The following is a 115343-nucleotide window of genomic DNA, read 5'->3' as shown; positions in this document are numbered from 1 at the left end:
TGGTTGCCGGCATAGCCGCCGGCGACGGCCCCCGCCGCCGTGGCGACCTTCTTGCCGCTGCCACCACCGAACTGGTGGCCCACCACGCCCCCGAGGGCCGCGCCGACCACTGTGCCCAGGATCTTGTGCTCGTCCTGCACCGGTTTGCGGTGGGTGACGGTGACGTTGCGGCACTCCTGGCGCGGCGTCTTGATGGTCTCGGTCACCGGCTTGCTGGCCAGCACCTCGGCAAACTGGGGCTCTGATGAAAACAGGGATCCGCTGGCTGCCGCCGACAATGCCAGCGCAGAGGCAATACCGATCCCGACACCTGCCAACATGGATTTGTTCATCTCTTTACTCCTGTCTACTGTGATTGCCCGCTCTCGGGGCTTGTGAACATTCTTGTCATTTTGCGTCTCCCACTCAAGCAAAGGGGCCCTGGTCTGCGACAAGGCCTGACTGCGCAAAAAGTGACCGCGACAAAAAGGCGTCTGTGTTTGGCGACAAAAGGGATGGCCGGTGGAGGGCGCAGGCCCGCAGCCGTGGTGCCAGGCCTGCCTAAGACGTTTTGCTAATATCGGCCCGCAGATCCCCTTGATACCCTTGCATTTAGTACCAGAAAGCCGCCGCCGGCACGATGCCAGGGCGCGTTCACGGCTGCACCGCCGCTTTGCACCCCGATGAGGAAGGAACCCGATGACAAAGCCGAACATCTACGAGACAGATCTTGAGAAGACCGCTGCCAATTTCGAGGCCCTGACCCCCTTGAGCTTTCTGGCCCGGGCGGCTCGGGTCTATCCGGACTACCCGGCGCTGATCCACGGTCCCTTGCGCCAGAGCTGGGCCCAGACCGAGGTGCGCTGTCGCCGGCTGGCCTCGGCCCTGCGCCAGCACGGCATCGGCGAGGGTGATACCGTCTCCATCGTCGCCCCCAATGTCCCGGCCATGTTCGAGGCTCACTTCGGGGTGCCCATGAGCGGCGCCGTGCTCAACACCATCAACACCCGGCTCGATGCAGAGTCCATGGCCTTCATCTTCCAGCATGCCCAGAGCAAGGCCGTGCTGGTAGACAGGGAGTTTGGCGCCCTGGTGCGCAAGGCGCTCTCTCTCATCGACAGCCAGCCCCTGGTGATCGCCATCGACGATCCGACCTATCAGGAGGGGGAGCTGGTGAGCGAGCTGACCTACGAGGCCTTCATTGCCACGGGGGATGAACAGGAGCCCGGTTGGTTGCCGCAAGATGAGTGGCAGGCCATCTCGCTGAACTACACCTCGGGCACCACGGGCAACCCCAAGGGGGTGGTCTACCACCATCGCGGCGCCCACCTGAACGCGGTCAACAACGCGCTCTCCTGGGAGCTGCCCAAGCACCCCATCTATCTGTGGACCCTGCCGATGTTCCACTGCAACGGCTGGTGTTTCCCCTGGACCCTGGCGGCGACCGCCGGGGTGAGCGTCTGCCTGCGCCACGTACAGGCGGGCGCCATCTATGAGGCGCTGCACGCGCACAAGGTGAGCCATTTCTGCGCCGCTCCCATCGTCCTCAATATGCTCAACAACGCCGATCCGGCCCTGAAACTGGGGCTTGACCATCCCATCAAGGCGATGACGGCGGGGGCGGCGCCACCCGCCACCGTGATCGCCGGCATGGAAGCCATGGGGATCGCCGTGACCCATGTCTATGGCCTGACCGAGACCTATGGCCCCTGCGTGCTGTGCGAGCCCCAGCGAAGCTGGCAGGGGCAGGATGCCACGGCGCTCTCCCGGCTCAAGGCGCGCCAGGGGGTGGCCTCACCGCTGCAGGGAGAGATGCGGGTGGCCAACCCCGTCAGCGGCGAGCCTGTGCCCCGGGATGGCAAGACCCTGGGGGAGATCTTCCTGCGTGGCAACATCGTCATGAAGGGCTATCTCAAGAACCCGGCGGCGAGCGAAGAGGCGATGGCGGACGGCTGGTTTCGAAGCGGGGATCTGGCGGTCTGGCACCCGGACGGCTACGTGGAGATCAAGGACAGATCCAAGGACATCATCATCTCCGGCGGAGAGAACATCTCCAGCCTGGAGGTGGAGGACGTGCTCTATCGCCACCCGGACGTGGACGAGGCCGCGGTGATCGCCATGCCGGACGAGAAGTGGGGGGAGGTGCCCTGCGCCTTTGTGAAGCTCAAGGAGGGGCGGGTGCTCAGTCAGGCGGAGCTGATTGCGTTCTGCCGCGAGCAGATGGCCCACTTCAAGGCCCCCAAACGCATCATCTTCACCCCTCTGCCCAAGACCTCCACCGGCAAGGTGCAAAAATTTATGCTGCGAAAACAGCTGGAGTGAGGGTTGGACGTTACTCTCTTCTGAGCGCTTGAGTCGGCGCCATATTGCCTCGGGATGATATGGCGCCAAATCCTATGTTCATCAAACTCTTTCGGAACTCACTCTGGTAATATCCTGCTCAGTATCGAGACAGGGAAATACTATGGCGCTTGCAACATTTGATTGGGTGGAATCTGTTTCATGGGATGGGCCTGGAGCCATTGAAGGGGGAGAGGAAACGCTAGCAGGAGATCGACTGGAGCGCGCTCGCTATGCCGAGTTTCTGACCAACTATCTGGCGGCAGAGGGCAAAGAGCGCAACTATGTGCTGAACCTCAATGCCGAATGGGGCGCGGGTAAAACCTGGTTTATCAAGCGCTGGTATATGGAACTTAAAGAGCATTATCCCACCGTCTATATCGATGCCTGGCAGCAGGACTTTTCCGATGATCCCTTATTGACGGTTATTTCGTCGATTATCGATCAGCTAAAAGAGGTTGCAGGTAAAGAGAATAAAATCCCGGAGGGTATGCGCCAGCGGCTACTTGGATTATTCAAGGTCGGCGGCAAGCTTGCGTTGAAAGCGGCCATCAAGAAAGCTGGACTGGAAGAAGACGATTTTTCTCTGGAAGGAGAGGATGCGAATCAGTTGGTCGATGTTTTATGCAGTAATCAGAAAGAGCGTTATGAATCTATTCAGTATCTTAAACAAGAAATACGGCAATGGGTGGAAGGAGCTGTTGGATTAAGTAAAGGAAAACTGGATTATCCCGCCTTTATTTTGATTGATGAGCTGGATCGCTGTCGCCCTTCCTATGCGGTAGAAATGCTGGAAACTATCAAACATATATTCGATATTCCCAGAGTGGTCTTTGTGTTGGCTACAGATACAGAACAACTACAACATGCTGTAAAAGTAATTTATGGTTCCGAATTTGATGCTTATATATATCTAAGTCGTTTTTTTAATCGGCGATTCAGTATGCTTAGTGGCTCAAGGCATAATTTTGTTGAAAGCCACTTATCTAATGTAACTTATCTTAATAGCAGTGTTTTTGAAAATATATGGCCTACAGGCCTTAGCGTGGACTCACTTGGGGTTATAATTTCATCGATAGCAGATGCTTGTCAGCTTTCACTCAGAAGTACTGAAAAACTTATTGATAGGTCATTGTTAGTGCTTGTGAATATGAAAAATGACTCTATTAATATAGTCTTTCTTGCTTACCTTATAGCCTTACATGAAAGCAAACCATCTGACTATGACACTATAATTTCATCGGGGCGTAGTCATTCATTTTTATCAGGCATTAAATCCGATGTGATTAAACTACACGGCATGAATAATATTTCTGGCACTGTTAGTATTAAAATGGAAAGTGACTGTAATGGTGCGTTTACACAAGGCGTATACCAAACCCCTATTAGAGATCTTATTAGAAACTATTTATTTGGTTACTTGGGTGAGTATCAAAATATTGATAGTAAATTAAAGAGGGATGTTAAGGAGTTTGATGAGAAATATCGTTCAATGACTGCGGAAGTTTTTTCAGAGAAATTAAGAGAAGGTGTTCTTAATTCGTGCTTACATAAAAAATCACGAGTGGATATGTCTACATACAGGGATTGGGTTGAGTTGGCGGTGTCATTTGAATAAGCTTAACGGGCCAAATAGCCCGTTAAGCAATATGATACTTTATTTATTGTGCCGCTCATAAAGCCGCTGCACCACATCCTTCAAACCCAAGCCTTCGTTTTGCAGCAAGACGGTCAGGTGATAGAGCAGATCGGCGGATTCGTTGATGAGCTCTTCTCTGTCCTTCGCCATGGCGGCCAGGGCCACTTCCACCCCCTCTTCACCCACCTTCTGGGCGATGCGCTTGGTGCCTTTGCCATACAGACTGGCGGTGTAGCTGGTGGCGGGGTCTGCCCCCTTGCGCGATGCCAGGATCTGCTCGAGCTCGGCGAGAAAACCGAGCGGCGGCAGCGGGTGACCGTCGAAGCAGGAGGGCGTGCCCAGATGGCAGGTGGGGCCGACTGGATTGGCGGCGATCAGCAGAGAGTCCTGATCGCAGTCGGTGGTGATGGCGACCAGTTTCAGCACATGACCCGAGCTTTCTCCCTTGGTCCAGAGGCGCTGCTTGCTGCGGCTGAAGAAGGTGACCTGGCCGGTGGCCTGGGTCTTTTCCAGGGCCTCGCGGGTCATGAAGCCCTGCATCAGCACCTCGCCGCTCGCGGCATGCTGGACGATGGCGGGGATCATGCCGTCACATTTGTCCCAGTCCAGGCGCTCGGCCAGGGGCAATGCATTGTCTACTGCTTGATTATTCACGGATGGCGACTCCTTCGTTTTTCAGCCAGCGTTTCAATTCGGGAATAGGGATAAGGCCCTTGTGGAACACGGATGCCGCCAGGGCGCCGTCCACGTCGGCCAGGGTGAAGGCATCGCGAAAATGTTCCATGGCACCGGCGCCGCCGGAGGCAATCAACGGCACCTTGCAGACGGCCCGCACCAGCCTGAGCTGCTCGAGATCGTAGCCCTGGCGCATGCCGTCCTGGTTCATCACGTTCAGCACGATTTCGCCGGCGCCGCGCTTTTGCACCTCCTTGACCCACTCCAGGGTGGTCCAGCGGGTGGTGCGGGTGCGGCTCTCGTCGCCGGTGAACTGCTTGACCTGATACTGGCCGCTTGCCCCATCGAAGTAGGAGTCGATACCGACCACCACGCACTGCACGCCGAAACGCTCCGCCAGCCGGGTGATCAGGGTGGGATCGGCCAGGGCCGGGGAGTTGATGGAGACCTTGTCTGCGCCAAACTCCAGGATCTGGCGGGCATCCTCCACGCATCGGATGCCGCCGGCGACGCAGAAGGGGATGTCGATGACCTCGGCCACCCGGCTCACCCAGCTCTTGTCCACCACACGCTCGTCGCTGGAGGCGGTGATGTCATAGAACACCAGCTCGTCAGCACCCTCCTCGGCGTAGCGGCGGGCGAGCTCGACTATGCCGCCCATCACCTCGTGGTTGCGAAACTGCACGCCCTTGACCACAACGCCATCTTTGACGTCGAGGCAGGGGATGATTCGTCTTGCCAGCATCAGCGGCCTCCTTCTGTGGTGGGGGCAGTCCAGCAGGCGATGGCCTGTTTCACGTCGAACTTGCCCTCCAGCAGGGCGCGGCCGAGGATGACTCCCTTGACGCCTGTGTCCTTGAGCGCTTCTATGTCGGCCAGGCCGCCGATGCCGCCGGAGGCCTGAAAGGCCACGCTGGGGTAGCGGGCGCAGAGATCCCGGTAGAGCTCGACGTTGCTGCCCGAGAGCGTCCCGTCCCGGCTGATGTCGGTGCAGAGCACGTGTTTGAGCCCGGCGGGGAGGAAGCGCTCGATCAGCGCCTCCAGGCTCACGCCGCTGTTCTCCTGCCAGCCTGCCACCGCGATCTGGCGATTCCCCTCTGCATCTATATTGACATCCAGCGCCAGCACTATGCGCTCGGGGCCATATTTCTCCATCCAGCTAGCCACCAGATCCGGGGACTTCACTGCGGTGGAGCCGACCACCACCCGGTTGGCGCCGGCGGCCAGCAGGTCCGCCACATCCTGCTCGCTGCGCACGCCGCCGCCCACCTGAACCGGCGCCTGGGTTACGGCGAGCAGCTCGGTGATGAGGGCAAGCTGGCGCGCTTTTGCATCCTTGGCGCCGTCCAGATCCACCAGGTGCAGCTGCGCCGCCCCCTGGGCAACATAGTCGTCGAAGCGGGCCTGGGGGCTGCTGCTGTATGCGGTCTTCTGGCCGTAGTCCCCCTGATAGAGTCGGACTACCTGGCCATTGATGAGGTCAATTGCGGGAATGATCATCCTTGTTACAGCTCCAGAAAGTTTTGCAGTAAACGGGCACCGGCACTGCCGGAGCGCTCCGGGTGGAATTGGGCGCCGAAGAAGTTGTCGTGCCCTACGATGGCGGTGAAGGGCTGGCCATAGTCGCAGCTGGCGAGGGTCGCGTCAGTCACCTCCAGGGCGTAGGAGTGGACGAAGTAGAAGTAGCTGCCGCTTGGGATCCCCTTGAGCAGGGGATGGGTCTCATCGTGCTTAATCTGGTTCCAGCCCATGTGGGGCAGGCGCAGATTGCCCACCTCCATCAGCCGGATCCTGCCAGGCACTATGCCGAGGCAGTCGATCAAGCCCTCACCCGGCGCTTCACTGCCACTCATGGTCTCCTCGGAGGCCTGTGCCAGCATCTGCATGCCGAGGCAAAAGCCTAGCAGGGGCTGCTTGGCGGCGCGGATCAGCGGCACCAGGTTACGCTCGTTGAGATTCTTCATGGCGGCCACCGCAGTGCCCACCCCGGGCAGGATCAGCTTGTCCGCCTGCTCGATATCGGCCGCCTTGCTGGAAACCAGCGGCGCCGCGCCGAGGCGCTCGAACGCCATGCGCACCGAGGCGAGGTTCGCACAGCCCGTGTCGATGATGACCAGCTTCTGCTTGCTCACATCCATCACAGTACCCCCTTGCTGGAGGGGAGTTCGCTCCCTTCCACCCGGATGGCCTGGCGCAGGGCGCGGCCAAAGCCCTTGAACAGCGCCTCCACCTGGTGGTGGGTGTTGCCGCTGCCGACCTTCATCTGCAGGGTGATGGCCATGGCGTCCGAGAGGGAGCGGAAGAAGTGGGGCACCATCTCGGTGGCCATCTCGCCCACGCTGTCGCGGCCAAAGCCGCTCGGGCAGTCGAACACGAAGTAGGGGCGGCCGCTCAAGTCCAGCGCCGTGGCCACGTCCAGCTCGGTCAGGGAGGGAGCCTGGGCACTTTCGTTCGTGCCTTCAACCAGGCGCGGGCGGCCATCGATCACCGCCTGCACCTCGTCCATCGCCAGCACGAAGCCGAAGCGACCTATGCCGCGCTTGTTGCCAAGGGCCTGACGCAGGGCCTGACCCAGGGCCAGCCCCACATCTTCCACCGTGTGGTGATCGTCGATGTGCAGATCGCCGCTGACCTTCAGCTTGAGGCGGAACCCGGCGTGGGTGGCTATCTGATCCAGCATGTGATCGAAGAAGCCGATGCCGGTGGCAATCTGGTTGCCGCCGCTCTTGTCCAAGTCCACTGCCACCTGGATGCGGGTCTCCTTGGTGTAGCGCTCCACCTCGGCAACACGCCCCTTGGAGAGCAGCTGATCACGGATGGCGAGCCAGTCGTGATCCTGCGGCTGGTAGCGAATGCCGCGGATGCCCATGTTCTCGGCAAGTTGCAGATCTGTCTCTCTGTCGCCAATCACGAAGGAGTTGGCAAAGTCGATACGACCCGAGGCGAGGTACTCCTTCACCAACCCGAGGTTCGGCTTGCGGCAGCTGCAACCGTCGGTGGGGAAGTGGGGGCAGATCAGCACCTGCTCCCAGTTCACCCCTTGGGATTCAAAGAGGTGCATCATCAGATCCTGAGGGGGCTGGAAGTTCTCCAGTGGCAGGCTGGCAGTGCCCAGCCCATCCTGGTTGGTCACCATCACCAGCACGTATCCGGCGGCCTGGAGCTCCCGCAGTACCGGGATCACCATGGGCTCGAAGCGCAGCTTGGCGAGGCTGTCCACCTGCTTGTCGGTCACCGGCTCTTCTATCAAGGTGCCGTCACGGTCGATAAACAAAAACGGGGTCTTCATCTGGCTACTTCCTTATACGCTGGCGGCAGACGGGTTGCTGGCTGAGGGGGTGCTGTTCGATAGATTACGCAGCACGGTGAGGACGGCGTCCATCTCCCCCTGATAGCCGATGGTGATGCGGATGCTGTTGTCCAGGCCTGGCTTGCTGGAAAAATCCCGCAAGATGATGCCGGCGGCCTTCATGGCGGCAAAGACGGCGGCGCCATCGGTGAAGCGCACCAGCACGAAGTTGCCCTTGTCCTCGAACACCTCTTTCACGCAGGCAAGCCGGAGCAGCTCGGCCTTGATGAGGGCCTTCTGCTTGTTGAGCTCCACGACCCGCTCCTGCATCAGCGCCAGCCCCATGGGGGAGAGGGCCTGGGCCGCAATCTGGGCGATGGGCTCGGGGATGGGGTAGGGGGCTATCACCTTGGCCAGCATGGCGATGACCTCCGGATCCCCCAGGGTGAAGCCGCAGCGGATCCCCGCCAGGGCAAAGGCCTTGGAGAGGGTGCGGGTCACCACCAGATTGGGGTACTGGGCCAGCAGATCCACCACTGAGCCTTCCGGGCAGAACTCGATGTAGGCCTCGTCCACCACCACGATGGCGCGCTCCCGGGCCTTCTCCAGCAGGGCGATGAGCCCCTTGCGGCCCACCAGATCCCCGGTGGGGTTGTTGGGGGAGCAGAGGAACACCAGTTTCACGTCGGAGAGGCGATCCGCGATGGCGGGCCAGTCCGGCTGACGGCTGGCGGTGAGCGGCTGCTCGACGATGCCCACGCCACAGGTCTCGGCGCTGATGGCGTACATGCCGTAGGTGGGGGGGCAGATGAGGATCTGATCCTCCCCCGCCTCGCAGAAGGTGCGGATCAGGAGCTCGATGGCCTCGTCGGCGCCGCGGCTCACCAGCACCTGATCCGGATTGACCCCGGCGTAGGCAGCGTAGCCGTTGACCACCTCGGCCGGCTGGCACTCGGGGTAACGGTTGAGGCGGTTGCCCTCGATGGTGAAGGGGTAGGCCAGCGGCGCCTCGTTGGCGTTGAGCCAGACATGGCCCTGACCACCGATGCGACGGGCGGATTGATAGGGGGTGAGGGCCCGCACCACGCGGCGAGCCAGATTGGCGATGCTCATGACAAATCCTTCTGCTGCTGGCTTGAAAGTGCGTTCAATCTGAGGGTGACGGCGTTTTTATGGGCATCCAGCCCTTCCGCATCGGCGATGCGCTGGACTATGGGGCCAAGGCCCTGGATCCCCTCGATGTTCAGCTCCTGCACCGTGTAGCGGCGCTGGTAATCAGCGAGCCCGAGGCTCGAGCAGGTGCGGGCATAGCCATAGGTGGGCAGGGTGTGGTTGGTGCCGCTGGCGTAATCCCCGACCGACTCCGGGGTCCATGCCCCAAGGAAGATGGAACCGGCGTTCTCGAGTTTATCCAGCAGATCGCGGGGGGCGCGGGTCTGCACGATGAGGTGTTCCGGCGCGTAGGCGTTGGAGATGGCGCACGCCTCGTCCAGATTGTCGCAGAGGATCACCAGGCTGCTGCCGAGCGCCTGGGCGGCGATGTCGCGGCGGCTGAGCTTGGCCAGCTGGCTCTTTATTTCACCTGCGATGGCATCTGCCAACAGGGTTGAGGTGGTCACCAGCACCACCTGGCTGTCGGGACCGTGCTCGGCCTGGGAGAGCAGATCCGCGGCCACGAAGGCGGGGCTCGCGCTCTCGTCGGCAATCACCAGCACCTCTGAGGGGCCGGCGGGCATGTCGATGGCGGCGCCGCGCCAGTCCCGGGAGACCTGGCCCTTGGCTTCGGTCACATAGGCGTTGCCCGGGCCGAAGATCTTGTCCACCTTGGGAATGCTCTGTGTGCCGTAGGCCATGGCGGCGATGGCCTGGGCGCCGCCGATGGCGAACACCTTCTTGACGCCACAGGCGCGGGCGGCGAACAGGATCTCGTCGCTGGCCGGCGACGGGGTGCAGAGCACCACCTCACGGCAACCGGCCAGGCTTGCCGGAATGGCCAGCATCATCACGGTGGAGGGGAGCGGCGCGCTGCCCCCCGGTACATAGAGGCCGACCCGGCTGATGGGCTGGGTGCGCAGCTCGCACACCACCCCGGGTTGGGTCTCCACCCGCACCACGGGTTGCGCTTGCGCGGCGTGGAAGGTACGAATGTTGGCAATCGCCGCTTCGATGGCGCTTTTGATCTCATCGTCCAGCCGCGCGCAGGCGGCCTCGATTTCGGCCTCACTGACGCGCAGCTGCTCACGGGGGGCGCGCTCGAAGCGCAGGCCGAGCTCCCGCAGGGCCTCATCGCCCCGGCTGCGCACCGCGCCGATGATCTCCTTGACCACGGCACCGATATCCGCCTCGTCATTGAGGGCGGGCCGGGTCAGCACGTCGGCCTGTTGGGCGGGGGAGAGGGTCTTCCAGATCAGGGTCTGCATGATGTCCCTTCCTTATTCCATCATCTTTTCGATGGGCAGCACCAGGATGGAGCTGGCGCCGAGGGCCTTGAGCTGCTCCATGGTCTCCCAGAACAGGGTCTCGCTGGAGACGACATGCAGCGCCACCTGATTGGTATCACCGGCCAGCTGCATGATGGTGGGGCGCTCGGCGCCGGGCAGCAGATCCGTGATGGCATCGAGCTTCTCTTTGGGGGCGTGCAGCATGATGTACTTGCTCTCGCGGGCCTGCTGCATCCCCTGGATGCGGGGCAGCAGTTTGTCGATGAGCTTCTGTTTGGCGTCCGACAAGGGGTTGGGAGCCTGCACCAGCACCGCCTTGGAGCGGTAGATCACCTCCACTTCTTTGAGGCCATTGGCCTCGAGAGTGGCACCGGTGGAGACCAGATCGCAGATGGCATCGGCCAGTCCCGCGCGCGGTGCCACTTCCACCGAGCCGCCCAGCATCACGCTCTTGAAATTCAAACCCTTCTCGTCGAAGAAGCGCTTGAGCAGCCCGGGGTAGGAGGTGGCGATGCGTTTGCCGGCGAGGCTCTGTGGCCCTGTGTAGGTGACATCTTCCGGCACCGCCAGCGACAGGCGGCAGCCACCGAAGTCGAGCTGCTTGAGGGTCTTGACCTGATAGGGCAGATCCTGGGAGGCGCGAATGAGCTGCACCTCTTCCAGCACGTTCTCGCCTATGATGCCAAGGTCGACCACCCCTTCCATCACCAGCCCCGGGATGTCGTCATCACGCACCCGCAGTATGTCGATGGGCATGTTCTCCACGTGGGCGATGAGGCGCTGTTCACGCAGGTTGATCTTGAGGCCGCAGCTCTTGAACAGGGCCTGGGAGTCCTGGCTCAGGCGACCGGATTTTTGCATGGCGATGCGCAGACGTTGTGTTTCCATTGCTCTTGTTTCCTTCTAGTCAAAAACGAAAAAACCCTCGGAAGTGTGTGCTTCCGAGGGTTTATGAATCTTGCGGTCCTTTTGGAAGTCACCAGTTAAGTGTCTTCCAGCAGTCAACCTCCTGAAAGACTATTCGGGATGATGATGGTGGTGATGAGTCTTCAGCAGGGTGAACTTCATGTAATCAATCCTTTACGAATAAGATGTCGTAGTTGACGCCTGATTTAAACTACCTGCCTTGACAGAAAAAGCAACCCAAAATTGTGATTTTCCCGATTAAAGTGGAGAAAACGGTTTTCTGGTCGATAACTAATCAAGATAGCCTGAGGAGTGATCACCATGCCCAGCCAGGATCTGTTATTCCCCATCTTGCCGCGCGCACCGTCGACCCCGAGCCCTGACGACATCAAGCGGGAGGTGACCCAGATCAGCCAGAAGCATCGGCTGCGCAAGATTGGCACTGACAACGGCGGTGGTGCCCAGCAGTACCAGCAGGGGCATCACCCGGCCAGGCGTGATCAGCCGAAGGCGCAGGAAGATGATCACAAGCCGGATCCGGACCATCAGATCGATCTCTTCGTCTGAACGCATTATCAGTCCCGCTTTCGCCATGCTTTTGGCATAATGGCCGCTTTTGCGCGGGACGCTCCTTTGACCATCCAGACCCTGTTCAAGCCAGATGGCCCTCTGGCCAGCCACATCGAGGGCTTCAAGGCCCGTGCGCCGCAACTGGAGATGGCCGAAGCGGTGGCGCGCGCCATCAAGAGTGGCGGCCGTCTGCTGGTGGAGGCGGGCACCGGCACCGGCAAGACTTACGCCTACCTGGTCCCTGCGCTGGAGTCCGGCAAGCGGGTGGTGATCAGCACCGGCTCCAAGAATCTACAGGAGCAGCTCTTCTACCGGGATCTGCCCACCATCACGGGGGCGCTCTCCTACACTCCGCCGGTGGCCCTGCTCAAGGGACGCAGCAACTATCTCTGCATCGAGCGGATGAACCGGCTCTTGAGCGAATCCCACCTGCAAAAGCCCGAAATCCTCAGCGATCTGGTGAAGGTCAAATCCTGGTCCACCGCCACCGATAACGGCGATGTGGGGGACATTCCGGGGCTGCAGGAGAACGCCGAGATCCTCGCCCACGTCACCAGCACCAACGACAACTGCCTCGGCCGCGACTGTCCCTATTACGACGACTGCCATCTGGTGGTGGCCCGGCGCCGGGCCATGGATGCCCAGGTGGTGGTGATCAATCATCACCTCTTCTTCGCCGATATGGCGGTGAAAGACACCGGATTTGGCGAGCTGGTGCCCGAAGCGCAAGTCTATGTCTTTGACGAGGCGCACCAGTTGCCTGAGATCGCCACCAACTACTTCGGCAAGTCGGTGGGCAGTCGCACCATCCTGGATCTGGCGCAGGACATCCAGCTCGCCTATCGTGCCGAGGCGCACGACATGGGGCAGCTTGGCAAGGCGGCGGACCGGCTCTCCATCGCCAGCCAGGACTTGCGCCTCGCCTTCGGCATAGACGGGGGGCGCGGCAATACCCGCGATATCCTGCGCCAGCCGCTCTGGGGCCAGGCGCTGGCCCGTCTCAACGACGCCATCGGGCTCTGCTACGAGGTGCTCAAACTGGCGCTCGGGCGTGGCGAGCAGCTGGATCATGCCTTCGAGCGGATCTGCGAGTTGCGCACCCGCTTGGGGGAGGTGCTGGCGGTGAACCAGACTGGTTTCTCCTACTGGTATGACTGCTCCCGGCTGCACTTCTCCCTCAATCTCACCCCGCTGTCGGTGGCCGAGCGGTTCGGCGCCGAGGTGCAAAAGCCCGAGGTGGCCTGGATCTTTACCTCCGCCACCCTGACGGTGGACAACCGTTTCGATCACTTTGTCGCCGAGTTGGGGTTAGCGGGCAGCGCCGAGCTTATCCTCGACAGCCCCTTTGACTACGCCGAACAGGCGCGCCTGTGCGTGCCGCGCTTCCTGCCCGAACCCAATGCCTTCGGGCGCGGCGAGCAGCTGGCCCAGCTGATGATCCCCCTCATCAACAAGACGCCGGGGGGTTGCTTTTTTCTCTGCACCAGCCATCAGGTGATGCGGCAGGTGGCCGAGGTGCTGCGCCGGGAGATTGGCCGCACCGTGCTCTTGCAGGGGGAGGACAACAAACAGCGGTTGCTCAAGGAGTTTGTCGAGAATGGCCGCGCCGTACTGGTGGCGACCAGCAGTTTCTGGGAGGGGATCGACGTGCGAGGGGCGGCATTGTCCTGTGTTATCATCGACAAGCTGCCGTTTGCGAGCCCGGACGACCCGCTGCTCAAGGCGCGGGTCGATGATTGCAAGCTCAAGGGGGGGGATCCCTTCGCCGAGCTGCAGCTGCCCAAGGCGGTGATTGCCTTGAAACAGGGGGTGGGGCGGCTTATTCGTGATCGCAGTGATCACGGCGTGCTGGTCATCTGTGATCCACGGATGGTCAACAAGCCCTATGGCGCCACCTTTATCAAGAGTCTGCCCGCCATCCCTCGCACCCGGGAGTTAGGGACGCTGGGGAGTTTCTTTGGCCGGGGCGCTTGAGTCTGCCGGTTCTTTCCAAGCACGCGGGAACCTCTTCGAGCGGGGCGCTTGAGCCTGACAGGCCACGTACCCGGCGCGCTCCGCATTCGGCCTGCTAGGCTGGCGGGTTGATAGCGATTGACTGATTTGCCATGTTAAGAAAACGGGTGAGCACATCCCGCTCGCACGTTATGTCATTGACTGATTTTATAGAGATTGGAACCCATGACCGAGTTGAAGATCCTGGCCGTTGATACCGCCACCGAAGCCTGCTCCGCCGCCCTTATGGTGGGTGACAAGCTGTTCTCCCGTTGGGAAGAGGCGCCGCGGGATCACACCCAAAAAATCCTGCCCATGGTTCAGGCTGTGTTAGACGAGGCCGGGATAACCTTGGCTGAGCTCGATGCCATCGCCTTCGGGCGCGGGCCTGGCTCCTTTACCGGCGTGCGCATCGGGATCAGCGTGGCCCAGGGGCTCGCCTTTGGCGCCGGCGTGCCGCTCATCGGCATCTCCACCCTGGCTGCCATGGCCCAGGGGGCTCATCGTCTGGAGGGGGCCGAGCGGGTGCTGACCGCCATCGATGCGCGGATGAACGAGGTCTATTTTGGCCACTACGAGCTGCTTGATGGCCGCATGCAGCTGGTGGGGGAGGAAGTGGTGAGCTCTCCCGCGGCCCTGATTGACGCGCGCGGCAAGCTGGCGGGCAGCCTGAGCTGCGTCGGGACCGGCTTTGAAACCTATGGCGAGACGCTCAACGCGCTGGCCGACGAGCTGGCGGTGAGCCAGGTGCGCTTCCCGGCGGCGGTCGACATGCTGCCCCTGGCACGCAACGCCTGGCTGGCGGGGAAGGCGGTGCCGGTAGAGCAGGCTACACCGGTATATTTGCGCGACAAGGTGACCTGGAAAAAACTGCCGGGTCGCGAGTGACATCCAACGGCGAGCCGCGACTCGACGTCAGCGAGTGAAGGCGGACGGTGCGGACAAGGAGAGGCAAAATGATGAAGCGCGTGATCATGCTGGGCCTGACGGGGCTGCTGCTAGTCGGCTGCAGCTCGGTGCCCAAGGAGCTGGCTTATGAACCGGAAAGCCAGCTGGTGGCCTATCAACCTGCCCTGCAGGGGATGGAGGGCAAGCCTGCGCGCTGGAGCGGCGTCATCTCGGCGGTGCACAACGAGCAGGATCAGAGCGTCATCGAGGTGGTCTACCTGCCGCTCAAGTCCAACGGCGTGCCGACCCAGACCGAGCAGAGCCCGGGGCGTTTCCTGGCCGTCATGAAGGGGTTTGTGGATCCGACGCTCTATGCCAAGGGACGCAGCCTGACGGTGCTCGGCACCCTGGACAAGCCGGTGGACAGCCAGATAGGGGATCACAAGTATCGCTTCTCCGTGCTCAAGGTCACCGCCAGCAAGCTGTGGCCGCCGGTGAAGGAGGTGGAGATCCGCTACATGGACCCCTACTTCTACGACCCCTTCTATGATCCCTTCTGGCCAAGACGCCACTACTCCCGCTGGTGATGATGGAAGAGCGCTTCCTCACCCTGGCCGATGGACGGCGCGTCGCCCTGCTGGATAACGGTCGGCAGGGCAAGCCCCTGGTCATTGCCCTGCACGGCTGGCTCGACAACGGCGCCAGCTTCCTGCCCCTTGCCCCCCATCTCGCTGAGTGCCACCTCGTCTGCATCGATCTGCCGGGTCACGGCCACTCGGATCACAAACCGACCCCCTATGTCTTCGTCGACTGGCTCGACGATCTGCATCAGATTGCCCAGGCTGCGGGCTGGCAGCGTTTCATCCTGCTCGGCCATTCGCTGGGGGCCCTGATCGCCAGTGCCTATGCCGGGGTGTTTCCCGAGCAGATAGTGCGGCTCATCCTGCTGGAGGGGCTCGGGCCCCTCAGTCAACCGGATGAAGAGGTGCCTGCTCAACTGCGGCGGGCCATTCTCAATCGCAGCCGCACTCGCGAGCGAGCGTCCGGTGGGTTTGCCTCCCTCGACGAGGCGGTGGCGGCCCGCTGCAAGGTGGCTGACATCTCCCCGGCGGCGGCGCGCCTTATCTGCGAGCGCCAACTGGAGGTGCGGGAAGGGCGCTGGCATTGGCGCAGCGATCCCCGCCTGCGGGATCTCTCACCCATGCGCATGAGCGAGGGCCAGGCCCAGGCGCTGATCCGGGCCATCGCCTGCCCGGTACTTTTTATCCGCGGCGAGCAGGGGTTTCAGAGTCTGCTGGCGCAGTGGCGGCTGCGGGGACCGGCCTTTGGCCAGATTGAAATGGTACAGGTGGCGGGAAATCATCACTTCCATATGGAAAATTCAGCCAAAACCGCCGTTTATATCGAAAAATTCTGTCAGATCCGGTAGGATCGCCCGCTTTGAATCATGTCAGGTTTGCTTTCTCCCTCACATTTCTCGTTGTTAATTTGCTGTTAATCGATGTTGCCTTATGTAACTATGTGCGGCATTAGAGCATGAGCTTAAAACAACCGATTGAAATGGATGTGACAGGAACGGAGGCAACACAGTGAGCGCACAGGTGTTAGTTATGCAGGAGAAGTTCGTGGAAAGAGTCTGGCTGAAGCGTTATCCAGAAGGGGTGCCCGCCGAGATCAATCCAGACCAATACGGCTCCCTGGTCGAGATGTTTGAAGAGTCGGTGGACCAGTTTGCCGACCAGCCCGCCTTCGTCAACATGGGACAGACCATTACCTATCGCCGGCTGGAAGAGCAGTCCCGTGCCTTTGCGGCCTACCTGCAAAACGAGCTCAAGCTCGGCAAGGGAGACAGGGTGGCGGTGATGATGCCGAACCTGCTGCAATACCCCATCGCCGTGTTTGGCATACTGCGGGCCGGCATGACGGTGGTCAACGTCAACCCGCTCTATACCCCGCGCGAGCTGGAGCACCAGCTCAAAGACTCCGGCACCAAGGCCATCGTCATCGTCTCCAACTTCGCCCATACCCTGGAGAAGGTGGTCTACGACACCCCGGTCAAGCACGTGATCCTGACCCGCATGGGGGACAACCTCGGCCTGGCCAAGGGCACGCTCGTCAATTTCGTGGTCAAGTACGTCAAGAAGCTGGTACCCAAATACAACCTCCCGCACGCCAGCACCATGCGCCAGGCCCTGGCCAAGGGGCGCTATCTGCAATACATCAAGCCCGAAATCAGCAACCAGGACATCGCCTTCCTGCAATACACAGGCGGCACCACGGGACTCTCCAAGGGGGCCATGCTGACCCATCGCAACATGATTGCGAACGTGGAGCAGTGCCTCGGTGTCTATGGCCCCGTGCTGGAGCGAGGCAAGGAGTTCGTGGTCACGGCGCTGCCGCTCTACCACGTGTTCGCCCTGACGGTGAACTGCCTGCTGTTCATGCGCCTGGGTGGCTACAACCTGCTCATCAGCAACCCCCGCGACATCCCGGGCTTTGTCAAAGAGATCAAGAAGTACCCCTTCACCTGCATCACCGGGGTCAACACCCTGTTTAACGCCCTGGTCAACAACGGTGAGTTCCAGAGCATGGACTTCTCCCGCCTCAAGCTCACCATAGGCGGCGGCATGGCGGTGCAGCGGGCGGTGGCCGAGCAGTGGAAGACGCTGACCCGGACCCCGCTGCTGGAAGGCTATGGCCTGACCGAGTGTTCACCCCTGGTGAGCGTCTGCCCCTACGATCTGGTGGATTACAACGGCTCTATCGGTCTGCCGGTCTGCTCCACCGAGATCCGGCTGGTGGATGACAAGGGGCAGGTTATCACCGAGCTGGGCGCCCCCGGCGAGATGCAGGTGCGCGGCCCCCAGGTGATGACGGGCTACTGGCAGCGTCCCGAGGCGACCGCCGAGGTGATGCAGGATGGCTGGCTCTGTACCGGTGACATCGCCGTGTGCGACGAGCAGGGCTTCTTCAAGATCGTCGATCGCAAGAAGGACATGATCCTGGTCTCGGGCTTCAACGTCTATCCGAACGAGATTGAAGACGTGGTGGCGCTCCATCCCAAGGTGCTGGAAGTGGCCGCCGTCGGCGTGCCTAACCCGGTTTCCGGCGAGCTGGTGAAAATCTTCGTGGTCAAGAAAGATGCAAAGCTGACAGAGGACGAGATAATTGCCCACTGCCGCAAACATCTGACTGCCTATAAGGTGCCGAAACTGGTAGAATTTCGCGACGAACTTCCCAAGACCAATGTGGGCAAGATCCTGCGGCGCGTGCTGCGCGACGAGGAGATTGCCAAGCAGTAACCGGCATGCACTGCTCTGCAGTCAAGCGCTGTCGTTATGCAAAACCGTGGGTCATGCCACGGTTTTTTCTTTCTGGGTCCCGACCAACGTGCAGGCAAAGATGCAATATCAACTCATTTCACAGCAAGCCGAACTGGAGCAGTATCTCGCTTCCCTGGCCGACGTTCCCCTGGCCATAGATACCGAATTCGTTCGCACCCGTACCTACTATCCCCAGCTCGGTCTGTTCCAGATCTATGACGGTGAACGCCTCGCCCTGCTGGATCCCCTGACCCTGGATCTCTCCGGCCTGTGGCAGCGGCTCGGCCGGGCAGGGCAGATCGCCATACTGCACGCCTCCGGTGAAGATCTGGAGCTCATCCAGCATCAGGCGGGCCACCTGCCCAACCAGATGCACGACACCCAGCTCGCGACGGCATTTCTGGGTTACGGCGTCTCGGTGGGCTTCGGCGCCCTGGTCAACGAGTTCCTCGGCGTGGAGCTGGAAAAGGATCAGGCCCGCACCGACTGGCTGGCCCGCCCCCTGACCGCGCGCCAGCTCGAGTACGCGGCGGCGGATGTCTTCTACCTGATGCCCCTCTACGAGAAGGTGATGGCCAGGCTGCATGAGAGCGGCAAGTTTGCCTGGTTCGAGCAGGAGTGCCAGAACCACTCCGCCCGCAAGACCCAGGGCAGCGATCCCCGTCAGGCCTACCTCGAGATCATCAACGCCTGGCAACTGGGTCGCCGTGAGCTGGCCATTCTGCGCGAGCTCGCCGCCTGGCGTCAGCAAGAGGCGGTGCGCCGGGATCTGGCCCTGAACTTCGTGGTGAAAGAGCTGCACCTGTTCAAGGTGGCGGAGCGTCGTCCGACCTCATTGCGGGATCTCAACGAGCTGGGGCTGGCCCCCATCGAGATCAAGATCCACGGCAAGCGGATGCTGGATATAGTGGCAGCCGCCCAGCAGAGCGATCCGGACAGCTGGCCAGAGCCCATTCGCCGGCTGGTGGACTTCCCCCAGTACAAGGCGGAGCTCAAGCGCATCAAGGCCATGGTGGAAGAGAAGGCCAAGGCCAGCAACATCCCGCCGGAGCTGGTGGCCAGCAAGAAGATCATCCACCAGTACTTCACCTGGAGCTGGCGCATGAGCGCCGAGGAGCGGGCGCGCGCCGACAAGCCCATGCTGCTGCAAGGCTGGCGTCATGAGCTGGTGGGACATCTGCTGGCCCAGTAACATGGGCATCCCGACGTCGTGGGTCGGAGCGCAGTACCTGAAGAAGGGGAGTCCATGACTTCCCTTTTTTTGTGTCCGTTGCAATCCGACCCGCCGGGTGAACAGGCATGAGCGCCCCTGGCGCCGGGGATCGGGCGGGCAAGGGAAGCGGGGAGGGGAGTCACAGATAAATGGCGGGCACAAAGGGTGCCCCCATCAGAGTTCGTGGGCGTGGAATCCCTTGCGATAACGGGTTTCGCAGCGCGGGCAGCGTTGCAGGCTGGGATCCTGATCCAGCTGGTCGATGGCGAGCGGCTCCTCGCAATCGGAGCAGAGGCCATAGAGACCCAGTTCCATCTGGCAGAGCGCGGCGTCGAGGCGTTTCAGCCGTGCCACGCTCGACTCCACCTTGGGCAAGTCGAGGCGACTGGTCAGATCCACCAGTTGATCCCGCTCGCAGCTTCCCACTTTTTGGGCCCAATCGTCACGACGACAGGCCTTGAGCTGAGCAATCAGCGCTTCTCTTGTTTGCGCCCAATCGGTCAGCAGGCGCTCACGCCATTCGGCCAACCGGGCTTGCGTCACTTCACACACAACAGCCCCCAAAGACGAGTGATAAAACTAGGCCAGTATAGGGAGGCGTGTGGATTATCAAGATGACATGAGTCAAGTAAAGGTCGGTTAGCTCACAGTTTTCGCGGCTTGCAGCAAGGCATCCCGGATAGGTCCCGTCTCCTTGTGTAGACGAATATCCTGAAAAAGTACCGTTGCCTGGGGATATTCACGCTTGAGATAGCTGAACCACTGCTTGATGCGGCTGGGATAGTAGTCGGCCTTCTCGCTCGCCAGATCCTGCTCGGTATAGCTCACCATCAGTTGCAGCACCTCGGCCCAGCTCATGTGGGCGCAGCCCGTCTTCATCACGTTGGCCAGGTTGGGCAGGGAGATGGCGCCGCGGCCCACCATGAGGGCATCGCAGCCAGAGACGCCGGCACAGGCGAGGGCATCTTTATGATCCCAGATCTCGCCATTGGCGGTCACCGGAATGGGCAGGGCGCGGCGGATGAGATCCACGTATTCCCAGTGCGCCGGCGCCTTGTAGCCTTCCCGCTTGGTACGGGCATGAACGGCCAGTTCATTGGCGCCCCCCTGATAGACCGCCTGGGCGTTGTCCATATAGAGTTCCTTGTCATCGTAACCCAGGCGGATCTTGGCGCTCACCGGCAGATGGGCAGGGACGGCTTCGCGCACCGCCTTGACGATGCGATAGACGGTCTCTGGCTCCTTGAGCAGCACGGCCCCCCCCTTGCTCTTGTTGACCGTGGGGGCAGGGCAGCCGAAGTTGAGATCGACCCCGGGGGAACCCAGCTCGATGGCGCGCACCGCATTCTCTGCCAGCCATTCGGGGTGCTGGCCCAGCAGTTGCACCCGCACCGGGGTGCCGGCACGGGTCTTGCCATCTTGCTTGAGTTCGGGCGCGATCCGATAAAACACCTTGGCGGGCAGCAGCTGATCGACGACCCGGATGAACTCGCTGACACAGAGGTCGTAATCGTTGACGGAGGTGAGTACCTCCCGCATCAGGTGATCCAGCACCCCCTGCATGGGGGCCAAAATAACGCGCATAGCTGCTTCCGAAGACAAGGGGAGAAAAAAGAGCGCAGATTGTAGTGGCAATGGCTGGCGTTGTCAGCCGTCTGCCCACTCGATGAGCCTAATCGACTGCCGCTGCATGGACCAGGCTGTCAGCTTTCGGGCCAACTCTGTTAGGCTAAAGGCAGAGATGCATTCAGAGGAGTACCCATGAAACGCTGGTGTCTGATGGCCCTGGGCTGGCTCGCCTTCGCCACCGGGATAGTCGGAATAGTCCTGCCCCTGCTGCCGACCACCCCCTTCATGTTGCTGGCGGCGGCCCTCTTTGCACGCTCGTCACCCCGTTTTCACCGCTGGCTGCTGGCGCACCCCTGGTTCGGGCCCCCCATCCATGACTGGCAGTTGTATCGCGGCATTCGGCGCCATGCCAGACGCCGTGCCATCGTCTTCATCCTGCTCTCCTTCTCGGTGTCGCTGCTGGTGGTGCCACTGCCCTGGGTGAGGCTGCTGCTGGTTGTCATAATGGTGATCCTGCTCACCTGGTTAATGCGTCTGCCGGTGCTGGAGCCAGTTGCAATGGAGAAGTGAAATCCCTAAGCTATTGCGGCAATAATGCTATGGAGTCGGCCTGTCATTTTTTGCATGACGGGCCTTTTTATTGCCCGCTGGCGGGCAGCGCAAGAGACGCCACGCCTGGGCTCAAAAATAAGCGGTCAAATAATGAATCCGGATACCCTGAAGTTTATCGAAGCGAGCATCAAGACCATTCCCGACTATCCGAAGCCGGGCATACTGTTTCGCGACATCACCAGCCTGATCGAGAACGCCGAGGCCTTCAAGGCCACCATAGATCTGCTGGCCGAGCATTATCGTGATCAAGGGATCACCAAGATCGTCGGCACCGAGGCCCGCGGTTTCATCTTCGGTGCCCCCGTGGCCTTCGCCATGGGACTGGGCTTCGTGCCGGTTCGCAAGCCTGGCAAGCTGCCCCGCGCCATCATCGAAGAGTCCTATGCCCTCGAGTACGGCACCGACACCCTGCAACTGCACACCGACGCCATAGTGCCCGGTGACAAGGTGCTGGTGGTGGACGATCTGCTGGCCACCGGCGGCACCGTCGATGCCACCGTCAAGCTCATTCGCCGCGCAGGCGGTGAAGTCGCCGATGCGGCCTTCATCATCTCCCTGCCGTCGCTGGGTGGTGATGCCCGCCTGACCGCCGCTGGCGTCAAGGTGGTCTCGCTGGTCGAGCTCGCCGGCGAGTAAGGCCCTCTGGCAGGCGGGCCTCGTCAACCCGCCAATGCCCCGAACCGGTGCCTGAACGGGCACCGGTTTGAAAATCAAGCGATCCCTCCCAAGGCGGCCGATAGCCCATACAGCCCGCCCTCCATTTGTGTTAGCATCCTGCCTCAATGCCTCGTTTTCCAGCATCGAGATCTATGAGCTATCAGGTTCTGGCGCGTAAATGGCGCCCCCATACGTTTGAACAAGTGGTTGGCCAGCAACATGTGCTGACCGCCTTGACCAATGCCCTGGATCAGGGACGGCTGCATCACGCCTACCTGCTGAGCGGCACTCGCGGGGTCGGCAAGACCACCATAGCCCGCATCCTGGCCAAGAGCCTCAACTGCGAGCAGGGGATCAGCAGCCACCCGTGCGGCGTATGCGACACCTGTCGCGAGATCGATCAGGGCAACTTCGTCGATCTGCTGGAGATCGATGCGGCGTCCCGCACCAAGGTGGAAGACACCCGCGAGCTGCTCGACAACGTGCAGTACCGCCCGGCCCGCGGCCGCTTCAAGGTGTACCTCATCGATGAGGTGCACATGCTGTCGCGTCACAGCTTCAATGCGCTGCTCAAAACCCTGGAAGAGCCGCCTCCCTATGTGAAGTTCCTGCTGGCCACCACGGATCCGCAGAAGCTCCCCATCACCATCTTGTCCCGCTGCCTGCAGTTCCACCTCAAAAGCCTGGATCAGACCCAGATCGCCAGGCAGCTGGAATGGGTGCTGGATCAGGAAGGTCAGCCGTTCGAGCCCCGCGCCCTGCTGGCCCTGGCCAAGGCGGCCGACGGCAGCATGCGCGATGCCCTGAGCCTGACGGATCAGGCGCTGGCCCATGGCAACGGCAGCGTGCGCCTCGACAGCGTGCTGACCATGCTGGGCACCCTCGATCACCACCACCTGCACCAGTTGCTGGAGGCTGTGCTGCGCCAGGATGCCACGGCCACCATGGCCAAGATCACCGAGATCGCCACCCTGGGGCCGGATTTCGATCAGCTGCACGCCGAGCTGGAAGCCTTGCTCCATCGGGTCGCCATGGCCCAGCTGCTCCCTGCCAGCGTGCAGGAGCAGGGGGCGGATGCCGATGCCTTGCTGCAGCTGGCGGGGGCCATGAGCCCGGAAGAGGTGCAGCTCTGCTACCAGATAGTGCTGGGGGGGCGCAAGGATTTGCCCTGGGCGCCCGATGGCCGCACCGCGCTGGAGATGACCTGCCTGCGGATGCTGGCCTTCTCACCGCGCCGCGAGGCGGTGCATCCCGCCAATCTGAGTGCCTTGCCCGTCTCCATGGGCGCGCAGCCCGGGGCGGGGAGGGAGGCCGTATCGGCCCTGCCGGGAAAGCCGTCAGGGGCTGAGCCAGCCCCGCATCAGGCCGCAACGGCGGCCAGCACGGCCGTGCCCGCAGCCCTGGCGCCGACAGCGCCGCTCTTGGCGGTTCAGGCAGACGAACCGGCTGCCGGCGACGATGAGGCCAGCGCTGCCCTCTTTGCCGAGCAGCAAGAGCTGCTGCAAGCCGCCCAGCAGATGGGCTACGAGGCGCAGCCGATGCAGCCTGAGCCCCAGATCGGTGGCGCGCCCCGGACTCAGGAAGCGCAGCCCCTTGAACCCGAGCAGCCTGTCTCCTCCCATGAGGCGGCCCTGCCGACGGCGGCTCCTGCTATAGCGCCTGAACCCGAGGCGGCCCCCTCGGCGGCCTCCAGCATGCAGAGCCTGCTGGGCAAGCGCAATCTGCTGCGCAGCCGGCTGCGGGGCGACACCGGGGCGGCGACCGTCTCTGCCCCTCCCAGGGCGACGCCGAGCAAACCGGCTGCGCCCGTGGCCACGGCCGCCGTGCAACCAGTGGCGCCAGCGCCCTCTGTGCCTGCCAGGCAGGCCGCTGCGGCGCCCGCCTATGCCGGGCCCATGCCGGGCTATGAAGATTTGCCGCCGCTTGATGCCTATGACGACAGTGGCAGCGATTACGAGGAATATCTGAGTCAGGGCTTCGGCGACGGGCCGGCCAGCGCCCCCGCAGCGCAAGCGGCGCCAAGGCCCAGTGCAGCGCAGAAGGCCCATCCCGCCTCGGATGACCTGCCCCCCTGGGATCTGGACGGCGCACCCGCCAGGGCCGCCGCTGCTACCGTCGCTGCTGTACCGGCAACGCCGGTTGCGACGCCTCTGTCTGTGCCCGAAAATGCCGTGCCCGACAACGCGCAGCCAACGACGGCTCAGGTGATGGAGACCATCGACTGGGATGAGCTGGAGAGTGACGCCCAGCCGCAGGAGGGGGAGGAGATCGCTCGCCTGATCCCCTCTTCCCTGCTGGTCAATTGCGGTGACCCCTGGGCCGAGCTCATCGCCCGCACCGGGGTCGGTGGCCGGCTGCGCCAGCTCGCCATCAACTCTGTGATGACCCGACAAGGGGAGCTGGTGTCCCTGGTGCTCAAGCCGGAGCAGCGCCATCTGGTCAGCGACAGAGCCCTGGCCGATCTGGCCGGGATCATAGGTCCGGAGTTCGGACAGGCGGTGCGTGTCGAGGTGACCCTGGGCACGGATCCGGCGCGGGAGACGCCGCTCGAGATCGAGCATCGCCTCTATCTGGGGGTGCGTGAGCAGGTGAGCCGGGATCTGGCAGACGATCCCAATGTGCAGTTCCTGCAGCAGCGCTTCGGCGCCGTGCTCCATCCCGAGAGCATCGAGCCCTTGAGCCGTTGAGCGCGATGAGTTAAATCCCATGCCGGGACCCGAGTCCCGGTTGAAAAATATTTTGGCTGCCCCCATATCCGGGGTAGAACAAGCCCACAGCCCGGCGCTGGATGCCGGATTTCAAGACGAGAGACGACCTATGTTTGGTAAAGGTGGAATGGGTAACCTGATGAAACAGGCCCAACAGATGCAAGAGCGCATGCAGAAGATGCAAGAGCAGCTGGCTCAGATGGAAGTCGTCGGCGAAGCCGGCGCCGGCATGGTCAAGGTCACCATGGCCGGCAGCCACAGCGTGCGCCGTATCGAGATCGATCCCAGCCTGATGGAAGATGACAAGGAGATGCTGGAAGATCTGGTCGCCGCCGCCGTCAACGACGCCGTGCGCCGGGTGGAAGAGCAGAACAAGAGCAAGATGGGCGAGCTGACCGGTGGCATGCAACTGCCCCCTGGCTTCAAGATGCCGTTCTAAGGGACCAGCCCGTATCCGCTGCCCCGCCTCTGACGAGGGGGAATGTGAAAAGGCCAGAGCCATGCTCTGGCCTTTTGCATGTCAGCCATCCCGGGCGCTGCCGCACAGGGGTCATGGCGAGAGCGGCGCACGCTCTTGCATCAGGGGGGCGAAGCCCTCGACCAGGTGGTCTATCAGGGCGCGCACGGCGGGCAGCAGGCCGCGCCGGGAGGGGAAGACAGCGTGGATCACCTCCTGGCGCGGTGCCCAGTCCGGGAGCAGGCGCACCAGCCGGCCATCGGCCAGGGGGTCGCCCATCATCATGGTGGGCAGTTGCACGACGCCGAGCCCGTCGATCGCCCCCTGGCGCAGGGTCTGCATATCGGTGGTGGCAAAACGGGGGCTATGGTGCTGTTTGACGCGAGCCCCCTGGGGGCCGAGCAGGGTCCAGTGATGACCCTCCAGGCTGGCGCCGTGGCCCAGGCTTGGCCATGACAGCAGGTCGGCGGGGGCCCGGGGCGTACCCAGCGTCGAGAGCAGGGCCGGGCTTGCCACCAGGCACTGGCTGGCATAGCCCAGCACCCGCATGGCCAGATCGCTGTCATCCAGGGGCTGTGGTCGTACCCTGATCGCCATGTCCAACCCCTCCGCAACCAGATCCACCGCCCGGTTGACCCCGACCAGCTGCACCTTGACGTTGGGATGGGCCAGGGCGAAGGTGACCAGCATACTGCCTACATGGGCGTGCAGCAGGTCGATGGGGCAGGCGATGCGCACCAGACCGCAAGGTTCGCTCTGGGTGGCGGCGATGAGATCCTGCGCCGCATCGGCCTCCACCAGCATGGCCCGGCAACGGGCGTAGTAGGCCTGCCCGAGTTCGGTGACGGTGAAGCTGCGGGTGGAGCGCTGAATGAGGCGTACCCCGAGGCGCTCCTCCAGCATGGCGATGCGGCGGCTGAGCTTGGATTTGGGCATGCCGAGCGCCCTGCCGGCCTGGGCAAAGCCCCCGTGATCCACCACCTGGACGTAGTAATAGAGGTCGTTGAGATCCTGATGCATGGGTTTATCGTTCACAAAATAGGACGCTGAGGACAAATTTTACGTCTACCGGGCGCAGTGTTCCAGATCCACAATGCGACCAACGGCACATCTCGTGACGATCACCTTGGAGAGCATCATGAAAAGAGTCATCGGTATCTACAGCGCCCCTCGTCAACACTGGGTCGGCGACGGCTTCCCGGTTCGCTCGCTGTTCTCGTATCAGAGCCATGGCCGGGCGCTCAGCCCCTTCCTGTTGCTGGACAGGGCCGGCCCGGCGCACTTCGAGCCCGCCAATCATGCCAGAGGGGTGGGGGAGCACCCGCACCGTGGCTTTGAAACTGTCACCCTCGTCTATGAGGGGGAGGTCGCTCATCGCGACTCGACCGGGCAGGGCGGGATCATAGGGCCGGGGGACGTGCAGTGGATGACGGCGGCGTCCGGCATCATGCACGACGAGTTTCACTCGCCGGCATTCACCCGTGCTGGCGGCACTCTCGACATGGTGCAGTTGTGGGTCAACCTGCCCGCCAAGCACAAGATGTCGGCCCCCGGTTATCAGAGCATCACCAGCGACATCATCCCGGAGGTGATCCTGAAGGAGGGGGACGGGCGGGTGCGCATCATCGCCGGGAACGATGCCGGGTTGCAAAGAAACGAGGTGCAGGGGCCTGCCCGCACCTTCTCGCCCATGAACATCTGGGATCTGCGGCTCAAGGCCGGGGCCAGCCTGGTACTGCCGGCGGTGGATGGCTGGAATACCGCCGTCGTGGTGCTGAAGGGCTCAGTGCTGATCAATGGTCAGGAGCAGGCTGGCGAGGCGCAGCTGGTGCTGCTGGATCCCAGCGGTGGGGAGTTCATGCTCGACGCCAACAGCGATGCCACCCTGTTGCTGCTGAGCGGTGAGCCCATCGACGAACCCATAGTGGGTTATGGTCCCTTCGTCATGAACAGCGAGGCAGAGATCCACCAGGCGATAGACGACTTCAACAGTGGCCGCTTCGCCGCCATCTCCCCTTGAGACGATCCCCGAGAAAAAACAAAGCGCCTGATGGCGCTTTGTCTATTTGATAACGTCAACCTAGCTGAGCCAGCCCATCGCCATGGCCAGCCGGCCGCACAGGGCCGCCAGCAGGATGCCAAGCAGGGTGCGCAGCAGCCAGATCACCACCAGTTGCCCCAGGCTCACCGGGATCTTGGTGGCCAGGATGCAGGGGATGGAGGCGGAGAAGAAGAGCACCGAACTCACCGAGACCACGGCGGTCACATAGCGCACCAGCAGGTCCGCATCCTTGAGCAGGATGGCGGGCAGGAACATCTCAGCGAGCCCCGCCGAGAGCGATCTTGCGGTCTCCAGCGGTTCCCCCAGATCCAGCAGCCAGGTGAGGGGCCACAACAGCCAGCCCAGCAGATCGAACAGCGGCGTGTGCTGAGCCAGCAGCAGCCCAAGCAGGCCGACGGACAAGATGGTGGGCACCACGGCGGCGGCCATGTAGAGGCCATCTTTGAAGTTGTCCTGCAACTGCCGCAGCACGGGATCCGCCTGGCTGGACTGGGTGAGCCCGGAGGCGAGCGCCGCTTGCCAGCGGCTCATGCCTGCCGGCAGCGGCTCGTCGGTCTCGCCTTGGTGCGCCATGGTGCTGATGGGAGGAACCCGGGCCAGGATGGCGGTGATGACGAAGGTGATCACCAGGGTGGACCAGAAGTAGAAGTTCCAGTGCCCCATCAGGTTGAGGGTCTTGGCCACGATGATCATGAAGGCGGCGGAGACGGTGGAGAAGCCGGTGGCGATGATGACGGCTTCCCGTACCGTGTACTTGCCCGCGAGGAAGACCCGGTTGGTGATGAGCAGGCCCACTGAGTAGCTGCCGACGAAGGAGGCGACCGCATCGATGGCGGAGTGGCCCGGCGTGCGCCAGAGGGGGCGCATCACCGGCTGCATCAGCACGCCGATAAGCTCAAGCAGGCCGAAGCCGAGCAGGAAGGTGAGGGCCATGGCGCCGATGGGCACGATGAGCCCCACCGACATGGCCAGCTTGTCAAAGAGGAAGGGCAGGCGATCCGGCGTCATCAGCCAGGCGGGGCCCCAGCCTGCCACATACATGATGGCCAGCCCCAGCCCGAGCAGCTTGAACAGGCTCAGCACCCTGTCGATGGGGCGGGCGCGCCAGCGACCATCCAGCAGCGGGCTGATGGCGCCATAGGCGATCAGCAGCAGGATCAGCCCCAGGGCGAGCGGGCGTTGCGCCATCAGAAAGCCCGCCAGGTGATCCACCAGTATGGTGCTGCGGCCCGCGAGCTCGAAGGGCACGAAAAAGATGGCGATGCCGAGCACACTGGTCAGCAGCAGCTTGATGCCAGCCCCTGAGCGGGCAGGGGCGGTAAGTGCGTGTTCAGGTTCCATTTCCTCTCCTTGTGATCCACATGGTTCAACTCCCTTGATGACGAGTATTTGTATATACAATATCTCTCAAGACCCAAAATGGAAACAATAAAGACACCAAAGTGCAACAACTCTGAGTGAGAGGTTCTTATGAATCTTGATTCTGAGGCGGCATGGTGGGCAAGGGAGCGACTCGCTACCAGGTCGTGGCAGCCTTGCCGCTCAAGGTGTGAGCCTGGGCAAGGGGGCTGATACGCAGTAGGGAGCAGACAGAGGGGCGAGATTAAAGATGTTCCATAACGACCAAAAAAGCGGAAAACCTGAGCCCGGATTTAAACATTTTCACGGCCCTCATTGAGGGAGGCTTTCTTATAACTATTTATGAATTGGTCATAAAGCCTTTGTTCATTTGACTACTTTTCGAGTATCTCATTGCAGAGTAAGATGCCACTTCAATAAAAATAAGAATTAGGAGTTCGGGTGTGAAGGCATTAGAGAAAGAAAGGATATCGCCCTATATCAGCCAGTTATACGAGTGCGGTATTAATGATTCTGACATTAAGTTGGTGGTGGACCAATTTCGCGCCGATCTGTCCGGCAGTTCATCCCTGTTTTTATTGCGGGATGATGACAAGAGCGACGGAATAAAGCTCTTCTCCAGCGGCTTGACCGAGGCCCAGCAGCAATTTTATGTGCAGCACCATCGCCAGGATGTGTGGTTCAATCACTATCTGGACAAGGGCTGCCAGGGGATTGTCAGCGCCAATACCATCTCCAGCTCGGTGGGGCTGCTGGCCAGCTTCGGTGCCCAGTTTGCGGCGGGCGGCGTCTGCCGGGTGAAGGGGCGGGGTCTCAGCTCGCTGTGCAGTTACCGCGGCGCCACCCAGTATGACTTCAACAGCCGGGATCTCACCTCCTTGACAGAGATCTATTCCGGTCTGGCCGCCTGGAGCCACCATTACTGGAACCTGCTGGCCCTGGAAACCCAGAACTATCAACTGCAGCAACTGGTGAAAAACCATAATAAGCCCAGCGCCATCATAGATGACAAGGGGCATATTCATTATTCCAATGTGGCGTTCAACCGCATCGCCGATGAAAATGTGGAATTGCGGGCGGTCAACGGTATTTTCTCTTTGCAAAATAAGGAGCAGCAACGCCAGCTCAAGGAGACCTTGAATGGCTTTGCCTATTTGCTGCCAGGCGCCAGCGCCTATATGTCCATTCCCCGCCAGTCCAATCTCAGGCCGCTGCTGATCCAGTGCACCCTGATGAGCGGACTCAGCCGCTTCGAGCGCTATGTGGAAGTGGTATTGCGCGATCCCGAGCACTCCTTCAACCCGGATATCGAAGCGCTGGCCAGCCTCTATCCCCTCACCATTGGCGAGAAGGAACTGCTGGTGCTGATGAGCAAGGGCTACAGCAGCAACGACATCGCCGAACTGCGCGGCGTCAAGGTGGAAACCGTCCGCTCCACCCTCAAGGGGGTGTTCAAGAAGACCGACTGCCACAGCCAGAACGAGCTGCTGCTGTTGCTGCAATCCATCTCCTGATAGGCACGAGCTATGCTTGGAGTGAGCTGGGCATAGTGCCCGGCTCGCGCCTCCCGTCGGGAGGCCTGTCGGGGGAAGCGTCATGGAATCACTCAAGGCAAGGGATTATATGCAGACCAAGCCCATCACGTTCAGCGCGGACATGATGGTGCAAAATGCGGTCACCAAGTTTCTCAACAGTCATCAGCTCGGCGGCCCCGTGGTGGACAGCCAGGGGCACCTGATTGGCTGGGTGTCCGAGCAGGATTGCATTGCCGTCATGTTGAAAGAGGCCTATCACTGCGAACAGGTGGCCCAGGTCAAGGATGTGATGCGCAAGGAGGTGCTGGCCGTGGGGCCAGACACCAGCATTCTGGATCTGGCGGAGATGATGATGGGCCAAAAGCCGAAGATCTATCCGGTGGTGGAGGAGGGTCGCCTGCTCGGGGTGATCAGCCGACACAACGTGATGCAGGCCATTCACGCCCAGCTTGGTACCTGCTTCGTGCATCAGGCCAGGGTCTGATCCGGTTTTGCCGGATCATCGGGAGCAGGCCGGGTGCCTGCTTTTTTTATTGCCCGCCGCGCCTTTGAACCTGGCAGGTGCCGCTTTAAGGCTTGCACCGCCCCCGCTCGCTCTTTAGGATCGCTCCCAGCTAATCGATATGGCCCCTCTGGGCACTTATTTAAGGAATTCCTACCTTGTCTCTCTCTATCGAGGCGCTGCGCCGCCGTCTCTCTGCCTGCATGAACCTCGACGCCCGCCGCCTCTCCAGCCGTCTGCACGGGGTCAAGAAGCTGCCCGAGGCCAAACAGGCCGCCGTGCTGGAGACCATTGCCGCCGATCTGGATGTTGCCCAGGCGCGTTACCAGTCCCGCTTGGCCGGTGTACCCAAGGTGACTTATCCGGACAACCTGCCGGTCAGCCAGAAGCAGGCAGAGATCGCCAAGGCGATCAGTGAGCATCAGGTGGTGATCATCGCGGGCGAAACCGGCTCGGGCAAGACCACCCAGATCCCCAAGATTTGCCTCTCGCTCGGGCGCGGGGTGAAGGGCTATATCGGCCACACCCAGCCGCGGCGTCTGGCGGCCCGCACCGTGGCGGCCCGTATTGCCGAAGAGATGGAGTCCGAGCTTGGCCACTACGTGGGTTACAAGGTGCGCTTTACCGATCAGGTGAGCGAGCAGACCCACATCAAGCTGATGACCGACGGTATCCTGCTGGCGGAGATCCAGCACGACCGGATGCTCACCCAGTACGACACCATCATCATCGATGAGGCCCACGAGCGCAGCCTCAACATCGACTTCATCCTGGGCTACTTGAAGCAATTGCTGCCAAAGCGCCCGGATCTCAAGGTGATCATCACCTCGGCCACCATAGACCCCCAGCGCTTCTCCCGCCATTTCAACCAGGCGCCCATCATAGAAGTCTCCGGTCGCACCTACCCGGTGGAGGTGCGCTATCGCCCGCTGTTTGCTGATAAAAAGAGTGGCGACAAGAGCGAGGGGTTGGAGGAGCGCGACGAGCTGCAGGGCATCTTCGATGCAGTCGAAGAGCTGGCTAGAGAAGGATTAGGAGACATCCTTATCTTCATGAACGGCGAGCGGGAGATCCGCGACACCGCCGATGCCCTGCGCAAGCTGAACCTGCGCGATACCGAGGTGCTGCCGCTCTACGCCCGCCTCTCCAACGCCGAGCAGAACAAGGTGTTCCAGCAGCACGCCGGCCGGCGCATCGTGCTCGCCACCAACGTGGCGGAGACTTCGCTGACGGTGCCGGGCATTCGCTACGTGATCGATCCGGGTACCGCCCGCATCAGCCGCTACTCCTGGCGCACCAAGGTGCAGCGCCTGCCCATAGAGCCGGTCTCCCAGGCCAGCGCCAACCAGCGTAAAGGGCGTTGCGGTCGGGTGGCGGACGGTATCTGTATCCGCCTCTACTCGGAGGAGGATTTCAACAACCGTCCGGCCTTTACCGACCCCGAGATCCTGCGCACCAACCTGGCCTCCGTCATCCTGCAGATGCTGGCGCTCGGCCTTGGCAACATGGAGGCCTTCCCGTTCGTCGAGCCGCCGGAGTCGCGTCATATCAAGGATGGCCTGACCCTCCTGAAAGAGCTGGAGGCAGTCAAGGAGTTGCCCGGCACCCGTGATCAGGAGCCCAAACTGCAGCTGACCGAAACCGGTCGCCAGCTGTCTCGCATTCCTCTCGATCCACGGCTTGCCAAAATGGTGATCACAGCGGCGCAAACCGGCTGTCTGAGCGAGGTCATGGTGATCACCGCCGGCCTCAGCATCCAGGATCCCCGCGAGCGGCCCATGGAGAAGAAGCAGGCCGCCGACGAGCAACACAGACGCTTCGAGGACAAGGATTCCGACTTCCTCGCCTTCGTCAATCTGTGGAATTACCTGAAAGATCAGCAGGATGCCCTTGGCAGCAACCCCTTCCGCCGCATGTGCCAGAAGGAGTTTCTCTCCTACTTGCGGGTACGGGAGTGGCAAGACATTCACTTCCAGCTGCGGCAGACGGTGAAAGAGCTCGGCTTTAAAGCCAACCATGAACCTGCGGATTTCAAGACGGTGCACTGCGCCCTGCTGACGGGGCTGCTCAGCCATATCGGCAACAAGGATCTGGAGAAGCCCGAATTCCTTGGGGCTCGCAACGGTCGCTTCCACCTGTTCCCGGCCTCGGGTCTGTTCAAGAAGCCGCCCAAGTGGGTGATGGCCGCAGAATTGGTGGAGACTTCCCGCCTCTACGCCCGCATCAACGCCAAGATCGAGCCGGAGTGGGTGGAGCCGCTGGCGGCGCACCTCATCAAGCTGCACCACAGCGACCCCCATTGGTCGAAGAAAAACGGCGCCGTCATGGCCAAGGAGAAGGTGACCCTCTACGGCCTGACCCTGGTCAACGAGCGCACCATCAACTTCAGTCGCATCGATCCGGCCCAGTGCCGCGAGCTCTTCATTCGCCGCGCACTGGTGGAGGGGGACTTCGAGACCCGCCACCGCTTCTTTGGCGAGAACCGCAAGCTCCTGGCCGAGGTGGAGGCGCTGGAGCACAAATCCCGTCGTCGTGACATCCTGGTGGATGACGAGGATCTGTTCCGCTTCTACGATGCCCGTTTGCCGGAAGAGGTGATCTCCGCACGTCACTTCGACAAGTGGTGGAAGGAGGCGCAAAAGCAGGATCCCGAGCGGCTGAACTTCGAAAAAGAGATGCTGATGAAGGGGGATGCGGCCCACATCAGCGATCTCGACTACCCCAACTTCTGGCAGCAGGGGCGACTCAAGCTCAAGCTGACCTACCAGTTCGAGCCGGGGGAGGCCGCCGATGGCGTCACCCTGCATATTCCGCTGCCGCTGCTCAACCAGGTGGAAGTCAAAGGGTTCGAGTGGCTGATCCCCGGGCTGCGTCATGAACTCTTGGTGGCCCTCATCAAGTCGATGCCAAAGCCGATGCGCAAGAACTTCGTGCCGGCGCCGAACTACGCCGATGCGCTGCTCGCCACCCTCAATCCCGAGCAGGGGCCGCTGCTGGACGAGATGGAGCGTCAGCTGCGCCGCATGACAGGTGTCACAGTGCCCCGGGAAGCCTGGGACTGGGCATCGGTGCCCGATCACCTGAAACTCACCTTCCGGGTGGTGGACGACAAGCACAAGCCCATCGCGGAAGGCAAGGATCTGGAGGCACTGAAAGAGTCGCTGCGCGGCAAGGTGCAGGAGACCCTCTCCCAGGTGGCGGACGACGATATCGAGCAGTCGGGCCTCACCCTGTGGAGCTTTGGCGAGTTGCCGAAGGAGTACAGCCAGAAGCGCAGCGGCTTCGAGGTGAAGGCCTATCCGACCCTGGTGGATCAGAAAGACTCGGTCGCCATCCAGCTGGTGGAGAGCCCGGTGGCCCAGCAGCAGCTGATGTGGGCGGGGCAACGCCGGCTGGTGCTGCTCAACGTGCCATCCCCCATCAAATATCTGCAGGAGAAGCTGCCGAACAAGGCCAAGCTCGGGCTCTACTTCAACCCGTTTGGCAAGGTGGCCGAGCTGATTGACGACTGCATCGCCTGTGGCTGTGACAAGCTCATCGAGCAGCACGGCGGCCTGGCCTGGGACGAGGCCGGTTTCGAGGCGCTCAAGGAGTTTGTCCGTGCCGAGCTAAACGATGCGGTGGTAGAAGTGGCCAAACAGGTAGAAGCCGTGCTGACCCTCTCCCATGAGATCAAGAAGCGGCTCAAGGGCAAGATGCAGCTCGATACCGCCTTTGCCATGTCCGACATCCAGCAGCAGCTGGGCAACCTCATCCACAAGGGGTTCGTGACCGAGACTGGCTGGCAGCGGCTGCCTGACTTGCTGCGCTATCTGCGGGCCATCGAGCGTCGCCTGGAGAAGCTGGCCATCGATCCCAACCGGGACAGGGTCCATATGCTCAAGGTGCAAAGTGTCGAGAGCGACTACAAGGCGCTGCTTGCCAAGACGCCTAAATCCCAGCCGATCCCCCCTGAGGTGGCCAATATCCGCTGGATGATAGAGGAGCTGCGGGTCTCCTTCTTCGCCCAGCAGTTGGGGACGCCGTACCCCATCTCGGATAAACGGGTGCAGAGCGCCATCGCCCAGTGCTAAGCTGCTATCTATCTGTTTTCTGAGCCATAGTGTGACGAAGAGCGTGGCGAAGAGTGTGGCGATAAGAGCAAGGTAACAAGGTAAGCGCAGGAAGGGAGGCCGTCATATGCTGGGGATCTGGTTGGGGGTTGCGCTGGTCAACATCAGCGGCTATCAGCCCATTGCGGAGCAAACCTGGGTGCAGCTCAACCCGGAGTTCTATCCGGTGCACAGGGCCGTGCCTCCCATCTTTGTGGCCTGGCGGGGCAACCAGTTCCCGCCGCTCGCACAGAAGAAGAAGAACGGCCACTGGCAGATCCTGTTTCCTGCCCGTCTGGTGCCCCCCTTCGATCTGTTCGAAGGGGAGGCCCAGCTCTCCAAGGCCTATCTGGCCAGGCTCAAACGCATCGATGAGATGGCCTATGGCATGGCCCCCCATTCGGCCGTGCAGCCCATAGCCAGCGGCTCACCCTCCTCTCTGGATCAGGGGGGTACAGCCTTTATCGCCGAGTTCTCCTTGCCGGGATCCAGTGCGGGGAGGGGACGGATGCCCCAGAGCGAGCCGCTGCTGGCCAATTTGATGGGGCGGGCGGCGCCCATCCCCCAGGGGACTCCCGTTCAGATAGGGGCCGTGCAGATCGCTGCCATCGGCCAGGGGGCCGAGAGGACCACGCTGACCCTGTCCGCGACCGCAGCGGGAGGGGCGTCGCGAGTCTGTCATCAGGTGGCTGCGGGGGAGACGCTCTGGCGCATCGCCAGCCAGCTCCAGGCACAGGGGGGCAACGGGTCTGATACCTACAGCTATCTGCTGGCGCTGGTGGAGGAGAATCGCCCCGGGATGGGCAAGGGGATAAGGGTACAGACCGGCCAGCGTCTCTACTGCCCCAAGGCCGAGACCCTGGCCCAGTTTGACGCCATGAGCCCGGCCCAGCGCCAGCAGCAGTTTGCCCGTCTGGAGCAGGGGCGCTGAGCCGCGTTTGGATAAGATCTGATGCCGCTGTGGGGAGGCGCGAATGGCGGGTCGCTCGTCCCTTGTATCCACCCCGGGCCCATGCTAGTATTCGCGCTCGTTTTGCGAGGTGCTGACCGGTCGCAGTCAACACCATATATTCATCTTAAAAGAGATAACCACTATGTCTTTCGTATTCCAAGCTGAAGTCCGTTCTGACCTGGGGAAAGGTGCGAGCCGCCGCCTGCGTCATGCTGACCAAGTTCCTGCCATCGTTTACGGTGCAGGCAAAGAAGCCGTGTCCGTTACCCTGGACCACAAAAAGCTGATCCTGGCCCAAGAGAAGCCGGAGTTCTACTCCTCCGAGCTGACCCTGGTCATCAACGGCGAAGAAGTAAAAGTAAACGTCAAGGCGATCCAACGTCACCCGGTACGTTACAAGCTGGTTCACCTGGACTTCGTTCGCATCTAATTGCGTCTGTCCGGTTGAATGAAAAGCCACTCCTCGGAGTGGCTTTTTGCATTCTGGCGTTCTTGCCTTGGCATGAAAGAGGGTGACCCCGGGGTCACCCTCTCGTCATTTCCCTCTCTACCAGACCGGCTGGCTGAGGTAGGGATTGCTCGACTTCTCGCGACCCAAGGTGGAGCTGGGGCCATGGCCGGGCACGAAGACGATGTCATCCCCAAGGGGCAGCAGGGTCTCGGTGATCGACTTGATAAGCGTCCCGTGATCACCACGAGGGAAGTCGGTGCGGCCTATGCTGCCGGCAAAGAGCACGTCCCCCACCCAGGCGAGCCGCTCGGCCTGGCAGAGCAGCACTATGTGCCCAGGGGTGTGGCCCGGGCAGAAATAGACCTCCAGCTCGCAGTGGCCCAGCTGCACCTTGTCGCCTTGCTCGAGCCACTGGTCGGGGCTAAATGCCGGGGTATGAGCGAAGCCGAACATCTGGCTCTGCTGGGGCAGCATGTCGAGCCAGAAGGCATCCTCCCTGTGGGGGCCAGTGATGGTGACGCCGGTCTTCTCCCGCAGCTCTGCGGCGGCGCCCACGTGATCCAGATGGCCGTGGGTCAGCAGTATATGGGTCAGGGTCAGCCCCCGTTTGGCGATGGCCGCCAGCAGTTTGTCCGCCTCGCCACCGGGGTCGATCAGCGCCGCCTGATGGGTCTCGTCACACCAGATGAGGGAGCAGTTCTGGGCAAACTGGGTGACCGGGATCACCTCGAACTTCAGCATGTGGGACTCTCCTGAGGGATCTGACGGGCGTGCTGCTCGGCGAAGTAGGCGAGGCAGGCCTGCTTGTCACCGCGAAACTGGATCCGCTCGCGCTTGTTGTTCAGCTGATAGAGGTACATGGGGTCATAGTAGCGGGTCAGCAGCAGGCGGATCCAGGCGAGGTGCAGCGCGGTATCCCCCGTGCTGGCCTGCTCCTTGAGTGCGGCCTGCATCAAGCCATCCAGCTCCCGGTGATCCTTGTCCCCCAGGCGCTTCTTGAGGCGCGCCAGGGCATCGGTCAGGTAGCCGGCAAACAGCGGCCAGCCCGCCTCGCTGCCGTGCATCTCCAGATAGCGTTGCCAGAGATCCTGCACATAATCCACCCGGATCTGCTCGGCTCTCTCCTCCTGAGGCACCTCCACCACCACCAGAGGCGCCTGGCACATGGCCTCATAGAGGCTATGGGGCAGGGCGCAGCGACCGATGAGACGGCTCTCGTCCTCCACCACAAAGGCATGTTCGCCCTTATGGCGGCGCTTGAGCAGCTCTATGGCCAGCCGGTTCTCGAAGTTGATGTTGCTGGGCTGGCCCCCCGGCAACTGGCCAAAGGAGGAGCCCCTGTGATGGGCGTGGCCTTCCAGATCCACCGACTGGGCAATCTTGGCCAGCATGTGGGTCTTGCCGGAGCCTGTCATGCCGGTCAGCACGCCCCAGTGGCACTGGGCGCTGGCGCTCTCCAGGGTATCGATGAGGAAGCGGCGCAGCTCCTTGTAGCCGCCGGCCACCCGTGGGCGGATGACGCCCGCCTCAGACAGCCACTGCTGCACCGTCTGCGAGCGCAGGCCGCCGCGAAAACAGTAGAGCAGGGCATCGGGCTGCTGGCGCAACTGCGCCAGCCATCCTTCAATACGGGCGGCGCGCACGGCGCCCCCCACCAGCTTGTGGCCGAGTTCGATGGCCGCCGCCTGGCCCTGCTGCTTGTAACAGGTACCCACCTGGGCGCGTTCATCATCCGTCATCAGCGGCAGGCTGACGGCGTTGGGAAAGGCCCCTTCCTGGAATTCGACGGGGGCGCGCAGATCGATGAGGGGGACATCTTCCAGGAAGATGCGCGCCAGGTTTGTTTCGAGCGGCAGTTCACTCATCGCGCATCCCCCCGACAGGCCGGCACAGTCTGGGCAACAAATCGCAGCGCACTCATTGGAGGACCTCGATAAAACGCGTGCCATCCAGTGGCTGCAAGCGGCCAATGGGGGAGAGGCTCAGCCCGGCCTGCTCGGCAATGGCGAGGAATTCGGCCTCGGTTTCCTGACCGACGGCCACCAGCAGGCCGCCGCTGGTCTGGGGATCGCACAGTATGTTGCGGGTGCGATCACTCATGGCATCGAGCTTGTGACCATAGGAGTCGTGGTTGCGCAGGGTGCCGCCCGGCACGCAGCCCTCATTCAGGTAGTGATCCACCTCATCCAGCAGGGGGAGCGCCTTGAAGTCGAGGCGGGCGCACACCCCTGATCCTTCGCACATCTCCAGCAGGTGGCCGGCCAGCCCAAAGCCGGTGACGTCCGTCATGGCGTGCACGCCGGGCAGGGCCGCAAACTGCTGGCCAATCTTGTTGAGGGTGCACATGGCCTCGGGGGCCAGCTGCTCGTGCTCGGGTTTGAGCTTGCCCTTCTTCTGGGCCGTGGTGAGGATGCCGATGCCAAGGGGCTTGGTGAGATAGAGCACATCACCCACCTTGGCGGTGTCGTTCTGCTTGATGGCACCCAGCGGCACTATGCCGGTCACCGCCAGGCCGAAGATGGGCTCGGGGGCATCGATACTGTGGCCACCGGCGAGCGAGATGCCCGCCTCGTGACACACCTGACGACCGCCGTCGATCACCTGCTGGGCCACTTCAGGCGCCAGCGTATTGATGGGCCAGCCGAGGATGGCGATGGCGACGATGGGCTTGCCGCCCATGGCATAGATGTCGCTGATGGCATTGGTGGCGGCGATGCGGCCGAAGGTGAAGGGATCGTCGACGATGGGCATGAAGAAGTCGGTGGTGGAGACGATGCCCTGACCGTTGCCGATATCCACCACGGCGGCGTCATCCTTGCTGCTGTTGCCGACGATCAGGGTCGGGTCGTCAAAGCCCGGGATCTGGCTCTTCAAAATGGTGTCGAGCACCTTGGGGGAGATTTTGCACCCACAGCCAGCGCCGTGGCTGTACTGGGTCAGACGAATGGAAGACATACTTACCCCTTGTTTGTGCACCTTGTGCAGAGGCTCGGTGGAGCCGTCAAATGCGCGCCTCAGGAGCGCTGAATAAGGATGGCCTTGGCTGCCTCGGGAGGCAGCGATGCCAGACAGTCACGCAGGGCTGCCGGACAGGACGGGGGAGGAGGAGCGACATGGTGCGCCAGAGCAGCCCCGCCAAGGGCCACAGGACGGGGCATTATGCCACAAGCGCCCCCTTGGGTTCGAACTGGAATTTCTGCCAGCGCGCATCCGGCTGGCAGAAATGAGCGCTGTGCGGCTCTTTCGTCAACCTGCCTGCTCCATCACGGGTTGACGAACCTTGCCTATGCGGCGCAGACGCCGTTGCAGCGGCCGCTCCAGCAGGCTGTAACTCAAGGCAGAGAGGCCGATCAGCACCGCCAGCATCAGCAGGGTGGCCAGCACTCCCAGCAGGGGATTGGTCTGGGCATACCACCACTCGGTGAGCTCCGGCGCCAGATAGTGGATGAGCTCGCAGCCGGTGAGCAGCACCAGCGCATGGAGCAGATAGATGGAGTAGGAGAGATCCCCCAGCCAGTTGGTGATGCGGTTATCAAACAGACGCAACAACGGGCTCTGGCGCTCCCTCTGGGAGGCGGCAATCCAGATCAGCAGCACGTAAGCACCTATCAGCAACAGGGTCCGCTGCGGCGTCATGGTGAACTGCATCAACAGGAAGGGCAGCACAAAGGCGATCAAGAGCGGCAGATCCCGTTGCATCATGGGCAAGGATTGCGCGGCCCTGACCCTTGGCAGCAACCAGAGCCCGAGCACGAATTCACTCACCCCCCGTCCCACCGCCAGTGCCCCGCTGGTGACATCCAGGGTGCCCCGGCTGTGCACGATAAAGGCCAGTACCGTCAGCGCCAGCAGGGGGGCGAGATGGCTCCAGCGACTGCGGGTCACGGCAAGGGGTATAAGCAGCGGGAACAGCAGATAGCTTATCCACTCCACGCTCAGGGACCAGGCGGCGAAGTTCCAGGTCAGCCCCTGATCCGTCACCACCTGCATCAGCAGCAGGGCGCTTGGCAGTGCTTCGGCCGGGGTGAAGGGGGAGCCGAAGGGCGGCATGCCCTCCCACTCCCACATCTTGAACAGGGGGCCGGCATAGAAGCCCACCCCGTGCCGGGCCTTGTAAAGCTCCCAGCCCACCAGCAGCACCAGGGTCACGAAATAGAGGGGGTAGACGCGGGTCAGCCGCAGCCAGAGAAAGCGGCCATAGCCTATGCGGCGAGGGCTTGTGAAGGCCTCCCCGTAGACATGAGCCAGCACCAATCCGCTCAAAATAAAGAAGAGATCGACCCAGAGGTAGCCGTTTTCGATGAGTTGGGTGTGGCCTGCGATGGACTCCATCCACTGGGGAAAGAGCAACAGGCGGGCATGGAACAGCACCACCATCAGGGCAGCGATGCCCCGCAGCGGCGTCAACAGCGGCAATGATTGATTCATGACGGTATCCCTTGCGATGTTCAGCTTGGCCTGACATCGATTTTGTTGTTGTACGGGGGCATCAAGCTGATGCCCCCGCAGCCTGGACTCATGCTGGTCACAGGCGGGATCACACTACTGAAAAGAGAGTCATACGGATGTGATTTTCGTCATGAATGTGCGTTTTTTACGCAAAAACAGCCAGTTGTATGGGGGCAAGATCAGGGGGAGGCGCGGGGATCTAGACTAGGAATGTCTTCTATCTGATCGCAAGGAGCACACCCGATGAAACTCTATGCCCATCCATTTTCGTCCTACAGCCAGAAGGTGCTTGTCGCCCTCTACGAGAATGACGTCGCGTTTGATTACCTCAACCTGGAGGCGGCGACGGTGAAGGCCGAACTCGCCAACCTCTGGCCCCTCAAGCGCTTTCCGGTACTGGTGGATCAGGGGCGCACCCTGATAGAAAGCAGCACCATCATCGAATATCTCCAATGCGCTCATCCCGGCCCCCATTGTCTGGTGCCCGCGGGGGAGGACGGGATCGAGGTTCACATGCTCGATCGCCTGTTCGACAACTATGTGATGACGCCCATGCAGAAGGTGGTGTTGGACAGGATGCGCCCGGCGGGGGATCACGACGGCTACGGCGTTGTCCAGGCCCGGGAGATGCTGGACAAGATTTACCCCTGGCTGGACGAGCGCCTTGCCGGACGCACCTGGGCGGCGGGGGAGGCGTTCACCCTGGCCGATTGCGCCGCGGCTCCCTCGCTCTTCTATGCCGACTGGGTCCATGAGATCCCGCCCGCCCTCACCAGGCTGCGTGCCTACCGCGCGCGTCTGCTGGGCCACCCCTCCATAGTCCGGGTGGTGGATGAGGCGAGACCCTATCGCCACTACTTCCCCCTGGGGGCGCCGGCCCGTGATTGATCCGGGCGCGAGATCCCGGCAGAAGGCCGCGAACCCAGCACTGATGCCGGACGGGGGAAATGGTCGGGAGAGGGGTGAATAGTGTTTTATGCATAGTAATGAGTTTTGATGCGATATTGTCTGATATTTCCCCGAGGATTTTCCAATCTGTGTGATTTTATTTTCATATTTTTGCATAAAGTTAGTGGCCATCTTCACCGCTGGTGAGTGCCATCTGCCGATGAGCATGAACCTTGGCGAAAGGCGAGGGGGCGGGAGGAGTGGCGGCCAGTTGAGGAGAGCACAGACGGAGTGAGCCTTGTTATCTCTTGGGGACGCAAAACAGAGAAGGCCCGCTATCGCTAGCGGGCCTTCTTTGTGATGGGGCTTGTCATCAAGCCCTGGTCTGGCACAGTGCCAGCGCGGGTTGGCGCGGCTTAGCGGGCGCGTACCACCAGACCCTTGAGGTAGAAGCCTTCCGGATAGGCGGTACCTATGGGGTGATCGGAGGCCTGGGACAACAGCTCCAGGATCTGGGCATCACGACCGGCATCGAGGGCCGCATCGGCGACGATTTTCTGGAACAGGCTCTGCTCCATCAGGCCGGAGCAGGAGTAGGTCAAGAGCACGCCACCCGGCGCCAACAGCTGGAACGCCAGCATGTTGATGTCCTTGTAGCCGCGGCAGGCACCCAGCAGCTGGGCCTTGCTCTCGGCAAACTTGGGCGGATCCAGCACGATGACATCGAACTTCTCGCCCTTCTCGCGGTATTCCCGCAGCAGCTTGAACACGTCGTGGCGCACGAACTGGGTGGTGCTGGTATCGAGATCATTGAGCTCGGCGTTCTGGCGGGCGATGTCCAGCGCATTCTGGGAGAGATCGACGTTGACCACCTCACGGGCGCCGCCCTTGAGGGCGTAGACGCCAAAACCGCCGGTGTAGCAGAAGCAGTTGAGCACCCGCTTGCCTTCGGTGTACTTGGCGGCGGCCTGACGGTTGTCGCGCTGATCCAGATAGAAGCCGGTCTTGTGGCCGTTGCGAATGTCCACCAGGATCTTGACGCCGCCGTTCTCCTCGATCACCACAGGCTCGGTCGGGGTCTCGCCATGGATGACGCCGGTGCGCTCTTTCAGCCCCTCCTTCTTGCGTACCGCCACGTCGGAGCGCTCATAGATGCTGCACTCGGGGTAGAGGGTGCGCAGGGCCTGGGTGATGAGGTCCCGCTGGAACTCGGCCCCGGCGGAGAGGATTTGGCACACCAGGAAGTTGGCGTAACGGTCGATGGTCAGACCCGGCAGACCGTCGGATTCTGCTGCGCACAGGCGATAGCCGGTGAGACCCTGACGCTTGATCAGCGGGTCCCGGGACTCCTGAGCATATTTGAGGCGACGGATAAAGAAGTCGAGATCGACGGCTTCGTCCTTGTCGAAGGTCCAGACCCGGGCACGGATCTGGGAGCTGCCTGACCAGGCACCCCGGGCGAGCCACTTGCCATCGTTTGAGTAGATCTCGACGGTATCGCCGTCAATGGGGTTGCCCTGCACCTTGTCGATCCCCTTGGAGAAGATCCAGGGGTGACGGCGCAGCAGGGATTTTTCGCGGCCTTTGACGAGATAGATGGAAGCGCTCATGGGTAGTTGCCGATGCTAAAAAGAGAAGGGGGCATATAGTAGGGGCTGTTGCGGTTGGTGCGCAAGCCGCGTCGCAGCGATAAATGCACAGGTGCGGCTGTTGTGGCGCCGGGCGTCCTGTGCAGCAACGCCTCATATCGCCCCGACGGGGTGCAGGAAAGGGAATAAAAGAAAGGCCATCCGCGAGATGGCCTTTCTGTGACACTGGGCTGGCGTCAGATCCGCAGGCCCGTCATGGCCTGGCCGAGCTCGGTGGCGGTGGCCTTGAGGCCGGCGGTGCCGGCCACCGAGGCGCTGGCGGACTCTTCCACCCGGCTGGCCTCGTGGCGCACCTGATCCAGGTTGCGGGTGATCTCTTCTGCTACCGAGCTCTGCTCTTCGCTGGAGGTGGCGATCTGGGTGCTCATCTCCAGCACGGCGTCGCTGTGGCTGCTCAGCTTGTCGATGTCCTGCCCCACTTCTGTGATGAGCTGCTGGCTGCTGGCGGCACGTCCGACCGTCTTCTCCATGATGTCGTTGAGCGCCCCTGTGCCGGCCTGCAGCTCTTCAATCATCTGCTGGATCTCCACCGTGGCCTGTTGGGTGCGGCTGGCCAAGGTACGTACCTCGTCTGCCACCACGGCAAAGCCGCGGCCCTGTTCGCCGGCCCGGGCGGCCTCGATGGCGGCGTTGAGCGCCAGTAGGTTGGTCTGCTGGGAGATGGCGTTGATGACGTTGACCACCTCGTTGATGCGGTTGGCATTGTGGGTCAGCCGCTCGACGGCGCCTGAGGCGTTGCCTATCTCGTCCGCCAGGGTACGGATGGCGGTGATGGTGCGAGCCACCCGCTGGGCGCCGTTGGCCGCCTCCTCGCTGGACTGGCGGGTCTGCAGCAGGGTGTCGTTGGCGTTGCGGGCCACTTCGCGGATCGCCGCCGACATCTGCTCCATGGCGGCGGCCAGGGAGTCCATGTGCTGGCGCTGGGCGCGGGCCAGGGTCTCTCCGTCGCTGGCGTGCTCGCGAAACTCGTCGGCGGCCATGGTGAGCGCCTCGGCGGACTCCTCCACCAGTTGCACTATCTTGTGCTGGCGATCGGTGAACTTGTCGATGCTGCCCGCCAGGATGGAGAACTCGTCCCGCACCGGGAAGAAGTTGAGGCGGAAGGTGAGATCCCCGTTCGCCACCGTCTGCAGCGCCTTGTTGGTGGAGTAGAGGGCTCCCGAGACGAAGGTCATCAGATAGTGGGTGATGAGGGCAAGCAGGGCGGCCAGCACGGCGATGATGGTGAGGGTCGTCCCCTGTCCATCCCACATGGAAAAGTTGCCGGCGTTCAGGGTGCCGCTGACAAACCCGGCCTGACCGGCCTGGGCGCTATATTGAAAGCGATCGCCTTGCCGGGTCAGACCGGTGCTGCCGGTGGGCGCCAGGGTGAGCTCGGCCGGCAGGGTGAGGGTGGGTTGCTGGGTGATCAGCTGAGCCGTGGTCTCTACCCGTTGCTTGAGTTGATCCAGCCGGATCTGCATCTGCTGATCATGACCGTCGGCCAGCAGGTACCAGGTGAGGAAGGCGATGAACAACAAGGGGCACCAGAAGGTGATGAGAAATTTTTCGCTGATCGTGAGGTGAATGAGATAACGGTCAACCCACCGGAATTTAACTTCTTTCATAATGGTATTGCGTCCTGCAAGGGGGAGAGTGTCGTGCTCATTATCGCCTTGGGGGAAAATTTCTTAAGGGGAAGGTGTGATAAATGGGAGAGCAATCGTTTGTTGTGCGGGTGTGGGGCCAGGTACAGGGGGTGGGGTTTCGTTACTTCACCCGGGAGCGGGCACTGCAGCTGGGGCTCAGGGGACATGCCTACAACCTGGAAGATGGTTCTGTGGAGATCCTGATCGCCGGCCCTGAGCAGAAGGTGCAGATGATGCTGGGCTGGCTGGAGCACGGGCCCCGAACGGCCACGGTGACCAAAATGGAGTGCACCCGGGCATTGCCCCCAGCGGGATCCGGTTTTCATACCAACTGAGAGGCAGGAGGCCGGCAGATGATGGATCAGGGCAAGGGGCTGGAGCAGGCACGTCGTCTCATGGATCAATACTGGGCCGCTACCCTGGCCCTGCGCCAACGGGCAGGAGCGGAGGAGGTCCATGCCTACCGGATTGCGACTCGTCGCCTGCTGGCCCTGCTCGCCCTGTGGCGCCCTCTCGTTCATGAGCCCGGGCTGGAGCGGCGACTGATGCGCGCGGTGGGCAGACTCTCCGCCCTGCGGGACGCCCAGGTCTATGCGGCGCACTTTGGTGGCAAGCCCCTCCCTGAGACCATGCCCCGGGTGCCCATGCTGACGGTGCGACTGGCGCGCTGGCTGGATCGGCTGTTGCTGGTCCCTGCCGACTTCAATCCCCTGCCGCTTTTTCAGATACATCTGGCGCTTGGTCTGGCGGATTGCCTGGCCGAGCCCGGACTGGAGCTACCGTCGGCCGGCAACAGGCTGCGGCTGCGCCACTGGCACAGGTTGCGGCTGGTCCTGAAGCAGACCCGTTATGGGGTGGAGCTGCTGGTAGGGCAGGGGGAGGGCGATCCGGCCTGGCTCTCCATGCTGATCGAGTGGCAGGACAGGCTGGGTCAGTTGCAGGACGCCCGGCAATGGCGCAGGCGGCTGCGTCGCCAGAAGGGGCGGAACAAGCAAGTGCGCGCCCTGCGGGAGGCGATACGCTGCCAGTTGCGCCAGCTGGACTGTCGGCAGGCTGAGCTGATTGGTCTGCGGATGGCGTTGCAGCGCCAAGATTAGCGGTAAGAAAAGGGATAAAAAAAGAGAGGCCCCGGGCCTCTCTTTTCAATTGGATGTCGGCTGCGCTTACTTGACGCGCATGCCTGGCTGGGCGCCTTCCTGGGGCTCCAGGATCCAGAGATCCTTGCCGCCCGGGCCTGCGGCCAGCACCATGCCCTCGGACATGCCAAAGCGCATCTTGCGCGGGGCCAGGTTGGCCACCATCACGGTCAGCTTGCCTTCCAGATCTTCCGGGTTGTAGGCGGACTTGATGCCGGCGAACACCTGACGGGTCTCACCGCCGATGTCGAGCTGAAGTTTCAGCAGCTTCTCGGCTTCCGGTACCGCTTCGGCCTTCTTGATCAGCGCGACGCGCAGGTCAATCTTGGCAAAATCCTCGTAGCTGATGGTCTCGCTGATGGGGTCGTCTGCCAGCGGGCCAGTCGCTTTTGGCGCCTGCTCCTTGGCCAGATCTTCCTTGGAGGCTTCCACCATGGCTTCCACCTTGGCGGGCTCGATGCGGGAGAAGAGCGCCTTGAACGGGGCCAGCTGGTGGTGGGTCAGCGGCTGGGCCACGCCATCCCAGGAGAGGGTCTCACCCAGGAAGGCTTCGGCACGCTCGGCCAGGTGCGGCATGACGGGCTTGAGGTAGGCCATCAGCACCCGGAACAGGTTGATGCCGACGGAGCAGACGTCCTGCAGCTGGGCATCCGCCCCTTCCTGCTTGGCGATGACCCAGGGGGCCTTGTCGTCCACGTAGCGGTTGGCCTTGTCGGCCAGCGCCATGATCTCGCGGATGGCGCGGCTGAACTCACGGGCCTCGTAGGCATCGGCAATGGAGGCACTGGCGCTCGCGAACTCTGCATAGAGCTCGGGTTCGCTGCAGTTGTCGGCCAGCTTGCCGTCGAAACGCTTGGCGATAAAGCCGGCGTTGCGGGAGGCCAGATTGACCAGCTTGTTGACCACGTCGGCATTGACCCGGGAGACGAAGTCTTCGAGGTTGAGATCCAGATCGTCGATGCGGCTGTTGAGCTTGGCGGCATAGTAGTAACGCAGGCACTCGGGATCCAGGTGCTTCAAGTAAGTGGAGGCCTTGATGAAGGTGCCCTTGGACTTGGACATCTTGGCGCCGTTGACGGTCACATAGCCGTGCACGTTGACCTTGGTCGGCTTGCGGAAACCCGCCCCTTCCAGCATGGCCGGCCAGAACAGGCAGTGGAAGTAGGCGATGTCCTTGCCGATGAAGTGATAGAGCTCGGCGTCGGAGTCCGCCTTCCAGTAGCTGTCGAAGTCGATGTCGCCGCGCTTGTCGCACAGGTTCTTGAACGACGCCATATAGCCGATGGGGGCATCCAGCCAGACGTAGAAGTACTTGCCCGGGGCGCCCGGGATCTCGAACCCGAAGTAGGGGGCGTCGCGGGTGATGTCCCACTGTTGCAGGCCGGATTCGAACCACTCCTGCATCTTGTTGGCCATCTCTTCCTGGATGGCACCAGAGCCGCGCACCCACTCTGCCAGCCATTTTTCAAACTGCGGCAGATCGAAGAAGAAGTGCTCGGAGTCCTTCATCACCGGGGTGGCGCCGGAGACGGCGGATTTCGGCTCGATAAGCTCGGTCGGGCTGTAGGTGGCGCCGCACGCGTCGCAGTTGTCACCGTATTGCTCCGGGGACTTGCACTTGGGGCAGGTACCCTTGACGAAGCGGTCCGGCAGGAACATGGACTTTTCCGGATCGAACAGCTGGGAGATGGTGCGGATTTTTATCTTGCCGGACTCTTTGAGGCGGCCATAGATAAGCCCGGCCAGCTCGCGGTTCTCGTCGCTGTGGGTCGAGTGATAGTTGTCGAAGCTGATGTTGAAACCGGCAAAATCCCCCTGATGCTCCTGGGATACGGCGGCGATCATCTCCTCGGGAGTGATCCCCATCTGCTGCGCCTTGAGCATGATGGGAGTGCCGTGCGCGTCATCGGCACAGACGAAATGCACCTGATGGCCACGCATTCGCTGATAACGAACCCAGATATCGGCCTGGATGTGTTCCAGCATGTGGCCAAGATGGATGGAGCCGTTGGCATAGGGGAGGGCGCAGGTTACCAGCATTCTACGAGGATCAGTTGCCATAATACGTTCTTGATGTGCCTGTTGGGATGATACAGTGCCGAGCATGTTACCCGAATTGGGGGCGGCCTGCCTAGGGTTGTGGCCCCCGGGGCTTTGGCTGACGGCATCAGCAAGACGTCGGCAAGCCACTGATTTGTGTGCGGTAACCCTTCACCTCAGGATAACGACAACATAATGGGGAGTTAATGGTGATTGATTCAGTAAAACAGATCCTTGCCGAATTTAAGCCGGCTGGATGGGGCCAGGATCTGGTGGCGGCCGGTTTTGTGCGTGCCGTCGAGCAGCATGGGCAGAGCCTGACCATCAAGCTGGTGCTGCCCTTTGCCGGCCAGACCCTGTTTGAACAGATGAAAGAAGCATTCGATGCCCAGATCAGGGCCGCCACGGGCGTCGCCATCGTCGACTGGCAGTGCGACATCGAGGTGGCGAGCATGCCCCGCGCCCAGCAACTGGCGGCGGTACAGGGCATTCGCAACATCCTGGTGGTGGCTTCCGGCAAGGGGGGGGTGGGCAAGTCCACCACCGCCGTCAATCTGGCGCTGGCCCTGCAAAAGGAGGGGGCGCGGGTCGCCATCCTGGATGCGGACATCTATGGCCCCTCCATTCCGACCATGATGGGGACCCTCAAGGAGCGCCCCCACAGCCTGGATGGCAAGTTGATGGAGCCCGTCATGGCCTGTGGTCTCAAGACCAACAGCATCGGCTACCTAGTGGCGGAGCAGGATGCCACCATCTGGCGCGGCCCCATGGCGAGCAAGGCGCTGGCGCAGATCCTCCACGAGACCCGCTGGGGAGAGGTGGATTACCTGGTGGTGGACATGCCCCCAGGCACAGGGGATATCCAGCTTACCCTGGCCCAGCAGGTGCCGACCACGGCCGCCCTGATCGTCACCACACCGCAGGATGTGGCGCTGGCGGATGCCCGCAAAGGGATCGCCATGTTCAACAAGGTCAATGTGCCTGTGCTCGGCATTGTCGAGAACATGAGCTATCACGTCTGCAGTGCCTGCGGTCATCACGAGGCGCTGTTCGGTACCGGCGGCGGCAAGAAGATGGCAGAGCAGTATCAAGTGGCGCTGCTTGGCCAGTTGCCACTGCACATCGACATCCGTCAGCACATGGACGATGGCTGCCCGACCGTGTTCGGGTCACCGGAAGGCGGGCTGGCAGAGGCCTATCTGAAACTGGCCCGTCGGGTGGGTGCCGAGCTCTATTTCAGCGGTAAACCGATTGCGACCCCGCTCTACACGGTGGCGCTGGACGAATAATCGGCTGTCGGCCGGTTGCAACAGATTTAGGGTGGGCATGAACCACCCTTTTTTATATAATGGATCGGTTTAAACAATCCCCAGTGCTCTTCTCTTTAGGTATTTTCAATGTCTGATACTCAACATTCGTGTGTGATCATCGGTATTGCTGGTGCGTCCGCATCCGGCAAGAGTCTTATCGCTCAAACCATCTACGAAGAGCTGGTGGCCGAACTGGGCGCAGGTCAGATTGGTGTGATCACCGAGGATTGCTACTACCGTGATCAGACCCACCTGACCATGGAAGAGCGGGTCAAGACCAACTATGACCATCCCAATGCCCTGGATCACGATCTGCTGGTGCAGCATCTGACCCAGCTGGTGCAAGGGGATGCCGTCAATATCCCCCAGTACTCCTATACCGAACACACGCGCATGAGCGAAGTCACCGCCTTCGCGCCGCGCCGGGTCATCATCCTGGAAGGCATACTGCTGCTGACCGACAGTCGTCTGCGTGAGCTGATGGATGCCTCCATCTTTATGGATACCCCGCTGGACATCTGCCTGCTGCGCCGCCTGGTGCGTGACGTGCAAGAGCGTGGCCGCACCATGGACTCCGTCCTCAAGCAGTATCAGAAGACGGTACGCCCCATGTTCATGCAGTTCATCGACCCGTCCAAGCAGTACGCGGACGTGATCGTGCCCCGTGGCGGCAAGAACCGCATCGCCATCGACATGCTCAAGGCGCGCATCCGCCACATGTTGATTGGTTGATATGAAACAAGCCGGGTGATGCCCGGCTTTTTTAAATGAAACTTTTGTCAGGAGAGTCGCCGAATGCGTCTTTGTGATACCGATATCGAACGCCATCTGGATGAAGGCAAGATCGTCATTGAGCCGAGGCCCGGTGTTGAGCGGATCAGTGGCGTCAGCGTCGATGTGCTGCTCGGCAACGAGTTTCGCGTGTTTCGCGATCATACCGCCCCCTATATCGACCTGAGCGGTCCGAGCGGCGAGATGGCCGATGCCATCGATCGGGTGATGAGCGACGAGATCCACATCCCGGACGGCGAGGCCTTCTATCTGCACCCGGGTCAACTGGCGCTGGCGGTGACCTACGAATCCGTGACCCTGCCTGCGGACATCGTCGGCTGGCTGGACGGTCGCTCCTCTCTCGCCCGTCTGGGTTTGATGGTTCATGTGACCGCGCACCGTATCGATCCGGGCTGGTCCGGTCGCATCGTGCTGGAGTTCTACAACGGCGGCAAACTGCCGCTGGCGCTGCGTCCCAAGATGAAGATAGGGGCGCTGAACTTCGAGATGCTCTCCGGCGCCGCGGCCCGTCCCTACAACAAGCGGGAAAATGCCAAGTACAAGAGCCAGCAAGGGGCGGTGGCCAGCCGCATCAACCAGGACTGATGTTCGTCTTCATGCTGCCTATAGAGGGTGCTTCGGCACCCTTTTACTTTTAAGGGGCGTGCAGTAAGGCATCCTGTAAGGCGCGAACCTGATGGTAAAACGCGTGTAAAATCGTCAGCTTGGCGGTGCGCTGATAGATTTTTGGGGTTGATTGACGCCTATCCATGAGGTCTCAACGGCCTTTAATTAATCCACGACAAGCCCGATCCCTGCTGGACCTAAGACATTTTCTGACGGAATGCCCTTTTTTTTTCTTACTGAAATATTTCAACAACGGGTATGGCGCACCGAGCCTTCTGGCATAATCCGCCGCAACTCATAAACAGGTTCGTTTTTATGTTTGAAATGTTTAGTGGTTTGGGTTTGTGGTGGTCAATCGGTTTGGTATTGGCCGTTTTTTTTGTGCTGGCCTATGAGTTCATCAATGGCTTTCATGATACCGCCAACGCGGTAGCAACGGTTATCTATACCAAGGCCATGCCCGCGCACACTGCGGTAGTGGCTTCCGGCCTGTTCAACTTTGCCGGGGTCATGATGGGGGGATTGGGGGTGGCCTATGCCATCGTCCATCTGCTGCCCATCGATCTGTTGCTCGGCATGGATTCGACTCAGGGTCTGATCATGGTGTTCTCCCTGCTGTTTTCAGCCATTGTCTGGAACCTGGGAACCTGGTACTTCGGCATCCCGGCGTCCAGCTCTCACACCCTGATCGGCTCCATTCTGGGGGTAGGCGGTGCCTATGCCCTGATCAGTGATCAACCTCTGAAAGAGGGCATCAACGTTGGCAAAGCCATCGACATCATGCTCTCTCTCATCATCTCTCCCACCGTGGGCTTCATCATTGCCGCCTTGCTGCTGTTCGCCATGAAGCGAGTCTGGCTTGGCAGCAAGATCCACAAAACCCCGGAAGAGCGACTGCTGGTGGACGGCAAGAAGCATCCACCGTTCTGGGCCCGTCTGACCCTGGTGGCGTCCGCCATGGGGGTGAGCTTCGTGCACGGCTCCAACGATGGTCAGAAGGGCATAGGTCTGGTGATGCTGGTGCTGATCTGCATGGCGCCCGCCTACTTCGCACTGGACATGAGCAGCCGCTCCTACGATCTGGACAGAACCCAGGATGCCAACCAGCGCATCATGGAGATCTATCAGCGCAACCAGGAGCAGGTCTCCACCGTCGTGAACTTCAGCGTTCCCGCCCATGCCCAGGAAGAGTTGATGACTCACTGCGAGGCCGGTGAGGCCTTCGCGGCCATGGCTACCCTGGACAACCGTCTGGGCCAGGTGCGCACCTACGAGCAGATGAGCCTGACCGATCGCCGCGAGGTGCGCCGTCTGCTGCTCTGTATCGACGATACTGCCCGCAAGGTCTCCAAGTTGCCGCTGCCGGCCAAGGAGCTGACCGATCTTGCCAAGTGGCGCAAGGACCTGACCGCGACGGCCGAATACGCGCCGACCTGGGTCATCGTCTCCATCGCCTTGGCGCTGGGTTGCGGCACCATGGTGGGCTGGCGTCGTATCGTCTACACAGTGGGCGAGAAGATAGGCTCTTCCGGCATGACCTACAGCCAGGGGATTGCCGCCCAGATCACGGCTGCGGCCTCCATCGGGGTGGCCAGCTTGACCGGCATGCCGGTATCCACCACCCATATCCTCTCTTCTGCGGTGGCGGGGACCATGGTGGCGAACAAATCAGGCCTGCAGAGCCAGACCATCAAGACCATCTTGCTGGCCTGGGTACTGACCCTGCCGCTCACCATGCTGCTCTCCGGTGGACTGTTCCTGATCAGCAACAATCTGTTCGGCGGCTGACAGCCAACACAGAGCATCAATGACAAAGGGCCTGCGGGCCCTTTTTTCATGGCTGCGATCTTGCCGCCGCTAGCCGTCATGCTCGGCAACTGGCAGAAACACTCCTTATATGCCATCAAACAAGAGTGTTCATTCACTGATAGATCCCTGCCAGCTTTCCTCTTCCTCATTTACCCTCCTTGTCATCAGAAGGAGGTGACCGCAGCCCATCCCGCCTGTCTTGAGGTCGGGGGCTAAGCCATCGTCTCCTCCTCTCATCAGGGCTATGCTCTCTCGTCATTCCTTGAATGCATCCGCTCATGATGTCCGCCGCTCGGTGTCGGTGTGACTGCCATCACTCCTGGTCGTGTTGCGGGATGCCTTGCTTGGCCCGTGACCGGCTGTGCTTTGCACGATAAACAAGAGGGCCTGCATGGCGGCGGGAGCAAGGGCGACGCTCCCAGGCATGGTTCCTGGGGTCTAATTGCGGCAAGGCAAGATACGAAGAGGAGAGGCTGACAGAGTGTTCCGGTTCCCGAGTCAGCTTGGTTTGTCGCTTATCTTCCCTGCAAAGAGCAAGAAGAGGAGGGGACAGGGGATTGAGGGGCTGGCCAAACTGTCAGGCAAAAAAAAAGAGCCACACAAGGTGTGGCTCTTTTTATCAGACCAGACAAGCTAGAGGATCAGGGACGACCCGCCGGGCTGGTTGCTACATTGACGGCGGCTGTGCTGCCACCGTGGCGGCCTGAGCTCGCGACTTCACTGCGCTCCAGCGGGGCCTGCTCAACCGGCTCACGGGGAGCTGGTGCTGGCACTGCTGCCGGCGTTGCCATGGGGGCAGAGGCCTTGCGGGCACGAGCCAGTACGCCAGCGCCTTTGGCAACCGGTTTGGTGGCCGGGGCGACGACAGGCTCGGGCTGTGCGACCACAGGGGCGACAGGCTCGGCGGCAGGAGCCACTTCCTCGGCTTGCGGGGCAGGCGCCGGCTCCACCACAACGGGGGCGGCTTCTACCACAGCCTGGTCAGCAGTGCTGGCCTCGACCACGACCTGAGCCTCCTCGGCAACCACTTCGGTCACCGGCTCGACAACGGCAGGAGCTGCTTCGATGGCAACCGGGGCCGGCTCGATGGCGGCAGGTGCCACTTCGATAGCAGCCGGGGCTACTTCAACGGCAACAGGAGCTTCGTTGACTGCAACGGGAGCTTCAACCACCTCGGCAACCACAGGGGAGGCGACGGCAGCCACAGCCGCTTGAGCCTGCTCATGAGCCTCTTCGGCCACGGCTTCGGCGACCACGTGCTCGGTCAGAGCGGCAGAGGCTTGCAGCGCGGCGGCAACGGCCTCGGCACTCGGGATGGTGACGACAGGCACGGCGGGCTCTTCCACCTTCACCTGAGCAGCGTCCGCCTGAGCGGCTGTGGTCAGTTGCACTTCGGCCTGAGGTTCATCATCGCGCTGGCCACGGGCATCTTCGTTGATGCGCTTGCGACGCTGGCCTTCGATCCGCTGGCTGCGCGGAGTACGGCGAGAGCGGCGCTGACCTTCGGTCTGCTCCTCTTGCTCACCGACCACGGCCGTTGTCTCGACTTGGTCATGGGCCTGTTCGTCCACCGGCAGGGCAGGGGTGTCGGTGGCGGCGACATCGACCCGAACCTGCTTGCGCAACTGGCGACGTTCGCGGCGCTCGGCCACTTTCTGCTCTTTTTCCTGACGCGGCTCGGCGTTGACGGCGGCGGTCTCGACGGCTTCTACCGCTTCAACCACGACCTCGGCACGGGGCTCGCGCGGGGCACGGGGTTCGCGAGCCGGGCGCGGGGCGCGAGGTTCACGTTCCTGACGGGGCTCACGGGGTTCGCGATCCACGCGCGGCTCGTTGCGTGCTTCACGGGGCTCACGTTCCATGCGCTGTTCGCTGCGCACTTCACCACGGGCTTCACGCTCCTGACGAGGCTCGCGCTCTTTACGCTGACGACGGTTGCGGCTCTCGCCACCCTCGCGGTTGGCGGCGCCTTCACGCTTCTCGCCGGCGTCTGCCGGGTTGCGGTTGCTGCGGTTGTCATCGCGACGACCACGCTGGCCACGGCTGCGGGTGTCGTCACGCTGATGACGGTGACCCTCATCCTTGCGCGCTTCCCGTTGTGCAGCCGGTTTCTCGGCAGGCGCTTTCACTGGTGCCGGGGCTGCATCTGAGCCGAACAGACCTGAGATGGCCTTGAACAGCTTGCCAAACAGACCCGCTTCGGCGACGACCGGTGCCGCTGCTGCGACGGGGGCTGGGGCTGGGGCGGCAACAGGAGCGGCCGGTTGAGGCGCCTGGACGAAGCCTTGCAGCAGCGGTTGTTCACGCTCGATCACCTGAGCCTGCTTGGGCTGGTAGACCGGCTTGGCAATCTCGGTTTTCAGCTCGTAGCTGGCCGCTTCCGGGATCTCGTTCTGACGGATGCGGGTCACTTCGTAGTGCGGGGTTTCCAGATGCTGGTTCGGAATGATGTAAACACGGACATCATTGCGCTGCTCCAGACTGGCGATGGAGGCACGCTTCTCGTTGAGCAGATAGGCGGCAACATCGACCGGCACCTGGCCGTGAACCTGCTCTGTGTTGTCCTTCATGGCCTCTTCTTCGATGAGACGCAGGATGGACAGGGCGAGGGATTCGTTGTCACGGATGACACCCTGACCCTGGCAACGGGGGCAGATGTGGCTGCTGGACTCGTTGAGGGAGGGACGCAGACGCTGGCGAGACATCTCCAGCAGACCGAAACGGGAGATCCGGCCCAGTTGGATGCGGGCCCTGTCCTGATGGACAGCTTCACGCAGACGGTTTTCCACTTCGCGCTGATGGCGAACCGGCGTCATGTCGATGAAGTCGATGACAATCAGGCCCCCCAGGTCGCGCAGACGCAATTGACGGGCAATTTCGTCGGCCGCTTCCAGGTTGGTCTGCAGCGCCGTCTCTTCGATATCGCCGCCCTTGGTGGCGCGGGAGGAGTTGATATCGATGGAGGTCAGCGCTTCGGTCGGATCGATGACGATGCTGCCGCCGGAGGGTAGACGCACTTCACGCTGGAAGGCAGACTCGATTTGGCTCTCGATCTGGAAGTGGTTGAACAGGGCGACATCACCCTTGTACAGCTTCACACGATTGAGGAAATCGGGGCGAACCAGCTCGATGTGCGACTTGGCACGCTCGAAGATGACCGGATTGTCGATCAGGATCTCGCCCACATCGCGACGCAGATAGTCACGAATGGCGCGCACGATGACGTTGCTCTCCTGGTGGATAAGCACGGGCGCGGTACGGTCCTGTGACGCCTTATGAATGGAATCCCAGTGGTTGAGCAGAACGTTCAAGTCCCATTCCAGCTCTTCCGGGGATTTGCCCACACCGGCGGTACGCACGATGAGGCCCATGCCGTCAGGCACTGTCAGTCCGCTCAGGGCTTCTTTCAACTCGGTCCGCTCGTCACCCTCTATACGACGGGAAATGCCGCCAGCACGGGGGTTGTTCGGCATCAGCACCAGGTAGCTGCCGGCCAGACTGATGAAGGTGGTGAGGGCTGCACCCTTGGTGCCACGCTCTTCCTTGTCAATCTGGACGATCACTTCCTGGCCTTCGCGGACCACTTCTTTGATGTTGGGACGACCCTGATAGGAGTAACCGGAGGGGAAGTAATTGCGGGCGATTTCCTTTAACGGCAGGAAACCGTGGCGCTCGGCGCCATAGTCAACAAAAGCAGCTTCAAGACTGGGTTCTACGCGGGTGATCTTACCCTTGTAAATGTTCGCTTTTTTCTGCTCGTGTCCCGGACTTTCAATATCCAAATCGTAGAGCTGTTGTCCGTCAACCAGCGCTACGCGCAACTCCTCTTCCTGAGTCGCGTTGATTAGCATTCTTTTCATTGAGTTCTCATTATTTTGTCATTTTGATTCCTCCACAGGATCCTGCCGGTGCCGGCCTCGGGTCTTCAGCATGCTTGGGCAACCTCCCGGTTGGGACATGCATGAGGCGCAAACTAAGGGCACTCTGGTTCGGCCTTCTCGAGAAGGCATGAATTAAGGATACCGGTGTGGAGACAATTAAATCGGTTCTGTTTGCGTTCTCCATGCGTTGTACCTCGCACCCGGGAACCGTCATGTTCTTGTATACACGGTGTTTCGGGATTGGGTGGCATACTTTTTGGCCACTTAGTACAAGGCTTGAACACAATGACAAAACCTTGTTTATTATCCCATTTAAACCACTTTTATAGCAAGACGCCATTTTTTAACAAAGCATGCAGCCAAGGGCTGTCGGCGGTGTTAAAATCCGCGCCATGACACAGATACATCAACAAGTGCAGCTGCTCACCATCGAAGCTGAGCATGAAGGGCAGCGCATCGACAATTTTCTCAAGACTCAGTTAAAGGGCGTCCCCAAGAGCCTGATCTATCGCATCCTTCGCAAAGGCGAGGTGCGCGTCAACAAGAAACGCATCAAACCGGAATACAAACTCTGCGCCGGCGACGAGGTGCGGGTGCCCCCCGTGCGCGTGGCCGAGAAGAACGAATTGCCCTCTGCCAACCTCGGCAGCATCCAGCGTCTGGAGAGCCAGATCCTGTTTGAAGACGAGGCCATGATAGTGCTGAACAAGCCGTCCGGCATGGCGGTGCACGGCGGCAGCGGCTTGAGCTTTGGGGTCATCGAGGGGCTGCGCGCCCTGCGCCCGGAAGCCCGCTTCCTGGAGCTGGTACACCGGCTCGACCGCGACACCTCCGGCGTGCTGCTGGTCGCCAAGAAGCGCAGTGCCCTGCGCAGCCTGCACGAGCAGCTGCGGGTCAAGACCATGCGCAAGCAATACCTGGCGCTGGTGCGCGGTCAGTGGCAGTCACACGTCAAGGTGGTCAATGCGCCGCTGCGCAAGAACGATCTGCAATCCGGCGAGCGGGTGGTGCGGGTCAGCAGTGACGGCAAGCCCTCCGAGACCCGTTTCCGGATTGCCCGTCAATTTGCCGAAGCCACCCTGGTGGAATGCAGCCCGATCACCGGTCGCACCCACCAGATCCGGGTTCATACCCAGCACGCCGGTCACCCCATCGCCTGTGATGACAAATACGGTGAGTCGGCCTTCGATGAGAAGATGCGAACCCTGGGGCTCAAGCGCCTCTTTTTGCACGCCTGGAAGCTGAGCTTCACCCATCCGGCTGATGATCGCGAGATGCAGGTGGAAGCGCCGCTCGCCCCCGAGCTCGATGCCTTCCTGAACAAGCTGGCACGCTGATGCAGCGCATCCGACTCGCCATTTTCGATTGGGACTGTATCCTGATGGATTCGGTGGGGCGGATCGTCGCCTGAGTGCGCACAGGGTTGATGAACACTAAGACAACAATGGGAGCCTTGGCTCCCATTGTTGTTTCTGCTTCCTGCCAAGGATCAGGGCAGATTGAGGCCGTGGCGCGCCAACAGCTCGATCAGGCCGATCAGGGGCAGGCCGATCAGGGCGTTGGGATCCCGCCCTTCCAGCCCCTTGAACAACATGATCCCCATGCCCTCACACTTGAAGCTGCCGGCGCAATCGAGGGGCAGCTCCGCCGCCACATAACGGCGCAGGGCCGCCTCGTCCAGGGAGCGAAAATGCACGGTGAAGGGCTCCACGAGCTGCTCGGCCCGGCCGTTTGCGGCATCGAGTACGCACAGGCCGGTATAAAAGGTGATGCTCTTGCCCTGGGCCATCATCAGCTGCGCCACCGCGTTATCCGCAGTGCCCGGCTTGCCGAGGATGCGGCCGTCACAGACGCACACCTGATCCGAGCCTATGATCAACCCCTGATCATGTTGGTGGGCGATGGCGCTCGCCTTGGCATGAGCCAGGCGGCTGACCAGTGCGTCGGCCGACTCCCCGGGTAGAGCGGCTTCATCGACCTCCGGAGAGGCACATTGGAACGGCAGGCCGAGTTTTTCCAGCAGCGACTTGCGATAACGGGAAGTGGAGGCGAGGATCAAGGGCGTGTGCATATGTTGATGATATCCATTTATAAATCAATTGGTTGATTCTAACTGTGGCAGAAGGCCCACGCAAACCACCCGAGCGCCAGCGCGCGGCTTTGGCTTATAACAACATGCATGCTGGCGACCCGAGAACGGCGATGACACCGCTTGATGAGGCAGGAGTGCGACATGACAAGATACGGTGTACTGGCCCTGATGCTGCTCTCCCTCGCTAGCTGGGGACAGGAGTGGCAGCCAGAGAAGGGGGAGGGCGGCGTACAGCTCTGGACCCAGGCGCGCCCTCCGTCCCCCTTTCTGGCCTTACGCCTGGAGATGCGGGTCAAGGCGGATCCCATGGCGTTGCTGGCCGTGCTGCGAGACACGGCGCGCCATCGGGAGTGGTTGCCGTCCAGTCGCGAGGTGCGGCTGCTGGCAAGATCCGGCACCGATGATGACCTGGTTTACACCCGCTTGGCGTCCCCTTGGCCGGTGCAGGACAGGGAGCTGATCACGCGCTCCCACCTGAGCCGGCGGGCTGGCTGCGCGCTGGTGCTGGAGGTGTGGGCCGAGCCGGACGCCCTGGCGCCCCGCCCGGGCCTGTACCGGATCAGGGAGAGTGCCGGTCGCTGGGAGGCGCTGCCACAACGCGATGGCACCACCTTGGTCAGGCTCGAAAGCCATACCAATCCGGGCAGCCATTTGCCGGGCTGGCTGGTCAATCCGATGACCATCAAGGCGGCGCTGGGCAGCTTTCAGGCCATACGCCGCCTGATGGAGGCCCAACCCAGAGCCGCACCTCGGCAACTGTTACTCGGTGGCGGAGGCTGCCTTGCCTCGCCCTGAATCCGGCAATGGAGGCTCTGCAAGGAACGGACAGTCAAGCCGGGTACTTGGTGCGCGGGGCACTTGATGGGGGAGGGGCGTACAACGGCATAAAGGGCGCATTGACCCCGAGTTCCTGACCAAGGGGGATGACGGCACAGGATCCTGTGCGGGATCCCGCGGTTTATGGCATAATCGGCCACCGATGAACACAAGTTCCAGCATGCAGGGGCTTGTGCAGGTAAAATCATCGGCGGTAAGGACTTTTTCCTTTGACTATCCCTTGTTGGACCTATAATATTCGCGCCCTATGCAAAAGGTGAAGTTGCCCGTTAAGGTTGATCCAGTCCGTAATGCCTTGAAGCTACTCGATTATGTCGGGATAGTGGAAAAGTCGCAGATGCCCAGACTGGAAGCATCAACCGAAGGCTTGCGAAGTGATGTGGACGTCACTCTGCAGTTTGGCAAAGATGTCCAGAAGTTGACCGTTATGAAAGGCACTGCCCATGCCAAGGTTGACCTGGTTTGCCAGCGTTGTGGAGAGGCTTTCGAGCACCTTTGTGAAGCTAGTTTTATTTACACTCCGCTGTTCGAGAGAACAAACGAGGAAGAGCTGCCGGAAGCTTATGAGCCCATTGAATTGGACGAAAACGGCGAGATAGATCTTCATCAAATCCTGGAGGATGAACTCATCCTCTCGTTGCCTCAGGTGGCCATGCATCCCATGGATGTCTGCCCCAGAGGAAACATGGAAATGACTTGGGGTGACATCGAGCCTGCTGATGAGCGGCCGAATCCCTTTGCAGTTCTTGAAGAGCTCAAACGTAAGTGAATTTTAGGAGTTAGCCTACCATGGCCGTACAACAGAACCGTAAAACCCGCGCCAAGCGTGGCATGCGTCGTTCCCACGATGCGCTGACCACTGCAGCCCTGACTGTTGATCAGACCAGTGGCGAAATTCATCGTCGTCACCACGTGACTGCCGATGGTTTCTACCGCGGTAAAAAGGTAATCGCTTAAGGATTGCCTTTGTCTACGCAAACTGTCGCGCTAGACATAATGGGGGGAGATATTGGCCCCTCTGAAACAGTGCCTGCCGCCGTGCAGGCACTGTCTCTTCTGCCTCAACTAAATCTTGTTCTGGTCGGTGACCAACACCTGATCGCCCCTCTGTTGCAGCAACATGGCTTGCTGACTCATCCCCGCGTTCGTCTCGTACATGCATCCCAGGTCGTCGGCATGGGCGAAAAGCCGATCGTGGCGCTGCGTACCCTGAAAGACTCCTCCATGCGGATTGTGCTCAATCTGGTGAAAGCCGGTGAGGCCGATGCCTGCGTCAGTGCCGGCAATACCGGTGCCCTGATGGCCATGGCCAAATGTGTGCTCAAATCCCTGCCCGGGGTCGACAGGCCCGCCCTCATCAAGGCACTGCCGACATTGAGCGGCAAACGCACAGTGATGCTGGATCTGGGGGCGAACGTGAGCTGCGATGCCGACACCTTGCTGCAATTTGCGGTGATGGGCTCCGTCGTGGCCGAGCAGGTCGAGGGGATAGCATCCCCCCGGGTGGCGCTGCTCAACGTGGGGGAGGAGGAGATCAAGGGCAATGACCTGGTACGCCACAGTGCCGAGTTGTTGCGCCAGTGCGCCGCGCTCAATTTTGTCGGTTTCATCGAGGGGGACAGGATCTTCAGCGGTGACAGCGACGTCATCGTCTGTGACGGTTTCGTCGGCAATGTGGCGCTCAAGACCGCCGAGGGCGTGGTGCGGATGATGGCCGAACTGGCGGGATATCCTCGCAAAAAACGCAGTTTTCTTGGTCGACTCGCCGGATTTATGTTCAAACGGCGTTTTTCTTACCTGAACCCCGACCAGTATAATGGCGCGAGTCTGTTAGGATTGCGCGGCATTGTGGTAAAAAGCCATGGGCGGGCCGAGCGCCGCGCTCTGTGTCATGCGATTCTGCTGGCCGCACAAGAAGCCAAACACCAACTTCCATTGCAAATTGCAGATCGCCTTGAATCTGTCTTTTCCGACAGGGATTTATAAAACTCTATGCATAGCAAAATTCTGGGTACTGGCAGTTATCTGCCGAGTTCGGTTCGTACCAACGCCGATCTTGAGCAGATGGTTGAAACCAGTGACGAGTGGATCGTGGAACGTACCGGGATCCGTGAACGCCGCATCGCCGGGAGCGACGAGAGCGTCGCAACCCTGTCTCATCAGGCGGCCTTGCGGGCGCTGGATGCCGCGGGTCTGACTGCCGCCGATCTGGACATGATAGTGCTGGCGACCACCAGCGCCGAGAACGCCTTCCCGGCTGCGGCCTGCGAACTGCAGGGGCTGCTCGAGGTTCCGGGGATCCCGGCCTTTGACGTGGCGGCGGCCTGCGCCGGTTTCACCTATGCGCTCTCCATTGCCGATCAGTTCGTCAAGTCCGGCGCCGCTCGCCACGTCCTGGTGGTCGGTGCCGACGTGCTCTCCCGCATGTGCGATCCGGAAGACAGGGGCACCATCATACTGTTCGGTGATGGGGCCGGTGCCGTGGTGATAGGGGCGAGCGAGACCCCCGGTATCCTCTCCACCCACCTCCATGCCGACGGCCGTTATGGCGAACTGCTCAAGTTGCCGCAGCCTCGTCGTGGCATGCCGGGGGCCGAGCTCGAAGCCTACATGTACATGAAGGGCAATGATGTCTTCAAGGTCGCGGTGACGCGCCTGAGCGAGATCGTGACCGAGACCCTGGCTGCCGCCAACATAGCTCCGAGCGAGCTGGACTGGCTGGTCCCGCATCAAGCCAATTTCCGCATCATCAACGCCACCGCCAAGAAACTCGGCATGGGGCTCGACAAGGTGATCCTGACCCTGGATCGCCACGGCAACACCTCCGCCGCCTCCGTGCCCATCGCCTTCGATGAAGGGGTACGTGACGGCCGTATCAAACCGGGCCAGCTAGTATTGCTGGAAGCCTTCGGCGGCGGTTTCGCCTGGGGTTCGGCGCTGGTTCGCCTCTGATACCAAGCGGCGCCGCGAGTCTCGGGCGCCCGCTTACCGATTTCGTCTTACCTTAAAGGAATCAATGATGACCCGATTTGCCATTGCCTTCCCGGGACAAGGCTCCCAGAGCGTCGGCATGCTGGCGGAGCTCGCCGAGCAACACGCCGTGATTAAAGAGACCTTCGCCGAGGCGAGCCAGGTGCTGGGTTATGACCTGTTTGCCCTGGTGTTGAACGGTCCCGCCGAGGATCTGAACAAGACCTGGCGCACCCAGCCAGCACTGCTGACCGCCTCCGTCGCTTTGTGGCGCCTGTGGCAACAGCAGGGTGGGGCAACCCCCGCCGTCATGGCCGGCCACAGCCTGGGCGAGTATTCCGCCCTGGTGTGCAGCGGCGCCCTGGCCTTTGCCGATGCGGTCAAGCTGGTCGAGCTGCGTGGCCTCGCCATGCAGGAAGCCGTGCCGGAAGGCACCGGCGCCATGGCCGCCATCATAGGTCTGGACAACGACTCCATCGCCGCCAACTGCGAGAAAGCGGCGCAAGGCCAGGTGGTCTCTCCGGTCAACTTCAACTCCCCGGGCCAGGTGGTCATCGCCGGTCACAAGGAAGCAGTCGAGCGTGCCAACGTGCTGATGAAAGAGTCAGGCGCCAAGCGTGCACTGCCGCTGCCGGTCTCGGTGCCTTCCCACTGCGCCCTGATGAAACCCGCAGCCGAAAAACTGGCCGCCGCGCTGGATGGGATCGAGATCAAGGTTCCAACCATCGCAGTCATCAATAATGTCGACGTCTCCTGTGAACAGGATCCGGCCGCCATCAAGCAAGCCCTGGTGCGCCAGCTGTTCAGCCCGGTCCGTTGGACCGAGACGGTAGAGCGGATGGCAAACGACGGCGTCACCCTCGAGATCGAGATGGGACCGGGCAAGGTGTTGACCGGGCTGGCCAAGCGCATCGATCCGCGCGTGGAAGGCATTCACGCCAACGATGCCGCCTCTTTCGAGCAGGCGCTGGCCCAAGTCAAATAAACAGGAGCAAGTCATGAGTTTTACCGATAAAGTTGTGCTGGTCACCGGCGCCAGCCGTGGCATTGGTCGTGCGATTGCCGAGACTTTTGCGGCCCGTGGCGCGAAAGTGGTGGGAACCGCGACCAGCGAGAGCGGTGCCGAGGCCATCAGCGCCTATCTGGGCGAGCAGGGCTGCGGCATGGCACTGAACGTGACCAGCCAGGAATCCATCGAAACCGTCTTTGCCGCCATCAAGGAACGCTTTGGCGACATCGACATCCTGATCAACAACGCCGGTATCACCCGCGATAACCTGTTGATGCGGATGAAGGATGACGAGTGGAACGAGATCATCGACACCAATCTCACCTCCCTGTACCGTCTGAGCAAGCCGGTGTTGCGTGCCATGATGAAGAAGCGCCATGGTCGCATCATCAGCATAGGTTCCGTGGTCGGTACCATGGGCAACGCCGGTCAGGTCAACTATGCTGCCGCCAAGGCGGGCCTGGTGGGCTTTACCAAGTCATTGGCCCGTGAAGTGGCTTCCCGTGGCATCACGGTGAATGCGGTGGCCCCCGGTTTCATCGAAACCGATATGACCAAGGCGCTCAATGAAGAACAGCGTGCCGGCATCATGAATCAGGTGCCTGCCGCCCGTTTGGGTGATCCGAAAGAAATTGCTGCCGCTGTGGTATTCTTGGCGTCTGACGACGCTGCCTATATCACCGGCGAAACCCTGCATGTTAATGGCGGGATGTACATGGTGTAATCAATTTGTCGTGAGATCTGTTCAAATTTGCGATAGTACGCCGAAGTTTGGCGAATTTCGTGGTTTGACCAGCGGCAAGTCACTTGCAAACTCACGTCAATTGAATACACTACCCCAACCAGACGCAATAGCGTATTTTTAAAGGAAAATTCAGGTCATGAGCAACATCGAAGAACGCGTAAAGAAAATCATCATCGAACAACTGGGTGTTAAAGAGGAAGACGTCAAGAACGCTGCCTCCTTCGTCGACGACCTGGGCGCTGACTCTTTGGATACCGTTGAACTGGTAATGGCGCTGGAAGAAGAATTCGATACCGAAATTCCTGATGAAGAAGCCGAGAAGATCACCACTGTTCAAGCGGCTATCGACTACATCACCGCTAATCAGGAATAAGTTCCTGTTCTGAAAGAAGCGGCCCAAGGGCCGCTTCTTTTATGTTTACTCCCTTTCAAAATACCTCTCGGAGACTAGCTCAGTGTCAAAACGCAGAGTCGTGGTAACCGGCCTGGGGATGCTTTCCCCTGTGGGCAACACTGCCGAATCCAGCTGGCAAGCCCTGCTCAACGGGCAGAGCGGCATTTCTCTCATCGATCACTTTGATGCCAGCGAGTTTGCGACCCGTTTCGCAGGCCTGGTCAAAGAGTTCGATCCCGAACAATACGGCATCAACCGCAAAGAAGCCCGCAAGATGGATCTCTTCATCCAGTACGGCGTGGCGGCGGGGGTGCAGGCACTGGATGATTCCGGCCTCGTCATCAACGAAGAGAATGCGGAGCGGGTCGGCGTGGCCATCGGTTCCGGCATCGGCGGTCTGGGTCTCATCGAGCAGAACCACAGCAGCCTCATCAACGGCGGCCCGCGCAAGCTGAGCCCCTTCTTCGTGCCATCCACCATCATCAATATGGTGTCCGGTCATCTCTCCATCATGAAGGGGCTGCAAGGCCCGAACATCGCCGTGACCACGGCGTGCACCACCGGTACCCACGCCATCGGCATGGCTGGCCGGATGATCGCCTACGGTGATGCGGACGTGATGGTCGCCGGCGGCACCGAGAAAGCCTCCACCCCCATGGGGATGGGCGGCTTTGCGGCGGCCAAGGCGCTCTCTACCCGTAACGACGAACCGCAGAAGGCGAGCCGTCCCTGGGACAAGGATCGCGACGGTTTCGTGCTGGGTGATGGCGCCGGGGTACTGGTGCTGGAAGAGTACGAACACGCCAAGGCCCGTGGCGCCAAGATCTATGCCGAGCTGGTTGGCTTTGGCATGAGCGGCGACGCCTACCACATGACGGCGCCTCCCTCCGATGGCAACGGTGGCGCTCGCGCCATGAAAAATGCCATCAAGGATGCCGGCATAGCGCCGGAGGCGATCGGTTACATCAACGCCCATGGCACTTCCACCCCGCTGGGTGATGTGGCCGAACTGCGTGGCATGAAAGAGGTGTTTGGCGATCATGCCAGCGCCCTGATGATCAGCTCCACCAAGTCCATGACCGGCCACCTGCTGGGGGCGGCGGGGGCCATCGAGGCGATCATCACTGTGTTGGCCCTGCGTGATCAGGTGGCACCGCCCACCATCAATCTGGACAACCCGGATGAGGAGTGCGATCTGGATCTGGTGCCCCATGTGGCCAAACCCGGCCAGTTTGAATATGCCCTCTCCAATTCGTTTGGTTTCGGCGGCACCAATGGCTCCCTGATCTTCAAACGCGTATAATTCGCTTTGGGCGAAATGATAAGGCCCGATACGACTGTATCGGGCCTTTTTTATCGGAGGGATCCCCTTGCTGATTAATGGAATACCGACAGAAGCAGTGTCCGCCAGAGACAGAGGGCTGGCATACGGGGACGGCCATTTCACCACCATGCTGGTGAAGCAGGGGCAGGTGATCTGGTGGCCGGCACACCTGGCAAGGTTGCAACTTGCCTGCGCCAGACTCGGATTTGCGGAGCTTCCCTGGGATACTCTGGCCGCCGAAGTGGCGCAAGTGGCAGCAGGGCAGACGCAGGCTGTCGCCAAGATAGTGCTGACCCGTGGCAGTGGGGGACGGGGCTATGACGGCGCGGGATGCAATACGCCTACCCGCATCGTCTCCCTGTCACCATACCCGGACCACTACCTTGGCTGGCAGCAAAACGGCATCGCCACCCTGGTCTGTCACCAGCAACTCGGCGATGCGCCCATGTTGGCAGGGCTCAAGACCCTGGGCCGTCTGGAACAAGTTCTGCTCAAGAGCGAACTTGCCGCACGGGGTGGGGTCGAAGGTATAGTCTTGAACAGCCGTGGATTTCTGGTAGAAGGGGTCAGCGCGAATCTGTTTTGGCGTCGTGGCAAGACGGTGTTCACACCGGATCTCACCCGCGCAGGGATAGATGGCATCATGCGCAAGCGCGTGATCATGATGCTTAAACAGATGGGCATTGAACTGCGTGTCGTGGAGGCTCCGCTGGAGTCACTGTGGCAGGCCGAAGAAGTCTGGTTGACCAATACCCTGATGGGCATAGTGCCGGTCACCAGCATTGGGGATATGCAATATCCCAGCCCGGTATTGATCCGCCGTTTACAGGAGCGTTTGGTCATTGAAGTTTAATCGGCTCTACACCCTGCTCGCGGGGGCAGCCCTGACCGTTGCCGTCGCCGGGGGTTATGTATATTACAAATGGCAGCAGGTGGAGACGCTCACCAACAAGGGGCCGACGCGCCTCTTTACCGTCGAAAAAGGCGCCCATGCGGCGCGCCTGATTGCCGAACTGGGGGAGGGGGAAACCAGCCCCTGGGCGGTGCGGCTCTGGCTGCGTGGCCACCCCGAACTGGTCGCCATCAAGTCGGGTACCTATGAGATCAAGGAAGGAGCCCCGCTCAAGGAGACCCTCTCCCTGTTTGCCTCCGGCAAGGAGTTTCATTTCAGCCTGACTTTTGTCGAGGGTTCCCGTTTCGAGGACTGGTTGAAGCAGCTCTCGAGCGCCCCTTACCTGGAGCGGCTGACCGTGGAGCAGAGCGAGACCGAGCTGGCGCAGGAGCTTGGCATCGACAACGGCAAGCTGGAAGGTTGGTTCCTGCCGGAAACCTACGCCTACACCACCCATGCCAGCGACATCTCCATCTTGCGCCGCGCCTATCAGGACATGAAGACCTTCCTGCAGGAGTGCTGGCAGACGCGGCAGGCCAATCTGCCCTACAAGACGCCCTATGAGGCGCTCATCATGGCCTCCATCATCGAGAAAGAGACGGGCCAACCGGATGAGCGGGCGCAGATCGCCTCCGTGTTCGTCAATCGGCTGCGCCTTGGCATGAAGCTGCAGACCGATCCCACCGTCATCTACGGGGTGAAGGATCGCTACGATGGCAATATTCGCCGCAGCGATCTCACCGATGTGAACCCCTACAACACCTATGTGATCGATGGCTTGCCGCCGACCCCCATCGCCATGCCGGGCAAGGCCTCCATCGAGGCGGCGCTCAACCCCAAGTCGACCGACTATCTCTATTTCGTCGCCAAGGGGGGCGGTGCCCACTATTTCTCCAAGACCCTCGATGAACACAATCGGGCGGTTCGCGAATTCATATTGAAGAAACCCTAATGTCTAAATTTATCGTGATTGAAGGACTGGAAGGGGCAGGGAAGAGCTCCGCGGTGCGCTATGTGACCGACTATCTGCATGCCCACGGCATCGACAGGATTGAGTGCACCCGTGAGCCGGGTGGCACCCCCCTGGCGGAGCGAATGCGCGCCATCGTCAAGGAGGTGCACGACGAGCGCCTCACCATAGAAGCCGAATTGCTGCTGATGTATGCCTCCCGGGTGCAACTGGTGGAGACCCGGATCAAACCGGCGCTGGCCGAGGGCATCTGGGTGGTGGGGGATCGCCACGATCTCTCTTCGCAGGCCTATCAGGGCGGTGGTCGTGGCATCGATGCCCAGCTCATCGGTGCCATCAAGCAGGCGGTGCTCGGCGACTTCAAGCCGGATCTGACCCTCTACCTCGACATCGATCCCGCCCTCGGTCTGCAACGTGCTCGCCATCGCGGCGAGCTCGACAGGATTGAGCTGGAGCAACTCAGCTTCTTTGAGCGCACCCGCGCCCGCTACCTGGAACTCGCGGCCAAGGATGACAGCATACTGGTGATCGACGCGAGCCAGACGCCGGATAGGGTCAAGGCCGCCATCGAAGCTGCACTGGACAGCACCCTATGTATCCCTGGCTGATCCCGGATTGGCAGGCCCTGAGCCAGACCGCCCAGGCCGGTCGCCTGGGCCACGCCTGGCTGCTGCTCGGGGATCCCGGCCTTGGCAAGGAGCAGCTTGCGGAACGATTGGCGCGCCTGCACCTCTGCCAGCAGCCGGATCGCGGAGAGCCCTGCGGTCACTGCCACGCCTGCCAGTTGTTCGACAAAGGCCATCATCCGGATCTCGGCACCATAAGCGCCGACAGCAAGAGCATAGGGGTCGAGGCGATTCGCGAGATCTGCGGCCGCCTGCAGAGCACCTCCCAGCTGGGGCGCGGCAAGGTGGTGATCATTCCGGACGCGGAGCGGATGACGGAGTCCGCCGCCAACGCCCTGCTGAAAACCCTGGAAGAGCCGGCCGGCGACAGTCTGCTGCTGCTGATCGCATCTCAGGTTTCCCGCCTGCTGCCCACCATCCTCAGCCGTTGTCACAAGCATGTCTGTCAGCTGCCGACGGAGGGGGAGACACTACGCTGGTTGAGTGAACAGGGTCATCAGGCCACTCAGGCCCAGGTGCGGATCTGTCAGGGGGCGCCACTTCGTGTGTTGAGCTACATCGAAGAGCAGCAGGATGGGGCCAGACGGATGCTGCTCGAGAGCTTCGTCTCCCTGTCGCAGACGCCGACCCGGGCGGCGAGTGTCTGCTCCCAGCTGGCGGAGGAGAGCCAGATCAGGTTGCACTGGTTGCAACTCTTCCTGTGCGATGCCCTCAAGACCCAGGCGGGCTGTGGTCATCACCAGCTGGCGATGCCGGATCTGGCCGCCCTCAGCGAGCAACTGGCCGAGCGCCACTCCAGCGAAAGATTGCTGGAGGCGGAGCAGCAGCTCGTCGCCCTGAAAGCCGCCTGCCAGCCGGGTCAGCTCTCCAATCCCACCATCCATCTGATGAACTGGCTCAGTCGCTGGTTATGACAAGATACAAGGTTGTCTATGTTACTCGTTGATTCCCATTGCCATCTCGACCGTCTCAGCTACGGCAGCAAGCAGATCGACATGGCCGATGTCTTGGCCAAGGCCACGAAACTGGACGTGGGATATTTTCTCTGCGTCAGCGTGACGCAGGCGCAGTTCCCGTCCATGCTGGCGGCGATCGCCCCTTATCCCCAGGTGTTTGCCTCCTGTGGTGTCCACCCGCTCAATCAGGATCCCGGTGTGGATGCCCCCTTGCTGCTGACCCAGGCGGCGGATGAGAGAGTGGTGGCCATAGGCGAAACCGGGCTCGACTACTTCTATTCGCCGGAAAACAAGGAAGTACAGCAAGCCTCCTTCCGGGAACACATCCGGGTAGCCCGGGCATTGAACAAGCCCCTCATCATCCACACCCGGGATGCCCAGCAAGACACCTTGCAGATCATGCGCGAAGAGGGGGCCGAACAGGTGGGAGGCGTGCTGCACTGTTTCACCGAATCCCTCGAGATGGCTCAGGCCGCCATGGAGATGGGCTTTTACATCTCCATCTCGGGGATAGCCACCTTCAAGAATGCTTCGGCACTGCAGGCCGTGGTCAAGGCATTGCCACTGGAGCGATTGCTGATCGAGACGGACTCTCCTTATCTTGCCCCTGTTCCTCACCGGGGGAGGGAGAACGAGCCCGCCTTCGTGCGAGACGTCGCGCAATTTATTGCCGATCTGCGGCAGATACCCTTAGCCGAATTGGCAGAGGCCACCAGCCACAATTTCTTTGAGCTATTCAAACTGGCGAAGAAATAATCATAAAGAGCCCCGACAGACGGGGCTCTTTATTTAAAATCATCAGCCTGATTACCCCCGGCAATATCAATCACCCAGCTCGTTATCTCTCACGCAATATCCGATACGGAACCATCTTCTGGAAAACATCTTCTTCGGATATAGAGTAAGTCTGCTTATTATCCCCGGGAGGCTGGAGGCATTGAATCAATACCCTATAAGTATCGATAATATTCATTATCGATACTTGATGGATCTGAAAGATCCTGTAAGATCCTCCTAAACTCCATATCGAATCATAGACTTACGTGGCCTATCCAACCATTTCACCTCCTGCTCATCAGTCACTGCAGACTGTATTCGATCCTGCGCTCAATAGCCGGGCGCGGCGTTTCCTGCGCAGCGCAAAAGCGGATTCCACCCTCAATGCCTATCAGGCCGATACCCGTATCTTCGTATTCTGGTGCCAGTTGCATGGGCTGGATCCGCTGCAAACCAGTCATCACGACATCATGAACTTTCTGGCGGATCAGGCCGACGGCATATTGGCGGACTGGGTATGGCTGGATAAAGAGGAGGGGAAGGGGGAGCTGCGCAACGGGGAGCCTCGAAAACCGGCCACCCTGGTAAGGCGGCTCGCCGGCATCCGCTATGCCTTCAAGCAGAAGGGCATTCATCCCATGCCGACCGAGCATGCGGAAATAAAGGAGATGATGCGGGGCATAGTGCGCCTCGGTGATAACCGCAAACGCAAGACGGGAGCCCTGACCCTGCAACCCCTGACCCGGGTGCTCGACGAGATAGACACCTCCACCCTGGCGGGGCTGCGGGATTTCACCTTGCTGCTCTTGATGTTCAGCGGCGCCCTGCGCCGCTCAGAAGCCGCTCGCATCGAGGTGGGCGATCTCGACTTCGTGGGGCAGGGGATCCGGCTTCGGCTCAAGCCGAGCAAGCATCAGCTCCATGAAACCGAAATCGCGCTCATTCCTGGCAAGCACTATTGCCCGGTGACCGCCCTCAGCCGCTGGTTGAAAGCAAGCCGCATAAGCCAAGGGCCGCTGTTTCGCCGCATGAACCGTTGGGGTCAGCTTATGTCTGAGCCACTCGGACCCCAGGGCATCAACCTGATGATCAAGCGGCGAACCGGCCAGGTCATCGATGATCTCTATGTCAGTGGCCACAGCCTGCGCCGAGGCTTCATCACCTCGGCGGTGACCGCGGGCAAGCCCATGAACAAGATCATCGAGGTGACACGGCACAAGGACATGCGTACCCTGCAGGAGTATTTCGACGATGCGCACAAGTTCTCCGATCATGCCCTCGCAGGCCTGTTGTAATATAACTGCGCTACGTTGTTTTTTATGTTAAATACCATCTGATTGATTTGATGATATATTTATCGCCCCCCGAAGCAGTGCCGGTGAAGCGTCAGTACCATGAAGGGAAAAGAGCCAGGCACAGGCGGCGGCTCTCACCCCTGGCAGGGGAGTGTCATTCCAGCGCCCTCCTGCCGAGCAGAGGTGAGAGATAACAAGTTCCACTCTCTTAGTTAGCAAGGTACGTATGAGCCAGGAAATGAAGATGAATGTGGCGCAAGACAATGCCGAGCGGCAACGCCAACACGTGAAACGCAAGCAGGAAACTCACAGCAGGCTGCAATGCTGGATCAGCAATCGCCACGCCGAGCGGTTGCAGGAGCTAAGTCAGCACCTGGAAGACAATCAAGCCTCCCTGATCGAGCAGGCGATCGACTTGCTCTATCAGCACGAGCTGGTGCCGCAATATGTTGAAGAGCACAGTGACCAGCACGCTCATCATGGAGAGCAATCCCGGGCGGACACCATAGATTGAGCAGAGTGAGCACATCGTGGGAATAAAAAAAGCCAGGTACGAATTCCTTGTACCTGGCATAGGGGAATTGGCTCCTTGCAGAGCCGTGCGCTAATTGATAGGCGGATTGCCTTAAGCTTAGACAAGGCGCGAGGCATTTCAAGAAGTGACTAAAAGTTCAACCAGAGTGTGGGTTTTCCAGACTCGAACAGGTGTCAGTCCTTGAAATGGCCGCCGGCATCTCACTCATTGAACAGGTTGTTGTCCCGCACCAGCTCACGGGGCAGGGCATTCTTGATGCGGCTCCCCACCCATTTCCCCATTCCAAGCGGGTGCCCCTGATAGCGGACGATCACTTCCCCCGTTCCCGGTACCAGCTCGGGCCAGACATCCCGCCCCATCATGAATTCACGCCCGTTGGCGGCATCCAGCTCGACACATCCCCGGGTGGCCAGGCTGCCGTAGGCCAGTGCCCATTCGTGGGTGAGGCGATAACCCTTCTTGAAGGTTTCCGCCAGCTTGATGCCGATGCGATCGAAGCGCAGCTTGCCCTGCACCTGCTCGAAGGCGTGGGGGAAGAGCCAGATCTCGTCATTGCGACCAAACAGCTGACCCCGCGCAGCGACCCCGAAGCTCGCCTCTATTTCTCGCAACATGGGCTCTGCCTCTTTCACCGGCAGAGGGGAGAAGGGGAACTTGCCGAGCTTGCCCGGCTTGAACATGGTGTTGGGCACTGAGTGATGCTTGCTTATCCTGGCGACGAAGAAGCCCTCGCTGTCGAAGATCTGGGGCCAGACATGCAGGTAACCCTCTGGGGTGCAGGCCTGCCCGGCACCCGGGAAGAGGTCAGCCAGGGAGTCGACGCTCAGGGCGTCGCCGAACTTGTCTTGCAGCGACTGACAAACCGCCTGGTTCTCCTGCAGGCTCAGGGTGCAGGTGGAGTAGACCAGCACGCCGCCGGGTTTGAGGGCGTGGAAGGCACTCTCCAGCAGCCCTTGCTGCACAGCGGCAATCTCCTCGATGCTCTCGAGACTCCAGTTGCGCAGGGCATCTTCATCTTTGCGCACCGTGCCTTCCCCCGAGCAGGGGGCATCGAGCAGGATGGCATCGAAGGTTTCCGGCAACCACTGGCCAAACACCTTGGCATCGAAATGGGTCATGGCCACATTGGTCACGCCACAGCGCTGGATATTGGCGCTCAGCACCTTGAGCCGGCTGCTGGAAAACTCGTTGGCAACCAGCATGCCCTGGTTGTCCATCAGGGCCGCAACCTGGGTAGTCTTTGAGCCGGGCGCAGCCGCCGCATCCAGCAGCATGCCATCGTGCTTTATCCGCTCGCTGGCAAAGAGCGCCGTCACCGGCAGCATGGAGCTCGCCTCCTGGATGTAGAAGAGGCCGCACAGGTGTTCGGCGGTGTTGCCAAGGGGCACGCTCTCGTCGGCCCGGGTCAGCCAGAAGCCGGTCTCGCACCAGGGCACGGGATCCAGCTGCCAGCCCAGTGGCGCCATGCGTGTCACGAAGTCGGGCACGGAGATCTTGAGGGTGTTGACCCGGATGCTGCGCCGCAGCGGCCGCCGACAGCTCGCAACGAACGCATCCATGGAGAGATGGGCCGGCATGATGTCCGCGATATGACGCAGGAAGTGTTCGGGAAGGTAGGTATTGTCGTGCACAGTGCCGTCTCGCTGACCCAAAAGAGGGGCGACATAGTACCACAGGGGTCGGAATATTCTGAATGGGCGATGGGCAAAACGAACAAGCCCGGCACTGGGCCGGGCTTGGGTCAACAGGTCAGGGCTGGATGCGGGGGCTCCACTCCAGCCACTCCTTCTCTGCCTTGCCATAGAGCGGGTAGCTGTGGCCCGCCTTGACGGTCGGCCCCATCTCCCGCTCCGGGGTGTTGAAGGCGATGCCGCCGGCCAGCAGGCTCTGCACGGTTTCCACCTCTATGGTGCCGCCGGTCAGGCCGATGTCGGCCTTGACCCCGGACACGTTCCAGAAGCGGCTGTTGGCGCGCACCAGGTGGGCGTATTCCTGAGCGACGTTGACCTCGATCAGCACCTCGCTGCCATCCCGTGCCAGAGTCACCCCGTTGACGCTGCCCACCACCATCTTGCGAAACAGCAGGGGGCTGCCGACGCTGATGCCGCTCACGGAGGGGCTCTTGAGGGTCAGGGCCAAGCCGATGGGGGTGCTCTGACTCAGGGGGAAGCGCTCCTTGCCCGCACCCTGGCCCGGGCTTGCCTCCACGAAGGCGCCCTTGATCAGGGTGTCGAGGTGGGAGACGCCCCCCAGCCCGAGCTTGGCCTGCACCAGGGTGTAGCGCGCGCCGCTCTGCAGGAAGCGGGCGGCGTACTGCCCATCCAGTTCGGCCCTGAAGCTCACCTGACCAAGGGCGGGATCCAGTTCAATCTGCTCCACCTTGCCGATGTCCACCCCGCGGTAACGGATGGGGCTGCCCACCCCGAGCCCGGGGTTGCTGTCGGCGGTCAGGGTCAGGGTGCGCACCTGGGTGCTGGCCTGCTCCTTGCTGTCAAACAACTGATGGCTGCTGCGGCCGGTGCCGAGCCGGTCAAATTCGATGGCCCCCCGCAGCAGGGTGGCGAGGTTGCCCATCTTGACCTGCACCCCGTCGAGCCGGATCTTGCCGTCGATGGCAGCCTTCTTCCAGAACTGGGGCTGCTGCTTGAGCAGGGGGGCGTAGACGGCGTCTATCTCCAGGGTGATCGCCACCCCGCGCTCCTCGGCTTTCAACGCCTTGACCTTGCCCGCTTCCAGCCCCAGATAGAGGACGGGGGAGCCTACGCCTATCCCGTCCGCTTGCTCGGCGCGCAGCGTCCAGCGCTCGGGTCTTGCATCACGACTGCCAAGCAGGGCCAGCTCCTGACTGGGATAGAGGCGATCGATACGCTCTCCCACGGTGGCCTGGACAAGCTTGATCCCGCCCGCCAGCCAGGCGCTCGCCGGGCTGGTCTCCACCTTGAGGCCGCTCAGATCGGCCTGGACCTGCAAGGGGGCGGCGCGATAGAAACGGGCCCGCTTCAGCAGGTGCTGATAACCCTCGTTCACCAGCAGGCTGACGCTGGCATTGCCGCCGGCATCCAGGGTCAGTGCCCCCAGCTCACCTATCTGCAACCCCTTGAACCAGAGCGGGGCTCCCTCGTTCAGGCCGGCGAGATCGTCCGCTTGCAGGGTCAGCTTGATGCCATCGCGCGGCTCCTGGCTCGCCAGCGTCATGGTGCTGACCTGTTCACCCGCCACATAGTCAAGGCGAATGGCCGGTCCGGCCAGCAGGCGATCCGCGTGCTTGACTCCGGTGGGGGAGAGGGAGACCGTCTCCCAGACCAGGCGGCTCTTGCCGGTCATTCGAAATGCCTGCTCTGGGTTGATCAGCGCCGTGACGACCCGGCCCTGCTCGGTCAGGCGAATGGGGTCTATCCTGCCAATCTCTATTCCTTCATAGAGGATGGGCATGCCATCCTTGACGGGCAGATCCCCCGCCTGGATGGTGATGCGCTCGCCACGGGCCGCCTCGGCCAGCCCTTTATAGAGGGTGAAATTGAGCCCCTTCTGTGCGACGGGCGACGCCTTGGGAGAGTCGAACGCTATGCCGCCGCTCAGTATGGAGGTGAGGCTGCCAGCCTCCACGCTGACACCGGCCAGGCTGAAGGAGCCCTTGATGCCGCTGATGTTCCAGAAGCGGGAATCCACCTTGACCAGGTGCTCGAAGCGCGGCTCTATCACCAGATCCAGGATCACATTCTGGTTGTCTTCGCCCAGGCGGGTATTGATGACGCTGCCGACCTCGAGCCCGCGGAAGTAGATCTTGGCCCCGATGCCGACCGATCCCAGGGAGTCGGCGGTCAGATGCAGGGTGCGCCCCTGGGCCTGATAGCCGGGGGGAGGGCCGTCCAGGGCATCGAACTCGTCCTCCAGCGGGTTGTTGTCCCGACCGGGTTGCAGGTTGATGTAGTTGCCGGAGACCAGGGTATCGAGACCGGAGATCTCGGTCAGCGACGCCTTGGGGCTCACCAGCCAGAAGTCGGAGCCCTTGCGGATGAGCGGGCGGGCGCGGCTGTCGACCTTGGCGAGCACGGCTATTTTGCGACCGTCCTGCGCCAGCTCCAGATCCTGGACCACCCCGATGGCCACCCCCTGATAACGCAGCTGGGTCTTGCCCGGCAAGATGCCGTTGCCCTGGGCAAAGTTGATGCGAATGAGTTGACCGCTGCTCGTCCACTGCTGGTAGATGAAACCACCCGCCAGCAAGAGGGCGATAAAGGGCAACAACCAGACTGGGGATAACCAGCGATGTTTCTCAATGACGGGTTCAGCCCCGATCATAGCGACTCCTTAAATTGGCTGTGATGCACAGCACATCCGATACAGAAAAAATGCATTAACGGGCCGCCTTGTCCCACAGCAGACGGGTGTCGAGCATCCGGGCAGACATCATGGTGAGGATCACCACGCCGGCGAAGGCAGTTGCCCCGGGCCCGGCCCGCACGTTGAGCAGCACGCCGCGATCCACCAGAGCCACCATCAGCGAGATCACGAACAGATCCAGCATGGACCAGCGGCCGATGAAATCGATGATGCGATACATGATGAGCTGACGCTTGCGCCGCACCGGCTTGCTGCGCTGCAACTGCCAGCAGATCCAGCCCAGCCCCAGTATCTTGCCGATGGGGACTATGATGCTCGCGGTCAGCACTATGGTGGCTATCCCTGACATCTTGCTGCGATAGAGCGCCATGATACCGCTGAAAATGGTATCGGACTGCAGTAATCCCTTGTTGTAGAAGTGGGTGATGGGCAAAAGGTTCGCGGGCAGCAGCATGAAGGTGGCGAGCGCCAGCAGGCCCCATGACCAGGCGAGCGAACGGGGGATCCGCATCTGCAGGGGGCTGTGGCAGCGGGGACAGCTCATGGCGCTCTGGTAGCGCACCAGCAGGCCGCAGGTGTGGCAGCGGCAGAGCCCGAGTTCACGGGCGCTGGTCGGTATCATGATCCGGCTCCTGCGAGGCGTTTTGCAGCGGGATCCGCTCCCAGTAGGGGGCGGGGTCGAAGAGAATGAGCAGCGTCATGTTGAGCAGCATCAAGATGCCGAGGCTGAGCAGACCGCCTCCCAGACGCACATCGGCGATGTCGATGAGCTTGAACAGGGCGACCAGCAGGCTGACGATGTAGACCTCCAGCATGGCCCAGTGCCGGAATACCTCCACAGCCTTGAGCGTCGGGGCCAGCAGGTGCCAGCGTTTGGCAAGGCCGGAGGCGAGCGCAAAGATGCCGAGCAGCAACCCCGCCGGCGCCAGCACGGCGCACCAGAGCACCAGGCTCGCCACCCAGAGTTCGCCCTCCTCAAACAACATCAGAATGCCTTTGAGCAGGTTGGCATCGGAGTTGACCCCGGCCAGGCGCAGGTAGAGCAGGGGTTCGAAGAAGGCGGAGGGGAGCAGCAGGAAGCCGGTGATGGTGAGGGCCATCAGCTGGGAAGGACGAAAAGCATAGCGCCCATAGAGATGCTGGTGACAGCGCGGACAATGGGCGTGACGACGCAGGGGCAGCAGCTTGCGTTCGATCAGCAAGTCACACGCCGGGCAGACGATCACGGAGTGGGGATCCGACATACGATTCAACCTGTTGAAGGAACTGATAAAATTTACCCTAAAACGCCTTCGCTGTCTTGCCGGGGCGCAACCTCTGGCCAAGAAAAGATGGCCTGGCCAACCAACTCCCAGGGCCATGGAGAGAAACACGGGACCCAGTTGCCACATAAGGGACGCCCGATAAAGCGATGGGCGCGTTGGCGGCTCCTGAGTGTTATTTGCAACACTGTATATTCATACATATACTTGCAGTCACTATCATGAGGAGGACGCCGCTATGGCCGTTGAGATCAAGTATGTTGTCGTGCGTGGGGGAGTGGAGAAGATGACCTTTGCCAGCAAGAAAGAGGCGGATGCCTATGACAAGCTGCTGGATACCGCCGATGAATTGATGACGCTGCTGGCCGGGGCACCTGTCCAGCTGACGCCAGAGCAGCAGGAGAGCCTGGCCTTTTACCTGGCCGAACAGCGGGATCTGCTGCAAAACGTGTTGCGCGGTGGCAAGGGGCAGGGGATCAGCCCCAGGGAAGACAAGCTGGACGCCGATAAGCCCAAGGGAAAATCCCTCAAGAGCGTGGCCTGACAAGGGAAGAGCGGGGCAGGGCGTCCAGCCCTGGTCTCCGCACCACAATATTCATGTAGAGTCCATTTACAGTCACTCTTGTCGCTATTTACCCCGAGAAATTTCCAACATAAGTGCATATTCATTGAATAAAAACCATATTCCATCCTGACCTGTGTCCGCCAGGATAAGCCTTGAAGGCTCATCCCCTGGCCATCTGGCATCTCCTGATGCCGATAACCCATTTATCGGCATCAGGATTGCGCGACACAGTGCCAGCCTCACTCAACAAGACTCACAAGCACCATCATGACCCATCCGTCACTGCCGCCCGCCATGCCGCTGTTCGATAATCTGCTCCATCTGGAGGCGGGCAATCCCCAGGTCAACCAGTATCTGGCCACTCTCAGTCTGGGCAGTGTCCCCGATGCCGGCCTCGTCTATGAGCTGGCCGTCGACTGGCTGCTGGAGCAGCGCCACAGCGAGAACAACTACAAGACCTACCGCAGCGAGCTGACCACCTTCCTGCATTGGTGTTTCTGCGAGGTGGCCATCAGCCCCAGGGATCTCACCAGGCGCATCATGATGCGCTATCTCGACTACTGCCAGGCTCCGCCACAGGCGCTTATCGCATACCGAAACGTGGCCCAGTTCGTGCTCGACAAGGAGTGGGGAGAGCGGTTGCCCAACCCCTTGTGGCGACCGTTTCTCGGCAAGCGGGAACTGGGCCGCGAGCTGCCATACCGCCTGAGCGAACAGGCGATGAAGACCAAGCTCGCCATACTGTCGGCCTTCTTCCAGTTCCTTATCCAGGAGGAGTACATGGATCGCAATCCGGCGCTCCTGCTGCAGCGGGTCAAGCGGCCGGACAACCAGGATGCCGGTGAAGAGGCCCAGTCCTTTACCGAATTGCAGTGGTCCTATGTGATGCAGGCCACCGAGCAGCTGGCAACCGAATGCCCGGCCCAGCATGAGCGCAGCCGGTTTCTCATCTGCCTCATGTATGCCTGTTATCTGCGTATCTCCGAGGTGGCGGCCAGACCGGGCTTCAGCCCCGTCATGAGCCAGTTTCGCCGCGACAGCAAGACCGGCGTCTGGGGCTATGACATACCCCGTAGCAAGGGCGGCAAACGCCGCACCGTGGCCGTCTCCCAGGCGCTGCTGGATGCATTGGCACGCTATCGCACCTTTCTTGGGCTCTCGCCGCTGCCAGCCCCGGGCGAACAGGCGCCGCTCTTCGTGCGCCACAGGGCGGCGGCCCATGGCCGGGAGCAAGGCGAGCTCAACGCCAACCTGGGGATCCGCCAACTGCGGGATCTGGTGATGGCGGTCTTCGAGCAGGCCGCCAACCTGGCCGAACAGGATGGTTTTGACCAGGACGCCGCCGAGATGCGCACCCTGACGCCGCACTCCATCCGCCATACCGGCATCACCCACGACATCAATCTGCATGGCCGGCCGCTGTCACACGTGCAAGCCGACGCAGGACACGACAGCATAGATACCACATCCAAATACCTGCACACCGGCAACAGCGAACGCCACGAGAGTGCGCAACAAAAGCCCTTAGACAGGTTAAACATCAAGTGAGAGATAACAATTGAAAATAATAACGACTACTGAAATACCCACTTGCATCCATTGTGTATTTTTAAAACAGCATGTGTTTCATTAAGGTCTCATACAAGCTGAGGCTGTTATGTTGTACCTCTCTGTGATGTCAGTCGGTTCAGGGAACAACGGGGCGGCATGGAAAGAGTGCATTGTCATCAGCGGGTCAGGCATCCCTTATTTGCCGCCAGCAACAGAGAACACAATCAACATAATAACTTGCTGAAATACCGAGACTAATCCTATGCCGATGGACATCATCAAAAAAACCTACAAAATAGTCGGGCAGGGCGATCTGATGGCCCAATTTACCTTGATCCCCTCTGGGACATTGAATATCTGGTTTCCTGAAACAGGATTGCAGATGGAAGCTCCCTGCAACCAGCTTCGCTTTGAGAATGCCACCCTGCTTTATGCCAATGGCATGCACTATAGCCAAGAGAGGGCATTTTGGTCACTCACCCTGCATGCTGTCGATATGGATGAACTGAAAATACTCATCAAAGATATATGTAAAAGCACGAGGAAACAGCAGCAGTCGACCACGCTCCCTAAACGCAAATGGTGGTTGGCCGCCTAAATAACACCGACATATGTAAAAAGAGAAGGGAGTCAGGATTTAACATGCTGACTCCCTTTTTTTAATAGTGGACTCTTGTCTCAAAATGGGACATTTGTGGTTTCAGAATATCGACTAAGGGGAGGGCGTATGTCTGATCATTGGGATGACTACTTCGACCAGGAAAAGGCACCGCCTGACTTTCTGGTTGAGCGAGCAGATGTTGTGGGCGAGGGGGCTTTGGCGGATCAGTTGGCCAAGTTGGTCGACCTCTACATTGCCAAACAACAGGGAAACCGGATGGCCGGTCTTGCTGATTTGGGGGAGGATCTTCTTAAGCTGGCCGAGACTGGCATTCGTGATGGTTCATCGTCATGCGTTGGATTGGTGAAGTAATTGTGCCGCAGAGCCGGCTGAATAAAGCCTTGTTATCTCTCATGATGATGCCGATAAATGGGGTTATCGGCATCTCCACCTACTTGCGATCTACTTTTCTCACGTTCACCATATGAAGCTCATCAGGAAGGAGCTCAAGGATATGGCAACCAAATCCCCAAAAAGGCAGCTGCGAGCGAGAAACAAAGCCAAGGCGGCACGAGTCAAAAAACAGCAAGAAATTGAGCGCAACGGACGGGCTAACACGCCACTGTATGATTGGGTTCATGTCAAAGAACCACTGCTCAGTTTTTTTGAAACATTACCTGCGCCTGCGCAAGATGATGACTTCAGTTATCTAGTTCCGATCGTTGACTATTCAGTATCTCGACTCATCGACCAAGATGGTGATCCAGATGACCTAATCGATGACGTAACAATGCTTGCTGCAACTTATATAAACATGAAGGTCTATGGCAGTGGTGGATTCACTCTTGAGCACCAACATGAGCTTTTCGTAAGCATGTTGGTGAACCCCAAGTTCATGGACGTTTTGCGCATGCGCCTCAAGCATCTTCAAGACTTGACTCTAGAACAGACCTGACCGACCTAACGGAGAAACCATGACCCCTGAAGCAAATGCTTGTGAGCCGCTGCGTCAGTTGCTTGAGCTGGCCATGACAGACATCGAACAAGGCCGGACTTATAGCCTGGATGAAGCTTTATCGATGTTGGCTTCCCAACGTAAAGATGCTGATAACCACGACCACGCCTGATGCATCCGTCATTGCGCATAATGCATATTATGTTAAATGACATATGCTTGTTTCCTGTTACCGCCAATTGAACTGTGTATAATGGAAACAATTGATCCTATCCCCGACCGGATGTCTTAAGTGGCTGAATTAACATCAGAACAATTAAAACCCGCTTTCACTATTGAGCAGTTCCCTACGCTCAGCGAGCTTGAACCCATCCCTTTTGCCGCCCTGCAACCCAGAGCCATTTCCGGCATCAAGCGACTGGCCAGTTTTGATGGTGACTGCCCGGTCATGCTGCTCAACGGCTTTCCGGGTGCGGATTATGAGAGTGTCTGCCAGACCTTGATAGCCTCTTCCAATGGCAAGGATGGCGATCTGTTCGATCTCTGCTACACCGAAAACCTCAACAACCCGTTCAAGCCTATCTGGCTGCGTCTGCAACCCGGTACCGGGTTTGAATTCTGCGAGATGGTTGGCGAGCTGCTCAAGCTGATGAGCCATCATCTGGATGCCGAACGCCTGGTCACTCGCATCATCCGCAAGCAGGAAAATGATCCCAAGATCGTGGACTTTCTCTCCGATCTGGCGGCGCACGTAGCCCAGGGACTCGAATTCCAGCACCCGGTGCTCATCAACCTGCTGATCCATCACGAAGAGCAGAAAGCTCCCGTCATCTATGGCCGGGACTTGAACTGGGACACCCTGTTTGGCTCCATCAACTACCAGACGGAGCAAGGCTCCGTCTATGCCAACCAGCACTTGCTGGAGCCGGGCCTGCTGCGGGAAGCCAACGGCGGCTACCTCATCTTGCAACTCGACGAGCTGCTCGATCAGCCCCATCTCTGGTTCAAGCTCAAGAACGCCATGCAAAAAGGCGAGCTGGACTGGAATGCCTATCAGGAAGGCAAGACCCTGACCCCCTTCTTCACCCCAGAGGCCACGCCTATCCGGTTCAAACTGATCCTGGTGGGAGACCGGCTGGATGTGGCCGAGTTCCAGATGCTGGACAGAGACATGTCCGAGCGCATCTTCCTGCGCGCCGATCTGGTGTCCGAGGTGAACATCGAAGAGGACTTGCCCGAGTTCCTGCAATACCTGGCCTGGCTGCGGCTGCGCTGGAACCTGCTGGACTTCACTCCGGGTGCCCTCCTCGCCCTGTGTCGCCATGCCAGCCGTCTCTGTGACCATCAGGAGTGGCTCTCCCTTTCGGAGGTGCAACTCAGCGCCATCATGCGCATGGCCGACAGCCTGGCCCGCGAGCTGGAGGCCGAGAAGGTGACCGACGAGCACATACTGCTCGCCCTGGAGGAGCAAGATTACCGCCTCAACTACCTGGTGGAGCAATCCGATCAGGGGGTCATCGATGGCCAGATCCTGCTGCAGACCGACGGTGAAGAGGTCGGCCAGATCAACGGCCTCTCCGTCATCCAGGTGGCCGGTCATCCCTATGACTTCGGTGAACCGGTTCGATTGACCGCCACAGTACACCTGGGGGATGGCGACGTGGCCGACATCGAGCGCAAGGCAGAGCTCGCAGGCCACATTCATGCCAAGGCGATGATGATCATCCACGGCTATCTCTCCAACAAGTTCGGTGCAGAGAACCCCTCGCCCCTCTCGGCAAACCTGGTGTTCGAGCAGTCCTATCACGAGATTGATGGCGACAGCGCTTCTCTGACCGGTCTGTGCGCCCTTCTCTCTGCCCTCGCCCGCCAACCCATCTCCCAGCGCTTCGCGGTGACGGGCGCTGTCGATCAGTTCGGCAACGTGCAGGCTGTGGGTGGCGTCAACGAGAAGATCGAAGGCTTCTTCCGGGTGTGCAAGATCCACGGCATCACCGGCAAGCAAGGCATCATTCTGCCCGGTACCAACGCCCAGCAGCTCAACCTCTCCGATGAGGTGATTGCCGCCGTGGAAGCGGGCCAGTTCCATATCCACCCGGTAGATCATGTGGAAGAGGCCATCGAATTGCTGACCGGCTGTGTGGCCGGCGAGCCTGACATGCCGGATACCCTGTTTGGCCGGATCCAGGACAGACTGGATGAACTCAATGGCACAGCCCCCAAGAGTGGTGTGCTGCGCAACCTGCTGGGCCGTCTATTCGGCCTCTAAATAAAGTGATCGGAGTTGTTTAGCGAACAACTGTAAGCTAAATTGGCCCGGCTTTGACCCATATGAAGGATAAACAGCGTGACCCTAGATAACGACACCACTAATACCCACCTCTCCCTGTGTGAACAAGGTAAAGAGTCGTTTACCCGTGAAGAGCTGCTTGCCTGCAGCCGTGGCGAATTATTTGGTGAGGGTAACAGCCAGCTGCCCGCCCCCAACATGCTGATGATGGATCGCATCGTCAAGATCACTGACAACGGTGGTGAACACGGCAAAGGCGAAATCCTGGCCGAACTCGATATCACCCCGGATCTCTGGTTCTTCGACTGCCATTTCCCTGGCGACCCCGTCATGCCGGGCTGTCTGGGGCTCGATGCCATGTGGCAGCTGGTCGGTTTCTTCCTGGGCTGGAAAGGCGGCCCCGGCAAGGGACGCGCTCTGGGCGTGGGTGAGGTGAAATTCACCGGCCAGATCCTGCCGACTGCCAAGAAAGTGACCTACAAGATCACCTTCAAGCGCGTCATCAACCGCAAGCTGGTGATGGGCATTGCCGACGGCGTGGTCGAGGTGGATGGTCGTCCTATCTACAGCGCGACCGACCTGAAAGTGGGCCTGTTCAAAGACACCACCGCATTCTGATCTGCTCTGACCCGGTCAGAGAGTGACAACGTAAAGGGGCCGCCATGGCCCCTTTCCTTTTTGCAATGAGTGATGAAGTCTCGGTTACTTCATGAAGAGGCCTGAGCCTCGCCCCTCCATGGCGTCGCGCCAACCACCAAGCCAGTGCCCTCTGGCATCCAGGCATTGGTACGGACACGCTTCTTTCTGTTTGCCGACTACGCCAGCCTGATAACCACGAGCACGAGCTCTTTCCAGACGGTCCCGTTTCTGTCTCTTCATCATCTACGACCCTCTTCGTGGAACAAAAAAGCGACCAAGTTTTCACCGGGTCGCTTTCATCTTTACCCCAGGGGGGAAGCAGGGTCAAACAAAAAATTCCATGCTATTCAGACGTTGTGACACAAGATACTGAACTGCATTAATTTTTGATGACACATTTTTTATCGCTGGTAACGGCGTAGCCAGGCGAAGGGCAAGGCCAGCAGAGTCAACCAGAACAGGCTGCCACCACCACCATCTTCACCATCCTGACCGGTCTGGTTGTTGACCGGGGCGTTACTCACCACATATTCAGCGGGCTTGTTGCCCTGATAGTCCGCCACGGCCGGCTTCAGCTTGACGGCGACCACGGTTGCGTTGGTGCGCAGGTTCAGATCGCTCTCGCTGTTGTAGCGATAGGCGGTGGCGGCTATGGTGCCATCACTGCTGATGCCGCTGGCGTAGGCGATGTGGTAATACTTGCCATGCTGGGCACACTGCTTGGCACCGGCATCATCCAGACCACAGATCAGGTCGTTCAGGTACCAATTGTTGCTCGGGGACGCCGCATTGAGCAGGAAGGCTTCCTGCATGCGGTTGGTGCCGTTGGCCACAGGCTGGGTCTGATGGCGGGAGTCACGCCAGCCGACCACCATGTTGTGATCGTTGATGGCTGCGCCCTCTGAGCCGGAGCCGGAGAGCGGCTTGTCCTGCAAGGGGATGGTTGCCGCCGAACTCGGATTGTTCAGATTGAACAGGAACATCTCGGTCGGTCGGTTCTGACCCTTGTTGATGCTGTAACGCTGGTTGCCGATCACATAGCCATTCTCGTTGACAGACACGGCCCAGCTATTTTGCAGCACACTGTCATCCTTGCCCGGCTCGCCATCGGGCAGCGGGATGATCTTGGTGGTCCCCACGGTGCCGGCATCGAGGTCCAGGGTCCAGTAGCTGGCCAGATTGCGGCCGTCGAGATTTCCCGACCCTACCTCACCGGTGGAGCTGTAGCCCACGCCGTACAGGGTGCCATTGAACTTAGCGACACCGAATGCAGACGCGGTCTGCAGCACTTCGTCGCGCTGACGGCCATAGTCGGGGGCTTGTATCAGCTTGTTGAGACCACCCGAGCCATCGAGCAGCCAGAAGCTGGCCTGAGTATCGACCCCGGGGCAGTAACGGAAGTCACCATACTCATCGTCATTGCCGGCGAAACACCAGTTATAGAAGTCACCGCCCACGTTGTGGCGGTACTTGCCGCTGGCGGCAGTCCCGGTCACCAGGTACTGATCGTTGTCCAGCTTCTTGATGCTGGTCGGGACGCTCAGGCTGTGGGTGCCGGCGGCATCTTTCAGCTCAACCGGGTTGCCGTCATTGACGATGGCAAAGGCGGTGCGCAGCTTGCCGTCCATCTTGTAACCCGCGCGATCGGTCGGGGCATCCCCCAGCGCCGTTACCAGACCATCGGTCTGGTTGGTGGTGACATAGCCGAGGCCACTGCGCTGATCGACACCATCGAGGAAATCGCGGCGCCACTGGTAGGCAAAGCCCGGATTCTCGTCCCAGAAGGAGTCACAGACGGAGCTTGAAAGGAAGCAACCCTGCTCGAAGCGGAAACGATCGACCAGGAAGTCGGCAGAGCGCACGGTCGAGAAGTACTCGGCCATGTTGTTCTTGGTGTTGATCCCGATGAGTCCGCTGCCATCGGCACTGATCCCGCTGGCATATCCTTTGACTTCGTCATCGACAATGGTGAAGAAGGAGCTTTGTGCCGCCTGCGCGCTGAGGCTGGCGCCGACCAGGATGGCCAGCATGGATAATTGCTTTTTCATCTACTTCCTTAGTCTTGATGTTTCAACGCTTCCAACTCCTCCCAACGGGAGAAGGCGTGTTCCAATGCGGACTCTGCCGCATGCAATGCATCCAGTTTGGACTGGGTCTGCTCCGCCGGCAGGGAGAAGAACCCGGGATGGTTGATCTCCGCCTGCAGGGCATCGAGTTCCGTTTCCAGCTGTTCCAGCCGGGCTGGCAGATTATCCAGCTCCAGTTGCAACTTGTAAGAGAGTTTGCGTGTTTTTTTCGCCGGCTCCGCCGTCAACGCGACAGGCTCTGCCACCTTGGCCGCAGCCGCCCTGGTCGCCTGTTGCTGACTCTGCAGGGCCCGGGTGGCCATCATGTCGGCATAGCCGCCCACATAATCGCTGATCCGCCCATCCCCTTCAAACAGCCAGCAGCCGGTCACGGTATTGTCGATGAAGCGGCGATCGTGGCTGACCAGCAGCAGGGTACCGGGATAATCGGTCAGCAGCTCTTCCAAAAGTTCCAGCGTTTCGACATCCAGGTCGTTGGTTGGTTCATCCAGAATCAACAAGTTACTGGGTTTGAGGAACAACTTGGCCAACAGTAGACGGTTTTTCTCGCCCCCTGACAAGGCCTTGACCGGGGTCCGCGCCCGTTTGGGTTCAAACAGGAAGTCCTGCAGGTAGCCCAGGATGTGGCGGGAGCGGCCGCGCACCATCACTTCCTGCTTGCCCTCCCCCACGTTGTCCACCACGGTCTGCTCGGGATCGAGCTGCTCGCGGTACTGATCGAAATAGGCCACTTCCAGGTTAGTGCCGCCCTTGACCCGCCCGCGGCTCGGCTCGAGCTGGCCCAGCAAGAGTTTGATGAGGGTCGATTTGCCGCAGCCGTTGGGGCCGACCAGGGCAATCTTGTCGCCCCGCAGCACCTGCAGATCCAGCCCCTGGAACAGGGTGCGATCACCAAAGTCCAGCCCCAGCCCTTCGGTCTCGAACACCAGCTTGCCGGAGCGGTTGACGTCGTCCATCTGCAGCTTGGCCTTGCCCTGCAGCTCGCGGCGCTGGCTGCGCTCCATGCGCATCGCCTCGAGGGCGCGCACCCGGCCTTCGTTGCGGGTGCGACGGGCCTTGATACCCTGACGTACCCACACCTCTTCCTGGGCCAGCTTGCGGTCGAACTCGGCGTTTTTCAGCTCCTCGACCCGCAGCCACTCCTCCTTCCCTTGCAGGTACTGATCGTAATTGCCGGGCCAGGAGGTGATGGCGCCCCGATCGAGATCGATGATCCGGGTCGCCAGCTTGTGGATGAACTCCCGATCGTGGGAGATGAAGACGATGGCGCCACGAAAATCCTTGAGGAACTCTTCCAGCCAGTTGATGGCGTCGATGTCCAGGTGGTTGGTCGGCTCGTCCAGCAGCAGCAGATCGGGGTCGCAGGCGAGCGCACGGGCCAGGGCCACCTTGCGCAGCCAGCCACCGGATAAACTGTCGAGGGTCACGTCGGGATCCAGCCCCAGCAGGGTCAACACCTGATTGATGCGGGTCTCGAGCTGCCAGCCGTTCTGATAATCGAGCTGCTCCTGCAATTCGCTCATCTTGCGGATGTTGGCGTCGGAGGGATCGTGCCCCAGCTCCAGGGAGATGTGGTGGTACTGCTTGAGCAGCTCCCCCACCCCGGCCAGCCCTTCGGCGGCATAGTCGAACACGGTCAGCTCGCTCGAGGCGGGGGGATCCTGCTCGAGACGGGTCACCTTCAAGTCCTGCTGCAACACCAGACGGCCGTCATCCAGCGGCAACTCGCCGGCGATGACCTTCATCAGGGTGGACTTGCCCGCCCCGTTGCGTCCCACCAAACAGAGGCGCTCGCCGCGCTCTATGGTCAGCTCGGCGTTGTCGAGCAGCGGGAAATCACTGAACGACAGACAAGCGCCGTGCAATGTCAAAAGTGCCATGTTTGTTCCTTGTTACTTATGAAAAAACGGGCGGCAGACTCTGCCCCCGTTTTATCGTCAAATCGTTCACTCACACCCGAGCGGCGAACCAGCCTTGCAGCTGTGCCAGGGTGAAGGGCCAGCCCAGTTCGCGGCCGGCGTCATCCCGCAGCACAGGGATACGCACCCGGTAGGCCGCCAGCCACTGTTCGTCCTCCATGATGTCACACTGGCGAGTACTGGCGGCAAGGCCGGCCTCCTCCACCAGCGCCCAGGCCTGTTCGCACAGGTGGCAGCCGTCGGTGTGAAACAGGGTCAGCATCAGGCCTGCGTCTCGGCGTGGGTGATGATCCAGCAGTTGTGGATATGCTGGTTGCGCTCGAAATCCTTCGGCCGGGTCTTGCCGGTGATGTTCTGGGCCTTGAGGCCAGCGGCCTCGAGACCGGCCAGATCCATCTTGAAGTGGCGCTTGTTGTTGGAGAACACCAGGGTGCCGTCCGCCGCCAGCAGGCGTTTGAGGTGCTGCATCAGCAGCAGGTGATCCCGCTGCACGTCAAAGCTCTCGTCCATCCGCTTGGAGTTGGAGAAGGTGGGCGGATCGATGAAGATGAGATCGTACTGATCCTCGGCCTCGGAGAGCCACTTCAGGCAGTCGGCCTGGACGAACTTGTGCTGACGGCCCACCAGCGAGTTGAGCCGCATGTTGTCCTGCGCCCAGTTGAGGTAGGTGTGGGACATGTCCACCGTGGTGGTTTCGCTCGCACCGCCAAGACCTGCGTGCACAGTAGCACTGCCGGTATAGGCAAACAGGTTCAGGAAGCGCTTGCCCTTGGCCATCTGACCCAGCATGCGACGGGTCTGACGGTGATCGAGGAAGAGGCCGGTATCCAGGTAGTCGTAGAGGTTGACCCACAGACGGGCGCCGTACTCCTGCACTTCCATCCGGTGCTGCTCTTCGGAGAGCTTCTGGTACTGCTGCTTGCCTTCCTGACGCTCGCGCACCTTGAGGATCACCTTCTCACCGTCCATGCCGGTCACCTTGATGGCGGCCTGCACCATGTCGAGCAGACGCTGACGGGTCTTCTGGGCGGGGATGTCCTTGGGGGCGGCGTACTCCTGCACCACCAGGTAATCCCGATAGCGGTCGATGGCGGCATTGTATTCCGGCAAGTCGGCGTCATAGAGGCGATAGCAGTCGATCCCCTCCTTGCTGGCCCATTTCTCGAGGGTCTTCAGATTCTTGCGCAGACGGTTTGCAAAGTCCTGTGCCACCTCTTTCTGGGAGGCCACGGAGTCCAGCGCTATCTGGTAGTTGCGCAGCTGGCACTCCAGGGCCCCGTTGAACAGGCGATATTGCTTGTCGGCCCGCAGGCGCAGGCAGCTCAGCAGCTCAGGGGAAGCAGACAGAATGGTGACCTTCCAACCTTGGAAGCTGCGGCGCAGGGCATCGCCGAGGGCCTGGTGCACTTCCAGCAGGGCCGGGAACTCCCCCAGACGCTCGCCATAGGGCGGGTTGGAGATGAGCATCCCGACTTGGCGCGCCTCCCCTTCCACAGCAGGCATCGGCAGCGGGTTCTCGAGCGCGGTCACGTCGGCCTGCTTGAAGGTGATGAGGTGGGCCACACCGGCCGCCTTGGCATTGTCGCGGGCCTTCATCAGCACGCGGGGGTCGGCATCGCAGCCAAACAACTTCACTTCGCAGCGCTGCATGCCACGCTTGGCGCGCACCTGGGCTTCCATCTTCAGGCTCTGCCACAGATCGCCATCGTGTTGCAGCCAGCGATCGAAACCGAAGCGCTCCCGGCGCAGGGCCGGCGCCATGTCGGCAGCGATAAAGGCCGCTTCGATGAGCAGGGTGCCGGAACCGCACATGGGGTCCATCATGGGCTCGCCGGTCCAGCCACTGCGGGCAATCATGGCGCAGGCCAGGTTCTCTTTGAGCGGCGCCTCGCCTGTGCCCTGACGGTAGAAGCGCTGGTGCAGCGCCGGGCCGGACAGGTCCAGGGTGATGTTGGCCTTGCCCTTGCCCAAGTGCGCCATGATGCGGATGTCCGGCGACTTCTTGTCGACGTCCGGGCGCACATGGCCACGCTTGGTGAAGCGGTCAACGATGGCATCCTTGATCTTGAGCGCGCCGTACTGGGTGTTGCGAATGGCCGGGTTGGTACCGGTGAAGTCCACGGCTATGGTGGCGGTGCCGGGGAAGTGCTCTTCCCAGGGAATGGTGTGGGCGCCGAGATAGAGATCCAGATCGTCGTTCATCTGGAATTCGGAGAGCACCAGCACGATGCGGGAGGCAAAACGGCTCCACAGGCAGGCCTTGTAGCCGATGGCCAGTTCGCCTTTGAAGTGGACGCCGGCCACGGTCTCACGGACCTGCTCCGCGCCCAGGGTGGTCAGCTCGACGGCCAGCAGGTTTTCCAGCCCCTTGGGGCAGGTTGCAAAAAATTCTTTCATCACGCTCACGGGGATGCCATAAAAATAGTGCCGCATTATACCTTATCGGCCCGCACTCGGCATCCGAACCTTGGGGTTCGCGCGAATATAAAGGGGGCTGGCCGGCGCAATTCCTCCCGTCCTTGCTCTTGTCGCCGGTACAGAGGGCGCGGGCAAGACGATGCAACTCAATATCCAGCGCAGAAGGGAGCACGCCAAACGGCGACGAAGTGACCCAAGGAAGCTGCCGCAACGGCATGGGAGAGACGAGCAATAAATAACCGGCTCCGGTTATTTCGAGGGCGTATGAATATCAACCAAAAATAACGTGCAGAGACAGTGTCAGCTGACCTGTCGATATTGTGCCTGGGCACGGGTCCTGGTCTGCATCCGGTTATTCATCACCTTGATCACCGCGAATCGTGGCAGGATCTTGCTGGCGGTCAGCACCAGTTCCTCGGTCAGGTTCAGGCAGACGCTCGCCTGATCGCCGGCCTCGATGACCATGAACTCTCCCCTGCCATGGGGAGTCTCCATCCACACCAGGGAGCCCATATCCGGCGAGCAATGATTCTGCTGTTCATGAAAGAACCAGCTTTGTGGCATCAGGGGTTTATAAAAGCGGCTGACGGCGATGGCATTGAGTACCAGCTGAACCTGATGGGGAACACTCCAATCGAGTTCGGCGGCCTTGTCCATCAGCTGGTAATAGAGGGCGGCATCGTCGACACAAAAAGGTTGGGTCGTGAAGGAGCTGGGGACGAGTTGTCGCCCCTTATATTCGGTGGCGAATATCATGCGATCGGATAAATCCAGCATCAGACGATCATCCTGAGCATCATAATGCCACTGCCAATTGTCATTGGGTTGGATACACATGGAGTTGCCCTTACTTAAGCCGTTCCTCGACTTTATTCCATGTCGAGAATTTGAGCAACTTTAAATAAGGGCAAGCGGTTATCTTTTAAATATGGGTAACTATCTCTTTGACCAGACTCGGGCCCTTATAAATAAAGCCGCTGTAAATCTGAACCAGACTGGCACCCGCCGCTAATTTCTCCCGGGCGGCCATGGCGCTGTCAATACCACCCACCCCTATGATAGGCAGGGCCCCATTGAGGGCCTTGGCCAGCAGGCGGATCACCTCTGTGCTCTTGTGCTGGAGCGGACGGCCGCTGAGGCCCCCTGCTTCACCGGCATGGGGCATGTCATAAATCATGTCGCGCTCCAGGGTGGTATTGGTGGCGATGACGCCATCGATTCCGTTTTTGATCAAGGTGGCGGCTACCTGATTAATTTCATCCAGGCTGAGGTCGGGGGCAATTTTAACGGCCAGCGGCACGTACTTCTTATATTGCGCGGCCAGCTCCTGCTGGCGAGCCTTGAGGGCAGCCAGCAATTCATCGAGCGCCTCACCATATTGCAGCGAACGCAGCCCCGGGGTGTTGGGGGACGAGATATTGACGGCAATATAACCGGCATGATCATAAACCTTGTCCATGCAGATCAGATAATCGTCCTTGCCCTGCTCTATGGGGGTGTCCTTGTTCTTGCCGATATTGATGCCGATCACCCCCTGATATTTGGCCTCTTTCACCTTGGCCACCAGATGATCGACACCCTTGTTGTTGAATCCCATCCGGTTGATGATCCCTTCCGCCGGAATTACCCGGAACAACCGCGGCTTGTCATTGCCGCTCTGGGGCTTGGGGGTGACGGTACCGACTTCTATAAAGCCAAACCCCATGGCCCCAAATGCATCGATGCACTCCCCGTCTTTATCCAGCCCGGCTGCCAATCCGACCGGATTGGCAAAATAAAGCCCCATGACAGTGACGGGGCGTTTGGGCAATGAATGGCGGAAGAAACAATCAAGTGGCGTACCGAGAAGGCGGGGCAAATATTTGATGGAGAGATCGTGTGCCTGTTCGGGATTGAACTTGAACAAGAAATGCCTGGCGAGGGGGTACAACATTTTTGCTCCTTAAAAAAGCCCCGGCAACTGGCCGGGGCTTTAGGGGTTATGCCGAGGTTCGGCAATTCAACTGGAGCAGGTTCAACTCTCGCAAGGCCACCGAGAACTTGGCGAACTCGTGGGTGCTCGTGGTCTTGAAGTCGGCCAACATATGGGTCCAACGGGACAAGAGTTGCTCATGCTCCGAAATCCAGTCGGCCAGTATGGTAGCGCATTCTCCCTGATCTTTGCACCCTTCCAGTACCACTGAGGTGAGGCTGCGTTGCTGCCAGTCCAGATCCTCGCGGAAGGAGGCCCGGGCCATCGCCTGCCAATGGTTGCCCACCGGTTGATGGTTGATCTGCTCGAGGAACCAGTGCAGATCCAGCTTGGCGCCGAGGCGGAAGTAGACGTTGGCGGCGCGCACTATGTCGGTCTTGTGCTCAGCGGCAATCTGCGCCAGATCCAGGCTGGAGAAGAGGCTGCTCATGTGTGCCACTTGACGGGCGATGGCTTCCGGCACCTGTTTGGCCACCAGCTCCGCGACCTTCTGCTGATGCTCAGCCACTTCGCTCTCGTCCATCACCTCGTAGAGGTGCTCCCCCAGGGTCTCGAAGGCCGGACGGAAGAAGGCGATGTTCTCGCCGATGCTCCAGCTGCGGTTGCGGGCACGCAGGAACCAGCGAGTGGCACGGCGCACTATGCGGCGGCTGTAGAACATCATCTCGAGCTGGGTCTCTGCACTCACCAGGTTGTCACAGCCTTCGATGTCACGCCACAGGGTGCCCAGACCGAACACCTCACGGGCCATGGCGAAGCAGCAGGCCACTTCCGCCACCGAGGCACCGGTTTCGTCCTTCATCCGACTGGCGAAGTTGAGCCCCATGTCGTTGACCAGCATGTTGGCCACCCGGGTCGCGATGATCTCGCCCCGCAGCGGGTGCTGGGCCAGCTCGGCACCGAACTGCTGCTGCAACTGGGCCGGGAAGCTGGTGACCAGCATGTTGGCGAGGAAGGGCTCCTCGGTCACTTCCGGGCAGTTGAGCTGCTCTTTCAGTACCATCTTGCCGTAGGCCACCAGCACCGCCAGCTCCGGACGGGTCAGCCCCTGCCCTGCGGCCATCCGCTCGGAGAGCTCCTCGTCGGAGGGCAGGAACTCCAGCGCACGGTCCAGCTTGCCTTCCCGCTCCAGCCCCTGGATGAAGCGTTGCTGCTCTTTCAACTGCTCGGCGCCACGGAAGGCGGTCACCGAGATGGACTGGGACTGGCGATAGGCGTTGGTGATGACGATCTGCGCCACATCATCGGTCATCTCGTACAGCATCTGGTTGCGCTGCTTGAGGGTCATCTCACCTGCGGCCACCAGCTGGTTCAGCAGTATCTTGATGTTGACCTCGTTGTCGGAGCAATCCACCCCGCCCACGTTGTCGGTAAAATCGGTGTTGATGTGACCGCCCTGGCTGGCGTACTCCACCCGACCGAGCTGGGTGAAGCCAAGGTTGCCACCCTCCCCCACGATGCGGGCACGCAGGTCACGGCCATTGACCCGCAGCACGTCGTTGCTGCGATCCCCCACGTCGGCGTCGCTCTCGCGGGCGCTCTTCACGTAAGTGCCTATGCCGCCGTTCCAGAGCAAGTCCACGTTGAGGCAGAGCAGCGCCTTGATCAGCTCGTTCGGGGCCATGCTGGCCTTGTCGGTGCCGAGCAGGGTCTGAATTTGCGGGCTCAGCTTGATGGACTTGGCGGAGCGCAGGAAGATGCCGCCCCCTACGGAGATGAGCTCCCGGTTGTAGTCATCCCAGCTCGAGCCCGGCAGCTCAAACAGCCGCTTGCGCTCGACGAAGCTCCTGGCCGCATCGGGAGTCGGGTCGATGAAGATGTGCATGTGGTTGAAGGCGCCCACCAGCTGGGTGTGCTCGGAGAGCAGCATGCCGTTGCCGAAGACATCGCCGGCCATGTCACCTATCCCCACGCAGGTGAAGTCGGTGGTCTGGCAGTTGACGCCGATCTCGCGGAAGTGACGCTTGACCGATTCCCAGGCGCCGCGCGCCGTGATGCCCATCTTCTTGTGGTCATAACCGACCGAGCCGCCGGAGGCGAAGGCATCGCCGAGCCAGTGGCCATACTCCTGGCTTATCTCGTTGGCGATGTCGGAGAAGGTGGCGGTACCCTTGTCGGCGGCCACCACCAGGTAGTAGTCATCCTCGTCGTGGCGTACCACGGATTTCGGCGGGATCACCTCCCCCTTGATGATGTTGTCGGTGACATCGAGCAGGCCGCGAATGAAGAGGCGATAGCAGGCCTTGCCCTCTTCCTGGATGACGGCGCGGGGCGCCCCCGCCGGCATCTGCTTGCAATAGAAGCCGCCCTTGGCGCCAACCGGCACTATGACGGTGTTCTTCACCTGCTGCGCCTTGACCAGACCCAGCACCTCGGTACGGAAGTCCTCCTTGCGATCGGACCAGCGCAGGCCGCCACGGGCCACCTTGCCCCAGCGCAGATGCACCCCTTCCACCCGCGGCGAGTAGACGAAGATCTCGAATTTTGGCAGCGGCAGCGGCATGTCGGTGATGCTGGCCGGGGCCAGCTTGAAGGAGATGTAGGGCTTGGCCTGACCCTCCTGATCCGGCTGGTAGTAGTTGGTGCGCAGGGTGGCGTCGATCATCTCCATGTAGCGGCGAATGATGCGATCGTCGTCCAGATTCGCCACCTGATCCAGCTTGGCGGCGAGCTGCTCGTGCAGCTTGGCTAATGCCTTGGCATCCTGCTTGATGGCGGGATTGAGGCGCTGCTCGAACAGGGTGAACAGCAGCTCTGCGATGTCGGGGTAACGGGTGAGCGTCTCCTCGATATAGGACTGGCTGAAGGAGACGCCGGTCTGGCGCATGTATTTCGCATAGGCGCGCAGCACAGAGACCTGGCGACCGGTGAGACCGGCCCCCAGCACCAGACGGTTGAAGCCGTCATCTTCCAGGGTCTTGTTCCAGATGGCGGCGAAAGCCTGCTGGAAGCGCTGCTGGCTCTGGGCCAGGCTGAATGGCTGGGTGCCGCGCAACAGCATGGAGAAGTCGAGGATCCAGAAGATCTCGCCGCTCGGGGTCCGTACCTGGTAGGGCGTCTCGCCGATGACGCGCAGCCCCATGTTTTCCAGCATGGGCAAGACGTCGGAGAGGTGGATGGGCTCGGTGCGGTGGAACAGCTTGAGGCGCACCCGGCGATCGTTCTCTTCTTCCTGGGCGCGGTAGAACAGCATGCCGAGCGGCTCGGCTTCACTCAGGCCATCGAGGGCCATGATGTCGGCCACGGCAGAGCCCGGCAGCACGTCTTCCTTGTAGGCGCGGGGGAAGGCGGTGCTGAAACGGCGGCGCAGTTCGTTGCCACGGGCCTCCCCATAATGGGAGAGCAGCACGGAATCCAGGCGGTCATCCCAGCTGCGGGCCGCTTCAATCAGATTGTTCTGTACTTCGTTCACATCCACATCCACGTTGTTGTTGTTGACCCGCACAATGTAGTGGGTCCGTGCCAGCACGCCCTCGGTGAAGTAGACGTTAAACTCCACCTCTTCGCTGCTGCCAAAATACTTCTGCAAAATCTGTTGGGTCTTGACTCGCAGCGCCGTGTTGTAGCGCTCCTTGGTGACATAGACCATGCAGGAGAAGAAGCGGCCGTAGACATCCCGGCGCACGAACAGCCGCAGCATGTCGCGCTCCTGCATCTCCAGCACCCCAAGACCTGTGGCCAGCAACTCCTCTTCCCGGGCCTGGATCAGCTCATCGCGCGGATAGGTCTCCAGCACGTTGAGCAGCGCCTTGTAGGCGTGTGAGCCCGTTTCAAAGCCGGAGGCGGCCATGATGCGCTCGAGGCGGTGGCTGATGAGGGGGATCTGGGTGGCGCTGGTGTTGTAGATAGAGGAGGCGTAGAGACCGATGAAGCGATCTTCCCCCACCACCTTGCCCTGTTCGTCGAAGCGCTTGATGCCGATGTAGTCCACATAGGCCGGGCGGTGTACCCGGGACTTGGAGTTGGACTTGGTGAGGATCAGCAAGTCAGAGCTCAGGGCCGCGTGACGGGCGCTGGCGGGCATGTTGCCAAGGCGCTGCCCCTCGTCCTTGATGGAGTTCTTCATCAGGCCGAGGCTCGACTCTGGCAGCGGCAGGATCTCATGATCCCCCTCCACCGCTTTCACGTCATAACGGCGATAGCCCATCAGGGTGAAGTTGTGGGCGGCGACCCATTTCAAGAAGGCCACACAAGAGTCGACCTCTGCCTGGCTGACCGGGTTCTTGCGCTTGGGCAGCTCCTCGATGATCTCGTTGAGGCGACCCAGCATGGGCTGCCAGTCCCCGACAGCCAGGGCCACTTCCCTTGCCACCGAGTTGAGCTCGGCGGTCAGGGCATCCATCTGCTCCTCATCCGTCAGATGATCGATCTCGATGAGGAAGGCGGTCTCGACCGAGGTCTGGGAGGCCGTGTTGTCGAGATCCAGGATGGCGCCTATCTTGCCATCGCTGCCGCGAATGAGGTGCAGCGGCTGGTGCAGCATCATGTGGGCCGTGATACCCCGGCGCTTGAGCGCCATGCGGATGGAGTCCACCAGGAAGGGAGAGTCCTGCAGGATGATCTCGACGATGGTATGGGGAGACTGCCATCCGTGGCGGGTCAGCTCGGGGTTGTAGACCCGGATATAGGGCTCTGTGCTGGTGCGCTGGTTGAGCGCATTCCACAGGCTGAGCGCCGCCCCGTAGAGATCGCTGTCATTGCGATCGTGCAGGTCGGTGCTCGCCATGTTGCCGTAGAACTTGGCGACGAAGCACTCGACCAGGGAGGCACTGTTCTTGGGCAACTTCTGATGGATCAGGCTGAGAACGTTTTCGAGCAGAACTGAGGTAGGGGCGTCTTTCAATGCCATTGCTAGTTTCCTTATCGGACGACATCACAGACACGGCGACATCCACCCAGGATGCGCGCCGGTACAGAGTTGCTGCGAAGTGTAATGACTTGGATCGCGGAAGGCGAGCAAAGGTGATAACGGGATGTTAAAAACAAGGGGCAGATCACGGCTTGGGTTGTGATAAATTTTGCCAAGTCGCTAAAATTTAGAAAATCGCACTGGTTGTTAGTCGATTTACCGGATAGATAGTGACTTAAAGCAGATATTTACCCGGAATAATGTTCATGTTTTGTTAATTTATGCGTTTTGGGCTAACGGGGCGCTCATCGTCCTGCATTTGGCGCCGCAAGCAGGGGTATTCCCCTCTACAGGACGCTCACACCAGCGGTTCGACTACGGCAAGCAACCCTTTCGAGGCCGCGCTCTTGGATGGTGAGCGGCCCTCAGGAGATCCTCTCCAGGCGAACAAAGCGGTGATCATCCTGGGTAACCAGCCGAAAGTGACCGTGCACCCCGTTGACGCTGACAAAGGAGCGGATCTTTTCCAGGCCCAGCTCTATGGTCAACCCCTGCTCGGTGCGCACCACCAGCCGTCTGGCCTGGCCCTGGTACATCAGCATGATCTCGTCGCGGCCAAGGGCCAACCGAAAGGTGTACTGCCTCATTCCCCCCTCCTCTTGATGAAAAACGGGCAGGAGAGCCTGGCTCCCCTGCCCGTGACCGGCACCCTTACTGCGCCAGCGCCTTGCTTACCTTCTCGAACAGATCCCGTGCCAGCCCCTCGAGGTTGGCCAGACGGGTCAGCTCGGCCCGGACGAGCGTCTTGCGCCCCTCATCCAGTCGCTTGAACTGAATGAGCGGGGTGATGAGACGGGACGCCACCTGGGGATTGACCTCGTTGAGCGCGATCAAGAGATCGGTCAGGAAGCGATAGCCGCTGCCATCCACGGCATGGAACTGCACCTGGTTGTTCATGGCGAAGCTGCCGATGAGCGCCCGCAGCCGGTTCGGGTTGCGGATGCTGAAGGTGGGGTGGCTCATCGCCTGTTTCACCTCGTCCAGCACGTCGGCGGCAGGCTTGCAGCCCACCAGGCGTAGCCAGTTGTCCAGCACCAGGCCGTCATGGGCCCACTTGCCTTCGAAGTCCGCCAGCAGCGCACCGCGGCACGGCAGCAGATAGCCGTTGGCCACCTGCAGCGCCGCCAGGGTGTCGGTCATGTTGTCGGCCGCCGCGTACTGCTCGCGCACCAGCACATCGGCCTGCTCCGCATCCAGCGCCGCCAGATAACCGAGCACCACGGCCTTGAGGGCGCGCTTGGCGGTGTCGGCATGGATCACCCTATAGCCCGTCAGGCGCAGACCCTCATAGGTGCTGGCCAGACGCGCGCCGAAGGCCTCGGCGAGCTGGCCATGGATGATATCACGCACCCGATGGATGGCATCGACATCGGCCACCTCGAACAGCTCGGCCAGGGTCGCCTCACCGGGCAGCGCCAGGATCTCCGCCTTGAGGGCCGGGTCCAGCTCGGCCTCGTCCAGAATGGCGACGAAGGCCACCAGCAGGGTTGGGGATAGCTCAACCCCCTGCCCCTGCTGCACCCGCGCCACCCCGTCGATGACCGCCTTGTTGATCAGCATCTGGGCCGCATCCCAGCGGGCGAACTCGTTGCGGGCATGGCGCATCAGGAAGGCCAGGGCCTCGTCGCTGTAGTCATAGTGCAGCTTGACCGGGGCGGAGAAGTCCCGCAGCAGGGAGGGCACCGGCTTGACTGGCACCCGATCGAACAGGAAGGTCTGCTCTTCTTCCAGCACGTCCAGCACGTTGCCGATATGCTCACCCTGATACTGCAGCGCAATGACGGCACCCTGCTCGTCATAGAGCTCGATGTCCAGCGGTATGTGCAGCGGCAATTTTTGCGGCTGATCTGGAGTCGGCGGCGTGTGCTGGCGCACGTGGAGGCGATAGACGCCGCTTTCGGCATCGTAGTCGTCGGTCACAGTCAGCTCGGGGGTGCCGGACTGGCTGTACCAGCGGCGGAAACGGCCGAGATCCACGCCGGAAGCATCTTCCATCGCCTGCACGAAGTCATCGCAGGTGGCAGCCGAGCCGTCGTGACGCTCGAAGTAGAGGCGCATGCCGGCCTGGAACTTATCCTCACCCAGCAGGGTGTGCAGCATGCGGATCACTTCAGAGCCCTTCTCGTAGACGGTCAGGGTGTAGAAGTTGTTCATCTCGATCACCACATCCGGGCGGATGGGGTGGGCCATGGGGCCGGCATCTTCGGCAAACTGCGGACCGCGCACGGTGCGCACGTTGTTGATGCGGTTGACCCCACGGGAGCCCAGATCCGAGGAGAACTCCTGATCCCGGAACACCGTCAGCCCCTCTTTGAGGCTGAGCTGGAACCAGTCGCGGCAGGTGACCCGGTTGCCGGTCCAGTTGTGGAAGTATTCGTGGGCGATGACCCGCTCTATGCCGTGATAGTCGCCATCGGTGGCGGTGGCCGGGTTGGCCAGCACGAACTTGGAGTTGAAGATGTTGAGCCCCTTGTTCTCCATGGCGCCCATGTTGAAGAAGTCCACCGCGACGATCATGTAGATGTCGAGGTCATACTCGAGGCCGAAGCGCTGCTCGTCCCAGCGCATGGCGTTGATGAGGCTCTCCATGGCGAAACCGGCGCGATCGAGGTTCCCCTTGTCGACGAAGATCTCGAGGGCCACCTTGCGGCCGCTACGGGTAGCGTAGCTACCCCGCTCCACGTCGAAATCGCCGGCCACCAGGGCAAACAGATAGCTCGGCTTGGGGAAGGGATCCTGCCACTGCACGAAGTGGCGACCGCCGTCCAGCTCGCCGCTGTCGACCTTGTTGCCGTTGGAGAGCAGATAGGGGTATTTGGCCTTGTCGGCGGTGATCCGGGTGCTGTAACGGGCCAGGATGTCGGGCCTGTCCAGGTAATAGGTGATGCGACGAAAGCCCTCCGCCTCGCACTGGGTGCAGTAGGCATCACCGGACTTGTAGAGCCCCTCCAGCGCCGTGTTGGCGGCGGGATCCAGATCCGTGACTATGGTCAGCACGCACTCGGCGGGCAGGTTGAACAGGGTCAGGCTGCTCTCCCCCTGCTCGAATCGGGTGAAGGGGACGCCGTCCACGCTGACGCTGTGCAAGACCAATCCCTCCCCGTCCAGCACCAGGGGCTCGTTGTGCTCGCCGCTGCGGCGCAGCCGGGAGATGGCGGTTACCCGGGTCAGGGGCTCCTGCAGTTGAAAATCGAGATCGATGCTGTCACACCAGTAGAGGGGCGCCCGGTAATCCTGGCGATATTTGGCCGTCATGGCCTGGGAGTGATCGGTCATTATTGTCTGCTTCCACGCGTTGTTATCAACGTGTCAGAGGCTGTCACAAGGATCCCGCAGGGTCAAATAGTTTGCATTCAGCCAAAAGAGAGGGCGACCGAAGTCGCCCTTGCATTCATGTGGATGTCACCCTGGACATTCAGCCCTTGCTGAGTCTCGCCAGATCCGCCGTGATGTTCGCGGCTTCGATCTGATACTCGTCGGGGGCCTCGAAATCGGCAGGCAGTTCATCCAGGCTCTTCACCGTCGGCTTGCCAAGGCGGGTCAGTCGCTCGTTGGCTCGCGCCAGCGCCTTCTCGTCCTGCTTGGCCTGATCCGCCAGTCGCTCGGCTTCGTTCAGAGAGACCGACTTCTTGTCCTTGTCCTCCTGATACTCCTTGATGTCCTGCATCACGTAGGCAAATTCAGGATCCTTGACGATCCGCGCCTCGTGAGCCGACTTCAACCTGGGCAACAGACTGGAGAAATCCCCCAGCTTGTCGTAACTGGCCGAGGCTATCTTGTCCCAGGGCAAGGCGTTGAACTCCCGGCTCTCCCCGGTCTCGTCCGGCGAGACGGCGGTCGGGAAGTTGATGTCCGGCGCCACCCCCTTGTTCTGGGTGCTGCCGCCATCGATCCGGTAGAACTTGGCGATGGTGTACTGCACGTGACCCAGCGGCTGCTCGTAGAAGTCGTAGACCTTGGCGAGGCTGCGATGCTGCTGCACCGTGCCCTTGCCGAACGAGTTTTCGCCGAGGATCAGGGCGCGGCCGTAATCCTGCATGGCGGCGGCGAAGATCTCGGAGGCCGAGGCACTGTAGCGGTCGATCATCACCGACATGGGGCCGCCGTAGTAGACGTTGCCGTCATCGTCACCGTTGACGGTGATACGACCCATATGATCACGAATTTGCACCACGGGACCGCTGGCGAAGAAGAGGCCGCTCAGGGCCGAGGCTTCCGTCAGGGCGCCGCCGCCGTTGCCACGCAGATCGACGATGAGACCATCGATCTTCTGCTTGTTGAGGCTGGAAAGCTCCTTGATGACGTCGTCATGGAGATTGACGTAGAAGCTCGGGATCTCGAGTACCCCTATCTTCTTGCCTTCGGCGTTGATCACCTTGGACTTGGCGGCCCTGTCTTCCAGGCGCACCTTGTCGCGGGTCAGCTCCACCAGCTCGGTCTTGGCGGTCGCGCCCTTGCCGCGCTGGATCTCCAGCTTCACCTTGCTGCCCTTGGGCCCCTTGATGAGTTCGACCACGTCGTCGAGACGCCAGCCGATCACATCGACAACCTTGCCATCGTCCTGCCCCACCCCGGTGATCTTGTCATCGGGTTTGAGGTGGTTGGACTTAGCCGCCGGGCCGCCGGGCACCAGGGAGCGGATGACGGTGAAGTCATCTTCCGCCTGCAGCACGGCACCTATGCCCTCCAGCGAGAGGTTCATCTCGGTGTTGAAGCGATCGGCGCTGCGCGGCGAGAGGTAGCTGGTGTGGGGCTCGATGGCACGGGCGAAGGAGTTCATGAAGAGCTGGAACACATCCTCGCTCTCGGTCTGGGACATCCGCTTGATGGCGTTGTTGTAACGCTTGCCAAGCAGCTCCTTGATCTCGGGCCACTCCTTGCCGCTGAGCTTGAGGCTCAGGGCATCAAACTTGACCCGTTGACGCCACAGCTCGTTGAGCTCGGCCTCGTCTTTGGGCCAGGGAGCCCCTTCCCGATCGAAGATGTAATTGTCAGGCTGGGTGAAATCCAGGGGAGTGTCGAGCAGTTTGAGGGCGTATTCGAACCGCTCGTAACGCCGCTGCTGACTCAGGTTGAACATCTCGTAGGCCGGAGCCAGACGCCCTCTCTCGAGGTCGGTGTCAAAACCGGTACGGTACTTTTCAAAACGGCTGATGTCAGAGGCCAGAAACAGGTTGCGGCTGTAGTCCAGATTCTCCAGATATTTGTCAAATATCACGGAGGAAAAGGCATCGTCCAACTTGAACTGTTTGTAGTGAGAGCGGGTAAACAGATTGGCAATTCGCTTGCTGGCCGTAGCATGTTGGCTCTCCTGAGCCAACACAGGCAAATCACTTTCCTTGAGCACCGGCTCGATGGCCTGTGCGAGCCCGGCGAGCGCCAGGCTACAGGCAACGAGGGAAAAACGAATCACGCCATGCTTCAACATTCGTCTCCTTAGAGAACCAGATGCTCGAACTTGACCCGCAACATCATGCCGGTCTGCAATTGAACCTGTACGTCATCCTTGGTCACTTCCTTGATGGTCGCAGGCACGGGAGACTTGCCCAGCACGACGCGCACGCCTTGATCCACTTTCAGGGTGGCGGCATCCACTTTGACCAGGGGAGCATCGGCTACAGGCGCGGCCTTGGGGGCGGACCTGGGCTTGTCGGAGCGAGGAGCATCGGCCTTGCGCGGCGCGTTGCGGCGCGGCTGCTTGGGCTTGTCTTCCTTCTCCTTGGTGTTGGTGCGGCGGCTGGCAAAGACACGCTCTTTGCTCTCCTTGAGGGCCTGTTTGGCATGTTCGATGTGCTCTTCGGTCAGCAGCTCACCGGGGTTGCCATCCAGATCGACACGGGCCTGGCCAGCCTTGAGGCCATGCAGGTAACGCCAGCTGGAGGTGTATTGACGCAGAGCAGAGCGCAGCATGGTCTTGGAGACTCTCTCGTCATCAGCAAGACGCGCGGCCAGATCCTGGAAGATGCCAATCTTGAGTGGCTTGGCCTCTCCTTCAGCGATGAAGCAGGCCGGGAATTTCTCGACCAGGTAGGCGACGATCTCTTTACTGTTCTTCAGCTTTTCAGTGTTTTCCATGTATAACCTTGGCTTTCATATAGACGCACGGGCATGCCCGAACACAACAAAGGCCCTATTATAGAGAGCTTGGGACCTTTTGCGAACCATCTAGCAATGACTTAGAGCATGCTTTCCAAAATTTGCACCGTTTCTTCGAGGCCAATCCGGTCCTCCTGGTCGAAACGGTTAAAAATCGGACTATCCACGTCCAGCACCCCGATGATCTCACCACCGCGACGCAGCGGAATCACGATTTCAGAATTGCTGGCGCCGTCGCAGGCGATGTGACCCGTGAACTGGTGTACGTCGTCCACCAACTGGGTCCTGCCCTCGGCCACCGCCGTGCCGCAGACGCCACGGCCCACCGGAATGCGCACGCAGGCCGGCTTGCCCTGGAAGGGGCCGAGCACCAGGGTCTCCCCTTGCAACAGATAAAAACCGACCCAGTTGATGTCGGCCAGCTCCTGATTGAGCAGGGCAGACAGGTTCGCCAGGTTGGCAATCAGGTCGGGTTCACCCTCCAGCAGCGCCTGGGCCTGTTGGTTGAGGGTGCGATAAAATGCTTGTTTTTCAATCATGATTAAATGAACTTCACTCCTTGATAATGAATGCAAGGTACCGACCTGCCCGAAAAATTCAAATCAAATTTCACTTCTCCCCCCTCATGGGCCGCAAACAGCAGCCTGCTGTCAGGGGGAAACCCCCAGCGCCAGTTGCTGGCGCTGGCCATTGCTCCACTCGATATTGAGCAGCCACTCCATGGACTCGGTGGTGCAACTCCCCACCTGAGCGGCCCCCTGCCAGCCCCCCTCCTTCGCCTCGAGCTGCACCGGGATGACCCCCATGAACATGGTCCTGCCCTCCAGCCAAACCTTGGTGGGGGTGATGGCGGGGGAGCCCCCCTGAAGGCGCAACACAAAGTCATGTTCAGGGCGGATCGGCAAGCCGTCTATGCTGGCCGTCAGGGGCTTGTCACCGACCAGAAGGGAACAACTGCTGTGGGACAGATCACAAATCTGATCATTTTTTCCCGTTGTCTCCCCGCTCGGCGGGCCCGAAAACCAGGTCCGATAGGCCATCAGGGAGAGCAAAATGGCCAGCACCATGGTCAAGTGCACGATTTTGCGTGAAGTGAGTCTCTCTTTCATGAAAAAACAGCCCTGTAAGGTACTTTGAAAATGCGATTTTCGTGATCTCGCGCAAGGTAAAAAACCAGGGAGCGCGGGACCCGCCGGAGCCAAATATATCACTGTTTGTACTGTTATTTTACCGGTCAGTTCAGTATCATTCTCAATGAATTTTCATTTAACCACCTTTTGCTTTTCCTTTTATTAACAGATGTTAACGAGAGGATTTTGCAAATAAGGGGTGAAAATGGCCCCGATCACCGGGCAAAAAACAAACAACAGCATCGGAAGCGGAATACAACGATGAGCCATACAACAAACCACCCTGAGTACAACTACACCGTTGTGCGCCAGTTCACCGTCATGACGATTGTCTGGGGAATTGTCGGTATGTCGGTTGGTGTACTGATCGCAGCCCAGTTGATCTGGCCTGCCCTCAACTTTGATACCCCCTGGCTGACCTACAGTCGCCTGCGTCCCCTGCACACCAACGCGGTCATCTTCGCGTTTGGTTGCAGCGCGCTGATGGCCACCTCCTTCTACGTGGTACAACGCACCTGCCAGGTCAGGCTGTTTGGAGGCCCGCTCGCTGCCTTCGTGTTCTGGGGCTGGCAGGCGATCATCCTCGCCGCCGCCATCACACTGCCGTTGGGATACACCACCTCCAAGGAGTATGCCGAGCTGGAGTGGCCCATCGACATCGCCATCGCCGTGGTCTGGGTGAGCTATGCCATCGTCTTCTTCGGCACCCTGGTCAAGCGCACCACCTCCCACATCTATGTGGCGAACTGGTTCTTCGGTGCCTTCATCATCACGGTGGCGGTGCTGCACATCGTCAACAACATGGAAGTGCCGCTCTCCGGCATGAAGTCCTACTCCATGTACTCAGGTGCCATGGATGCCATGGTGCAGTGGTGGTATGGCCACAACGCGGTCGGCTTCCTGCTCACCGCCGGCTTCCTCGGCATGATGTACTACTTCGTGCCCAAGCAGGCGGGTCGCCCGGTCTACTCCTATCGCCTCTCCATAGTGCACTTCTGGGCGCTGATCTCCCTCTACATCTGGGCCGGTCCGCACCATCTGCACTACACCGCCCTGCCCGACTGGGCCCAGTCGCTGGGCATGGTGATGTCCCTCATCCTGTTCGTCCCCTCCTGGGGCGGCATGATCAACGGCATCATGACCCTGTCCGGTGCCTGGCACAAGTTGCGCTATGACCCCATACTGCGCTTCCTGATCGTCTCTCTGTCGTTCTACGGCATGTCCACCTTCGAAGGCCCCATGATGGCCATCAAGACGGTCAACGCCCTCTCCCACTACACCGACTGGACCATAGGTCACGTCCACTCCGGTGCCCTGGGCTGGGTTGCCATGGTCTCTATCGGAGCCGTGTATCACCTGATCCCGAACCTGTTCGATCAGGGCCGCATGTACAGCATCCGCCTGATCAACGTCCACTTCTGGCTGGCGACCGTGGGCACCGTGCTCTACATCGTCTCCATGTGGATTTCCGGGGTGATGCAGGGTCTGATGTGGCGTGCGGTCAACGACGACGGCACCCTGACCTACAGCTTCGTGGAGGCGCTGCAAGCCTCCTATCCCTTCTACTTCGTGCGCTTCCTGGGTGGCTGCTTCTTCGTCACCGGCATGCTGCTGATGGCTTACAACGCCTATCGCACCGTCACTGCGCCCAAGGGTTCCCTGGAACCCGTCGCACAGCCAGCCTGATCTGAAGGGGTTTAAAGCATGAGCAACAACAACCGTCACGAAATATTTGAAAAGAGCGTCCCCATGCTGGTGATAGGCATCATCTTTGCCATCAGCCTGGGGGGCCTGGTCGAGATCACGCCGCTGTTCTTCCAGAAGCAGACCAACGAGCCGGTGGAGGGCCTCAAGGCCTACACCGCCCTGCAGATGGAAGGACGCGACATCTACATCCGCGAAGGCTGCACCGTCTGCCACAGCCAGATGATCCGTCCGTTCCGCGCCGAGACCGAGCGTTACGGTCACTACTCGGTCGCCGGCGAGAGCGTGTGGGAGCACCCCTTCCTGTGGGGCTCCAAGCGTACAGGTCCGGATCTGGCCCGGGTCGGCGGCCGCTACTCCGACGACTGGCATCGCGCCCACCTCATCAACCCGCGCGACGTGGTGCCGGAATCCAACATGCCCGCCTTCCCCTGGCTCGAGACCAACGTCCTGACCGGTGAGCTGACCGGCAAGAAGCTGGCGCTGTTCCGGGATCACTTCGGGGTGCCCTATACCGATGCCGACATCGAGGGTGCGGCCGAGGCAGTCAAGGGCAAGACCGAACTGGATGCCCTGGTGGCCTATCTGCAATCACTGGGTCATGCCCTGAAATAAGGAGTCGGGATATGGATTACGGCACATTTCGCGGCCTGTACACCCTGCTGCTGATGATCATCATGATCGGCATCATCGTCTGGGCATACAGCAAGCGCCGCAAGGCCTCCTTCGATGAGGCTGCCAACCTGGTCTTTGCCGATGACGAGCAACCCAGTGCTGATAACAAGAACGCAGGAGCGAAGCAATAATGAGCACTTTGTTTAGCATTTTTGTGACCGTCATAAGTCTGGGCACCATACTCGGCTGCTTCCTGCTGCTGATGTGGTGCATGAAGGACAAGATGGGGACCGAAGAGGGCAAGCCCATGGGGCACACCTTCGACGGTATCGAGGAGATCAACAACCCGCTGCCGAAGTGGTGGTCCTATATGTTCCTCTTCTTCATCGTCACCGGTCTCATCTACCTGCTCGCCTTCCCGGGTCTGGGCAACTTCAAGGGGTTGCTGGGCTGGCAGAGCTCCAACCAGGACGTTCGCTCCCTGGCCGAATCCAAGGCGGCGGCAGCCTCCGCCAAGGACGAAGGGCGCGCGGTGGAGTACGATCGGGAACTGGCCAAGGCCGACGAGGTCTATGGCGCCAAGTTCCGCGAGCTGACCTACCAGGCCGACGGCAAGAGCTACAAGGAGATCACCGAGATCGCCAAGGACCCGGAAGCCCTGAAAGTGGGTCAGCGTCTGTTCCTGCAGAACTGCTCCCAGTGCCACGGCTCCGATGCCCGCGGTGGTCGCGGTTTCCCGAACCTGACCGACAGCGAATGGCAATGGGGCGGCGCGCCTGACCAGATCAAGACCACCATCATGGGCGGTCGCCAGGGGATCATGGCCGCCTGGGGCGAGATCCTGGGTCAGGACGGGGTCAAGGAAGTGGCCTCCTATGTGCTGAGCCTCTCCGGTCGCAAGGTCGACCTGGTTGAGGCCAAGAAGGGGGAAGCCCGTTTCGCCATGTGCGCCGCCTGCCACGGCCCGGATGCCAAGGGCGGCATCGCCTTCGGTGCGCCGGATCTCACCAACAACACCTGGTTGTATGGCGGCTCCCGTCAGGTGGTCGAGCAGACCATCACCCACGGGCGTCACGGCGTGATGCCAGCCTGGAAGGATATACTGGGAGAAGACAAGGTCCACCTGCTGGCGTCCTATGTCTACAGTTTGTCCCACCAGGCGCAGTAAAATAAGCAGTAACATGTGATAAACACGTGATTACGCAGCAAAAAGCCTCGACTCTTCGAGGCTTTTTGTTATCTTGTGTTGGCTAGAATCCCTCCATTTCGTTAACCATATGTTTCGGTAGCACCATGACTCAACCCTGGTATCGCCAATTCTGGCCCTGGTTCATCATCGCCCTCCCCTGTGCCGCCGTGGTAGGCAGCATCGCCACCGCCATCATCGCCAGCAAGGATGGGGTCAACCTGGTGGCGGAAGACTATTACAAGCAGGGCAAGGAGATTAATCAGGATCTCAGCAAGTTCGATCGCGCCGAGGCCCTCGGCATCCGCGTCGAGCTCTCGGTCAGCGACAAGGAGCTGACCCTGAAGCCCCTGTCGGGGGAGATCCCCGCCGGCCAGGCGCTGCACCTCTCCCTGTTCCACCCGACCCTGGCGGGTCTGGACAGCGATCATCTGCTCACTGCCGATGGCAAGGGGGTCTATCGCCTGATGCTGGACAAGCCCCTCAGCGGCAAGTGGCACATTCGGGTCGATGCCTTCAACCACGAGTGGCGCCTGCAAGAGACGGCGCAGCTGCCGACCAAGGCCCCGGTGGAACTCGATCCCAGGGGACGCTGAGCCCTGGATGAGCGGCAGCGTTCATCCTCACATGACGGCGTCCTCCCTTATCTCGCCCGCACGGGCAGCTTCCAAGAGGGTTAATGACCATGACCGGCTGTTTTCACTGTGGTGAACCGGTTCCCACTGGCAATGACTTTACCCTGGAGATCAAGGGGATAGTGCAACCCATGTGCTGCCCTGGTTGCCAGGCCGTGGCACAGACCATTCTCGAATGCGGCCTTGCCAGTTACTACGAACACCGCACCGCCCCCGGTATCAAGGGGGAGCTGGTCCCCAGCGAGCTGGCGGCCCTCACCCACTACGATCTGGCCGAGGTGCAGCAGGAGTTCGTCACCGAGACCGGCACCCTGCGGGAGATCCAGCTCAGCGTGGAGGGGCTGACCTGCGCCGCCTGCGCCTGGCTCATCGAGCGCCACCTGATGGGACTCACGGGCCTGCACTATGTCAACGTCAACACCACCACTCACCGCGCCCGCATCAAGTGGGATCCGGACAGGCTCTCGTTAAGCGACATCCTCAAGGGATTTGCCAAGATTGGCTATCGCGCCTATCCGTTCCAGACCCACAGCCAGGAGGCCATCTACGCCCGCGAGGTGCGCAGCTACATGTTCCGCATGGCGCTGGCGGGTCTGGGCTCCATGCAGGTGATGATGTGCGCGGTGGCGCTCTACATGGACCTCTTCATCAGCGTGGAAGAGGAGTTCATGATCTACTTCAAGTGGATAAGCCTGCTGCTCTCCACCCCCATCATGATCTACTCGGCCCAGCCATTTTACGCAGGGGCCTGGCGCAGCCTGAAACAGGGCCATCTCTCCATGGATGTCTCGGTGTCGCTGGCCCTCATCGGCGCCTTCGTCGCCTCCATCTGGGCCACCGTCTTCAACACGGGTGAGGTCTATTACGACTCCATCACCATGTTCGTCTTCTTCCTGCTGCTGGGGCGCCTGCTCGAGTTGAGAGCGAGGCGCAAGGCATCCGAGTCCAGCTCCAACCTGGCGCGCCTGGTGCCCATCATGGCCACCCGCATCGATGCAGATGGCGAACACGAGGTGGCCGCCAAGACGCTGCGGGTGGGGGACAGGGTCCGGGTGCTGGCCGGGGCAACCCTGCCGGCAGACGGCATCATCACCCTGGGGCAGGCCAGCCTCAACGAAGCCATGCTGACCGGCGAGCAACTGCCCCTGCTCAAGCAGGCGGGGGATCCCGTCTTCGCCGGCACCATCAGCACGGATGCGCCGCTGGAGATCCGGGTCAGCCACCCCATCGAAGAGTCGCGCCTCGCCCAGATCATGCGGCTGCAGGACAGCGCGCTCGATGACAAACCCGCCATCGCCCAGCTGGCGGATGTGCTCTCCCGCCATTTCATCCTGGTGCTGCTGCTCATCGCCGCCGCGGTCTGGACCTTCTGGCACTTCCATGCCCCGGAGCGGGCCTTCTGGGTCACCCTGTCGGTGCTGGTGGCCACCTGCCCCTGCGCCCTGTCGCTGGCGACCCCGACGGCGCTCACCTCGGCCACCGCCCACCTGACCCGCAGCGGCATACTGCTGCGCCGCGGCCATGTGCTGGACGTGCTGACCCGGGCCAACCGCATAGTGATGGACAAGACAGGTACCCTGACCACGGGCAACATCAGCCTGGTGGCCATTCACCCCCTGGCCGGGATCGCTGAAACGGACTGTCTGGCCATCGCCCGCGCCCTGGAAGCCTACTCCGAACACCCCATAGCCCGCGCGTTTCGCAGCAAGGGGGCAGACGATGCCGTGCTGCCGGCAGCCAGCGAGGTGACCCCCGTCATCGGCCACGGCATCCAGGGCAGGATAGCGGGCAAGCATTACCGCATCGGCAGCGCCCGCTGGCTCGGGCTGGCTGATGAGCAGGAGGCGACTCAGGGGCTGGCCATCTATCTGGCCGACGAGACAGGGCCGCTGGCCCGCTTCACCCTGGCCGACACGCTGCGTGCGGATGCCGGTGCGCTGATCCAGGCCTTCAAGGCGGCCGGGCTGCAGACCACCATCCTCACCGGCGACAGCTCCCCTCAGGCCGACGCCGTGGCCCGTGAGCTCGGGGTCGATGAACTGGTGAAAGGGGTCACCCCCGATGGCAAGCTGGCCTACCTCAAGGCCCGGGAAGCGGCGGGAGAGATCAGCATCATGGTGGGGGATGGCATCAACGACGCCCCCGTGCTGGCCGGTGCCCATGCCTCCTTCGCCATGGCGGGCGGCACGGATCTGGCGAAAAACAGCGCCGACGCCATTCTGCTGGCCGACGATCTCTCCCGCTTGCTGGCCGCCCGTGCCCTGGCGCTGCGCACCCGCAGGATCATCCAGGAGAACTTCGCCTGGTCAATCGGTTACAACCTGCTGGTGCTGCCGCTGGCGGCCAGCGGCTGGCTGCCCCCCTATCTGGCGGCTGCAGGCATGTCACTGAGCTCCCTCATCGTCGTCACCAACTCCATGCGCCTCAATCGATGAACAAGCGCTGGAAAATGCTGAAAATGTGGCCTGCCTCCGATGCAGGCCACATTTCTCGCCGATAGCGGCTGGCCCCCTGCCCGAACAGGGTTACCATGGAGGTCGATTGCCACGGATGAATGCCAAGGTAGCTCCCATGAACATCATTTTTGTCCTGATCCCCATCGCCATCCTGTTCGTCATCATCGCGGGGGCCGTCTTCTTCTGGGCCATTCGCTCGGAGCAGTTCGAGGATCTCGACCGTCAGGGCTCCAACATACTGTTTGACGAGGAGCAACCCGCCACCAAGGGCAAGGATCAGCCGAGCGATGACAAGCAGCCTTGATCTGATGGGGGCCCTGCTGGTGGGACTGGCAGGCTCAGGCCACTGTATCGCCATGTGCGGCGGCGTCTCCGCCGCCCTCTCCATGGCCATCCCCGCCGAGAAGCAGCACTTCTGGGGGCGCCTTGGCTACCTGCTCAACTACAACCTGGGACGGATCCTGAGCTATGTGCTGGCCGGCGCCCTGGTGGGCGGGCTGCTGGCCACCACCAGCGAGCTCGGGGCCGGCAAGCACGCCATCGCCGGCTTGCGCCTTCTTGCGGCCCTGCTGATGATAGCCCTGGGCCTCTATCTGGCGGGCTGGTGGCAGGGAGTGCTGGTGCTGGAACGCATGGGCGCAAAATTCTGGCCTCTTATCAAGCCGCTGGCCGGCAAGTTCATCCCCTTCAGATCAGCCTGGCAGGCCCTCCCCTTTGGCATGGTGTGGGGCTGGCTGCCCTGCGGTCTGGTCTACTCCATGCTGACCTGGAGCGCGGCGGCAGGCTCCGCCGGGGGCGGTGCAATCATCATGCTGAGCTTTGGTCTGGGGACCCTGCCGACACTGTTCGCCCTGGGGGGGCTGGCAGACAGATTGCGCTACTGGCTGACCCTGCGCAGCCTGCGCCTCGGCGGTGCCTTGCTGCTCATTGCCTATGGCCTGCATACCCTCTGGATCGGGCTGGCATCCTTTTGAAACCCTATCCAAAACGGATGAGTTGGTGGTAAACTTGTTTGATATAAATCAATTATTCATATGAGCCTATGATCCCGGACAAGAAACCTGGCAGACGTATTCAGAGCGGTGGCTGTGCAATTCATTGCCAGGATTGCAGCATCAGTCAGCTCTGCATCCCCTTCACCCTGAACGACAGTGAGCTCGATCAGCTGGACAGCATCATCGAGCGCAAGAAGCCGATCCAGAAGGGCGAGGAACTGTTCAAGGCCGGCGATGAACTGAAATCCCTCTACGCCATCCGCTCCGGGACCATCAAGTCATACACCATCACCGAACAGGGTGACGAGCAGATCACCGCCTTCCACTTGGCGGGGGATCTGGTCGGTTTCGATGCCATCCACAAGCAGGCACACCCCTCCTTCGCCCAGGCGCTGGAAACCGCCATGGTGTGCGAGATCCCGTTCGATGTGCTCGACGATCTCTCCGGCAAGATGCCCAAGCTCCGCCAGCAGATCATGCGCCTGATGAGCAACGAAATCATGGGGGATCAGGAAATGATACTGCTGCTCTCCAAGAAGAATGCGGAAGAGCGCCTCGCCGCCTTCCTGCACAACCTCTCGGTACGCTTCTCCGAGCGCGGCTTCTCCGCCAAGGAGTTCCGTCTCTCCATGACCCGGGGTGACATCGGCAACTACCTCGGCCTCACCGTCGAGACCATCAGCCGTCTGCTCGGTCGTTTCCAGAAGTCCGGCCTCATCAGCGTCAAGGGCAAATACATTACAGTGCTGGATCACGTGGCCCTCGGCGTCATGGCCGGCGCCACTCGCCCAGCCTGCGGCTGATCACCCCTTTCCCCTCTGTTGCCGGATCGGTTCACCCTGAAATTTGATCCGGCACACCTTCCCGTCTCCCCCCTTGGGCTAAGCTGTAATGGCTAAAGAGTTGCCATCATTGGCGTTTTTGCCAAGGAGGAGAACATGGTCAAGTACCGAAACATTCTGGTGGTGATCAACCCGGAAGAGGAGCGCCAGATCGCGCTCGAACGCGCGGTCAAGGTCGCCGAGCTGGACGAGGGCGCCCAGCTGACCCTGCTCCTGACGATTTACGACTTCTCGTACGAGATGACCGCCATGCTGTCCGTGGATGAGCGGGAAGAGATGCGCCACGGCGTCATTGCCCAGCGCCGGGAGTGGCTGGACGAGATACTGCAACCCTATCGCGCCAGGGGGCTGGAGTGCGAGATCAAGGTGCTGTGGCACAATAGACCCTTTGAGTGCGTCATCCAGGAAGTGCTGGAGCATCGCCACGATCTGGTGGTCAAGGCGACCCACAAGCACTCCTTCCTGCAAACCTTCATCTTCACCCCGACCGACTGGCACCTGCTGCGCAAATGCCCCTGCCCCGTCCTGCTGGTCAAGGAGGGTCACTGGCAGCGGGGCGGCAACATCATTGCCGCCATCAACTGCTCGAGCGACGATCTGGAGCAGAAAGTCCTCAATGAGCGCATCACCCGCGAAGGGGTCGCCATCGCCGATCTGCTCGGCTCCAACCTCTATCTGGTCAACACCTACCCCGGCACGCCGGTGAATGTGGCCATCGAGCTGCCGGAGTTCGATCCCAACGCCTACAACGACGCCATCCGCAAGCATCACGAGGATCTGCTGCGAGAGCATGCCGATCAATTCGGCATCAACCACATGTGGACCAAGGTGGCGGAAGGATTGCCGGAGGAGGTGCTGCCTGACATGGCGGACGAGCTCAAGTCGACCCTGATGATCATGGGGTGCGTCGGTCGCACCGGTCTCTCCGCCGCCCTGCTCGGCAACACGGCGGAGCATGTGGTCGATCGGCTCAACTGCGACATCCTGATCCTCAAACCCGATGATTACAGCTGCCCGGTGGATGACAGGCGTCATCCTGCATAAGCGTTTCTTGCCCTCCCCCGGGACATGGCTATAATAAGCCGCTTATTTTTGTCCCGGGTTTGAGGCCATGCTAGAAGAGCTTAACGCCAAAGAGAAATACAGTTTCAACAAGCTGCAGAAACGCCTGCGGCGCAACGTGGGTCAGGCCATCGCCGACTTCAACATGATTGAAGAGGGTGACAAGATCATGGTGTGCCTGTCTGGCGGCAAAGACAGCTTCGCCATGCTCGACATCCTGATGAGCCTGAAGGCCAGCGCCCCCATCCATTTCGATCTCGTGGCCGTCAACCTGGATCAGAAGCAACCCGGCTTCCCCGAGCACGTGCTGCCGGAATACCTGGCCGCCCTCGGCGTCGACTTCAAGATCGTCGAGGAAGACACCTACTCCATCGTCAAGGACAAGGTACCGGAAGGCAAGACCACCTGTGCGCTTTGCTCCCGCCTGCGCCGCGGCATTCTCTACCGCACCGCCCAGGAGCTGGGCTGCACCAAGATTGCCCTCGGCCATCACAGGGATGACATCCTCGAGACCCTGTTCCTCAACATGTTCTACGGCGGCAAGCTCAAGTCCATGCCCCCCAAGCTGGTGAGCGACGATGGCAAGAACGTGGTGATCCGTCCCCTGGCCTACTGCAAGGAAAAGGACTTGGTGCGCTATGCCGAGGTCAAGGCCTTCCCCATCATCCCGTGCAACCTGTGCGGATCGCAGGAGAACCTGCAGCGCAAGGCCATCAAGCAAATGATGCAGGATTGGGATCGCCGCTTCCCCGGCCGGATAGAGACCATGTTCACCGCCATCCAGGACGTGATCCCGAGCCACCTGCTCGATCACAAGCTGTTTGACTTCAAGAGCATCAACCGCGACTCCGGCATCATCGACGGCGGAGACAAGGCATTCGATCCCCCCGAGCTGCCGACCGCTCCCCTGCTCAACATCGACGAGATGGATGTGCTGGATGTGATAGAGGTGCGCTGAGCGCCCTGCCAGCCACCACGAAAAAGGAGCGCCATGCGCTAATGCCAGTCAGTTAAGCCTGACTGGCATTGTTTTTATTGGTTTTTTTTACACTGTACCTCTGTGGCCTTGCTTTCACGCAGCGGGGGTAACTTCGCTCCCTGCGTTCCGGCAGCACAAACTGCCCCGCCTGCTTATCCAGCTCCGCCACCCGCTTCGGGATAGTCCCCGGTGACAGGTACGGCATGCAGCTCAGTTCATGGATGAGGTAGACCGATGCCATGTGAAAACTCAGCTGACTCGCCGTGTATCCCTTCAGGCTCGCCGCCATCTTCACCATCTGGCTGCGCAGC

102 protein-coding genes, 2 pseudogenes and 1 other annotated feature (1 of these 105 running past the window's edge) are annotated in these 115343 nt (G+C 60.8%); of the genes and pseudogenes, 63 read left to right on the top strand and 41 right to left on the bottom strand.

All coding sequences use genetic code 11. The annotated features are described in order from the left end of the window. A protein-coding gene (locus ACB030_RS03630) for a glycine zipper 2TM domain-containing protein (protein WP_371158269.1) crosses the window boundary here: on the bottom strand, positions 1–320 show its 5' portion. It extends 208 nt beyond the left edge of the window; only the first 320 of its 528 coding nucleotides appear in the window; the start codon lies at positions 318–320; the stop codon falls past the left edge of the window. A 358-nt stretch (positions 321–678) separates the two neighbouring features. Here ACB030_RS03630 and ACB030_RS03625 point away from each other — a divergent pair, with 358 nt between their 5' ends. Both ACB030_RS03625 and ACB030_RS03620 read left to right on the top strand, forming a co-directional pair. Next, positions 679–2301, top strand: a complete 1623-nt coding sequence (locus ACB030_RS03625) for an acyl-CoA synthetase (RefSeq protein ID WP_371158087.1) — start codon at positions 679–681, stop codon at positions 2299–2301. 142 nt (positions 2302–2443) lie between these two features. Next, positions 2444–3937: a P-loop NTPase fold protein gene (locus ACB030_RS03620; protein ID WP_371158085.1), complete on the top strand. Its 1494-nt coding sequence runs from the start codon at positions 2444–2446 to the stop codon at positions 3935–3937. A 39-nt stretch (positions 3938–3976) separates the two neighbouring features. Here ACB030_RS03620 and hisIE read toward each other — a convergent pair whose 3' ends face one another. From hisIE to hisG, 8 genes are read right to left on the bottom strand one after another with little or no spacing between them, the layout of a single operon-like run. Beyond that, positions 3977–4612, bottom strand: coding sequence for a bifunctional phosphoribosyl-AMP cyclohydrolase/phosphoribosyl-ATP diphosphatase HisIE (hisIE, locus tag ACB030_RS03615; protein WP_371158083.1), 636 nt, complete (start codon positions 4610–4612; stop codon positions 3977–3979). Continuing rightward, the gene (hisF, locus tag ACB030_RS03610; RefSeq protein ID WP_371158081.1) at positions 4605–5378 is read right to left on the bottom strand and encodes an imidazole glycerol phosphate synthase subunit HisF; all 774 of its coding nucleotides are present in this window, start codon (positions 5376–5378) and stop codon (positions 4605–4607) included. The genes hisIE and hisF overlap by 8 nt, the downstream gene beginning before the upstream one ends. Continuing rightward, positions 5378–6133 carry a 1-(5-phosphoribosyl)-5-[(5-phosphoribosylamino)methylideneamino]imidazole-4-carboxamide isomerase gene (gene hisA / locus ACB030_RS03605; protein ID WP_371158079.1) on the bottom strand — a complete coding sequence of 252 codons (756 nt, stop codon included), beginning with the start codon at positions 6131–6133 and terminating at the stop codon, positions 5378–5380. The genes hisF and hisA overlap by 1 nt, the downstream gene beginning before the upstream one ends. 5 nt (positions 6134–6138) lie before the next feature. Continuing rightward, positions 6139–6771 carry an imidazole glycerol phosphate synthase subunit HisH gene (hisH, locus tag ACB030_RS03600; RefSeq protein ID WP_371158267.1) on the bottom strand — a complete coding sequence of 211 codons (633 nt, stop codon included), beginning with the start codon at positions 6769–6771 and terminating at the stop codon, positions 6139–6141. Next, positions 6771–7922, bottom strand: a complete 1152-nt coding sequence (gene hisB / locus ACB030_RS03595; protein WP_371158077.1) for a bifunctional histidinol-phosphatase/imidazoleglycerol-phosphate dehydratase HisB — start codon at positions 7920–7922, stop codon at positions 6771–6773. The genes hisH and hisB overlap by 1 nt, the downstream gene beginning before the upstream one ends. Before the next feature lie 12 nt (positions 7923–7934). Next, complete coding sequence (gene hisC / locus ACB030_RS03590; RefSeq protein ID WP_371158075.1) at positions 7935–9035, bottom strand: histidinol-phosphate transaminase; 1101 nt, start codon at positions 9033–9035, stop codon at positions 7935–7937. After that, a complete protein-coding gene (gene hisD / locus ACB030_RS03585; RefSeq protein ID WP_371158073.1) occupies positions 9032–10342 on the bottom strand; it encodes a histidinol dehydrogenase in 1311 nt (436 codons plus the stop codon). Before hisD ends, hisC begins: the two co-directional genes overlap by 4 nt. A gap of 12 nt (positions 10343–10354) precedes the next feature. Then, positions 10355–11251, bottom strand: a complete 897-nt coding sequence (hisG, locus tag ACB030_RS03580) for an ATP phosphoribosyltransferase (protein WP_371158071.1) — start codon at positions 11249–11251, stop codon at positions 10355–10357. Positions 11252–11280: 29 nt separating this feature from the next. Then, positions 11281–11405 (bottom strand) — a sequence feature (His leader region). A 185-nt stretch (positions 11406–11590) separates the two neighbouring features. Here hisG and ACB030_RS03575 point away from each other — a divergent pair. From ACB030_RS03575 to rnd, 7 genes are all read left to right on the top strand, one after another. Further along, on the top strand, positions 11591–11836 hold the full coding sequence (locus ACB030_RS03575; RefSeq protein ID WP_371158069.1) for a hypothetical protein: 246 nt from the start codon (positions 11591–11593) through the stop codon (positions 11834–11836). Positions 11837–11902: 66 nt separating this feature from the next. Further along, entirely contained in the window at positions 11903–13813 is a 1911-nt protein-coding gene (locus ACB030_RS03570; protein ID WP_371158067.1) for an ATP-dependent DNA helicase, read from the top strand. A gap of 204 nt (positions 13814–14017) precedes the next feature. After that, complete coding sequence (tsaB, locus tag ACB030_RS03565; RefSeq protein ID WP_371158065.1) at positions 14018–14719, top strand: tRNA (adenosine(37)-N6)-threonylcarbamoyltransferase complex dimerization subunit type 1 TsaB; 702 nt, start codon at positions 14018–14020, stop codon at positions 14717–14719. A gap of 68 nt (positions 14720–14787) precedes the next feature. Further along, positions 14788–15306, top strand: a complete 519-nt coding sequence (locus tag ACB030_RS03560) for a Slp family lipoprotein (RefSeq protein WP_371158063.1) — start codon at positions 14788–14790, stop codon at positions 15304–15306. Continuing rightward, positions 15306–16148, top strand: a complete 843-nt coding sequence (locus ACB030_RS03555; RefSeq protein ID WP_371158061.1) for an alpha/beta fold hydrolase — start codon at positions 15306–15308, stop codon at positions 16146–16148. Before ACB030_RS03560 ends, ACB030_RS03555 begins: the two co-directional genes overlap by 1 nt. A 196-nt stretch (positions 16149–16344) precedes the next feature. Then, the gene (gene fadD, locus ACB030_RS03550; protein WP_371158265.1) at positions 16345–18021 is read left to right on the top strand and encodes a long-chain-fatty-acid--CoA ligase FadD; all 1677 of its coding nucleotides are present in this window, start codon (positions 16345–16347) and stop codon (positions 18019–18021) included. Between the two features lie 100 nt (positions 18022–18121). Next, positions 18122–19234, top strand: coding sequence for a ribonuclease D (rnd, locus tag ACB030_RS03545; protein WP_371158059.1), 1113 nt, complete (start codon positions 18122–18124; stop codon positions 19232–19234). A gap of 195 nt (positions 19235–19429) precedes the next feature. On the opposite strand, the gene ACB030_RS03540 is transcribed toward rnd, so the two are convergent. After that, complete coding sequence (locus ACB030_RS03540; protein WP_205641784.1) at positions 19430–19798, bottom strand: conjugal transfer protein TraR; 369 nt, start codon at positions 19796–19798, stop codon at positions 19430–19432. Positions 19799–19894: 96 nt separating this feature from the next. Beyond that, positions 19895–20839 carry a tRNA dihydrouridine(16) synthase DusC gene (gene dusC, locus ACB030_RS03535; RefSeq protein WP_371158057.1) on the bottom strand — a complete coding sequence of 315 codons (945 nt, stop codon included), beginning with the start codon at positions 20837–20839 and terminating at the stop codon, positions 19895–19897. Positions 20840–21016: 177 nt separating this feature from the next. On the opposite strand from dusC, the gene ACB030_RS03530 reads away from it, so the two are divergent. The 4 genes from ACB030_RS03530 to ACB030_RS03515 all read left to right on the top strand — a co-directional run bounded on the left by ACB030_RS03530 (position 21017) and on the right by ACB030_RS03515 (position 25240). Continuing rightward, complete coding sequence (locus ACB030_RS03530) at positions 21017–21394, top strand: YbaN family protein (protein WP_042650169.1); 378 nt, start codon at positions 21017–21019, stop codon at positions 21392–21394. A 132-nt stretch (positions 21395–21526) separates the two neighbouring features. Next, positions 21527–22072: an adenine phosphoribosyltransferase gene (gene apt / locus ACB030_RS03525; RefSeq protein ID WP_042650168.1), complete on the top strand. Its 546-nt coding sequence runs from the start codon at positions 21527–21529 to the stop codon at positions 22070–22072. A 173-nt stretch (positions 22073–22245) separates the two neighbouring features. Continuing rightward, complete coding sequence (gene dnaX, locus ACB030_RS03520) at positions 22246–24780, top strand: DNA polymerase III subunit gamma/tau (RefSeq protein ID WP_371158054.1); 2535 nt, start codon at positions 22246–22248, stop codon at positions 24778–24780. 130 nt (positions 24781–24910) lie between these two features. Further along, entirely contained in the window at positions 24911–25240 is a 330-nt protein-coding gene (locus ACB030_RS03515; RefSeq protein ID WP_011706069.1) for a YbaB/EbfC family nucleoid-associated protein, read from the top strand. A gap of 111 nt (positions 25241–25351) precedes the next feature. On the opposite strand, the gene ACB030_RS03510 is transcribed toward ACB030_RS03515, so the two are convergent. Beyond that, positions 25352–26278: a LysR family transcriptional regulator gene (locus tag ACB030_RS03510; protein ID WP_371158052.1), complete on the bottom strand. Its 927-nt coding sequence runs from the start codon at positions 26276–26278 to the stop codon at positions 25352–25354. Positions 26279–26396: 118 nt separating this feature from the next. Between ACB030_RS03510 and ACB030_RS03505 the strand changes: the two genes are divergently transcribed. Continuing rightward, positions 26397–27278: a pirin family protein gene (locus ACB030_RS03505; RefSeq protein ID WP_371158050.1), complete on the top strand. Its 882-nt coding sequence runs from the start codon at positions 26397–26399 to the stop codon at positions 27276–27278. 60 nt (positions 27279–27338) lie between these two features. On the opposite strand, the gene ACB030_RS03500 is transcribed toward ACB030_RS03505, so the two are convergent. Continuing rightward, positions 27339–28661, bottom strand: a complete 1323-nt coding sequence (locus ACB030_RS03500) for a YjiH family protein (protein ID WP_371158048.1) — start codon at positions 28659–28661, stop codon at positions 27339–27341. 461 nt (positions 28662–29122) lie between these two features. Between ACB030_RS03500 and ACB030_RS03495 the strand changes: the two genes are divergently transcribed. From ACB030_RS03495 to rplY, 5 genes are all read left to right on the top strand, one after another. Beyond that, positions 29123–30193 carry a helix-turn-helix transcriptional regulator gene (locus tag ACB030_RS03495; RefSeq protein ID WP_371158046.1) on the top strand — a complete coding sequence of 357 codons (1071 nt, stop codon included), beginning with the start codon at positions 29123–29125 and terminating at the stop codon, positions 30191–30193. 82 nt (positions 30194–30275) lie between these two features. Continuing rightward, positions 30276–30698, top strand: coding sequence for a CBS domain-containing protein (locus ACB030_RS03490; RefSeq protein ID WP_205641779.1), 423 nt, complete (start codon positions 30276–30278; stop codon positions 30696–30698). A 176-nt stretch (positions 30699–30874) separates the two neighbouring features. Then, the gene (gene hrpA, locus ACB030_RS03485) at positions 30875–34789 is read left to right on the top strand and encodes an ATP-dependent RNA helicase HrpA (RefSeq protein ID WP_371158044.1); all 3915 of its coding nucleotides are present in this window, start codon (positions 30875–30877) and stop codon (positions 34787–34789) included. A 106-nt stretch (positions 34790–34895) separates the two neighbouring features. After that, the gene (locus ACB030_RS03480; protein ID WP_371158042.1) at positions 34896–35738 is read left to right on the top strand and encodes a hypothetical protein; all 843 of its coding nucleotides are present in this window, start codon (positions 34896–34898) and stop codon (positions 35736–35738) included. Positions 35739–35901: 163 nt separating this feature from the next. After that, on the top strand, positions 35902–36189 hold the full coding sequence (rplY, locus tag ACB030_RS03475; RefSeq protein WP_025326956.1) for a 50S ribosomal protein L25: 288 nt from the start codon (positions 35902–35904) through the stop codon (positions 36187–36189). Between the two features lie 117 nt (positions 36190–36306). On the opposite strand, the gene ACB030_RS03470 is transcribed toward rplY, so the two are convergent. The 4 genes from ACB030_RS03470 to ACB030_RS03455 all read right to left on the bottom strand — a co-directional run bounded on the left by ACB030_RS03470 (position 36307) and on the right by ACB030_RS03455 (position 40638). Next, positions 36307–36951, bottom strand: a complete 645-nt coding sequence (locus tag ACB030_RS03470) for an MBL fold metallo-hydrolase (RefSeq protein ID WP_371158039.1) — start codon at positions 36949–36951, stop codon at positions 36307–36309. After that, positions 36945–38075, bottom strand: coding sequence for a tRNA 2-selenouridine(34) synthase MnmH (mnmH, locus tag ACB030_RS03465; protein WP_371158037.1), 1131 nt, complete (start codon positions 38073–38075; stop codon positions 36945–36947). Before mnmH ends, ACB030_RS03470 begins: the two co-directional genes overlap by 7 nt. A gap of 52 nt (positions 38076–38127) precedes the next feature. Continuing rightward, the gene (selD, locus tag ACB030_RS03460; protein ID WP_371158035.1) at positions 38128–39165 is read right to left on the bottom strand and encodes a selenide, water dikinase SelD; all 1038 of its coding nucleotides are present in this window, start codon (positions 39163–39165) and stop codon (positions 38128–38130) included. A 291-nt stretch (positions 39166–39456) separates the two neighbouring features. Next, positions 39457–40638, bottom strand: a complete 1182-nt coding sequence (locus ACB030_RS03455; protein ID WP_371158033.1) for an acyltransferase family protein — start codon at positions 40636–40638, stop codon at positions 39457–39459. A 264-nt stretch (positions 40639–40902) separates the two neighbouring features. Between ACB030_RS03455 and ACB030_RS03450 the strand changes: the two genes are divergently transcribed. After that, positions 40903–41547 (top strand): glutathione S-transferase family protein, encoded by a 645-nt coding sequence (locus ACB030_RS03450; protein ID WP_371158031.1) that lies wholly within the window; start codon positions 40903–40905, stop codon positions 41545–41547. A 416-nt stretch (positions 41548–41963) separates the two neighbouring features. Here ACB030_RS03450 and ACB030_RS03445 read toward each other — a convergent pair whose 3' ends face one another. Next, the gene (locus ACB030_RS03445) at positions 41964–43157 is read right to left on the bottom strand and encodes a class I SAM-dependent methyltransferase (RefSeq protein ID WP_371158029.1); all 1194 of its coding nucleotides are present in this window, start codon (positions 43155–43157) and stop codon (positions 41964–41966) included. Positions 43158–43372: 215 nt separating this feature from the next. Beyond that, positions 43373–44803 carry a methyl-accepting chemotaxis protein gene (locus ACB030_RS03440; protein ID WP_371158027.1) on the bottom strand — a complete coding sequence of 477 codons (1431 nt, stop codon included), beginning with the start codon at positions 44801–44803 and terminating at the stop codon, positions 43373–43375. 83 nt (positions 44804–44886) lie between these two features. Between ACB030_RS03440 and ACB030_RS03435 the strand changes: the two genes are divergently transcribed. Both ACB030_RS03435 and ACB030_RS03430 read left to right on the top strand, forming a co-directional pair. Further along, positions 44887–45159, top strand: coding sequence for an acylphosphatase (locus ACB030_RS03435; protein WP_205641771.1), 273 nt, complete (start codon positions 44887–44889; stop codon positions 45157–45159). Positions 45160–45177: 18 nt separating this feature from the next. Further along, a complete protein-coding gene (locus ACB030_RS03430) occupies positions 45178–45921 on the top strand; it encodes a CHAD domain-containing protein (protein ID WP_371158025.1) in 744 nt (247 codons plus the stop codon). A gap of 66 nt (positions 45922–45987) precedes the next feature. Here ACB030_RS03430 and metG read toward each other — a convergent pair whose 3' ends face one another. Next, positions 45988–48021, bottom strand: a complete 2034-nt coding sequence (metG, locus tag ACB030_RS03425) for a methionine--tRNA ligase (RefSeq protein ID WP_371158023.1) — start codon at positions 48019–48021, stop codon at positions 45988–45990. A gap of 185 nt (positions 48022–48206) precedes the next feature. On the opposite strand from metG, the gene apbC reads away from it, so the two are divergent. From apbC to ACB030_RS03405, 4 genes are all read left to right on the top strand, one after another. Next, the gene (gene apbC, locus ACB030_RS03420) at positions 48207–49289 is read left to right on the top strand and encodes an iron-sulfur cluster carrier protein ApbC (RefSeq protein ID WP_371158021.1); all 1083 of its coding nucleotides are present in this window, start codon (positions 48207–48209) and stop codon (positions 49287–49289) included. Between the two features lie 108 nt (positions 49290–49397). Then, a complete protein-coding gene (gene udk, locus ACB030_RS03415; protein ID WP_041205758.1) occupies positions 49398–50042 on the top strand; it encodes a uridine kinase in 645 nt (214 codons plus the stop codon). Between the two features lie 63 nt (positions 50043–50105). Next, complete coding sequence (gene dcd / locus ACB030_RS03410; protein ID WP_205641763.1) at positions 50106–50687, top strand: dCTP deaminase; 582 nt, start codon at positions 50106–50108, stop codon at positions 50685–50687. Between the two features lie 336 nt (positions 50688–51023). After that, entirely contained in the window at positions 51024–52496 is a 1473-nt protein-coding gene (locus ACB030_RS03405) for an inorganic phosphate transporter (protein WP_371158018.1), read from the top strand. A 662-nt stretch (positions 52497–53158) separates the two neighbouring features. On the opposite strand, the gene rne is transcribed toward ACB030_RS03405, so the two are convergent. Continuing rightward, on the bottom strand, positions 53159–56377 hold the full coding sequence (gene rne, locus ACB030_RS03400; protein ID WP_371158016.1) for a ribonuclease E: 3219 nt from the start codon (positions 56375–56377) through the stop codon (positions 53159–53161). A gap of 413 nt (positions 56378–56790) precedes the next feature. Between rne and rluC the strand changes: the two genes are divergently transcribed. After that, positions 56791–57735 carry a 23S rRNA pseudouridine(955/2504/2580) synthase RluC gene (gene rluC / locus ACB030_RS03395; protein WP_205641759.1) on the top strand — a complete coding sequence of 315 codons (945 nt, stop codon included), beginning with the start codon at positions 56791–56793 and terminating at the stop codon, positions 57733–57735. Continuing rightward, a pseudogene (locus ACB030_RS03390) lies at positions 57735–57806 on the top strand (HAD family hydrolase); the annotation flags it as partial. The gene rluC and the pseudogene ACB030_RS03390, both read left to right, overlap by 1 nt. A gap of 81 nt (positions 57807–57887) precedes the next feature. Here the strand turns inward: ACB030_RS03390 and ACB030_RS03385 are convergent. Then, entirely contained in the window at positions 57888–58469 is a 582-nt protein-coding gene (locus tag ACB030_RS03385) for a nucleoside triphosphate pyrophosphatase (protein ID WP_371158014.1), read from the bottom strand. A gap of 162 nt (positions 58470–58631) precedes the next feature. Here ACB030_RS03385 and ACB030_RS03380 point away from each other — a divergent pair, with 162 nt between their 5' ends. The 16 genes from ACB030_RS03380 (at position 58632) to ACB030_RS03305 (ending at position 71799) form a co-directional block, all read left to right on the top strand. After that, positions 58632–59285: an START domain-containing protein gene (locus tag ACB030_RS03380; RefSeq protein ID WP_371158012.1), complete on the top strand. Its 654-nt coding sequence runs from the start codon at positions 58632–58634 to the stop codon at positions 59283–59285. A 289-nt stretch (positions 59286–59574) separates the two neighbouring features. Beyond that, positions 59575–60096: a 23S rRNA accumulation protein YceD gene (yceD, locus tag ACB030_RS03375; protein WP_025326977.1), complete on the top strand. Its 522-nt coding sequence runs from the start codon at positions 59575–59577 to the stop codon at positions 60094–60096. Positions 60097–60116: 20 nt separating this feature from the next. Further along, entirely contained in the window at positions 60117–60284 is a 168-nt protein-coding gene (gene rpmF / locus ACB030_RS03370) for a 50S ribosomal protein L32 (RefSeq protein WP_005300935.1), read from the top strand. 9 nt (positions 60285–60293) lie between these two features. Further along, positions 60294–61313, top strand: a complete 1020-nt coding sequence (plsX, locus tag ACB030_RS03365) for a phosphate acyltransferase PlsX (RefSeq protein ID WP_371158009.1) — start codon at positions 60294–60296, stop codon at positions 61311–61313. 6 nt (positions 61314–61319) lie between these two features. Beyond that, positions 61320–62279: a beta-ketoacyl-ACP synthase III gene (locus ACB030_RS03360; protein WP_139434511.1), complete on the top strand. Its 960-nt coding sequence runs from the start codon at positions 61320–61322 to the stop codon at positions 62277–62279. Positions 62280–62346: 67 nt separating this feature from the next. Further along, the gene (fabD, locus tag ACB030_RS03355; protein ID WP_205641755.1) at positions 62347–63282 is read left to right on the top strand and encodes an ACP S-malonyltransferase; all 936 of its coding nucleotides are present in this window, start codon (positions 62347–62349) and stop codon (positions 63280–63282) included. A 13-nt stretch (positions 63283–63295) separates the two neighbouring features. Then, a complete protein-coding gene (fabG, locus tag ACB030_RS03350) occupies positions 63296–64030 on the top strand; it encodes a 3-oxoacyl-ACP reductase FabG (RefSeq protein ID WP_025326981.1) in 735 nt (244 codons plus the stop codon). 157 nt (positions 64031–64187) lie between these two features. Then, positions 64188–64424, top strand: coding sequence for an acyl carrier protein (gene acpP / locus ACB030_RS03345; RefSeq protein WP_005300909.1), 237 nt, complete (start codon positions 64188–64190; stop codon positions 64422–64424). Positions 64425–64506: 82 nt separating this feature from the next. Further along, positions 64507–65748, top strand: a complete 1242-nt coding sequence (gene fabF, locus ACB030_RS03340) for a beta-ketoacyl-ACP synthase II (protein ID WP_371158006.1) — start codon at positions 64507–64509, stop codon at positions 65746–65748. A 67-nt stretch (positions 65749–65815) separates the two neighbouring features. Further along, positions 65816–66622: an aminodeoxychorismate lyase gene (gene pabC / locus ACB030_RS03335; RefSeq protein WP_371158004.1), complete on the top strand. Its 807-nt coding sequence runs from the start codon at positions 65816–65818 to the stop codon at positions 66620–66622. Next, positions 66612–67613, top strand: coding sequence for an endolytic transglycosylase MltG (gene mltG, locus ACB030_RS03330; RefSeq protein WP_371158002.1), 1002 nt, complete (start codon positions 66612–66614; stop codon positions 67611–67613). The genes pabC and mltG overlap by 11 nt, the downstream gene beginning before the upstream one ends. Beyond that, complete coding sequence (gene tmk / locus ACB030_RS03325) at positions 67613–68239, top strand: dTMP kinase (protein WP_371158000.1); 627 nt, start codon at positions 67613–67615, stop codon at positions 68237–68239. Before mltG ends, tmk begins: the two co-directional genes overlap by 1 nt. Further along, positions 68224–69171: a DNA polymerase III subunit delta' gene (gene holB, locus ACB030_RS03320; protein WP_371157998.1), complete on the top strand. Its 948-nt coding sequence runs from the start codon at positions 68224–68226 to the stop codon at positions 69169–69171. The genes tmk and holB overlap by 16 nt, the downstream gene beginning before the upstream one ends. A gap of 18 nt (positions 69172–69189) precedes the next feature. Next, positions 69190–69969, top strand: coding sequence for a TatD family hydrolase (locus ACB030_RS03315; RefSeq protein ID WP_371157996.1), 780 nt, complete (start codon positions 69190–69192; stop codon positions 69967–69969). A gap of 287 nt (positions 69970–70256) precedes the next feature. Continuing rightward, positions 70257–71285, top strand: a complete 1029-nt coding sequence (locus ACB030_RS03310; protein ID WP_371157994.1) for a tyrosine-type recombinase/integrase — start codon at positions 70257–70259, stop codon at positions 71283–71285. Between the two features lie 226 nt (positions 71286–71511). Next, entirely contained in the window at positions 71512–71799 is a 288-nt protein-coding gene (locus ACB030_RS03305) for a RepB family protein (protein WP_371157992.1), read from the top strand. Between the two features lie 221 nt (positions 71800–72020). Here the strand turns inward: ACB030_RS03305 and rsmF are convergent, their stop codons facing one another. The 4 genes from rsmF to ACB030_RS03285 form a co-directional block, all read right to left on the bottom strand. Next, positions 72021–73451, bottom strand: a complete 1431-nt coding sequence (gene rsmF / locus ACB030_RS03300; RefSeq protein WP_371157990.1) for a 16S rRNA (cytosine(1407)-C(5))-methyltransferase RsmF — start codon at positions 73449–73451, stop codon at positions 72021–72023. A gap of 118 nt (positions 73452–73569) precedes the next feature. Beyond that, a complete protein-coding gene (locus ACB030_RS03295; protein WP_371157988.1) occupies positions 73570–76122 on the bottom strand; it encodes an MlaD family protein in 2553 nt (850 codons plus the stop codon). A 55-nt stretch (positions 76123–76177) separates the two neighbouring features. Further along, positions 76178–76786, bottom strand: a complete 609-nt coding sequence (locus ACB030_RS03290; protein ID WP_025326992.1) for a paraquat-inducible protein A — start codon at positions 76784–76786, stop codon at positions 76178–76180. Next, the gene (locus ACB030_RS03285) at positions 76764–77408 is read right to left on the bottom strand and encodes a paraquat-inducible protein A (RefSeq protein WP_371157986.1); all 645 of its coding nucleotides are present in this window, start codon (positions 77406–77408) and stop codon (positions 76764–76766) included. Before ACB030_RS03285 ends, ACB030_RS03290 begins: the two co-directional genes overlap by 23 nt. 256 nt (positions 77409–77664) lie before the next feature. Here ACB030_RS03285 and ACB030_RS03280 point away from each other — a divergent pair, with 256 nt between their 5' ends. The 8 genes from ACB030_RS03280 to fabA all read left to right on the top strand — a co-directional run bounded on the left by ACB030_RS03280 (position 77665) and on the right by fabA (position 84006). After that, a complete protein-coding gene (locus tag ACB030_RS03280; RefSeq protein WP_371157984.1) occupies positions 77665–77970 on the top strand; it encodes a YebG family protein in 306 nt (101 codons plus the stop codon). Positions 77971–78258: 288 nt separating this feature from the next. After that, positions 78259–79539, top strand: a complete 1281-nt coding sequence (locus tag ACB030_RS03275) for a tyrosine-type recombinase/integrase (RefSeq protein WP_371157982.1) — start codon at positions 78259–78261, stop codon at positions 79537–79539. A 265-nt stretch (positions 79540–79804) separates the two neighbouring features. Then, positions 79805–80140, top strand: a complete 336-nt coding sequence (locus tag ACB030_RS03270) for a hypothetical protein (protein ID WP_371157980.1) — start codon at positions 79805–79807, stop codon at positions 80138–80140. Positions 80141–80269: 129 nt separating this feature from the next. Beyond that, entirely contained in the window at positions 80270–80515 is a 246-nt protein-coding gene (locus ACB030_RS03265) for a hypothetical protein (protein WP_371157978.1), read from the top strand. 142 nt (positions 80516–80657) lie between these two features. Continuing rightward, the gene (locus tag ACB030_RS03260; protein ID WP_371157976.1) at positions 80658–81098 is read left to right on the top strand and encodes a hypothetical protein; all 441 of its coding nucleotides are present in this window, start codon (positions 80658–80660) and stop codon (positions 81096–81098) included. 19 nt (positions 81099–81117) lie between these two features. Continuing rightward, positions 81118–81270: a hypothetical protein gene (locus ACB030_RS03255; protein WP_371157974.1), complete on the top strand. Its 153-nt coding sequence runs from the start codon at positions 81118–81120 to the stop codon at positions 81268–81270. 120 nt (positions 81271–81390) lie between these two features. Beyond that, positions 81391–83367: a Lon protease family protein gene (locus tag ACB030_RS03250; protein ID WP_371157972.1), complete on the top strand. Its 1977-nt coding sequence runs from the start codon at positions 81391–81393 to the stop codon at positions 83365–83367. Between the two features lie 78 nt (positions 83368–83445). Then, on the top strand, positions 83446–84006 hold the full coding sequence (fabA, locus tag ACB030_RS03245) for a 3-hydroxyacyl-[acyl-carrier-protein] dehydratase FabA (protein ID WP_106886764.1): 561 nt from the start codon (positions 83446–83448) through the stop codon (positions 84004–84006). An 84-nt stretch (positions 84007–84090) separates the two neighbouring features. Here the strand turns inward: fabA and rmf are convergent, their stop codons facing one another. The 14 genes from rmf to ACB030_RS03175 all read right to left on the bottom strand — a co-directional run bounded on the left by rmf (position 84091) and on the right by ACB030_RS03175 (position 104537). Further along, positions 84091–84270: a ribosome modulation factor gene (gene rmf, locus ACB030_RS03240; RefSeq protein ID WP_005315693.1), complete on the bottom strand. Its 180-nt coding sequence runs from the start codon at positions 84268–84270 to the stop codon at positions 84091–84093. 158 nt (positions 84271–84428) lie between these two features. Beyond that, complete coding sequence (locus ACB030_RS03235; protein ID WP_371157971.1) at positions 84429–86075, bottom strand: DUF3466 family protein; 1647 nt, start codon at positions 86073–86075, stop codon at positions 84429–84431. 8 nt (positions 86076–86083) lie between these two features. Then, positions 86084–87994 (bottom strand): ABC transporter ATP-binding protein, encoded by a 1911-nt coding sequence (locus ACB030_RS03230; protein WP_371157970.1) that lies wholly within the window; start codon positions 87992–87994, stop codon positions 86084–86086. A 70-nt stretch (positions 87995–88064) separates the two neighbouring features. Further along, positions 88065–88295 carry a glutaredoxin family protein gene (locus ACB030_RS03225; protein ID WP_371157969.1) on the bottom strand — a complete coding sequence of 77 codons (231 nt, stop codon included), beginning with the start codon at positions 88293–88295 and terminating at the stop codon, positions 88065–88067. After that, positions 88295–90466, bottom strand: a complete 2172-nt coding sequence (gene rlmKL / locus ACB030_RS03220) for a bifunctional 23S rRNA (guanine(2069)-N(7))-methyltransferase RlmK/23S rRNA (guanine(2445)-N(2))-methyltransferase RlmL (protein ID WP_371157967.1) — start codon at positions 90464–90466, stop codon at positions 88295–88297. Before rlmKL ends, ACB030_RS03225 begins: the two co-directional genes overlap by 1 nt. Positions 90467–90751: 285 nt before the next feature. Further along, entirely contained in the window at positions 90752–91288 is a 537-nt protein-coding gene (locus ACB030_RS03215; protein WP_371157965.1) for a cell division protein ZapC, read from the bottom strand. Between the two features lie 85 nt (positions 91289–91373). Then, positions 91374–92384, bottom strand: coding sequence for a quinone-dependent dihydroorotate dehydrogenase (gene pyrD / locus ACB030_RS03210; RefSeq protein ID WP_371157963.1), 1011 nt, complete (start codon positions 92382–92384; stop codon positions 91374–91376). 46 nt (positions 92385–92430) lie between these two features. Then, positions 92431–97272, bottom strand: a complete 4842-nt coding sequence (locus tag ACB030_RS03205; RefSeq protein ID WP_371157961.1) for an NAD-glutamate dehydrogenase — start codon at positions 97270–97272, stop codon at positions 92431–92433. Positions 97273–97697: 425 nt separating this feature from the next. Further along, a complete protein-coding gene (locus tag ACB030_RS03200) occupies positions 97698–97919 on the bottom strand; it encodes a DUF2835 family protein (RefSeq protein ID WP_371157959.1) in 222 nt (73 codons plus the stop codon). Between the two features lie 64 nt (positions 97920–97983). Further along, entirely contained in the window at positions 97984–100608 is a 2625-nt protein-coding gene (gene pepN, locus ACB030_RS03195) for an aminopeptidase N (protein ID WP_371157957.1), read from the bottom strand. Between the two features lie 139 nt (positions 100609–100747). Next, entirely contained in the window at positions 100748–102760 is a 2013-nt protein-coding gene (gene prc, locus ACB030_RS03190) for a carboxy terminal-processing peptidase (RefSeq protein ID WP_371157955.1), read from the bottom strand. Positions 102761–102768: 8 nt separating this feature from the next. Beyond that, entirely contained in the window at positions 102769–103407 is a 639-nt protein-coding gene (gene proQ / locus ACB030_RS03185) for an RNA chaperone ProQ (protein ID WP_139434456.1), read from the bottom strand. A 101-nt stretch (positions 103408–103508) separates the two neighbouring features. Beyond that, positions 103509–103967, bottom strand: a complete 459-nt coding sequence (locus ACB030_RS03180) for a GAF domain-containing protein (protein WP_205641733.1) — start codon at positions 103965–103967, stop codon at positions 103509–103511. Between the two features lie 111 nt (positions 103968–104078). Next, on the bottom strand, positions 104079–104537 hold the full coding sequence (locus tag ACB030_RS03175; RefSeq protein ID WP_371157953.1) for a hypothetical protein: 459 nt from the start codon (positions 104535–104537) through the stop codon (positions 104079–104081). 282 nt (positions 104538–104819) lie between these two features. On the opposite strand from ACB030_RS03175, the gene ccoN reads away from it, so the two are divergent. From ccoN to ttcA, 11 genes are all read left to right on the top strand, one after another. Then, positions 104820–106244 carry a cytochrome-c oxidase, cbb3-type subunit I gene (gene ccoN, locus ACB030_RS03170; RefSeq protein ID WP_111910628.1) on the top strand — a complete coding sequence of 475 codons (1425 nt, stop codon included), beginning with the start codon at positions 104820–104822 and terminating at the stop codon, positions 106242–106244. An 18-nt stretch (positions 106245–106262) separates the two neighbouring features. Then, entirely contained in the window at positions 106263–106877 is a 615-nt protein-coding gene (gene ccoO / locus ACB030_RS03165; protein ID WP_106886750.1) for a cytochrome-c oxidase, cbb3-type subunit II, read from the top strand. Between the two features lie 11 nt (positions 106878–106888). Further along, positions 106889–107068 carry a CcoQ/FixQ family Cbb3-type cytochrome c oxidase assembly chaperone gene (locus ACB030_RS03160; protein ID WP_005329633.1) on the top strand — a complete coding sequence of 60 codons (180 nt, stop codon included), beginning with the start codon at positions 106889–106891 and terminating at the stop codon, positions 107066–107068. Beyond that, a complete protein-coding gene (gene ccoP / locus ACB030_RS03155; protein ID WP_371157950.1) occupies positions 107068–108045 on the top strand; it encodes a cytochrome-c oxidase, cbb3-type subunit III in 978 nt (325 codons plus the stop codon). The genes ACB030_RS03160 and ccoP overlap by 1 nt, the downstream gene beginning before the upstream one ends. Before the next feature lie 125 nt (positions 108046–108170). After that, a complete protein-coding gene (locus tag ACB030_RS03150) occupies positions 108171–108659 on the top strand; it encodes a FixH family protein (RefSeq protein ID WP_139434448.1) in 489 nt (162 codons plus the stop codon). A gap of 89 nt (positions 108660–108748) precedes the next feature. Then, positions 108749–111133 carry a heavy metal translocating P-type ATPase gene (locus ACB030_RS03145; RefSeq protein WP_371158263.1) on the top strand — a complete coding sequence of 795 codons (2385 nt, stop codon included), beginning with the start codon at positions 108749–108751 and terminating at the stop codon, positions 111131–111133. A 136-nt stretch (positions 111134–111269) separates the two neighbouring features. After that, positions 111270–111458: a cbb3-type cytochrome oxidase assembly protein CcoS gene (ccoS, locus tag ACB030_RS03140; RefSeq protein ID WP_111910629.1), complete on the top strand. Its 189-nt coding sequence runs from the start codon at positions 111270–111272 to the stop codon at positions 111456–111458. Further along, on the top strand, positions 111442–112128 hold the full coding sequence (locus ACB030_RS03135) for a sulfite exporter TauE/SafE family protein (RefSeq protein WP_371157947.1): 687 nt from the start codon (positions 111442–111444) through the stop codon (positions 112126–112128). The genes ccoS and ACB030_RS03135 overlap by 17 nt, the downstream gene beginning before the upstream one ends. Before the next feature lie 68 nt (positions 112129–112196). Next, positions 112197–112952: an FNR family transcription factor gene (locus tag ACB030_RS03130; RefSeq protein ID WP_025327016.1), complete on the top strand. Its 756-nt coding sequence runs from the start codon at positions 112197–112199 to the stop codon at positions 112950–112952. Positions 112953–113087: 135 nt separating this feature from the next. Then, positions 113088–114035, top strand: coding sequence for a universal stress protein UspE (uspE, locus tag ACB030_RS03125; protein WP_025327017.1), 948 nt, complete (start codon positions 113088–113090; stop codon positions 114033–114035). A 67-nt stretch (positions 114036–114102) separates the two neighbouring features. Further along, positions 114103–115011: a tRNA 2-thiocytidine(32) synthetase TtcA gene (ttcA, locus tag ACB030_RS03120; RefSeq protein WP_025327018.1), complete on the top strand. Its 909-nt coding sequence runs from the start codon at positions 114103–114105 to the stop codon at positions 115009–115011. 52 nt (positions 115012–115063) lie between these two features. Here ttcA and ACB030_RS03115 read toward each other — a convergent pair. Continuing rightward, positions 115064–115343: pseudogene (locus ACB030_RS03115) on the bottom strand (IS4 family transposase); the annotation flags it as partial.

The organism is Aeromonas sp. S16(2024), assembly GCF_041403065.1.
Classification (GTDB): Bacteria; Pseudomonadota; Gammaproteobacteria; order Enterobacterales; family Aeromonadaceae; genus Aeromonas.
This window is presented reverse-complemented; position numbering and strand designations above follow the sequence as displayed.

What these genes read in the sequence shown, in the direction of transcription:
- ACB030_RS03455 (WP_371158033.1), bottom strand. Translation starts at nt 40,638, where the DNA reads ATGAATCAATCATTGCCGCTGTTGACGCCGCTGCGGGGCATCGCTGCC.
- hisC (WP_371158075.1), bottom strand. Translation starts at nt 9,035, where the DNA reads ATGAGCATCGCCAATCTGGCTCGCCGCGTGGTGCGGGCCCTCACCCCC.
- ACB030_RS03135 (WP_371157947.1), top strand. Translation starts at nt 111,442, where the DNA reads ATGACAAGCAGCCTTGATCTGATGGGGGCCCTGCTGGTGGGACTGGCA.
- fabD (WP_205641755.1), top strand. Translation starts at nt 62,347, where the DNA reads ATGACCCGATTTGCCATTGCCTTCCCGGGACAAGGCTCCCAGAGCGTC.
- ACB030_RS03440 (WP_371158027.1), bottom strand. Translation starts at nt 44,803, where the DNA reads ATGAAAGAAGTTAAATTCCGGTGGGTTGACCGTTATCTCATTCACCTC.
- ACB030_RS03255 (WP_371157974.1), top strand. Translation starts at nt 81,118, where the DNA reads ATGACCCCTGAAGCAAATGCTTGTGAGCCGCTGCGTCAGTTGCTTGAG.
- ACB030_RS03515 (WP_011706069.1), top strand. Translation starts at nt 24,911, where the DNA reads ATGTTTGGTAAAGGTGGAATGGGTAACCTGATGAAACAGGCCCAACAG.
- rne (WP_371158016.1), bottom strand. Translation starts at nt 56,377, where the DNA reads ATGAAAAGAATGCTAATCAACGCGACTCAGGAAGAGGAGTTGCGCGTA.
- ACB030_RS03490 (WP_205641779.1), top strand. Translation starts at nt 30,276, where the DNA reads ATGGAATCACTCAAGGCAAGGGATTATATGCAGACCAAGCCCATCACG.
- ACB030_RS03385 (WP_371158014.1), bottom strand. Translation starts at nt 58,469, where the DNA reads ATGCACACGCCCTTGATCCTCGCCTCCACTTCCCGTTATCGCAAGTCG.
- ACB030_RS03215 (WP_371157965.1), bottom strand. Translation starts at nt 91,288, where the DNA reads ATGTGTATCCAACCCAATGACAATTGGCAGTGGCATTATGATGCTCAG.
- rmf (WP_005315693.1), bottom strand. Translation starts at nt 84,270, where the DNA reads ATGATGAAGAGACAGAAACGGGACCGTCTGGAAAGAGCTCGTGCTCGT.
- dnaX (WP_371158054.1), top strand. Translation starts at nt 22,246, where the DNA reads ATGAGCTATCAGGTTCTGGCGCGTAAATGGCGCCCCCATACGTTTGAA.
- ACB030_RS03230 (WP_371157970.1), bottom strand. Translation starts at nt 87,994, where the DNA reads ATGGCACTTTTGACATTGCACGGCGCTTGTCTGTCGTTCAGTGATTTC.
- ACB030_RS03275 (WP_371157982.1), top strand. Translation starts at nt 78,259, where the DNA reads ATGACCCATCCGTCACTGCCGCCCGCCATGCCGCTGTTCGATAATCTG.
- ACB030_RS03470 (WP_371158039.1), bottom strand. Translation starts at nt 36,951, where the DNA reads ATGCTGAAGTTCGAGGTGATCCCGGTCACCCAGTTTGCCCAGAACTGC.
- hisH (WP_371158267.1), bottom strand. Translation starts at nt 6,771, where the DNA reads ATGGATGTGAGCAAGCAGAAGCTGGTCATCATCGACACGGGCTGTGCG.
- hisG (WP_371158071.1), bottom strand. Translation starts at nt 11,251, where the DNA reads ATGGAAACACAACGTCTGCGCATCGCCATGCAAAAATCCGGTCGCCTG.
- yceD (WP_025326977.1), top strand. Translation starts at nt 59,575, where the DNA reads ATGCAAAAGGTGAAGTTGCCCGTTAAGGTTGATCCAGTCCGTAATGCC.
- ACB030_RS03450 (WP_371158031.1), top strand. Translation starts at nt 40,903, where the DNA reads ATGAAACTCTATGCCCATCCATTTTCGTCCTACAGCCAGAAGGTGCTT.
- ACB030_RS03305 (WP_371157992.1), top strand. Translation starts at nt 71,512, where the DNA reads ATGAGCCAGGAAATGAAGATGAATGTGGCGCAAGACAATGCCGAGCGG.
- hisD (WP_371158073.1), bottom strand. Translation starts at nt 10,342, where the DNA reads ATGCAGACCCTGATCTGGAAGACCCTCTCCCCCGCCCAACAGGCCGAC.
- tsaB (WP_371158065.1), top strand. Translation starts at nt 14,018, where the DNA reads ATGACCGAGTTGAAGATCCTGGCCGTTGATACCGCCACCGAAGCCTGC.
- hisB (WP_371158077.1), bottom strand. Translation starts at nt 7,922, where the DNA reads ATGAAGACCCCGTTTTTGTTTATCGACCGTGACGGCACCTTGATAGAA.
- ACB030_RS03555 (WP_371158061.1), top strand. Translation starts at nt 15,306, where the DNA reads ATGATGGAAGAGCGCTTCCTCACCCTGGCCGATGGACGGCGCGTCGCC.
- rnd (WP_371158059.1), top strand. Translation starts at nt 18,122, where the DNA reads ATGCAATATCAACTCATTTCACAGCAAGCCGAACTGGAGCAGTATCTC.
- ACB030_RS03295 (WP_371157988.1), bottom strand. Translation starts at nt 76,122, where the DNA reads ATGATCGGGGCTGAACCCGTCATTGAGAAACATCGCTGGTTATCCCCA.
- tmk (WP_371158000.1), top strand. Translation starts at nt 67,613, where the DNA reads ATGTCTAAATTTATCGTGATTGAAGGACTGGAAGGGGCAGGGAAGAGC.
- ccoN (WP_111910628.1), top strand. Translation starts at nt 104,820, where the DNA reads ATGAGCCATACAACAAACCACCCTGAGTACAACTACACCGTTGTGCGC.
- ccoS (WP_111910629.1), top strand. Translation starts at nt 111,270, where the DNA reads ATGAACATCATTTTTGTCCTGATCCCCATCGCCATCCTGTTCGTCATC.
- ACB030_RS03180 (WP_205641733.1), bottom strand. Translation starts at nt 103,967, where the DNA reads ATGATTGAAAAACAAGCATTTTATCGCACCCTCAACCAACAGGCCCAG.
- ACB030_RS03625 (WP_371158087.1), top strand. Translation starts at nt 679, where the DNA reads ATGACAAAGCCGAACATCTACGAGACAGATCTTGAGAAGACCGCTGCC.
- ttcA (WP_025327018.1), top strand. Translation starts at nt 114,103, where the DNA reads ATGCTAGAAGAGCTTAACGCCAAAGAGAAATACAGTTTCAACAAGCTG.
- ACB030_RS03405 (WP_371158018.1), top strand. Translation starts at nt 51,024, where the DNA reads ATGTTTGAAATGTTTAGTGGTTTGGGTTTGTGGTGGTCAATCGGTTTG.
- ACB030_RS03145 (WP_371158263.1), top strand. Translation starts at nt 108,749, where the DNA reads ATGACCGGCTGTTTTCACTGTGGTGAACCGGTTCCCACTGGCAATGAC.
- ACB030_RS03480 (WP_371158042.1), top strand. Translation starts at nt 34,896, where the DNA reads ATGCTGGGGATCTGGTTGGGGGTTGCGCTGGTCAACATCAGCGGCTAT.
- ACB030_RS03505 (WP_371158050.1), top strand. Translation starts at nt 26,397, where the DNA reads ATGAAAAGAGTCATCGGTATCTACAGCGCCCCTCGTCAACACTGGGTC.
- ACB030_RS03290 (WP_025326992.1), bottom strand. Translation starts at nt 76,786, where the DNA reads ATGATACCGACCAGCGCCCGTGAACTCGGGCTCTGCCGCTGCCACACC.
- ACB030_RS03265 (WP_371157978.1), top strand. Translation starts at nt 80,270, where the DNA reads ATGTCTGATCATTGGGATGACTACTTCGACCAGGAAAAGGCACCGCCT.
- rplY (WP_025326956.1), top strand. Translation starts at nt 35,902, where the DNA reads ATGTCTTTCGTATTCCAAGCTGAAGTCCGTTCTGACCTGGGGAAAGGT.
- dusC (WP_371158057.1), bottom strand. Translation starts at nt 20,839, where the DNA reads ATGCGCGTTATTTTGGCCCCCATGCAGGGGGTGCTGGATCACCTGATG.
- ACB030_RS03285 (WP_371157986.1), bottom strand. Translation starts at nt 77,408, where the DNA reads ATGTCGGATCCCCACTCCGTGATCGTCTGCCCGGCGTGTGACTTGCTG.
- prc (WP_371157955.1), bottom strand. Translation starts at nt 102,760, where the DNA reads ATGTTGAAGCATGGCGTGATTCGTTTTTCCCTCGTTGCCTGTAGCCTG.
- ACB030_RS03575 (WP_371158069.1), top strand. Translation starts at nt 11,591, where the DNA reads ATGCCCAGCCAGGATCTGTTATTCCCCATCTTGCCGCGCGCACCGTCG.
- ACB030_RS03260 (WP_371157976.1), top strand. Translation starts at nt 80,658, where the DNA reads ATGGCAACCAAATCCCCAAAAAGGCAGCTGCGAGCGAGAAACAAAGCC.
- apt (WP_042650168.1), top strand. Translation starts at nt 21,527, where the DNA reads ATGAATCCGGATACCCTGAAGTTTATCGAAGCGAGCATCAAGACCATT.
- ACB030_RS03225 (WP_371157969.1), bottom strand. Translation starts at nt 88,295, where the DNA reads ATGCTGACCCTGTTTCACACCGACGGCTGCCACCTGTGCGAACAGGCC.
- holB (WP_371157998.1), top strand. Translation starts at nt 68,224, where the DNA reads ATGTATCCCTGGCTGATCCCGGATTGGCAGGCCCTGAGCCAGACCGCC.
- ACB030_RS03175 (WP_371157953.1), bottom strand. Translation starts at nt 104,537, where the DNA reads ATGAAAGAGAGACTCACTTCACGCAAAATCGTGCACTTGACCATGGTG.
- ACB030_RS03160 (WP_005329633.1), top strand. Translation starts at nt 106,889, where the DNA reads ATGGATTACGGCACATTTCGCGGCCTGTACACCCTGCTGCTGATGATC.
- apbC (WP_371158021.1), top strand. Translation starts at nt 48,207, where the DNA reads ATGGTGATTGATTCAGTAAAACAGATCCTTGCCGAATTTAAGCCGGCT.
- hisF (WP_371158081.1), bottom strand. Translation starts at nt 5,378, where the DNA reads ATGCTGGCAAGACGAATCATCCCCTGCCTCGACGTCAAAGATGGCGTT.
- fabG (WP_025326981.1), top strand. Translation starts at nt 63,296, where the DNA reads ATGAGTTTTACCGATAAAGTTGTGCTGGTCACCGGCGCCAGCCGTGGC.
- rluC (WP_205641759.1), top strand. Translation starts at nt 56,791, where the DNA reads ATGACACAGATACATCAACAAGTGCAGCTGCTCACCATCGAAGCTGAG.
- ACB030_RS03620 (WP_371158085.1), top strand. Translation starts at nt 2,444, where the DNA reads ATGGCGCTTGCAACATTTGATTGGGTGGAATCTGTTTCATGGGATGGG.
- ACB030_RS03235 (WP_371157971.1), bottom strand. Translation starts at nt 86,075, where the DNA reads ATGAAAAAGCAATTATCCATGCTGGCCATCCTGGTCGGCGCCAGCCTC.
- ccoO (WP_106886750.1), top strand. Translation starts at nt 106,263, where the DNA reads ATGAGCAACAACAACCGTCACGAAATATTTGAAAAGAGCGTCCCCATG.
- ACB030_RS03500 (WP_371158048.1), bottom strand. Translation starts at nt 28,661, where the DNA reads ATGGAACCTGAACACGCACTTACCGCCCCTGCCCGCTCAGGGGCTGGC.
- acpP (WP_005300909.1), top strand. Translation starts at nt 64,188, where the DNA reads ATGAGCAACATCGAAGAACGCGTAAAGAAAATCATCATCGAACAACTG.
- ACB030_RS03430 (WP_371158025.1), top strand. Translation starts at nt 45,178, where the DNA reads ATGATGGATCAGGGCAAGGGGCTGGAGCAGGCACGTCGTCTCATGGAT.
- ACB030_RS03510 (WP_371158052.1), bottom strand. Translation starts at nt 26,278, where the DNA reads ATGCATCAGGATCTCAACGACCTCTATTACTACGTCCAGGTGGTGGAT.
- ACB030_RS03270 (WP_371157980.1), top strand. Translation starts at nt 79,805, where the DNA reads ATGCCGATGGACATCATCAAAAAAACCTACAAAATAGTCGGGCAGGGC.
- ACB030_RS03205 (WP_371157961.1), bottom strand. Translation starts at nt 97,272, where the DNA reads ATGGCATTGAAAGACGCCCCTACCTCAGTTCTGCTCGAAAACGTTCTC.
- hisA (WP_371158079.1), bottom strand. Translation starts at nt 6,133, where the DNA reads ATGATCATTCCCGCAATTGACCTCATCAATGGCCAGGTAGTCCGACTC.
- mnmH (WP_371158037.1), bottom strand. Translation starts at nt 38,075, where the DNA reads ATGAGTGAACTGCCGCTCGAAACAAACCTGGCGCGCATCTTCCTGGAA.
- uspE (WP_025327017.1), top strand. Translation starts at nt 113,088, where the DNA reads ATGGTCAAGTACCGAAACATTCTGGTGGTGATCAACCCGGAAGAGGAG.
- ACB030_RS03150 (WP_139434448.1), top strand. Translation starts at nt 108,171, where the DNA reads ATGACTCAACCCTGGTATCGCCAATTCTGGCCCTGGTTCATCATCGCC.
- ACB030_RS03280 (WP_371157984.1), top strand. Translation starts at nt 77,665, where the DNA reads ATGGCCGTTGAGATCAAGTATGTTGTCGTGCGTGGGGGAGTGGAGAAG.
- ccoP (WP_371157950.1), top strand. Translation starts at nt 107,068, where the DNA reads ATGAGCACTTTGTTTAGCATTTTTGTGACCGTCATAAGTCTGGGCACC.
- pepN (WP_371157957.1), bottom strand. Translation starts at nt 100,608, where the DNA reads ATGACCGATCACTCCCAGGCCATGACGGCCAAATATCGCCAGGATTAC.
- pyrD (WP_371157963.1), bottom strand. Translation starts at nt 92,384, where the DNA reads ATGTTGTACCCCCTCGCCAGGCATTTCTTGTTCAAGTTCAATCCCGAA.
- rpmF (WP_005300935.1), top strand. Translation starts at nt 60,117, where the DNA reads ATGGCCGTACAACAGAACCGTAAAACCCGCGCCAAGCGTGGCATGCGT.
- ACB030_RS03445 (WP_371158029.1), bottom strand. Translation starts at nt 43,157, where the DNA reads ATGAGCGCTTCCATCTATCTCGTCAAAGGCCGCGAAAAATCCCTGCTG.
- ACB030_RS03380 (WP_371158012.1), top strand. Translation starts at nt 58,632, where the DNA reads ATGACAAGATACGGTGTACTGGCCCTGATGCTGCTCTCCCTCGCTAGC.
- udk (WP_041205758.1), top strand. Translation starts at nt 49,398, where the DNA reads ATGTCTGATACTCAACATTCGTGTGTGATCATCGGTATTGCTGGTGCG.
- metG (WP_371158023.1), bottom strand. Translation starts at nt 48,021, where the DNA reads ATGGCAACTGATCCTCGTAGAATGCTGGTAACCTGCGCCCTCCCCTAT.
- ACB030_RS03530 (WP_042650169.1), top strand. Translation starts at nt 21,017, where the DNA reads ATGAAACGCTGGTGTCTGATGGCCCTGGGCTGGCTCGCCTTCGCCACC.
- ACB030_RS03315 (WP_371157996.1), top strand. Translation starts at nt 69,190, where the DNA reads ATGTTACTCGTTGATTCCCATTGCCATCTCGACCGTCTCAGCTACGGC.
- ACB030_RS03130 (WP_025327016.1), top strand. Translation starts at nt 112,197, where the DNA reads ATGATCCCGGACAAGAAACCTGGCAGACGTATTCAGAGCGGTGGCTGT.
- ACB030_RS03360 (WP_139434511.1), top strand. Translation starts at nt 61,320, where the DNA reads ATGCATAGCAAAATTCTGGGTACTGGCAGTTATCTGCCGAGTTCGGTT.
- ACB030_RS03560 (WP_371158063.1), top strand. Translation starts at nt 14,788, where the DNA reads ATGATGAAGCGCGTGATCATGCTGGGCCTGACGGGGCTGCTGCTAGTC.
- ACB030_RS03200 (WP_371157959.1), bottom strand. Translation starts at nt 97,919, where the DNA reads ATGAGGCAGTACACCTTTCGGTTGGCCCTTGGCCGCGACGAGATCATG.
- selD (WP_371158035.1), bottom strand. Translation starts at nt 39,165, where the DNA reads ATGTCTTCCATTCGTCTGACCCAGTACAGCCACGGCGCTGGCTGTGGG.
- rlmKL (WP_371157967.1), bottom strand. Translation starts at nt 90,466, where the DNA reads ATGCGGCACTATTTTTATGGCATCCCCGTGAGCGTGATGAAAGAATTT.
- proQ (WP_139434456.1), bottom strand. Translation starts at nt 103,407, where the DNA reads ATGGAAAACACTGAAAAGCTGAAGAACAGTAAAGAGATCGTCGCCTAC.
- ACB030_RS03435 (WP_205641771.1), top strand. Translation starts at nt 44,887, where the DNA reads ATGGGAGAGCAATCGTTTGTTGTGCGGGTGTGGGGCCAGGTACAGGGG.
- dcd (WP_205641763.1), top strand. Translation starts at nt 50,106, where the DNA reads ATGCGTCTTTGTGATACCGATATCGAACGCCATCTGGATGAAGGCAAG.